A 111,658-nucleotide genomic window follows, 5' to 3' on the forward strand; every position below is an offset into this window, starting at 1 on the left:
GGCGCGCACGGCGGCCTTGGCCTCGACGTCATCGCACGGAACGATGACCGTCATGCCCGGAATGGTGCGCATGAGCGCGATGTCCTCGTTGCACTGATGGGTGGCTCCGTCCTCGCCCACCGAGATGCCGGCGTGCGTGGCGCCGATCTTGACGTTCAGGTGGGGGTAGCCGATGGAGTTGCGCACCTGCTCGAACGCGCGGCCCGCGGCGAACATCGCGAACGTGCTCGCAAACGCCACGCGGCCCGTGGTCGCGATACCGGCGGCGATGCCGACCATGTTGGACTCGGCGATGCCGGCATCGAAGAAGCGGTCGGGATAGGCGGCCTTGAACTTGCCGGTCTGGGTCGCGGCCGCGAGGTCCGCGTCCAGGACCACGAAATCGTCGTGCTCGGCACCGAGCTCGACGAGCGCCTCGCCATAGCTCTGGCGGGTGGCGACCTTCTTCACGTCAGCCATTGTTCTTAAGCCTCCTTCGCGAGCTCGGCCATGGCCTGCTCGAACTGCTCGTCGTTGGGCGCCTTGCCATGCCAGCCGACCTGGTTCTCCATGAAGGAGACGCCCTTGCCCTTGACGGTCTCGCACACGATGCACGTGGGCATGCCCGCGGTCTCGCGCGCCTCGGCGAAGGCGGCGCGCAGCTGGGCCATATCGTTGCCGTCGGCGACCTCGACCACGTGGAACTTGAAAGCGCGGAACTTGTCGGCGATGGGCATCGCGGAGTTGACCTCCTCGATGCTGCCGTCGATCTGCAGGCCGTTGTGGTCGACGATCAGGCAGAGGTTGTCCAGCCCGTGGTTACCGGCGAACATGGCGGCCTCCCAGACCTGGCCCTCCTCGATCTCGCCGTCGCCCAGTAGGCAGTAGGTGCGATAGGTGTCACCCCAGTGCTTGGCGGCAAGAGCCATGCCCACGGCGGCCGAAATGCCCTGGCCAAGGGAGCCGGTGGACATGTCGACGCCCGGGGTATCGTTCATGTTGGGGTGACCCTGCAGATGGCTGCCGATGTGGCGCAGCGTCTCCAGGTCCTCCTTGGGGAAGAAGCCGCACTCGGCGAGCGCCGCGTACAGAGCCGGCGCGCAGTGGCCCTTGGAGAGGACGAAGCGGTCGCGGTCGGCCTTGTGCGGGTCGGCCGGGTCGATGTTCATTTCCTCGAAATACAGGTAGGTGACGATGTCGGCGGCTCCCAGCGAACCACCGGGATGTCCCGACTTCGCCGCGTGCACGGCGGTCACGATCCCCTTGCGTACCTCGTTGGCAACCTTCTTGAGCTCATCGTCGCTCATGGCGCCTCCTTTCCGTGGTGTGCGTTAGGCTATATCCCGAACAGCACTGATCAACGAAAACGCCCCCATCCGGACGTGCTGTCGCGAGCACGGTATGCGCACGTCAAACCCGCAATCACGACTACTCCACCATACCACAGCGAACCAGTCAGAATGCGCGGTTTCGCGCAATGAGATAGGTTGGTCGGGAAAACGGCCCCGTCACAAAACTAATCGCCTGTCAGCGTTCGAAATCCTTGAATCCCTCGCCGATCGCCTCGGTCACGTCGCTGATGAACATGATGGCGTCGGGATCGTGCTCGGCCACGATGGTCTTGAGCGCGGACACCTCGCGGCGATCAAGGATGACCATGAGCATGGGGCGATCCCGACCGCTCCACAGGCCGCGCGCGGACAGCTCGGTCACGCCACGATCGAGCCCGTGCATGATGTCGTAGGCGATCTCGTCGTGGCTCTCGGAGATGATGTACGCGGCGCGCCTGCGCTCGGCGCCGTCGACCACCATGTCGACCACGAAGCCCATAAGCACCATCGAGAGCGCAGCGTACAGGGCGTTTTCGAGCGAGAAGACCGGCGCGCTGGCCGCGCACACCGCCACATCGATCGCCATGACGGTCGTGCCGACGGGCAGCGAGGTCTTGCGGGAGACGATCTGGGCCACCGTATCCGATCCGCCTGTGTTGGCGCCGCAGCGGAACACCAGCCCGTAGCCGACGCCCGACAGGATTCCTCCCCACAGTGCGCAGAGCATCAGGTCGCCCGACGCGAGCGGCGAGACGAACGGGGCGAACAGGTCGGTGAAGAAACCGAGCAGCACGAAGCCCACGACGGTCTGGGCGGCATAGCGCATGCCGCCGGCGCGGACCGCCGCGAGCAGAAGCACGGCGTTCATGACGATGGTCTGCATGCCGACGGGCAGCTCGAAGCCGGAACGGCGCGTGAGCTCGGCGATGATGGTGGCGAGTCCCGTCACGCCGCCGGCGGCGAGGCCCTGCGGCACCATGAACATGTCGATGGCGAGCGCCGCGAGGGCGCAGCCCGCAACGACGAGCGGGAGCTCATGCACGAACCGAGATTTGATCAAAGCGCGCACGTCGATACGACGGGCCATGCGGCATCCCCTCTCTCACGCCCCGTCCCCGGCCGCCGCGCGCGGCGACAGCGACGGCGCCTACTCCGCGTCCGACTCGCTCGGCGTGTAGTCGGCGTTGCCGGTCGCCCAGCGATGGTAGCCGATGATGAAGGGGTCGAGATCTCCGTCCTCGAGCACCGCCTCGACGTTGCCGGTCTCCACGCCGCTGCGAAGATCCTTCACCATCTGATACGGGTACAGCACGTAGCTACGGATCTGGTTGCCGAATCCGATGGCGTGCTTGGGGCCGCGGATCTGGTCGAGCTCCTCCTCGCGCTTCTGAAGCTCGAGCTCGTAGAGGCGGGCCTTCAGGATCTGCATGCACGCCGCCTTGTTCTGGATCTGGCTGCGCTCGTTTTGGCAGGTGACCACGATGCCGGTCGGCAGGTGCGTGACGCGCACGGCCGAATCGGTCGTGTTGACGCCCTGTCCGCCGGGACCGCTCGCATGGTAGACGTCCACGCGGATGTCATCGGACGCGATCTCGATGTCGATGTCGTCGGGCAGCACCGGGATGACCTCGACGCCCGCAAACGTCGTCTGGCGGCGCTTCTTGTCATCGGTCGGCGAGATGCGCACCAGACGGTGCACGCCCGCCTCGGCGCGCAGCATGCCGAACGCGTCTTTGCCCTCGACCGTGAACGTCGCGCGGTCGATGCCGATCACCTCTGCCGCCGGGCAGTCGTTGACCGTCACCTTCCATCCGCGGCGCGCGCAGTACTTCATGTACATCTTGAACAGCATGAAGGTCCAGTCCTGGGCCTCCAGGCCGCCCTGACCCGGCTTGATGGTGACGATGGCGTCGCCATGGTCGAACTTGCCGGTGAACCACGAGGAGAGCTCCATCTCGTCGACGGCATGCGTGAGCTGGGCCACGGTCGATGCGGCCTCCTTGAGGAGCTCCTCGTCGCCCCCCATCTCCTCGGCGAGCTCGAGCGCGGCGCGCGCGTCGGCAAGGCTCTCGCGCGCGTGCTCGACCGACTGAACGTCGTCGCGGTCGCGCGAGAGCTCCGCCATCAGCGAGCGGGCGGCCTCGGCATCATCCCAGAACCCCGGCTCGGCGCTCTTGCGCTCGAGCTCGGCCACGCGCTCGCGCTTCTCCTCCAGATGGAGATAGGACTCCACCTCCGCCAGACGGACGGCGAGGGAGTCCAGATCCTCCACGGTCACGGTGGACGCGTCCATTACGCACGGTCCTTGCCGTGGCAGTTCTTGAACTTCTTGCCGCTGCCGCACGGGCAGGGATCGTTGCGGCCGACGTTGGCATACGGGTCGCCGCTCTCATCCTTGCGATACGTGCGCACGGTGGAGCCGGCGGCACCGGCCGTCCCCTGCGGAGCGCGTCCGGCCGCATTGGCGGCGTTGGCCGCGGCCTGGCGACGAAGGGTCGAGGCGCCGTCCGGATCGGAGGGGCCGGAATAGGTCGCGTGGTCGAGCGCCGAGGGGGGCTCGGGCTTGGGGGCCTGGCGCACCTCGATGCGCAGCACGGTGCGCAGGTAGTCCTCGTACATGGTGTCGACCAGCGTGTGGAACGCGGCGAACGCCTCGGACTTGTACTCGACCAGCGGGTCGCGCTGACCGAAGCCGCGCAGGCCGATGCCCTGCTTGAGGTAGTCCATCTCCTGCAGGTAGTTCATCCAGCGCGTGTCGATGACGCGCAGCATGACCTGGGTGTTGAGGTCGCGCATGAGGTTCTCGCCCAAGCGCTCGGACTTCTGCTCGTAGCAGGTGTCGACATAGGAGAGCACGTCGCGCTTGAGGTCCTCGTAGTCCTCGTCGCCGAACTCGGGGGCGTCCTGGTTGCCCGTGAGCTCCACGAGCCACTTGTGCAGGCCTTCGAGGTCGCGCTCGCCGGAACGCGAGTCGACCGCGCAGAACTCCTGCACGCAGCGCGACACGGTGTCGTCGATGACCTCGTCGATGTGCCCGGCCAGGTCCTTGCCGTCCAGGATCTTGTTGCGCTCGGCGTAGATGACCTGGCGCTGCTTGTTCATGACGTCGTCGTACTCCAGGACGTTCTTGCGCATGGAGAAGTTGATGTTCTCGACCTTGTGCTGGGCGCCCTCGACGGCCTTGGAGATGATCTTGTTCTGGATGGGCTGGTCGTCGGGCATGTCGTAGCGCTGCATCATGGCGCCGACCTTGTCCATGCGGTCGCCGCCGAACAGGCGCATGAGGTCGTCTTCGAGCGACAGGTAGAACTGGGTCTCGCCCGGGTCGCCCTGACGGCCGGAACGGCCGCGCAGCTGGTTGTCGATACGACGCGACTCGTGGCGCTCGGTGCCGATCACGGTCAGGCCGCCGGCGGCCAGCACCTTCTCGCGCTCGCTCGCGCAGATCTCGCGCGCCTCGGTGTACTTCTCCATATAGGTCCGCTTGTACTCGTCGGGGCTCTCGACAGGGTCGATGCCCAGCGCGAGCGTCTCCTCGCGGGCGAGCTCCTCGGCGTTGCCGCCGAGCAGGATGTCCGTACCGCGGCCGGCCATGTTCGTGGCGATGGTCACCGCGCCCAGGCGCCCGGCCTGCGCGACGATGTGCGCCTCGCGCTCGTGGTACTTGGCGTTCAGGACCTCGTGGCGGATGCCGCGCTTGTTGAGCAGGCGCGACAGGCGCTCGGAGCTCTCGATGGAGACCGTGCCCACGAGCACCGGCTGGCCCTTGGCGTGGCGCGCCGCCACGTCATCGGCCACCGCGTTGAACTTGGCGTCGATGGTGCGGTAGACCAGGTCGTCGTTGTCCTTGCGGATGACGGGCTTGTTGGGCGGGATCACCTGGACGGCCAGGTTGTAGATCTCGCGGAACTCGGCGTCCTCGGTCAGCGCCGTACCGGTCATGCCCGACAGCTTGTCGTACAGGCGGAAGTAGTTCTGCAGGGTGATGGTCGCGAGCGTCTGGTTCTCCTCGCGCACGAGCACGCCCTCTTTGGCCTCGATGGCCTGATGCAGGCCCTCAGAGTAGCGGCGGCCCTCCATGATGCGGCCCGTGAACTCGTCGACGATCTTGACCTCGCCGTTCGTCACGACGTACTGCTTGTCGCGATGGAACATGTACTGGGCTTTGAGCGCCTGCTGCAGGTGGTTCACGAGCTGGCCGGACAGGTCGGCGTAGATGTCGTCGATGCCGAGGCGCTGCTCGACCTTCTCCAGACCCTGCTCGGTGCAGGCGATGGTGTGCTTGGCCTCGTCCATGATGAAGTCGCCGGTGGGCTCGGGGCGCTCGGCGCCGACGGCCATGACGTCGAACTCGGGCTCCTCGCCACGGGTCAGACCGCGGACGGCGCGCGCGAACTTCTTGTAGGTGTCGGCGGACTTGGTGCCGGCGCCGGAGATGATGAGCGGGGTGCGCGCCTCGTCGATCAGGATGGAGTCGACCTCGTCGACGATGGCGTAGGCGTGGCCGCGCTGCACGCGCTGCTGCGGGCGGACGACCATGTTGTCGCGCAGGTAGTCGAAGCCGAACTCGGAGTTGGTGCCGTAGGTCACGTCGGCCTGATAGGCCGGGCGCTTGAGGTCGAGCTGCATGCCGTTTTGCAGCAGGCCGACCGTCATCCCCAGGAAGTGGTAGATGCGCCCCATCTGCTCGGAGTCGCGACGCGCCAGGTAGTCGTTGACGGTGACGATGTGGACGCCCTTGGCGGGGATCGCGTTGAGGTAGCCGGCGAGCGTCGACACCAGCGTCTTGCCCTCGCCGGTCTTCATCTCGGCGATCTGGCCCTCGTGCAGCGCCATGCCGCCGATGAGCTGGACGTCGAAATGACGCAGGCCGAGCGTGCGCTTGGACGCCTCGCGGACCACGGCGAACGCCTCGGGCAGCATGCTGTCGAGGCTCTCGCCGCCCTCATAGCGCTCGCGGAACAGAACCGTCTGATGGGCGAGCTCCTCGTCGCTCATCTTCTCATAGGTGGGCTCGAGATCGTTGATCTTGACGACCATCTTCTCGTAGCGCTTGAGGTCCTTGTCCGCTCCGAAGGAGAGCAGCTTTGAAACGAATCCCATGTGGTTTCCTTCTCATATCTTCGTGCGCAGTCATGCGCATGCACAGTCGATGATTACTCTAGCCAATTGCAGTTTGCGTTATGCGAAGGTTACGTGCAGTCACACGGAAACCATGCGGAACGACACGAAACGGCTCTTAATCAAAAGACCAATGCCGTGTCGTGCGAAAGAATCTCGCGATGTTGACGCTTTCTTGACTTCCGTCTCATACGCTCATGGCAGTGAGAAAGGAGACGGATATGTCGACGACGAATGAGGAGACCTTCGTTCCCGCAGGATTCGGCAGCGCCGAGCGCAAGCGGGACGACGCACGGCGCCCAAGGTGCGGCAAGCTCGCCGCCGCGGTCATCGGGGGCATCTGCCTCGCTGCGCTTATCGGCGCGTGCATCGCGTTCGGGCCGCAGCTCTGGGGCTTCTTCATGAACGGCGAGGCCGTGCGCGCGTGGGTCGACGCGCAGGGCCCGTTCGCGCCGGTCGCCATGACGGCGCTGGTCGTGGCGCAGATCGCCGTCGCCATCCTGCCCGGCGAGCCCGTCGAGCTCGCCGCCGGCTACCTGTTCGGGTTCTGGGAGGGAACCGCCATCTGCCTTGCGGGTAGCCTTGTCGGCACGCTGCTGGTCACGCTGCTTGTGCGCCTTCTCGGCATGCGCGTCGTGCGCGCGTTCTTCTCCGCCGAGCAGATCAAGGGCGTCTCCTGGCTTCGCGACTCCGCGCGCTTCGAGCTGATCATGTTCGTCGTGTTCCTGATACCCGGCACCCCGAAGGACATCCTCACCTACGTGGCGGGGCTCACCACCTGCCCGTGGTGGCGCATCGCCGCGATCACCACGGTGGGGCGGATCCCCTCGGTCATCTCCTCGACCCTGGCGGCAGGTTTTGCCTCCGAGGGCAATTGGGTGGCAGCAGTTGCGGCGTTTGCGGTAACGCTCGCTTTGGTCGGCATCGGAACGGGCATCTTCGCCGTGATCAAGCGGCGTGCGAAGAGCTAGCCCGCTTATATCCGCAGGCGCCTGCCGCACGTGGGTACCGATTGTGCCCGTGCCCCCCTGGAAACCGCTGATCAAAGGGCATCGAGCCCCGCGGACCGGGGAGGCTGGGGGATCGACGGTACGCATATGGAACGCCGCCCTGTTGACTGTACGCTATAGGAACGCTTTCGGGCGAAAAACGTTGCTATAGCGTACAGTCAACAGGGCGGCGTTCCCATAGCGTACTCTCGATTCGGGCGACACCGCAGTGCGCGCGGGAAGCACTCGAATCCGGGCCGGAATCGGCAAATTCATCCGCACCCTTTAGGCCGAGCGCACCGGATGCCTGATCACGGTCTTGAGATTCTCCGGCTTGGTGCGACGCGGGTCTCCGAGATAGATCTCATGATGCAGCCGAACTGTTGGCACGGTGCCGCCGGTATCGAGCGCGGCGAGTATCGCGGCTCCATCGAACGCCTTCGTAGCGCGATGCCCCGCAGGCGACTCCCCTCCCTCCGCGATATCGGCAGCAAGGCCCTGCGCCGAGATGAAATCCGAGAGGCGGGCGATCGTCGCCGGCTCGTCGTCATAGGACCCCTTGTGCATGATCTGCGCGCACGGACCCTCGGCAAACCGGACGAGCCTCAGCTCGCCCGCCTCGACCGCATCTGCGAGCTCAGGTTTCTTCGCAACCATCATGCCGCAGGCGCGCTCGAACACCTCGGGCGTCACGAAATCGGGCTGACGGATGAGCGACACCCAGGACAGGGCCCCCTTGTCGGCGATCGAGGCGCCGTCGAACGCGCCGGAGCCCGCCCACCAGAGGCCCTCGAGCGGGGGCACCACATAATCGAAATACCCCTCCGGCTGCCAATCGCCCATCTTCGCCATCTTGACGGTATACGAAAACCCGTAGAGCACGCCGAGGGCACGCTGGTACGCGCCGCCCTCCTCGTTGGGATCCCCCGTCCCCGCCATCGCGGCAAACGTCATGGCGGGCACATCGACAAGCGACGGCCTTGCCTTGGGCACATACAGGTCGCGGTATTCCTTCTTGAAGTCATACGCCATGGCGTGCCCCCTCCTTCTGCACGCGGTGCCGCCCGAGGCGCCCCGAGCGAGTCCGGCACCGGGTCGAACGCCTCGGCCCCTCTACCAGGATACCCGCTAACAGGGCCCCGTAACAGTACCCAGAACTATGAGAGAGGGCGTCCAAAAGGGGTCTCACTCCCACTTCTGGGTACCGTTACGGGGCCCTGTTAGCGGGTAACGCCCGCATCGCCCTCGTTTGCATGCGTCTACATAGCGTCTACCGCTGTCTCCACCTGCGAATGATGAACTGCCTGAGCCGCTCTTGGCGCTCTTCGAAATCATCGGGACGGTTGCCGGTCCTGATCCCTGCATTCTCGCTGATTGTCCTCATGACGCGCTGGAACGCCTCCCTGTCGAACAGCTGCTGCTTGTTGATCTCTACGATCTTGTATCCCATCTTCTGGAGTACATGGCGCCGCTCGTTGTCAATCGCGCTCTGCAGCTCCTCGTTGTGGCGCGCGCCCTGGTATTCCACATCCTGCATGCCGCGTTTGATATAGGCATCGAAGATGATCTCCTTGCGCCTCGTAAGCCCCCGCGCCTCTTCATCGATAGCCACCCTATAGTTCATCGAAAGGCCGCGAACCTGAATGCCGCCAAGCCCGACCCTCACGGTGATGGCCATGGTCATACCGGTCTCCATTGGGCTACGCGATCCGTCACGTACGCTTCGCAGGGCACGCAAAGCTTTGGAGCGCCCCCTGCATGCATCGGGAAGCGACAGGAAGCAGTCTTTGAGCTTGCGAACCGTTGTCCTCGGCTCCTTTAGCTCGCGATAGTCTTCCGCCGGATCTTCCGGCATCGAATAGAAGGAGCAGAGCTCGAAGTAGCACTCGATGAGCTCATATTCATCCATTGTGCGCGCCGCCTGAAAAGCGCAGAGCTCTATGCCTGCAAGATACACGCCGGAATCAAGCTTGATGAGGGATCTCGCCGGCAGATCAAGGCGCCACACATGGCAGCGGAGGCTATCGCTGTTGCGCTTGTCTCCTTCAGAGGGAACAAGCACATCGAGAGCGCGCATGTCGTGCGGGGAGATGCCGAGCTGCTCAAGCGCTTGTCGGGCGGCACGAATGGACTCGACGGTAGGGGCACATCCTCGCAGCGGCATGTTCTGGTCGGGCAGCGAGGGGCCCTCGAGTGAGACGTTGTGCGCGTTGTGAATGGTTCGCGCGAGTGGGAAGCAAAGCACAATACTCATAATGGGTACAGTGTCGGCCATCCGCGCGAGCCATCGGCCGCATTTTGAAAAGGCCTTCGCAAGCTTACCGAGCGCTTGCCATGAATCCAACGAGCGGGCCGGATTCCTGTTGGATTACCAAAAGGGAAAGGGACCTTTTGGCGAGCTTTGAACGACAGGGCGGCGAAAAGCTGAAGGCAGCGTAATGAAAAGGGGCCCGCGTGGGGCCCCTGTGACGGTCTGGAGGCGAAGCCCGGATTCGAACCGGGGGTAAAGGCTTTGCAGGCCTCTGCCTTACCACTTGGCCACTTCGCCATCTATATGAGAAGGGCCGATCTTCCAATCGGCCCGAATCATGCGATGGAGCGGACAACGGGGCTCGAACCCGCGACCCCAACCTTGGCAAGGTTGTGCTCTACCAACTGAGCCATGTCCGCTTGCGAGGAAGTACTATACGGGAATTATCTCGCGTGTGCAACCCTCCTCATTCTCTCCACAACTCGTGGAAAGCCCGGACGGAGAGCCGCGCGGGGGCGCACCCCCTCAGAACAGGCACGCCTCGATGACCTCCGCGCCTCGCAGCGCGGAGAGCCACTCGTCCGGAATCCCCTCCATGCCGTAGACGATGCCGGCAAGCGCGCCCGCGACGGCAGCGGTGGTATCCGTATCGTCCCCAAGGTTGACTGCCGCGAGCACGCACTCGGCGTAGCTCGACGTGTTCGCAAGGCACCACAGCGCGGCATCGTAGGTGTCGCGCACGTAACCGCCGGACTTGATGTCATTTGCGGATCTTCCGGCAGCATCCCCCGCCACGTCCGCGACCTCGGCGCCACCGATGAGTTCGCGCGCAACCTTCACCATGGCGACGCACGCCTCCGTCGAGACGGCATGCGCATGGGTGATCGCGGAGACGGCGCGCACCTCGTCGTCCGTCGCGTCGGTGTACGCGAGCGGGACGGTGCGCATGAGGGAGCCGTTTCCGTTATCCCACTCGCCGGAAAGGCCGTGCCCGCGTTCGAGGGCCGCGCGCGTCGCGTTCCCGATATCGAAGAGGCCGTCGACGGTGTACGCGCCCTGGCGGTACCACCGGACGAATCGGGCGCGGATGTCCTCGACGTCGATGCGCCCCAGCTCGCGATAGCTGTCGCAGATGGCGAGCGCCATGGACGTGTCGTCGCTCCACGTGCCGGCCGGCTGGTTGTGGCTGCCATGCCCGACCATGCCCGTGCAGAGAAACGTCCCCCGGGGCCGAAACTCGTAGGGAACTCCCAGGGCGTCGGCCACCGCCTGGCCGTATATGCAATCGCGAAGCGTTCTTGCCATAGGTGTCCTCCTTTACAGGAAAGCGCCTCGCGGGAGGCCTGCGTGCGTTCTCAGGCGAGACCCGCGCACCACCCGAGGAGGCGTCGGCTTGCAAGCGCCCCATGATGGCGACGTGAAGGCCGCTGCCGGTTATTGGCTATTGGATTTGATCGCGATGCGTCCCAATTAGACGATATAACGGCGCATGATGCCGTCCGTGCACTTCACGCAGCGCTTTCCCGTGATGTCGATGGTCGACGACGTGGTGTACCCACATGAGCCGCACACGTACTTGAGCATGGGCGCCCTCACGCCGCCCGCCACGTCCTGGAGCTCCTCAGCCGGCAGCTCCTCGCAATAATCGCTCGCGCTTCGATCGATGCCGTGCTCGTCCATGGTGCCTCCTTGTGGCCGTAGGTCCCCATCGGCACGCGAGACGTATGCGATGGCCCCGCGGCACCCGATGACACCTCGAACTATACCACCGCGCAGGAGGCCGCCGACACACGGCTCCGAATAGCTCGCAGCTAATGAAATCAACCCCTCCTCAATAGAAGATAGGGTCACGGGCGCTTTGGCGTACATCTCTACTCTAAAGGAAGGGAAGACTATGATCAGCATTTCTCGTAGGGGCTTCATCGCTGCGCTTGCGGGCACGTCGGCGATGATGTTTTCCGGTTGCAGCGCAAACACCGACAACACGGGCGACAGTTCTTCATCCGCCTCCGAACCGCAAGAAGCGACGCAGACTGGAGAGCCCCAAGGTCTCGAAATCGTTGAGAGCGGATGGAGTGTCAACGATTCGGGTTTCGTCATGTACGGCATCGGCATCAAAAACCCCAACGGCGACAAGGAGGCCGATTTCCCGTCATTCACCATCACCGGTAAAAAGGCCAACGGGTCGATCGCATTTTCCGATGAGCAGACGCTGTTCGTCATCGCGCCCAATGAAACCGTGTACTACGGCTTCCAAGCGGGCAACGGAACAGTTCCCGATACCGTTGAGTTCGCAATCACAGACTCCGATTTCAGCGATTGTGCCGAGCCCGAATCGGACATCTTCTCCATCGCCAACACATCCGAGGTGATAGGCGACTACGGTTTGGTCTCCTATACAGGCGAGCTGACACTCAATGTGGATTTGTCGGGCTCCTCTGCCCCAACAGTTCTCGAACAAACCGCCGTCACAGTAATCCTGCGCAACGCGGACAACGCCATCGTGTATGGCACGTCCACCTTTGTAGACACACCGGACCAAGGCGCCTCGGTCCCGTTCGAGATATCCGCGTATTCGGTTCCCGAGCACGCCTCGTTTGAGATCCACGCCCAACTCTGGTAGCGAGCCGCGTGCGGCGGGGCGGCGGCATGGCACGCCCCGCCGCCCTGCCTGCAAACCTCCGCTTTTCGCGTAAAAGCGCACCGCGCCGACGCGGCGCTCTACTCCCCATCCTTCCAGCGGCGCAACGTGGGCAGCACCGCGCCAAGCAGCGAGGCGGACTCGTCGACTGTCCAGCCCATCGCTTCCGCCATGCGCGGAGCGCAGTCCTCGATCATCTCGTCCATCGTGGTCTCGTAGGTGTAGGCTCCGTTCTCATAGCACCAGCGGCAGAAATCCTCCGCCTCGGAGCCATCCGCGTTGTGCCCGTGCTGGTCGGGCGCGGTGAACATCATGCCGCAGCTCTGGCAGTAGTGCTCGGGCATGTCCAGCAGCTCGGTAATGGGGACATCGAGCTCGCGCGCGATGAGCTTGATCATGTCGATGCCGGGTTCGGTCGCCCCGGTTTCCCAACGGCTCACCGCCTGGCGGGTGATGTAGAGCCGGCGAGCCAGCTCCTCTTGGGTCAGCCCGCGCTCGCGACGCAGGCGTGCGAGCGTGTTTTTCATAATCATGGGGGTCTCCTTTCGTCGTTGCCCTGCCACCATTGTCCCCGCGCGCAACGCCCTCGTCGAGCAACAGCCTGTTGCGGCATCTCGGGAGTCGTACGCCGATATCCCGGCGCCTCGAACCCAGACGAAGCGCACAATGGGTGCGACGAGCATCGGAGGAGATGGATATGGACTCCGTATATGGCGTGATAGCGGGACATGCGCTGTTGGCGCTGTGCGCCGCGCTCTATCTAACCTGGTGGGCGATCTTTTTCCGACCTCAAGCGCGTCCGAGCGACCTGATCCGCGGCGTTGGCGTCGCCTGCATCGTCGGCGCGGCGGCAACGGGCCTGGGCGGTGTCGGGGCCGCGGGATGGGATATCGCGCGCATCGCTGGCACGCATTCGATATCCGGATGGAAATTTGTTATTGCGGCAGTTCTGGCGTATGCGGTGCTCGCCCTGTCGACGCGATGCTTTTTCGAACGCCCGGTCACTACCGAGCTGCTTCTCATCGTGGCATGGTACGTCTTCGAGCTCTGGTGCGTCGCGACCCTGTCGAAGGCGGATATACTGGCCGAACCCTGGCCGACGATCCTCAGCGGCGCCGTGCTCGTTTTTTCTGCGATCAATCTCGTGTGCTACGTCTTGTACTACCGCTTGCCGCCCGTACCCGCCTTTATCGACGGGACGGCGCCGCTCGTCTTGGCGGGCATCGCGGCCGTTATGATGGTCGCCGCATTGCTTTAGCCGCGCTGCACGTCGAGGGCCCTCGAGCAACCGCCCCATGGCCCGAACGACTTGGCGTGATGGCAGCCGAGTGGAGGCTGCGGCCCCAAGAATTGCTGAAAAATCGACGTTGTGGACGACTCGTTTCCGAATGCCCCGAAATGCGCACTTCCTGCGCAGGCGCTACCTGCGGAAACGCCTGCTCTGCAGGTGCCGTTTCGGGCGGGTCCGGATTTGAGCCGTCCACAACGTCGATTTTTCAGCAACTTTTCCGCCCGCAGCCTCCCCTGCCCCGCCGCAGCACACGGTTCGACCCACGGACGCAAACCGCAAGATCAGCAGCCGGCATGAACCGCGATGGCAAAAGGGGCGCACGTGAAGCGCCCCTGCGCTACTCCCCCTCGCTCGGCGCCGACGGCGCAGCAGGGGCCTCGGGTGCGGAGGGCGCCGAGACGTCGATCTCGCCGAGCTGCGCGATCTGCTCGAGGGGGAAGATGCCCGTGGGATTGTCCACCTCGACGCCACCGAGCACGATGCTGTCGTCGCGCATATCGATCTGCGCGGTGAACACGTTCGGATCGAAACCCGAGACCAGGAACCCCAGGGCCGCGAGAACGATGCCAAGCGCCACCAGTCCGCCCGACACGGCTAAATATGTCTTCTTTGCGCTGGTCATAACCTGTCCTTTCTAGTTGAGCGGACTCGCGACGGCGAAGTGCGCGAGCCCATCGGAAGCCGCGTTGCCGCCGGTGTGCGGCTCGGCGGAAAGGGAGCCGCCCGTCCCGCCCGAGGTGCGTCCGCGATCCTTGCGGAAGGGAGAGAGGGCCTTTTTCACCCAGAGGACCGAAAGCCGAGCGATCTGCTTGGTGACGGCCCATGCGCCCGCGCCCAGCAAGAGCGTCGCGCCGATGAAGGCGAAGCCGACCCCCGTCATGGCAAGGACAAACGGAGCGTGCCCGATCGCGATACCGGTGGTCGCGAGCACAAACGCGGCGGCACCGACAGCACCCAGGCCCGCCGTGATGATCCACACGCACGCCGCCAGCACCCAGATGGAGATATAGACCATGACGGCCACCGCAGCGAAGCCGAGAGCGAGAACGATCCACAGGGGCGACCCCAGAATCGCCAGCGCCCACAGAACCGCATTCCCCTTGCGCCTGGTCTTTGCGATCGCACGCGGCACGGCGGGCAGGTCATCGAGGATCGCCTCCGCAACCGCCTGCGGGGAGCCGACCGCGGCGACCGCTTCCTCCTCGCTCATGCCGTCTTCCATGCGGTCGGCGATGGCCTCGGCATAGAACTCCTTCGACTCCTCCACCTGATCTGCCGGCAGACAGGCGAGCAGCTCGCCCAGCCTCTCAACGAACTCGTCCCTTGTCATGATCGCGCCCCCTCCACGTAGCGGTAGATTTCCTGCACGGACGGCCATTCGGCCAAGAACTCGTCGATGCGGGTTCTGCCAGCCTCCGTGATGCGGTAGTACTTGCGCAGCCGCCCGTTATGCTCGGCGGAGCGGACGGTGATGCACCCCGCCTTCTCAAGACGCTTAAGCAGCGGGTAGAGCGTGGACTCCGTGAGCCCCATGGATGCCGGGACGTCCTTGACGATCCGGTAGCCGTACGATTCCTCTCCGGAGACCGCCGCGAGCACGCACGCCTCCAGAAAGCCGCGTTTCATCTGCGCCTCCATCCGCACACCTCCCTTCGTCGTATACTGTATGTCACATACTATATGGCGCAAGGTATCTGGTGTCAACGGGCATTTGTGCGGTTTTCTAGGGAGCCCGTTGATCGATTGCTTTCGCCCGCGTGCCACCGTGGTGCAGGATGAATCGACCGGTGCTCCTCTGAGCCGGCGGGGCATGTTGTCGAGTGCTGGTTGACCTCTCGCAAGAAACGTCAACCAGCGCTCCTTTGATTCAACCCGTGCGCGACCTCATACTGAAGATGGCAGCCGGCAGCCACCTATCCGTCATATCAAGGGAGAAATCATGAGCGTATCCGTCAATATCTGCCGCACGATCCTGCGCGAGCGCCGCCGCATGGGCATCACGCAGGAGGCGCTCGCCGCGCACCTGGGAGTCTCGAAGGCCGCCGTCTCGAAATGGGAGCTCGGGCAAAACCTGCCCGACGTGAGCCTGCTGCCGCGCATCGCCGCGTTGTTTTCGATCACGTTGGACGAACTCTTCGACTGGCGCGACGAGCTCACCGAGGAGGAGTCCGCCGCGCTCTACGCCGAGGTCTACGCGCTGGGAGAGAAGGACCTTCCAGCAGCCCGAGAACGCCTGCGGGCGCTCGCGACGGAACACTATTCGGATGCGAACCTGCTGCTCATGTTCGCATCGCTCCTCACGGTATGGGCCGACGGCATGGCGACGCCGTTCAATCCGGCGGACGAGCAGAACGGCGCGTCCGACACCGCAGCGCTCGCCGAAGAGGCGCTCGCCCTGGCCGACCGGGCGCTCGAGGTCGCGACGGACCCGTCCGTGCTCTTTCTTGCGCAGCAGCAGAAGGCGACGACGCTCTTCCAAGCAGGGCGCTATGAGGAGGCCGTGTCGCTGCTGGAGCCGCTCGCCAAGCGGCAGGACGCAAGCACCGCGGTGATGCTGCTCGTCTCGTCCTACCGCAAGACCGATCGCACCAATGACGCCCTCGACCTCCTGCAGGCAGAGCGGCTTCGCGCCGCGAGCTTCGTGCTCTCCTCGCTCATGCAGGAGGTGGGCATACGGGGCGACGCCGCGTTCGCGCGCGCTGCCGGCAAGGCAGCCGAGACGGTCTTCGACGCCCTGGACATGGGCTCGGTGAACCCTTGGCACCCCATCAGCATGGCGCTCGAGGAAGCCGAGGCGCTTCGTCGAGCAGGCAAGCAGAGCGACGCCGTCGGGGCGCTGGGCCGCGCGGTCGATGCCGCCAAGACCGCTTCTGTCCCCTCCCCCGCTCTCTCGGAATCCCCGCTCTACGATCGCCTGGTCGACAAGCTCGACCCCGCCCGCTCCGGCGAAGCATGGGCCGAACACAAGGCGCGCCAAGCTGACGAGACCGCGACGCTGATGGGGCAGGCCCTTGTCGCAACGGTCGAATCGCCCGAATGGAGGCAGTTCGCGGGAGACGACCCGCGCTATCGGGAGGTCGTCGCAGCCGCACGGCGGCTGATGGGCAAGGAGGCGGACGGCCGCATAAGATAGCGCCCGGACGAAGCACCCGAGATTTCTGCCGACAGGACGGAACCGAATGGGTTGCTTGGGGACGGGTTCGTTCCAACCCATCTGTGGCTTGCGTAGCAGCCGGTGGGTTGGAACGAACCCGTCCCCAAATGACCCATGCCATGTCTTGACCCTATTATTACAGTCATTATAATAATAGCTGTAATAACTATGCCGACCTGGGGAAGCTGGTGAAACCCTTGCTGGAGCCGAGCATCAGCGCGCTTCGACGCACCCTCTGGAAGGGCGGGGCCCATACCAAACGGGAGCTCTCCGACCTGACAGGGCTCTCGATCGCCACCGTGAACGCCACCCTCAACGATATGAACCGCACGGGCGAGATCCTTGCGGCGGGCGCGCGTCACGGGGGCGCGGGCAGGACCGCGCAGCTCTATCGCGCAAACGAGGCCTTCTCCCCCGTTCTCGCCGCCCATGTCGACATCGATCGCGGAGCGCGCGTGCTCGTAAGGACCGTGCTTTCCGTGACCGGGCGCGTCCTCAACAGGGACGAGACGCGCCTGCCCGAGCTTGACGGCGCCACCCTCGTGAGGCTTCTCGGCGACTGGAGGCGATCACATCCGGAGTCGGCGCAGGCGTCCGTCGGGATTCCGGGGATCGTGGCCGAAGGCGTCGTCAGCCACTGCGACCTCCCGGAGCTCAACGGCACGGACATCGTGGCCGACCTCGAGAGGGAGCTCGGTGTACCCGCGCTCGCCGCCAACGACATGCACCTCAAGGTATACGGCTTCTTTCGCGAACTCGGAGACGCGAAGAAGACCGTGACCCTTGCCAACTTCCCCGTGGGCGTGCGCCCCGGAACGGCGACGATCGCAAACGGCGCGGTCGTGACGGGGGCCGGCCAGTTCGCGGGAATGGTGGGCTTCATACCCGCGGGAACGCGCGGCGCCCTCACGGCGCCCGATCCCGAGGACTTCTCGAAGCCGTGCCCGGAGCTTGTCGCGCACGCGCTTGCGGCCGTGGTGACGGCGCTCAACCCGGACATCATCCTGTGCACGGGCGGGCTTCTCGATGAGGATGCCGCGCTCGAGCAGGTGCGGGACATGTTGGAGAAGTGGATTCCCAAAGAGTTCGTCCCGCACCTCGAGCGCCGAGATGACCTCGAGAACTGCTATCTGGGGGGTCTTCTGGCGCGCGCCCTGGATGTGCGCATTTCGGACCCCTTGTCGATCGGGCGCTTGGCGCCGGAAGAAGGGAGCCGAATATGACAAACGAGACCATGACGGAGGCCCAGCGCCGCGATCGCGGGCTCTGGTACGACGCGAACAACGATGCGGAGCTCGGCGAGGAGCGCTCGCGCGCGGACGACGCCTGCTTCCTGCTCAACCAGACGCTTCCGAGCGATCGCGAGGGCCGCGAGAAGATCCTGCGCGCGCTTCTCGGGCAGATGGGCGAAAGCGTCGAGATCCTGGGGCCGCTGTATGTCGACTATGGCTACAACGTGAGCATCGGGGCCGGGAGCTTCATCAACCACGGCGCCTTCCTCATGGACGGCGCCCCCATTCGCATAGGCGAGCACGTCTTCATCGGGCCGAACTTCGGCGCATACACGGCGCAGCACCCGCTCACGGTGGAGGAGCGCAACGCCGGCCTCGAGCGGGCGCTCCCCATCACCATCGAGGACGATGTGTGGATCGGAGGAGACGTCACGGTCCTGCCGGGCGTGACCGTGGGCCGCGGGGCGGTGATCGGCGCGGGCAGCGTGGTCACGCGCGACGTGCCGGCCGGCGTCGTGGCCGCAGGAAACCCCTGTCGCGTGCTGCGCGAGATCACCGAGAACGACCGTCCCGCATGCGGACGGGGAGAAGAGTAGCCCATGCATCGTCGAATCCTGAACGAACGGCTCGCCGCCATCGTGGCGAGCATCCGGCACGGGGAGATGATCTTCGTGGCCGACGCGGGGAGCGTGTTTCCAACGGCGCGCCCCTGAGGAAAACGTCGATAGATTCACTCCGCCACGTTCCCGGCGATGCCCCAGCACGCGATCTACAGAGAACCGATGACACAAAGCGAGCTGCCTGAGCTTTCTTATGGGCTCCGCCGATCTCCTGGATGCCATCCAAGTCGACTGTCCCGAGCTTGCTATCATGTTCCATACTGAAGGTCGCACGGAACGGATGAGCCCGCTATGGATGCAGACAGCAAGAACATGCTGGCGATTCGCCGCGTTTCCGAAGACGAGCGAGAGCTTGTTCGCCTGTTCCTGCAGGAGCTGGCGAACCATCAGCGCAAGGTCTCGGATGCGTACGCGGCACGCTACACCGAGCACACGGTCGACGATTGGACCGAGGCCTGTTGCGATGAGCTCGCATCAGGGCACGGATGAGCCGCCGTGGCCGAGCTCGACGATCGACCCGTCGGGTTCATCAAGCTCGGCCTCGATGACGGCATCGGCAGCATCGACGATCTTGTCGTGCTTCCCGAAGCGCGAGGGCAAGGCGTCGGCTCGCAGCTCATGGAATGGGCGCGTCGCGAATTCGCGCAGCGCGGCATTCGCAAAATCGAGCTCACGGTCTCCGAAGGCAACGATGACGCTCTTGTGTTCTATGAACGCCATGGATTCCGAACCGCGACGCGCACGATGCGTTCTTCGATATCGCCCGGCACATAGACGGACCGTTCCAGGGGCGACGGGTGCCTTCCATCCAAATAAATCCGCCGCAATAGAGAGGAAGACATCGGCCGATTCGTCGGCCTTCTATCCCTCTCGATTTGATGGCGTAAGAAAAAAGCTCGGGAGCCTTTCGGCTCCCGAGCTGCAATTTCGTGGTGGGCGTTACAAGATTTGAACTTGTGACCTCTTCCGTGTCAGCAAAAACCATGGCGATATGCACCGTAATCTACCTGCATGTTTATAGATTCACTGAATTGGTAAACGCTAAAAACCTCTGGAAAGCGCTCACCGTTAGCGAGGCTTAGCATTCGACGGGCAATGCACGCCGCAGGCAAAAATATGCAAAAAGCTTATTGCGATTATATAGGGTATACCCTATAATGAAACCATCGAAGGGCAAGGGGTCCTTCAAGATCTACCGAGAGGAGGTTGCGATGGAAAGGATAAGCCTCGAGGTTCGGGTCGGGTCCTGGACGGTGCGGATAAGCGTGTGGAGGCGCAAGAGCACCGAGACCAGGACTCGATAGCCGAAAGCGGGTCGCGGGCGAAAGCTCGCGCCCCGCCCTCGGGGCGATTGTACCATCGCTCACATATATATGAGAAGCGAAGCTCAGAAGAGGGCCGAGAGCGCCTATCGGAAGAAGACGAAGCAGGTCGTCATCCGCTTCTACCCTGCACCGGGGGACGATGACGAGCTCTACGACTGGATCAAGTCGCAGGAGAACGTCACCGAATACCTGAAGGAACTAGTTCGCGCTGACATGAAAACCCGCAGGTGAGCGCCTTGCCAGAATCCACTAGACGGGCACAGAAAAATGGGCGCCCTAGCAGGGTGCCCATTTTTTGAGTATAAATCGGCCGCTACTCTTCGATCTCCGCGCCGACCTTCTTGGCGATGGCCTTGAGGTAGTCGAGCCCGGTCTGGATGGCGCCTGCGACCCATTTGAAATGAGTGAACAGGTTCATATGTACCTCGCGCCCACTCGGATCGTCGGTTCGCATGAGCTGCTCGCGCGCCTTGTTGGCCGCCTCGTCGGTACCCTGCACACGGTCGCGCATGAGCACACCGTTCTGTTCAAAGTTCCAGACCGCCGCGGCGATCTTCTCGATGTCTTTGTCGGTCATTTCGTCCTCCCTATCCGGACCGCAGTACCGCAGCACGCAGTCCCATCCGTCGTCGTACATGGCGGTGATGCGCACCTCGCGGCTGGTCTGGTCGCCGACCTGCCCGTGGATGCCGCCGGTCTCGCTGAGAGCCGCCTCGCCGAGCTTGCCGAACCCGAGCGCCATGGCTACGTGCACACCCTGCTTGACGAGCAGGTCGCCTCGCAGGGAGTCTCGCCACTCCGAGCGCGGCAGCTTCTCGAAATTGCCTGTCGAGACCATGTCGGCGACCATGTCGCCGGTGTACCAGGCTCCGCCGCAGTCCACGCCGAGCGCCGCGTAGCACTCGATGGCGGCGCTCGAGCAGTCTCGGTCTCCGAGCGCGATGCCGACGACCGTGCCGTCGGAGAGCGTCACGTACTCGCCGGCTGCGGCGCCGGTGCCCACGCCCGCGCGGTTCGGCTGGCTGTAGCCGTGGGCGTCGTGGTTGCACAGGTGCTCCATGAGCTCGGCGGCCGCCTCGGGATAGCTAAGCATTGCGGCCCGCCTTGATCTCTTCGAGGTACTCCTGAGCCCTCGCCGCCGCCTCGGTGAGGTTCGCGTTCTTCCACCACGAATAGACCGCCGTGATGAGCGCGATGGCGCAGAGCGCGACCGTCGCGAGCGCATCGGAGTCGACCGTGAGGCCGACGCCGCCCGCCACCGCGGACACAAGCATGACCGCCAGGCGGACGATGGCGACGATCCTGTCTTTCGTGTAGTCCATTCCTGCCTACTCCTCCCTGCCACCCACGAAGGCGGCGATCAGTTCTTCATGGATATGTGTACCTGTTCCGTTTCCTCCGAGCGCGTGGTAGACGCGGTAGACGCTGTCCTCCCGCTCCTTCTCGTCGTAAGGCATCGGCTGTCCCTCGACCACGTAGCGGGTGTGCATCTCGTAGAGCTGCGCCCTCATGACCTCTCGCATGCCTGCCATGAGCCAGCCGTGCTCGGCGTCGCGCTTCGCGTCGTGGGCACGCTCCCTCTCGCGGGAAGCCTTGAGGCTCCCCGCCAGCCATCCGATCGCTGCCGTGGCGAGCGGCGCCGCCACCCAGCCGACCGCGGTGAGCCATTCCAATCCCGGCCTCCCTACTCGACGACTTCCTTCCAGAGCGCCTCGGTTCCCACGACACCGGGCTCCCAGACGTTCTTGCCGTCGTAGGTCGACTCCCAGACCTTGCCGTCATGCCTCACGCGGGCGCCGAGGGCGTATCCGTTCTCCGGACCCGGCTGTTCCCACTCGGGGACCTCCTCCTCGGGCGTGTCGGAGCCGCCTGCGGCGAGCGCCTTCGACCAGAGGCTCGGCGCCGCGCCCGGCGCCGAGTCGTCTTGAGACGTATGGGCCTGCGAGCACGAGTAGAGCACGCCGTCGTGGCGCACGCGCTCTCCCTCCGTGTAGGTGACGCTCTCGCCCGACCACTCCGGGTAGAGCGCCGCCGCGGTCAGCGCCACGTCGGCGGAGAGCGACGGGGCCTGCGACTTGTAGATCGCGATGATCCCGCGCAGGGCCTGCTCCTCTTCCTCAGTGAATGCCATTACGGTCTCCCTTCAAGAAAATGGGCCCTTGTGGGGCCATTTGGTTTATATTTGTTAATTGCTAGCTGAAGAGCCCGCGGAACAGGTCGTCCATTCTGAGCATGGTCTCGTGCGCGTCCAGGTGCATCACCATGCCGCGCCACGACTGGTAGGACTGGACCGCCTGCTCGCTGGTCATCACGCCGGCCTTCACGAGCGCGGCCTGCCTCTTGAGCTTCCTCCGCTGCCGCGAGATCGACTCCCGGCACGGCCTCACGACAACCTTGCCGTTCCGGCCGAAGAAAAAGCGCTTCTTCAGGAACGTGAAGCCCCTCGAGAGCTTCACGACCTTCGTCTTCTTCCCGTTTATCACGATGCCGAGCTTCGCGCACTCGATCTCGATGAGGGCGAGAAGGCACCAGAGCGTATCCTTGTCGAGCGCGACGAAATAGCTGTCGTCCATGTAGCGGCCGCTCGCGAGGATGCCGGGCATCCTGAGCCCGAGGTGGTCTATGGGCGACGGGAGCGCTGCGGCGAGGATCTGGTTCGGCTCGCTGCCGAGACCGAGTCCGATCTCCCCGCTCGAGTCTATCTGGTCGTAGATCAGGCGCAGGACCTTCGCGTCGTCAACAGCGCGATCCACGAGCCGCTTGGCGGCGCCGTGGTCGATGTTGCCGAAGTAGTCGGAGAAATCGACCTGCAGGACGTATCCCTCGGCCCCGTGCCTCCGATAGTGCCGGACGAGCTGGGCCTTGAGGCGCGCGATCGCGTAGTCGGTCCCCTTGCCCTTGATGTTCGCCGAGCACCCCTCGGCGAGGGTCGGCCATATCGCGGGCGCCAGCACGTGCCTGCTCAGGCTCTTCTGGACCACGCGCTCGCTGAAATGGACCGACGATATGTGCCGGAGCTTCCCGCGCTCGCGTATGTCGAACGTCACGAAGCCGCGCCGGATGTCGCGCCCCTCGAGGAGGTCGCTGCGCGCTTTCGTGGTGTTTCTCATGACGCGCGCCATATAGCGCTGCACGGTCGACTTCCAGCGGACCCCGCCCGCCGCGCCGCGAGCGGCCTCGTACAGGTTGTCGAGATCGGCGACTGCCTCGAGCGTGCACCCCTCGATCCTACGGGAGCGGTTCCGAGCCCTCTTCGCGTCCCGTCTCGCGCGTCTTGCTGCGTACCGGTCGTCGCTCGTCATAGAGGGCGCCCCGCGCGGATCGTCCGCGGCATCCTGCATCCGCTTGGCGACCGGCCATGAAACCCGGGCGGGTGCCGAGGCCCCGGGCCATGCAAGAAGCGGTCGGCGGTCGCCGCGGGGCGCATATTCACGGGCTTTCGCCCGACCGTCGGCCTCTCCTTCCTCTGGTGCTCGGCGGGGCGGACGGGGCCGCCCCGGTCTGGCGGATAGATCGATGAGGAATCAGGGCCACGGCCGGATCCAGTCGTTCGTGACGGAGTTCGAGTTCGCGTTGCCGTTGTTGTTGACGTAGCACGCGGACGTCGACGACCCGCCAGCGACGGACCGGAGCCAGCGATTGACACGGTGAGTACCAGAGGCCGACGTATGCTCAACATTTTACCCCCTGCCGGCTCCCGATGAGCTTCACTCTGTCCCGGGCGCCCTTGATGAGCGCGATCTCTGTCGCGATCATCTCGCAGATCGGCTCGAATTGGGTCGGCCGCACGGGCAGGCCGAGCGCTAGGATGAGCTGGACGTCCTGGTCGAGCTGGTCGCAATCGGCCATGGCGAGCGTCATGAAGTGCTTCCTCATCTGCACGCCGTGCTCGGTGTTCGGATAGAAGGCGTCGGACTTCACGAGGTTGTATACGAGGCTCCTCGCGGTCTCGGCCATGGGCACCGACAGGACGAAGCGGTGGCTCTTCGGCACTGCGGACGACGTGGCCAGGCGCGTGACCGCCGTGCGCAGGGCGACGGCGGTGTTGAAGAACTCGTAGCTGCTCAGGTGCCGGTTTCGCATGTAGACGCCGCTCATCTAGATCCCCTCGATATGGGCGCACGCGCAAGGCGTGCGCCGCATGCGTGCCGGGTACGGGCGAGCTACGCTCACCCTATGAGGAAGCAGGGCCACGGCCGGATCCAGTCGCGCGTGACGGAGGTCGAGCCCGCGCTGCCGTCGCCGCCGACGTAGCACGCGGACGTCGACGACCCGCCAGCGACGGACCGGAGCCAGCGAGTGACACGGTTCGAGTTGATGCGCGCGGCGGTATCGGTGAACAGGGCGAACTTGCAGTCGAAGCCCACGCTGTAGCCCTTCGTGCCCCACACGGGGCAGCCGTAGACCTCCATCTCGGACGGTGACCAGATCTTGCCGAGGTCGGCCCAACTGTAGCCGCTTGACTCGGTGAGCGTCTCTTCTCCCGAGTAGCGCTCCTCGAGCAGGACGCGCTGGTTCATGATCGCGTTGCGCAGCTCCGTCGGCAGCGCCGGGAGGAAGTCGTTGATCTCCCAGTCGTGGAGCGTGGAGAGCAGGTAGGGGTGCTTCTCCTCGGCCGAGCCGTTGTTGTTGCCGGATGCTCGCCACGGGAGGTAGGAGCTGTTGACCGCCTTGGGGCCCTGCACGGTCGCGGGAGCCATGGGCACGAAGGCGATATGGTGGCCCTTGGGCTGGTCTCCGCACTGGTAGTAAGGGTCGAAGTGGGCGATCTGGTAGCGCAAGGTCTGCGCGGGGACGTTCGTCCCCTGGGACACCGCCACGTCGACGTAGTCGCCGATCATCATGCCGGCGAAGTTGCCGGCGGACGCTCTCTGCTTGAGCCACGTGTAGATGTTCGTCGAGCCGATCTCGCTGGCGAAGACCTCGGAGATGGCGCGGCCGCCGTATGACCCGATGAGGAGCTGGCGGTTGCGCTCGGAAACGCCGTCCGCGCGCTCGGAGGTCGCGCGGGCGGTCGGGTCGGAGAAGTTGTAGATATTGCCCTCGTCGTCCGCGAACTGGTTGAGATTGTATTCTGCCATCTTGGCTTCCTTCCTAGTGCTTCGAGATGAGCATCCTGCCGCTGGCGAGCGATGCCGCCGGGACGGTCAGCCTGCCCGAGGAGTAGGCGACGCCGCGCAGGTACATGGTCTCCCCCACGACCACCGGGTAGCTCCCGGCCGCCAGCGCGAGCGACCTGACCGCCGACGTGAGCACGCCGACCGACTCGAGCAGGCCCTCGACGGTCGCGCTCATGGTCGACACCGCCTCCGACGCCGACCGGGCGAGCTCGTAGGCGTCCTCGCCCCGGCAGCGCGTGGTCGGCAGGTGCATCCTCCCGTCATCCGGGCGGGAGCCGTGGACAGTGAGCACGGTCCCGTCCCACTCGACCGCGCTCGACTTGACGTACCACGTGCCCGAGACGTAGATCCCGCCGCTGCATGACTCGCGCGCGAGCCTGTCGAGCGCGCCTCCGATGTCGCCGATGTCCGACAGGCCGCCGAGCGACTCGCGGATCATCGACTCGATGTTCGCTGCCGCGGATATGGCGCTCTGGGCGGCGTCGTTGGCGGTCGATGCGGCGCCGGACGCCGCCGTGGTCGCCGCCGACGCGAGCTCGGCGGCCGCGTTGGCGTTCGCTGCGGCGTCGTTCGCGTCATCGGTGGCCTCGTCCGCGTTCGCGGCGGCGCCGTTCGCATCGGATGCGGCCTCGTTCGCCGCGGACACCGCCGCCTCGCCCCTCGCGATGAGGTCGTCGACGGCCGCGTCCCAGTTCTCGGACGGCTCCTGGCCGTCCAGGGCGCTGCGGTAGATCTCGATGGCGAAGCGCTCGGTCGAGAACGTCTTCCCGTTCTTGGTGAACGTGAAGTACGCCTCGTCCGTGTATCCCGCCACGCTGCAGAGCTTCGACTCGTCGACGGTGCACGACACGCTCGAGCCGGACACCGAGCAGGCGCCCCGGTAGTAGTGCTCGCGGTCGGGCAGGAGCACGACGAGCCACGCGGTCGAGCCCGCGAGGTCGGCCGCCTCGCCGTTGTCGTAGACCTCCGCCGTGATGGTCGTGCCCGAGGAGTCTCCCTGGCCGGCCGTCACGATCTCGCCGGGCCCCGTCTTGGACAGGTCAAGCGAGATGATCTGCTCGTTCCTCATGCCTCCACCGCCCTCCAGAACCTGCTCTGGGGCTCGGTGTAGTTGCCGTTCGAGAGCGACTCGTAGATCGTGCCCGCCGCACCGGGATGGTGGCAGCGGTCGCCCTCGTCCCACGCGTCCTCCGCGCAGGTCGGCAGGCGCCAGATGCGGATGCCGTCCGGGGCGAGGTCGATGCGCGACCACAGGCTCGGGGCGGAGCCGGGCGCCCAGCCGTCTTGCGACGTGTGCCCCTGGGTGCATCTCCACAGGGCTCCCCCGTGCATGACGATCGACGTCTCCGCCTCGTATGCGACGGACGCGCCCGACCACTCCGGGTAGAGCGCCGCCATGGTGACGGCCTGGTCGTCGGTGACCGACAGGGCCGCCACGGCGATGCGGGCGAAGGCCGCGACTGCGGAGCCTTCCGCTGACGGGGAGGTCTCGACTTCCCCGTCATCCCTCTCGCACGTCACGCGCAGGATCCTCCCGCGATCGTCGGTCGTCTTGACCCTCCATCCGGTCAGCACCTCGACGACCTCGCCGTCATCCGTGATGGTGAGCGTCGCGCCGCTGAGGGCCACCGCGTCCGACAGGGTCGCGCCCTGCAGCTCGAATACGGCCTTCTCCTCCCTCACGGAGTAGCCGCTGAGCGTGATGCCGTTTAGCTTCATGCCCCCTCCTTAGTTGATCTTCGTGCCGTTGTACCAGACGCCGTCCGCGTTGACCTCGAACCGCCAGCTGCCGGCCTCGGCGTAGAGGTTCGCCTTGCCTCCGGTCGCGCCGGAGGAGCCGTCGGTGACCCAGAAGCGCACGGACTCGTCGGTGGTCTGGTACGCGATGCCCCAGTCCTTGACGCCGAGGCCGGCGTTTCGGCTGTTGATCTCCGCCATCGACGCGTTCACGACGAAGCCCTGCGACGTGTAGGTCGCGACGCTCATCTTGGTCCCGCTCGTGCCGGTGATCGTGATGCCGGATCTGCCGATGGAGATTCGGTCCGTCACGTTGCGGGCGATGCTCGAGTCGTACGCGGCGTCGTCGGCGGTCTGCTCGACCCTGCTGAGGTTCGAGTTCGTCGTGTTGATTCTGCTGTTCACGCTGCTGATCTGGCTGTTGACGTAGGAGGTCGTGGCCATGCCGTCCGGCGTGAAGTCGAGGTTGATCTCCCCCGTTATGAGGTTCCAGTAGTTCCTGCCGGACGCGTCCTGCAGGATGCCGGCCTTGATGAGGTTCGCGTCGATGGTGCCGCTTCTGATGTAGGTTCCGTTGATGTAGAGCTCGCCGCCCGACAGGTAGACGCCCTTGAGGCGCCCGTTGTCGGTGAGCCTGTTGAACACGCCCTCCACGTCGAGCTCGGCGTCAAGGTCGTCGGTCGACTGGTTCGCGCTCGTGAGGGCCGTCGCGGGGTACGCGTCGCCATAGGTGACCGATCCGTCGCTCCACTCGACCTTCCTGCGCATCCAGTAGTGCCGGCCGGTCACCCATTCGGGCTGCGCGTCGGACCACGACCCGCCCTGCGGGCTGTCCGGCGAAATGCTGAGGTAGTACTGGTCGGTCTGCGAGACGACGCCGGTGCCCTCCTCCGTGTCGACCACGAAGGGATCGCCGTAGGTCGTCTCACCTCCCATGGTCGTGTAGCGGGTGCGCTGCCAGAGCACCTTCCCGAGCTGCCAGGTGACCGACTCGCCCCATTCGGCGGGCTGCACGTCGGCGCTGTCGGACAGGCCGAACTCGACGGCGCTCGACACGACGGAGTCACCGATCGTGGAGTCGCCTACCGCGGCGGTCGAGGAGATGATGACGTCGCCGCTCGCGAAGTCCGCGCGGAACACGATCTGCCCGTCCCGGTCGACCTGAAGGACGCCCGCCTTGATGAGGTTGGCGTTGATCGTGCCGGAGGTGATGAGGTCCGCCGTGAAGCCGGAACCGGTGCCGAAGGTCCTCCAGTCGAAGCTCCCGTCGGCCTTCGTCCCGCCGGCGATGCGGAAGCCCTGGCTGCACAGCTGGATGCCCTGCGCCCCCGCCTTCGTCGGGCGCCCGTCCTCGTCGAGCGGCACGCTCGACCATATGGTCCCGTGCTCGAAGCTCGTGTGCGTGTAGCTCATGCCGGCCACGTTGAAGCGCTCGTTGAGCTTCGCCACGAGCTGCTCGAGGTAGACGTACGGCGTGTTCGCGGCGATGTCCCACGACGGCGAGTGCTTGTTGATGTTCGAGATCTGCTGCTGTTGCTGCTGCCATGCGTCGGTGAGCGTCTCCGTGACGTTGCCGAGCGTGATCTCCGAGGTCCCCTGCAGAAGATCGGTCGAGATCTTGCTCACGCGCCCCTGGCAGCGCAGCGTCGGCGTGAAGCACGTGTCGACGAGCTGAACGTCGTCGCCCTTCGCCACGCCCTCCCACGTCCTGCCCATGGCGACGAGGTCGATGACGCTCGCCTCGTATGTGACCCCGGGGTCCTTGTGCGCCTCGAGGTAGGCGCGGGTCTCCTCGAGGAGCTGGCTCGCGTCCTCGCAGTCCTGGTTCTCGTAGGTGCCCCAGATGTGCGCGAGGCCGCCCTTGCCGTCCGGGCGCCCGTAGAGCTCGAGTGCGTCGAGGTCCTCGACGTAGTCGCGCCCGCCGTTGACGTCCTCGAAGGTGAGCTTGCGTCCGTAGCCGCCGGCATCGGTCTCGAGGCCCTTGCCGTACCCGACGCAGGCAGTGATGGGGGTCCAGTGCTCGGTCCGCTCGACGCCGACGAGGTCCTTGCCGTAGGTGAACCTACGGCGCCCGCCCTGCTCGCCCACGTGGGCGCGAATCGAGACCTTGCGGGACTCGATGCCTGCCGGGCCGACCTCGATCTCGGTCTCGAGCTCGCCGCCGCACTCGAGTATGGCGTTGATCGCCGCGCGGGCGGTCGTGTGGTAGAAGGTGAGCGAGTCGGAGACCGTCCCGGGCTGGTCGACGGTGCCGACCTGCCATCTCGTCGGCTCGAGCGCGACCTGCAGGGCGGCGAGGAAGCTGTACCCGTACGGCCGCTTGTCGTCGATGCGGTCGCCGCTCGTCTCGGCGATGGAGTTGATCGCGGTGTCCGTCCACGTCGGCGACCCGACCGAGGTCCTCCCGGCGACAGGGTCCTGGCAGATGTGCTCGTGGTACCTGCCCGTGAGGTCCTTCCACACGAGACGGTACCCGCTCGAGAGCTGGTAGGTCGTGGTGATGTCGACGTGGTCGTCGCCGTTGAGCTCGTCGGAGTGGACGAACGACAGGAGCGCGGAGGAGCCGATCGTGTATACGAACCCGCCCTGGCGGTCGTAGACGTCGACCCTCATCACACCCACCTCTCACGCCACTCGAGCGCGGCGGTTCCGCCCGAGACGTAGACCTCGCACTTGCCGGAGATCGCGAAGAAGTCGCTCTCGACGTCGACTGCGTGGTCGTACCCGTTTACCCGGCAGCGCTCGAGCCCCATGTCGAGCTCGACGGTCTGCCGGCCGTCGAAGTCGGCCCGCACGCGGACGAACTCGCCCGTCGTGCGGTTCATAATGGTCCAGCTGCTACCAGCCGGAGGCGTAGCCGTCACCACGGGCCGCGCCGGCCACGTGCCGCCCGTCATGATCTGGCCGGTGCCGGCCACCTCGGCGCGGCGCGAGCGTCCGTAGGCGATAGGGTCGGTCACGCGGAAGATGAGGTCGACCATCGGCAGGTGCCGATGGCGCTCCGGCGACGAGCCGCCCTTGTAGAGTGCCATGAGCGAGAGCGCGGGGTCGTCGGGGACCTGCACCTCGCGCTCGGTCGGGGAGTAGAGGGCGGCGTCGAGCTTGCGCCGGACGTCGGCCACATCAGCGTCGCTCCAGCCGTTGATGTAGCCGGTTACGGGCCAGTCGTAAGCCTTCGCGGCGACGCCGGACACGTACGACCGATCTGCCCCCGGCACCGAGACCTCGGTGATCTCGAGCTCGGGCACGACCGGTCGCGGGGCCGAGGTGACCGTGAAGAACCGGGACAGGTCGCGGCCGCCGACCACGAGCCTCGGCGGGTCGGTCCGGCGGGTCAGCTCCGGCCTCATGCGATCACCCCCCTGCCCGCGAGCGTCGAGCGCTGGCGGCGCGCGAGCTGAGCCGACACCCTCGTGCCGTCCATGTAGATGTCCGCGTCCTTCTCGAGCAGGCGCTCGAGCAGGCCGTTCGCCCGCGCGAGCGCGGCGAGGACCTCGTCGTCCCCACGCTGCTGCACCGATGCCGGCGCCTGCGCCTCGTAGGCGAGCGCCGGAGCGCTGCGCGAGACCTCGGCATCGATCTTGGGCGCCACCTCGCGCACGTCGGCGAGTACCGACTCGAGGCCGCCCGAGATTCCCGCGCGCAGGCCCTCCATGATCGCCTCGCCGTTCGGCGTGAGCAGGCGCAGGTCGTATGGGATCGGGCCCTTGAGCGAGGCGATCGTGCCGGCGATGCCGGACACGAAGTTGTAGACGCCGCTGACCGCGTTCCTGATGCCGCTGAGCAGGCCGTCGATGATGGATCTGCCCGCGTTGTAGAGCAGGTTCCCGACGTTGCCGAGGGCCGACAGGATGCGGCCCGGCAGGCCGCTCACGAACCCGAGGACCCCGTCGATGCCGGACTGCACGCCGTTCTTGATGGCGTTCCACGCGTCCTCGAGCGTCCTGCGGACGCCCGACCACGCGCTGTCCCATGCGCCCTTCACCGAGTCCATGACCGACGATATGGTCGACGAGACGTTGTCGATGGCGTTTGACACCGTGCTCTTGATGCCGTCCCACACGCTCTCGGCGAACGACTTGATGCCGCCCCAGATGCTGTCCCACGTGCCCTTGATGGCGCCGAGGACGCTGTCGATGACGCCAGAGACCGCGTCGATGGCGGCCGAGACGATCGACTTGATGCCCTCCCAGATCGAGGAGGCGATCGACTTGATGCCCTCCCACACGCCGGACCAGTCGCCGGAGATGGCGGCCATGACCGTCGAGATGACGGAGCTGATCACGTCCATGGCGGTCTGGATCACGGCTTGGATGACCGGGAACACCGCGTTCACGACGTCGAGGATCCCCTGGATGGCGGGCACGAGCACGCTCATGATCGTCTCGATGAGCGGCGTGAGCGCCGTGATGATCTGGGTGATGACCGGCAGAACCGCCGCGAGCACCTGCGTCGCCACCTGCAGCACGATGGCCACGACCTGCGTGAGCACCGGCATGAGGGACGTGACGAGCGTGGAGATGAGCGGCATGAGCGCAGCCGCGATCTGCGCGATCGCCGGGATGAGCGTGGAGAGCAGCGTCGCGACGAGCGGCGCGATCGTCACGACCATCTGCGAGATGACCGGGGCGAGCTGCGCCACGAGCTGGGTGATGAGCGGCGCCAGCTGCGCGCCGAGCCCGGTGACCGTCGTGCCGAGCTGCTGGAACAGCGGCATGACCTGGGCCACCGCGGGAGAGACCGCCGAGATGATGCCCTGGCCGAACTGCGTGAAGCCGGAGACCAGGCCGCTCACGATCGGCGCGAGCGTGCTGAGGGCGCCGGCAGCCAGGTTGTTGAGGCCGGTCTGCAGCGGCATGAGCGCCGTCCCGATCGCGGTCATGCCCGTGCTGAGCGCGTCCTGCGACTGGTTGTAGGCGATGAGCTCCTTGTTCGCGTCGAGGTACGCCTGCCCCGCCTCTCCGTAGAGCGCCGACAGCGTCTGCGTGACGAGCTGGTTGCGCTCCTGCTCGCTCGAGCAGGCGGCGAGGGCGGCGTTGTAGGCGTCCTCCTTCGTGGCGCCGCTCTCGATGGCGGCGTTGAAGGCGTCCTGCGCCGCCGTGTGCCCGGACAGCGCCGCGCTCCACTGCTGCGTGCTGGCGTTGACCCAGTTGAGCGCGTCTGCCATGGAGCCGGTCACGGTGCCGCACTTCGCGGTCTCGTTCGCGGCCTCGGCGAGCGCCTCGATGGGCATGCCGTCGCCGAACTGGCTGTAGGCGCCCGTGAGCGCCGTGGTGAGCGTCTGCAGCTGCTGTTCGTTGTCGCCGCACATGGCGAAGGCGTTGCCCGCAGTCTCGACGGTGCGGTCAGTGTCCCCGAGCACGCCGATGAGCCCGTTGTAGGCCGAGTTCATGGCCTGCGCCGAGACGCCGTTCTTCTCGGCCGACGCGGACAGGCGCGACATGACCATGTTCGACTCGGCCGCCTGGCTCGTAAGCTCTGACAGCCCGATGGCGGCGATGGCGCCGCCGAGCGCCCCGATGGCGCCCTTGAAGGAGCCGGAGAAACCGGAGCCCGCCGACTTTCCCGCGCTCGAGAAGTCCGAGTCGACGCCCTTTAGCTCGCTCGAGACCTCCTTCTGGATGCCCTGCATCTCGGGCTTGATCTCGACCCATGCGGTTGCGATGACGTTTCCGGACGGCATCAATCATCACTCCCGTCCCACCATGTATCGAATTCACTGATCGGTATGGGGTCGCGCCCGATGCGCGTCCCCTTCTTCTCCCTGGACGCCCCCGGCCTCTCGTAGGGCTTCGGCTTCTTCGGCTTCTTCTTGCCCTTCTTGGTGTTCGCGGTGGCGTACTGCCACCGGAAGATCGCGAGCAGGTCGTAGATGTCCGCGAGGATCATCGGGACGCGGGATGCGCCCTGCCAGTCGGCGGTCTCCGGGTGCATCTCCTTCATGAGCTCGCTCGACGAGTCGAGATGCTCAACGAAGCTCCTGAGCGCCGTCCAGGGAACGCGCGCCGGAATATCGCCGAGCGTGGCGCCGGCGCGCGTCATGAGGTCGTATTCGAGTGCCCCGCCGTGCTCGGCTATCAGTCGGACGAGGCCGGCGATTCCCCCACGCCGATGCCCGACGCGGCGCGCCAGGCGTTGACGATCTCGGTGAGCTCGTCGAGCGACACCTCGTCGACGAGGCCGGGGCAGTAGCGGTCGAAGAGCTCGAAGCACGCGTCGAGCTGCTCGAGGTCGGACGCCTCGGCGAGCCCGTTGAGCCGCCGCGCGTCGCGGGCGGGCAGCGAGCCGAGCATCGGCAGCGACCAGACCTTGTCGCTCCCGGCGAGCTTGAACTTCCAGTTCTTCCTCAGGCCGGGGATGACCGTGAGGTTCGGGCGCCTCGCCACTACGCGCTCACCACCTCTCCGTCGTCGGTGAGGATGTAGATGTTCTCGCCGTTGGCGTCCGGAGACGTGGTGAGCGTCACCGCGTAGCCGACGGGGTCGGTGTTGTTGAACGTGATCTCGTCGAGGGCCGTGACCTGGCCGATGGGCACGACGATGAGCATGCGCGCCTTGCCGTCCTTCATCTTGAAGACCCACGTCTTCTGGTCGGGCAGGTGCGCGCCGATGGCGGCCTTGAGCTGGTTTCCGTGGTCGGAGGTGGCGGCGGACGCGGTCACGTAGGCGTCGCCGAACACCATCTTGAGGCCGGCCTCGTCGGTCTGGATGATCGTGAAGCTGATCTCGCCGACGAACTGCTCGAGGATGCGGCGCACGACCGCGCCGCCCCACGACGGGATGTCGCTCGTCGAGTAGTCGGGCGTGATCGTGACGCCGTCCTCGCTCACGTAGCCGCAGTCCTTGAAGCCCTCGTCGAGAGTCACCTTCGACGGCGTGATGTCTTGCAGGTCGGGCACGGTCGTGCCCAGCGGCGCCTGAAGGATCGCGCCCGTCGTGAGTTGGTCCGGTGTACCAACGTACACCTTCTTGGCGTCAACAGCCATGTATCCTCCTATCTTGTGGTCCTGCACGTCACGGTCGCGGTGAACTGGGCGCGCGGGACGGTCGGATGCGCCGGGTCCGGCGCGATATGCGGCAGCAGGGTTATCGATGCCTCTCGCCAGTGGACCGAGGAGCCCTCCGTCTGGGGCAGCCTCGCCACCGCTCCGGCGAGTCGGTCGGCGGTGGCCACGGCGGATGCCCATGTGCCGGCCCATACCGAGAAGGTCACCGAGTGGGAGTCCACGTATGGGTTTATCCGGGTCCCGCCTATCCTGAGTGCCGACGCGAGCGGGAGCCGCTCGCCCAGCTCCTCGGGGACGGGCGGGGCGGTGACGGTGATGCCGGAGGCGGCGAGGTCGGCCGCGAGGGCCGACTCAACGTCGACGGGCTCTAGTGCTTCGGTCGCCACTTGGCACCTCCAACCTTGGGCCAGACCTCGCTCATCCACGTCTCGTGGTCGAGGCCCTCGATGCGCTCGGGCGGGCCGTCCGTGCGCACGAGCATGCGCGGTCGGTCGCTCGACCTGCCCTGCTCGACGCGGTAGGCGCGCCCCGTCTCGGACTCGAGCTCGGTCGCCTTCCTCTGGGCCTCGGCGGCGATGGCCGCGACGGTGCCGGCGTCGTTGAGGATCCCCCGGAACCCCGCGTCGTGGAACTTGATCTTCATGGCCACGCGCGTCACCCCACGTAACGCGCGAGGTCGCACCTCACGTGCGAGACGGCTCCGGTCGGCGACTCGCGCCTCTGCGGGGCGCCGACCACCTGGTAGGTCTCGCCCGAGACGGTCCGCACGCGGTCCCCGATCTCGATGTCCGAGCCGGGCGGGGCGTAGAGGGCGGCCGTCACGTTGACGCCCACGCGGGCCTCGCCAGACGATTCGCCCGTCGACACGGGCAGGACTGCGCACCTCGTGATGCTGAGCACGGTCGGGTCGGCCCAATCGTGCTCGATGGCGCCCGGCCTCGTCTGGACCTTGCGGGCGCGCAGGACCGTGACGGTGCTCCGGCAGAAGCTCGGCAGCATCACGACCACGTCCTCTCGAGCCGGTAGCGCGAGAGCATCGCGAGATCGGAGTCGAGCAGGCGCACGCCTCCGGAGACCCCGTTCCCCGTCTGGTTGTAGGTGATCGAGACGTCTCCCGCGCTCTCCTGGCGCACGCCGGCGGGCGCGACGAGCGAGTTCGACGCGACCTGGGCGGCGATGACCGCGAGCTCGGCCGCGACGGCGGTCGGGAGGCCGGCCTCGTACTCGACGAGGACCGATCCGTAGCCGGGCGCCCATCGCTTCCACTGGCAGCGGCGCAGCATCCCCGCCTGGCTCCACTCGTACGCGCCCTCCCCGAGCTCCTGCCCGCGCTCGGTGACCGACTCGATGCCGGTCACGAGCAGGGCGGGCAGGCTGACGACCCGGTCGCCGCCCGCGAGCGCGGCGCGGCACGGGAGGGACGGGGCCACGTGCCACCCGCACGCGGCCCTGATCGCTGCCGACACGCCGGCGAGGACCTCGTCGACGCCCTGCGTATCGGGGCCGAACCGGCCCTGCGTGAGCGCCGCGAGCTGAGCGGAGTCGATGAGCGGGGGAATGGCCCCTCCCTCCTCCGTGCCGATCTCGTAGCCCCACGGCGTGAAGGTCCAGACCATGTCCCCTCCCCGGCTACGCGGAGAGCGCGGACAGGTCGATCTCGCAGAACGCCATCGGGTACCGGATGGCGAGCGCGCCGCGCTCCTCGATGCGGATCGAGACGCGGTTGTAGTTGAAGTCGTCCTCGTTGGTGTCGGTCATCTCTACGGTCAGGCCCTTGCGGGAGATGAAGGAGCCGCCCTGCTTGAAGGCGCCGACGAGTATCGTGCCCTCCTCGATGGCGGGGGTCACGACCGTGTGGCGGCCCCAGATGGGAGGATCCTCCTCGAGCTGGCCGTTGCCGTAGGCGCCGGCGAAGTAGCCGCCGCCGTAGTACTGGCCGTTGGCGTCCTTGCCGAGGCGCAGGGCCTCGTAGTCGACCGGGTTGATGACGATGGCGTCCGCGCGGAACGGGGAGGCCGTGTAGACCTTGGTGAGGCCCTTGAAGATCAGGTCGGCGACCTTGTCGCCGCTCTTCGCCGTGATCTTGCCGATGCCCGTGCGGGTCAGCACGCCCTGGATGTTGTTGCCGGACGCCGCGCCGTTGAGCAGCATGTCCTCCTTGGTGATCTCGTGCAGGTAGATGCCGCGGTTGTTGATGGAGCTCGCGAGCCAGGGCAGGTCGTCGAGCATCTCGTCGGTCTCCTTGTAGACAGCCGCGATCTTCTTGACGGGGTCGGTGACCGGCGTCGGGTCGCCGAACGTGACGCCGGGCTTCTTTGCGCCCTCGGCGGTTCCGGCCGGCGCGCCCTCGACGGACGCGTTCTCGACGAAGTAGGTCACGGCGCTGCGCGTCGTCGTCTCCTGGCCGAACAGGTCGGCCACGGTCAGGCGGCGGCGCGGGCCCTCGTAGACGCGCTCCTGGACGTCGGCGAGCGCGGAGTCGACGGCGGAGGGCTTGTCCATGACGTCGCCGGCGGCCTTGGAGCCCATGTAGGTGCCGTAGTTGACGGAGCTGCGCTGGGGCTTGCCCTTGGACTTGACGCCCATGGCGACGAACTCGCCGAGCGTGCTGGGAGCGGACTTCGCGCGCGAGCCGTCGGAGCCGCCGGCGTTCATGGCGCCGATGCCCTTGACGGTCGCGGCGAAGGCGTCTGCTGCGGACATCTTCTCCTGGACCTCGGCGATCTCCTTCGCGAGCTGCTCGCCCTCCTTGAGGGCGGCGGCGTCGCCGGCCTCGACGGCCGGCATGATCTCCTCGGCGCGGCCCTTGAGCTCGGCGAGGCGTTCCTTGAGGTTCATTCGGTTCTCCTTACCTGATGAGTTTCTTCAGTTCCTCGGCGATCGCGCGCGACTTGGCGGCCTGGTTGCCCTGAGGGTCCTCCCCGGCCTCTCCCTCGTCTCCGTCCTCGCCTCCCTCGTCATCGGGCGGCACGGAGCCGTCCGGGATGAGCGGTTTCAAGATCTCGAGCGCATCGTGCGCGGCCTCGCCGATGGACTCGAGCGCGGCGGCGGCCTTGGCGATCTCGTCGCCGTTTGCCTTCGAGATCGCGGCGCCATACTTGCTGCGGGCCTTCGCCTCGACGATCTCGGCGTGCCCGTTCGCGGGCACGAGCACGACGGACACCTCGTAGAGCCTGAGGCGTCGCAGCTCGTTGGCCTTGCGGCCGTCCGCGAGCTCGACCGTGCCCTCGTCGAGCACGTCGAAGGCGAAGCTCATCTTGTAGAGCCTCCCCTCGCGCACGAGCTGGCGCACGCGCTGCGCCTTCGCCGAGCCGTCGAACGACGCCTCGGTGAGCAGGCCGCGCTCGTCGACCGATAGGGCCGCGATTCCGATGTTGTAGTCGGGGTCGTACATGTTGTGGTCGTAGAGCAGCGGGACCGGCTTGCCGGACTCCGCCCACTCCTTGAGCGTCTCGTCGAACGCGCCGGGGGCGATGACGTCGCCGTAGCAGTCGGGCTCGCGGTCGAAGGTCGCTGCGTAGCCGGTGAAGCCGCCGTTCCCCTCGTCGGTCCCCGACTCGATGGGGATGTCCTTGTATCTCACTGGATGCTCCAATCTGCCGCCAGCTGCGGCGGCCTCTCGTACCAGTCGCGGATGCGCGCCTCGGTGCCGGGCGGCCTCGAGTCCTCGGCGCATCGCCTGAGGCACTCGTCGATTCCCGGGTCCATGAGGACCAGGCGGGCGCCGGCGTCGCGGTACGCGGCGATCTGGTCGGCGCTCGGGCGCGAGTGGATGACCCACGCGGGCCACCTCTTAGCCATGACGCGCGACACGGCTGCGTCGCGCGCCCTCGACGCGGTGTCCGCGACCGCCCTCGGGGCCTCGTGGTCGCGCCTCGACCCGAGGGCGCGGGCGATCGCGTCGTAGTCGACGGTCACGTCGCCGTCTCTCGCATGGGCGCGGACGTAGGTCGACTTTCCCGCGCAGGGCGGGCCGACGACTACCGTCAGCATGCGGGCCTCCCGTCTCATGGATAGGGCCGCCCGCGGGCGGCCCCTGTCTAATCTGGAATGGTCACGGTGACCTCGCACCGGCAGTTCGCCACGTCTTCGACGGGCAGCGCCGTCGAGTCGCCGGGCCAGTCGGCCCCGTTGGAGAACTTGCTGTCGATCGGGACGGTCTCTCCGTCCATGCGCCGGTGCGACGCGCGCGGGCTCGACGACGTCGTGTTCCATGTCTTCATTGCCGTCGAGGGCGCGCACTGGCGCGACGCCTCGAGCACGGACCAGCCGGCGATCGCCGTGGCGAGCGACTGGGCCTGCTGCGCGGCGCGCGAGCCCTCGGCCTTGTCGAAGACACCCTCGGGGGTCGAGCCCTCGGCGTCCTCGCCGACCTCGCCGTCGACCGCCGCCTCGAGCTGGGCGAGCGTCACGGCGTTGATCTGCGCGGCGCGCGACCGCGCGAGCGCGAGCAGGAAGTTGCGGGTCCTCGGCACGTCGTAGAGCGCCGGGTCGATGCCGAGCGCCTCGAGCGCCGACTTCGCGGCGCGCTCTGACCCCGCCATGATCGAGTCCATGAGGTCCTCGGCGAGCTCCCGGTCCCACCTCTCGGCGTCCCACCATGCGGGCTCGCCGCCCTTCCTCGCTGGCGCGGACTTCGCGCCGATGCGGGACAGGACGCTCTTGCGCTGGCGGCGGTAGAAGGCGCGCAGCGCCGACTCGTACGCCGACACGTCCTCGTCGGCGGGGTGCCCGCTCGCCTTGAGGCCGTCCGGCGCCTCGCCCGACTTAAGCGACGCGCACGACGGGCAGCCGCACGCGGGATAGTGGCCCTTCTCGGCCGGCTGCCACGGCTCCATGACGTATCCGGACTTCGGCGCCGTGTCGTTCGGGCTCGCCAGCCCGCCGACGAGCACGTTGAGCGGGACGATGAGGTCCCCTGCGGGCTCGGCCGGCATGTTCATGAGGCCGCGGGCCTCCTCACGGCTCATCCAGGGGCCGCCCACGGCCGACTGCAGGGCGCTCGCCTGCTCCTCGAAGCTGCCCTGCAGCTTCGCGCGGATGTCGAACTCGACGTACTCGGCGGCCGGCGCCCCGATCATGGGCAGGAGGTCCTTGTTGACGCGCTGCGCGATCATGGTGAGCAACGGCATGAGCGTGTCGGCGTAGAGCGATCTGGCGTTGTCCTTCGCGCTCGCGTAGGTCTGGCCGCTGCCGGGCCAGATGACGCTCGGGTTGATGTGGTAGGCGGCGGCGACGTCCTCTCGCGACAGCTGCACGCCCGCCGCCCAGTCCTTCTCGCGGGCGTTGTACTCGACGGGCTGGTAGGTCATGCCGTCCTCGAGCACGGGCGTGCCGCCCGATCTCGACCCGCCGCGCCCCCAGTTGTTCTTGATGTCCTCGCGGAAGCGCTTCGCTCCGGCATCGGTCCAGTCGACGCCGGCGGGCCTTGCGACGTAGCCGGTGATGCGGGCCGCGTTCGCCCACACGCCGCGCCGGAACTCCTGCGCCTCCATCTGCTCGGCGAGGGTCTGCCTGAGCGACTCGACGGGCGACAGGGCGTTCGCCGGCTCGCCGGGCTTGTAGCTGCAGAACATGACGCATTGGGACGTCGGGACCGAGACGGTCGACGCCGCGCCGTCGGTCGGCCGGAAGCTCAGCTGGTCGTACGAGAAGCCGTCCGAGCCGTCCTTCGACGTGATCCACGCGGTCGGGATGAGGCGGATCTCCCAGCCCGACTCCGATGATGAGGATCGCCCGACGAGCCAGGTCGCGCGCCCGTACAGGCACCACTCCATCAGCGTCTGGTAGATGAGGTCGTATCCCGTCATCACGGGGTTCGGGTTGCGCAGCAGCAGGGGCAGCGTCCCCGTCGTGTCGCGCTCGCGGTCTGAGTCCGAGCGCCTGATGTAGCACTTGAGCGGCAGCCCCGCGACGTTCTGCGCTATGAAGTCGACCACGGTGCGCAGATGGGGCTGCTCGGCGTAGAGGTCCTCGACCGATTTGCCCATGACCCCGCGAACGGCGGCGCCGGACACGACGACGCGCGTGCCGGACGGCAGCATGGAGCGCAGGATCGATGCGAGTAGGGGCACGATCCCCTCCAATCACTAGACGACCATCATGCCGCGCTCGGCGGTGTAGGCCGATTCCTTCGTTTTCGTTTCGGGTTGTGCGGTGAGCAGGCCGAGGGCCATCGCGCACGCCATGATCGGCGAGGCGTCCTCGGGGGATGCGGTCCTGTCGAACACGAACGCACCGTCTCCGAGCCCCTTCTTCGCGGCGGTCGCGGCGGCGGCGTCGAGGACGGGCTGCGGGCGGTGCATGACGCGCACGGCGTCCGATTCCGACCCCGGCGCGCACGCGGCGACGCCGTCGTAGAGCCTCCCGCAGTAGGCGGCGAGCTCGGCGCCCTCGACCTCGTGGACCTCGGCCCCGCGGATCGCGAGCAGCTGGTCTGAGATGCTCGAGACGGGCGCTCCGCGCTTCTGGTAGGCGAAGCGCAGGTGCGCACCGGGCCGGCCGGCGCGCTCGTCGAGCCACCGCACGACCCACTCGAACCCCGCACGGCGGGCCACGACCTCGACGTGCCTGCGCCCGTCGGCGCGGACGCCGGCGACGGCGATGGACGCCCACGTCCTCTCGGGGTTGACGTCGACGCCGTACGCGAGCGGCGAGTCCTCGGCGATCTCGGAGCCGGGGTCGGTCCCCGCCTCCCATGCGCCCTCCGGGAACGGCTGCTCGCGGATCGTCTCGACCCACTGGCAGAGGTCCTCGGTTCGGAACGTCGCCTCGGGGTCGGTCGCGCAGTCCGACGCGATGACGCGCTCGGTGATCGTGCCGTAGCCCATCGACGGGTTCGCCTGCCGCCACCCCTCGCGGTCCCATTTGGACGCACCGGGGGGCGCGGACCACTCGAAGATGCCGATGAGCGGCGCGGACGCGCCCTCCTCGGCGCCGTCGTCGCCCCCGCCCATGTCGCCCACCGACTCGCACCACCCGTCCGGGTCGCCGAGCTCCTTGTGGGCGAGGTAGCGCAGGTGCCTGAGCACGACCGAGAAGCCGTCTCCGGCGTTGGACAGGCACAGGATGAGCGCGTTTGGCTTCGCGTTGGTGGTCTTGGTGACCGCGCCCCACGCGTCGAAGGTCAGGTGCTCGCGCAGCTCGTCGAGGATGACGACGTCGGCGGTCTTGCCGCGAGCTCCGCGCCTCGACGCCGCCGCCACGCGGTAGGACCGGCCGCCGGTGAGCCTGAGGTTCTTCTTGCCGTTCACCCGCACGACCTGCTCGAGCTCCTCGGCGAGCTCGTCGTTGCCCTCGACCATCTCGACGGCGCCCTCCCACGTCTCCTCGGACGTGTCGAGGTTCTGCGCGGTGCCCAGGACGAGCGACACGCCGAACACGAACAGCGCCCACAGCGTGAACACGCGGGCCATGGTCGACTTGCCGTTCTGGCGGGCGATGAGCAGCAGGATGATGCGGAAGCGGAACGTGCCGTCCGGGTTCGCCTCGAGCGCGTGGATGAAGAACCAGCGCTCCCAGGGGAACAGGTCGATGTGCAGGACGGCCTCGGCGAAGGCGATGACCGAGAAGCCGTAGCTCGTCTCGGGCGTGAGCTCCCGCAGCGGCGGCGTGTAGATCCTCGGCTCGGTGACCCCGAGCAGGTCAGCCATCGGCGCGCGGCCTCATCGGCCCGATCTCAAGCCTGAGCGACTGCAGGGCGCTCGCCTTCCCGGAGCCGTCGCCCGGCGCTTCGGCCAGCAGCTGCTCGAGCTTGTTGAGCCCGAGCACGTAGCTCTTGAACAGGGCGTTGTAGCCGTCGAACGCGGGGTTGCGGCGCTCGCCCTTCTGCCCGCCGCCGTTGTCGTACTTGATCGCGACGCCCTTGGAGCCGATCTGGCGGCGCGTCGCCTTGAGCTTGTCCGCCTGCCACAGCACCTCGACGGCGAGGTCGAGCGCCATCTGGCGCCTCGGCTCGGGCAGGTCTCCGACGAGCGCCTCGGCGGCGGAGCGCTGCTCGTCGTCCAGCTGCGCCAGCGTCTTGCGGGGCATCGCTCCACCCCCTTATTCGCTTCTGATGTTTCCCCAGTTGGCTCCCGCGCCTTCTTGACCGCGCGCGAGCCACCCCGCCCCGGGTGACCGAGGGGGGAGAGGAAGATAACCGGGCGCGACTCGCCGCCGCGCCCGCGCAGGGAGATTCCGACTCCCCTACCCTCTCGGCGCGCTCACCACATGCGCGACGGCGAGCCGAGGTCGTTGGTGTTGCCCTTCTTCCCTCGCGCGCGGTTGCACGAGCAGTGCGAGGGCCTTATGTTGCCGGGGTCGAACGCGAGGTCCGGCCGCTTGGCCACGGGGACCACGTGGTCTGGCTCCCATGCGTCCGGCGTGCCGGACGGGGCGCGGTAGTCGATGGGCTGGCCGCAGATCCAGCACGGAGCGTCGGCTCTCCGGTCGCGCTCGTAGAGGTTCAGCCTGAGCTTCTGCCATCGCTTCGTCCCGCGCGGGTCGCGCTCCTTCACTACGCCGTGGCGATGATGCCGGCCGTGCGCAGCGCGGAGAGCAGGCCGTTGAAGTTCTCGGCGGTGACGGTGCCGGAGGCGTCGGCCACTGCCGCCGCCTTCTTCACGCCGCCGAGGGTGCTGGTCGTCGCGGCGGGCAGGGTGTACGACCCTCCCCCTCCCCCCAGGTCCTCGGGGTCGCCGTCCGCGCCGATGAACACCACCTCGGTCACGGTGTCGGTCTGCCCGGGCGTCGGCGCGCTTGACGCCGCGATCGGGCGGAGGAACTTGGCAGCCTGGCTCATGTCCGTCCCCTTTCACGAGAGCGCCGCCGAGACCGGATGGCGTCGGCGGCGATTGAACCCATAGAGAACGGGACCGCCGCGTCGGTGCGATCGCGGCGGTCCCGTCTGTTCCTCTGGCGCCGGGCGCGCTTGCGGGCGCCCGACACACTTGTCGTTGTAGCGAACTTTACGAAATCGAGGTAAGTAAATGCAAGTCGCGGTTATCTGGGCAAACCGGATAAGATTCCGTTCTCGCGCGTTTTTCCACATTCCGGACACTTTTGACCTGCGGTTTCCCGAAAACATTTTTCACGCGTCCTTGACCTCCGCCCATCCGACGCGGTCGATGTAGCTGAAAGCCTCGGCGGCGAGGGCGCGGCACCACTGCCTGGAGCACTCCATCTCCGCAGCCGCCTCCGCCCAGGTGGACCCCTGGACGTAGTAGAGGCACACCGCGTCCGAGTAGCGCGACCCCTTGAGCTTCGCGAGCCCGCCTCGGCCGTCGCGGCCGTAGAGCACCTCGGTGGCCGCGTCGATGTCCGCCTCGGATCGGGCGACGAGCGCGGCCATCCTGCCCTCCATGTCTATGCGGGAGCCGACGGCGTCCATGGGGTCGCCGCCGGCCGATGATCCGGACGATATTCCGTATGTCTGGGCGCGTGCGCCCTCCCGGGCCCTGAGCCTCTCGAGCATGGAACGGGAGCGCTCCAACCTGATGACCTCGGCGCGAACCGACTCGAAGTACTCCCTCGCCCGCATGCATCACTCCTTGGGGTAGATCGGGAACCCGTTCACCGTCATCGCGACGATGTCCGCCGCGAGGAAGTGCCCGAGCACCGCCTGCGCCTCGTCGACGAGGACCGACCGCTCGAGCGCCGTGAACTTCGCGGCGAACTCGTAGGGCGTGGCGGGCGCCTTGATGGGCACCCCCATCCGCTGCGAGAGGAAGACGAGCGAGCGCGCCATCTCGTGCGTCGGGACCACGATGCGCGCGCCGGTCTGGGCGGACGCGTTCACGAGGAAGGCGCTCTTGCCGCTCTGGCGCCCGCCCACGAAGCAGCCGGTCCCCTCGCTCATCGCTCGCCCCCGTCGCGCAGGACCGCCTTGCGTGAGTCCACCCACTTGCCGCCGCGCCCCGTAGAGCCGGGCTCGCGCACGACGATCTTCCCCTTGTGGCTCATCGCGACCACCTGCAGGACGCGACCGCCGAGCACGACCTCGTCGTCGAGGTAGATGACGCGGCCGTGCGCGTCGCGCGGGTGCGACCTGAGCAGGCGGTCGGTCTCGGTATCGTCCTTGCCCGCCTTGAAGAAGCGATCGAAAAACATGCGGTTCCTCCTTAGTAGGAAATTCCCTCGTCGTACTGCTCGGCGCGCTGCGCCTCCCGCTTCACGGTCATGAGCTCCACCTCGTCGACGCGGACCTCGATGGCCTTGCGCGGGACGCCGTCCTGCTCCCACGACCTCGCGTGGAGCCTGCCCGTCACCGCCACGCGCATGCCCTTGCGCAGGATCGGCGCGATGCCCTCGGCGCGCTTGCCGAACATCACGCAGTCGATCCAGCTCGTGTGCTCTCCGAACGAGCCGTCCGCCTGCGGTACGCGCTCGTTGACCGCGACGTGGAACGTCGTGACGGGCTTGCCCGAGCGCGTGATCCTGAGCTCCGCGTCGGCGCCGAGGTTCCCCGAGATCGAGACGATGTTCAAGCTCATGCGGACCTCCTCACTGCCTCGAGGATGGCCGCGCGCTGGTTGTGCCCGAGGCCGCGAACGCGGCGGGTCTCCGAGATGCCCAGGCTCCTCATGAGCCGCTGCGCCCTCGCGAACCCCCAGCCGGGAACGCACCGCAGCAGCGTGAACACGCGGGTCCGGCGCACGTCGACGTCTCCGGCATCGGACATCGAGAACACGTCGACGAGGTCGAGCGTGCCCTCGCGGACCCTGTCGAGCATCTCGCTGCGGCGGCGCCTGGCAGCCTTCGCGCACTTGAGGAACTCGCGGCGCTGGTTCGCCGTCAGCTTCGGGACCGGGTTGTTGATCGGCCCGCCGTTCCTACCGTTTCCCATCATCTACCTCCTGACCGTGTATGTCCCGTGCACCCCGACGCTCTTGAGCGTCTGGATGATGATCTGCGCGTGCCTGGTCGACTTCGTGTGGACCGTCTGGGCGGGGATGTCGATCACGCACGTCTTGGAGCGGTCCGCTGCGTCGCGGCGGTTCCTCTCCTGGCTCGCCGCCATCGCCCTGCCCATCGCATCCATCAGCTTCGGATTCCCCTCCATCGGACCCCCTCTCATCGGATGATTCCGAATAATTGCCTCTTATCCCGCAAGCACCGCACGGCCCTCCCATCGGATAGACGCCGCACGCTCGCCTTTTGTCCCTCCACGGCTTGGCCCGCGGGGACCACGCCCTGTCAGCCATCTGCCACGCCCCCTCGGGCGAGGTCCGCGGCGCGCCCGAACGCCTCGGCCGCCGCGGCGTCGCGTCCGGGAAGCACGTGCGCGTAGATCCTCAGCGTGGTCGACTCGTCAGCGTGGCCCATGCGCTCCGAGAGCGTCTTGAGGTCCACCCCGGCGTCGAGGCACCACGTGGCGTGCGTGTGGCGCAGGCCGTGGAACGTGAGCCGCTTCGGCAGCCCCAGCGCGTCGCGCAGCTCCGAGAACTTGCCGCTCACGGTGTCCGGGCTCATGAAGCGCCCGTCGACGGTCACGAGCGGGTCGTCGGGCCCGAACGGGCCGAGCACCCGGTCGATGAAGGCGCACACGCGGTCGATCACGGCGATGTCTGCCTCTCGGACCGTGACGTTGCGGCACCGCCGGCCCTTCGTGATCTCGCGCCTCCACGGCGGGCGCCCGGGGGCGACGATGACGTTGCCGCCCACGTGGACGAACGTTCGCCGACGGTTGACGTCTCGACGTCGAACGGCGCACACCTCGCCGACGCGCATCCCGGTCACGGTCGCGAGCCAGGCCGCGAAGGCGTAGACGCACCGGCACACCGACGCCTCGTCCTCGACCTCGGGCTCCATGGCGGCGTCGAGGGCGCGCGAAACGGCCGAGAAGTCCGCCTCGTCCAGGGACGCCGCCTCGACCTTGTCGGGCGAGGGCTTGCGGACGTAGATCATCGGGTTCTGCTCGCAGATCCCCGCGTCGACGAACCAGTTGAAGGCGCCGCGCAGGAAGTTGTGACACGCGATGACCGAGTTGCGGCCGATGCCCTGCCCGCCCTCGTCCTTCGGCTTGAGCAGCGTCTGCTCGAAGCGGGCGAGGTCGGTCACGGTGAGGTCGCGGGCGATCGCGCCGTGCAGGTAGCGCCGCACGTAGTTGCGCGTGAACAGCGTCCACTGCTTCACCGTGTTGGGGCTCGCCCCGCCCCGGTCGCGCATCTCGATGTAGTCCACGAGAAGGTCGAAGAGACGCGCGCTGCGCACGCGGCCGTCGGCGGTGAGGTGCGCGGCCCACGCCTCGGCGAGCGCCTGGGCCTCCTCGCGCGTCGAGGCGGCAGGGAAGCGCCGGTAGGGCCTGATCTGGCTGCCCAGCGCATCGATGCCCAGGTACGGGCGGCAGTACCACACGCCGTCCGAGTCCTTCCTGACCTCGACCCTCATCGCCCGCCCCCGGAGCGCGCGAACTCGAGCGCGACGAAGCCGATGCCGGCGAGGATAAAAGCGGCGAGCGCCAGGAAGCACCAGCCCGCGCCGAAGAAGATGCCGATCGCGATCGAGACGGTCACGGCGAGGAGCACCACGAGGACGAGGGCCAGACAGCCCAGCCCGGTCTGCTCATTCGTCATCCGCATCACCCCCTTCCCCGTCCACCTCGTCGAACCCGTCGACCGCGTACGGCCCGGGCATGGCGTCCGTGTACGCGACCTCGCAGCTTCCGATCGAAGCGAGCCGCGTGACGGTCATGACGATGCCGCAGTACTCGCGGCGGTCTCGGTAGCGGTCGTTGAGCACGACCCTGGAGCCGACCCCGATCACAGCTCATCGCCGCCCTCGCTGCGCGCGATGGCCGCGCTCGCCCACATGGCGGCCTCCTCGAGCTTCGTCATGGCGAGCGACTTCTCGCGCGAGTCCGGGCACAGCCCCTCGATGGTGATCGCGAGCGACTTCGCCTCGGAGAGAATCGTCCGGTGCCGAGCGGCCTGGTCTGCCGTTGGAACCCGGTCGCAGCGGAAATTGGCCTCGATGGTCTCGACGTTCATGTCACATCCCCTTTTCCTGTTCTAGGATCCATGCCGCGCGCGCCGCGATCTCGAACGAGCGGTCGAGCGCCGCTTCCTTGAGCGCGGCCTTCATGCCGTCCATGTCCTCCTCGGGGAAGCCGGGCGGCGCGTAGAACCACAGCACGACCGCGTAGCCTGGCTCCTTCTCGTTCGGCCGCAGCCACTCCCACGAGGGCACCCACGGCCTCATGAGACCCTCGCGTTCCACGTGCCGAGGGCCTTCGAGATGAAATCGAAGTCCGAATTGTCGGCGCCTCTGGACCGGTGGAAAGTCTTGGTGCTCATCCCGCATCCGGTGCACACGACGTCCGATGCCAGAAACCCGTACTTATCGGACCAGACCCTGATGCGCCCCTCCTCGCCGCAATGCGGGCAGATCTTGACTCCCGCCCCAAAGAAATCCTTCAACGCTCAACCCTCCATCCCATCAGGCCCATATAGTCGGCGAGCCTTGACATCGCCGTCATGGGCATCGTCGCGCTCGCGGCCCTTCTCGAGAGCAGGCCGGTGCGCACCCATGCGGTCCAGCGGCCCGGCTCGCATCTCAGGTGCACCCGGCGCCTGCGGCCGCGCGGATCAATCAGCCTCATGGGCGCCATCGACCTCCCCGTCGCCCCGTCCGGGGCAGAGCGCGTCGCGTATCTGGTAGGAGAGGCCGTACAGCGCCGCCGACGCGTCCCCGGCGATGTCGGCGAGCGGCCCGGTCGCCTGCATGGAGAGGTCCATGAGGCCCTCTGCGTCCTCCTGCAGGCAGGCGGCGGTCTCCAACAGCTCCTCGTAAGCGGGGCGCCTGATCGGCTCGATGAGGGCCGCGAGCCTCGTGCACACGGCCGCGAGCGCCATCTGCCCCGGGATCTTGAGGTAGTCCTCTCCGTAGAGTGCGAGCCCGATCGCCGCCAGCTTCCCGTGGCCGGGGCGGTCCTCGACGGACCTCAGGGCCTCCGCGACGCGCCAGCGCTCGGAATCGCTGATCTCGCTACCGATCTTTGCCATGTCTCCTCCTTCTCGTCTCTGCGTGATGCCTCGCGTCGTAGCGAAGATGGCACGGCGCGCACATGGCCATGAGGTTCTCTTCGCTGCAGTCGGCGGGATCGTGGTTTAGGTGCGCGACCGTCAGGGTCCTTTTGTGCGTATCGAACGGCTCGCCAGGCTTGCGGCACTGTTTCCCGCACGCCTGGCACCTCCATCCCGCGGCATCCTTGACCGCACGCGCGATGCGCTCCCAATCGGCTGGATACTTCCAGCGCTCCATCGGCATCACTCAACCACCCTCGCACCGCATCCCGGGCAGTAGCGGAAATGCGCCTTGTAGGGCGGCTCGGTACCGAACCAGCCTGAATCGGCACCGAACATCATGCAGTAGCTGCACTCGGAGCAGACGAAGCATCCGCACTCGTCGTCCGGCTCGTCCGTGACGATCTCGGTTCCGTCCTCCTCGATGCGGACCGCGTACATCTCCGGCTCGTAGCGGCACGTGCGCTCGGGCCCCGTTCCATCAGTCATCTTTCCTCCCATTCGTCCTCGGGGCGCGCAGCCCCTTGTCCAGACACGCCCGGCAGGTCCGCTGCCGGTCGAACTCGGGCTTGAAGGTCTCCCCGCACACGGCGCACGCGCGTGGCCGCTTCCTCACGGACGAGGCAGCCATCTTCAGGCGCGCCAGGGCGAGCACGGCCTCCGCGGTCTCCCGGTCGCTCCACTCCTGCCCCATCCGGTTCATGACGCCCGCCTCCGCGTTCGTGACCAGCAGCAGGTTCGCCGGGTCGAAGTTCCTCAGGTCGTGGTCGCAGAAGATGATCTTCGTGCCCTTGGGCTGCGGCCTGCCGTGCGCCCGCTCCCATACCAGGCGGTGCTTCGGCACCCAGTTGTCGTGCGCCTGGCGGGTCCGGGATGGCCGGTGCGCGACCTTGACCTCGATGTAGCCGTCCCGCGTGACGCGCTCGCACCCGATGGGCAGGCGCGCGGCGTTGTGCGGCAGCTGCCCGGCCTTGAAGCGCGTGTCGCGCGTGCGCTCGATGGCCTCCGGGGTCATGAAGTCCTCTATGCGCCTTCCCTTATTCGACGGGGCGTTGCCCTTCTGGAAGCGCCCGCCGACCGTCCCGCTCCTGACGCCGCGGACCGCCTTGAAGTTCTTGATCTGCGGGCGCGTCAGCTCGATCCCGAAGCGATCCTTGAAGCCGGCGCGGATCTCCGCCTCCGAGTGCCCAGGGATGAAGGCGGTCATCCACTCGACCATGTCGGGTCGCTTGCGCCACCTGATCGCGACCGGCATCTCACGCCCCCAGCATCTTCGGCATCGCGCGGCGGTTCATGAGGCTGTCCTGCACCTGCACCGCCTTGAGCACCGTGTTGGCGTTGTCGATCGTGACCCCCGCCAGGTCGCTCACGGCCTTCGCGCGGTCCAGCTCTCGCTCAACGGCGTCCTCGTCGGCCATGTCCATGCTCATGAGCTGCCGCATCTCCGCGAAGAGGATGTCGTTCAGGCTGCCCAGGTTGGCCTGGCCCGCGCCCTTCGACTCGTCACTCGTCGACATTGCCGCCACCCTCCTCCCCGTCGCTCGAGGGCCTCCGGATGTCGGCGAAGCGGAAGCGGTCGGGCGCGATCATGCCCACCTGGCCGTCGCAGAACTCGATGACCGCGACCGGTATCGCGTGGCCGTTGTCCGCGAACTGGTAGAAGCCGTAGAAGGTGCCGTCGACGATGCCCTGCTTCGCATCGACGAGGACCGGTCTCGTGTTGCCCATGTCTGCTCCAATCTGTTGAAAACTCAGCCCCCTGTTGAAAATCGGAAAAGTTTTCAACAGAGAAAGAAGTGGCAAGAAAGAGAGGGTTTCTGGTTGAGAGGACTCCCATAGAGTGGTTTCACCCTTAAAGGGGTGAAACCACTATTGTTTTGTTTTGTCTTGTTTTGTTTTATGGTTCGCCATCGGTTTGAGAGTGGTTTCGGTTCTCGTAAACCGGTGGTTTTCGCAGTGGTTTCCTGAGTGGTTTTCGAGGTGGTTCATAGGCCGGTTTCGACCTCCTTGCGCTTCCTCGGGCGCCCGCCCTTGGCCCCGTTTGCTCGCTGCCGGCCGAAGTACTCGCCGTTGCGCATCATGCGCTGGCTGTAGACCTCGCCCTCCCCGTTCACGCGCAGCAGCCCGATCTCGACGAGCGCCTCCACGAACGCGCGGCAGTCCTCGACGGCCTGCATGTCCCCGAACGAGGCGCTCTGGAAGCGCAGGGCCTCGGCGACTACGTAGACGTCGTCCTCCTCGGCCATGGGCAGCGCGTGGCCGCTCGTGGCGGCCAAAAGCTCGCACAGAAGCCACCACCGGCCGTAGCCCTCGACGCCGAAGCGGCGCATGAGCTTGCGGCACCGGATGTCGCCGGCCGCGTTCGAGTCGTGCGGGAAGAAGGCCATGGGCTCGAGCGACCGGGCCTCCATGTCGGTGCGCGGATCTCCGCTAGGCATTGGGCACCTCCCCGTCGTACATGCTCCGCCTGGTCTCGAGGTTCATGCCCGGGTGCCTGGCGAGCAGCCAGCGGGCCATGAGGGACGAGTCCGAGTTGTTGATCGAGTACACGCGCACGGTCCCCTGGTAGTCCGTGAACGGAACGCCCACGGCCTTGTAGCGGCCCTCGTAGCGCTGGCGCTCGATGAGGTACTTCGTCGACACCCGCAGCCCGTGGGCGTCGATGGAGAGCGCCGTGAGCTCGAGCTCGCGCAGGACGTCGGGGTTCTTGCGGCACCACTCGGCGAACAGCTCGCGCCGGTCGGCGGCGCGCAGGGGCCACGGCCTCACGCGGGCGATCTCGTCTGCCATGACGGCCTCGACGGGCAGCGAGTAGTCATTCGTCCCCATCGGCCGGCTCCTTCCCGTTCAGGCGGTCGAGCAGCTTGTAGACGGCCTCCTCTATGCTCTGGCCGCACACCTCGCCCTCGATCTCGAGCGGGTACGGCGTGAGGTTCGGCATGGTCTCCAGCTCCCCGTCCGAGACGCTGGCGAACTGCACGAGCGCGCACGGCTTGCCGTCGCTGTCCGTCGCCGGCATGGCGGACAGCGCGATCATCTCGGGCGTCATGATTCGATCCCGAAGACGACCTCGTTGGCGGCGCTTGCGGCCGAGATCTTGTCGATGGCGGGCCCGTTGACGGAGCCCATGATGAGGGCACGGGCGGCGACCTTGGCCGCGGTGAGTCTCAGGGCCGGGTCCAGCCCTCTGAGGACGGCGCCGATGGCTGACCCGAGATCGGACGCCATCTCGATGATCTCCACCGCCGAGATCTCGCCGATCGCGCCCATGACGACCTCGCCGGACTGCACGCCGAACAGAACGACCGAGTCGAGGTTCTCCAGCTCCTTGACACCCATGGCGATCGTCACGACGGTGATGCGCCTGATCTTGACGTCCTCGTACTTCATTCCATTACCTTCTTCCATGTGACGAACTTCGCCTGCTCGTTGGTGCTGCCGCCCGTGCGGATGCCGCACTTGGGGCACTGCAGCCTCGTGACGTCCATGCCGGTCCTCTTCTCCACGGGCGCGCACCCGCACGCCCTGCAGGGCGGCATGTCGGAGAGCTCGAGGAACCTCCCCCTCATGCGACCACCCGATCCCATGTCGTCTCGATCCACTCGTCGATGCCGCGGCGGGAGATCCTCAGGTTGCGGCGCTGCGCCCCCTTCGACTCGGGGTGCACGTAGGCGGCGAGCCTGCCGCCGAAGATCGCGCCGCGGATCGTCTGCTCGCTCACCTGGGCGTAGCGGGCCGCCTCGGCGACGGTGAGCCAGCCGTGCTCGATGTCCTTCGCGCTCACAGCGACCACACCCAGCGGAAGAAGGCCGCGAGGAGCGCGGCGAGGCCGACGTACACGGGCCACCACCCGATGACGTCGAACAGGGCGCCCAGGGCGGCGCACGCGAGCGCGGGCAGGATGCCGCTCACGGACAGGACGATGAAGACGGCGAGGAACCAGTCGCGCCAACGCTCGTAAGGTGATAGAATGACGGTCGACATTCGACGCGAACCGAATGCACCGCCCGCCGCGAGTTTGGTCCTCCGGCGGGCATCTTTTTGCCTACCGGACGAAAAAGCACCGGTTAAAGCAGTGGTTTCCATAGGTAAAACCTCCGGATAATCTCGAATGGAATAATCAGTCTCGGGTTAGATGGCGCCGAGGAGCGCTGCGCACAAGAGCGCGATCATGGCCACGTCGGCCAGCAGGATCGCGGCCAGGGCGACGAGGAGCGCGATGCACACGCCGTCGCTGGGCATCTCCATCTACGCCACCTCCCGGCACGCCAGCTCGTCGAGCGTCTTGCCGAACAGGTCGCAGATCTGCTCGGCGCGGTCGAACGTCAGCGAGCGCTGGCCGTAGATCCAGCTCTTGAGCGAGCCGGTCGACACGCCGAGCGCCTCGGCCGTGTCCTCCGTGTTGAGCCCCGCGTCGACCATCCAGCTGCGGATGCGGCGTCCGACGTCCTGCTTGTTCATGTGGTGACCACCTCCAAATCGATACAAACCTTAGCTGCTATTGAAGCTTAGAGCTACTTTGTGTAGCTCCTTGCTCTGAATAGTAGCTACGTTTTGTAGCTATGTCAACAAAAAAGTAGCTGCGAGTTGAAAAATAGCTACAAACCGTATACGATTGCTTTATGAATTAGGAGGCCGTAATGAACCTTCAACTTATGAGGCTGCGGAAAGCCGCTGGTTATGCAAACAGAGATGATTTTGCTGATGCTCTAGGGGTGAATAGGGCAACATTTAAAGCGTGGGAAACAGGCAGGACGCGCCTCAAGCTCGAGGACGCCTGCGACATTGCCGACCTGCTACACTGCACGCTCGACGAGCTCGCCGGCAGGGACTTCCAGCCGGCCGCCTACTCGGATCCCCGCCAGCAGTCGCTCAACCACTGCTACTCCCTGCTCGACGAGAGGAGCAAGGACGACCTCGCGGGCATAGCCTCGACGTTCACGGCGGACGCGTCCCGCCTAGCCGTTAAATCAGGGCAAGATACTGGCGATGAGGCCGAGACGGTGAGGAGGGCGGTCTAGGTATTGGGTTGTTGCGGTTAAGGAGATAACTGTTTTCCTGGTCGAGAGACCTGCCAGTTGACTCCCATTTTCGCGAGGTCGCGGAAATGGGCAAAAGGGACAGAAGCGGCCCCGCGCGGGAACTTGGCGGAACGCGCACGGGGCCAGGAGCGGATGCAAGGAGCACCCATGGCTGATACTACCAAAAAACGCTCTAAGCTGGGACACAAGAAGGAGGTGCGGCCCGGCGTGTGGCGCGTCGAGGTCAGCTCCGGGTACCGCGCGGACGGATCGCAGCGCAAGGTCTACGGCACCGTCCACGGCACCGAGCAGGACGCCCAGGCGGAGATCTACCGGATCGCGCACCTCATGAAGCGCTACGTCGGGCTCGGGTCGGGCGCCACGCTCGACGAGTACTTCTGGTCGAGCTTCGCGCCCGGCAGGAGGGCCACGACGACGCGCGCGAACGCGGAGACGTGCGAGAGCGTGTACCGCTGCCATATCGCCCCGCACTTCGGGTCCTGGAAGCTCGAGGACATAGACAACATCGCCGTCCAGCAGTGGATCTACACGCTGCCGCCCCAGAGCGCGGACACCTACGCGCGCGTCATGCGCACGGTCATGAACCAGGCGCACTTCGACCACCTGATCGCGGAGTCTCCCATGTGGGACGCCTACAGCTTCAGGTACCCGCGCAAGGACCGCGCCCCGCTGCCCGTATGGACCTCCTTCGACGTCATGGACTGCATGGAGCGCCTGCGCGGGCACAGGCTGTTCCCGATCTGGCTCGCCATGGTCGGCGGGGGGCTGTCGAGATCCGAGGCGCTCGGGCTGGACTGGGAGGACTTCACGTTCTCGAGCGTGCTCGGGCTCGACGGCGCGGAGCACCACATGGCGTCGGCGGCGATCGGCCGCGCCTACACTTCGCGGGACGGCATGAAGGATCCTAAGACCTCGCGGCGCTACCGCCAGATCAGGATCCAGCCCCCGTTCTCCGACGAGCTCTACGCGGTCAGGGGCCTCGGGCCGATCTGCAAGGGCGCGAAGGGCGCCAGGATGTCGGCGAACTACCTGCCGAAGGTGTGGAAGAGGCTCTTCGAGCGCGGGGGCCTGCTCGAGGGCCTGCCGTTCGTCGGGATCAACCGCATGCGGGCCACCTACGCGACGCTCATGCAGAGCGCCGGCGTCGACAGCACCGTGATCAACGCGATGCAGGGGCGCTCCCGCGACTCGAGGGTGCTCTACTCCAACTACCTCGCGCCATACCCGTCGACGTTCGAGCATGCGGGTCGCGCCCTCACCGGAGTTTTATGCACGGGAGGGGCCGCGCCGGCGCCGCAGGCCCGCGCCCTTAGCTGACCTTAGCTGACGCGTAGCGCGAAAACGAAAAAAGCTCGGGGGCCTTTCGGCTCCCGAGCTGGTCTTTCGTGGTGGGCGTTACAAGATTTGAACTTGTGACCTCTTCCGTGTCAGGGAAGCGCTCTCCCCCTGAGCTAAACGCCCGTTCAGGTGGTGCGCTCTTCAGCGCGAGGAATAATATACCGAAGCCCATCGGGTCTGTAAAGCACTTTTTCAAAAAAATTTTGCCAGCGCGAGATCGACCGCAAAACGCCAGCTCAGAAGCATGGGCTCACCCTGGCCCGAATCGCTTCGCGCACACTTCTTGCGCTCCCCTACTTATCCGAGATCGGCAGATCCTCTCCGATCTCCATGTTCTCGAACGTGCGCTCCATGAACTCGTCGTCGAAATGGGTGTCAACATACACCTCGAACGGATTGCGCGGCGGCACGTCGCGATGCCGCTGGCCGGCTCGCCAGAAGCACGCGAGCGTCATGACGATGTCCAGCACCATGAAGACCGACAGCGCCCCGACGACGATCCGCTGCTGGCGCGTCGTCGGCTCGCCGATGCGGAAAATCAGCTCGGGCATGATCGCCTTGCACCACACCAGGCCGATCACGCCCCACATGGCCAGAAACCGCCATGCGATCCACTGGGTGATGTGGTCCGGCAGCCCCAGATACGTCCACGACTGCAGGTCCGCGAAATGCTCCATGCTCCAACCGGCGCACTGCTCGAGCGTGCCACCAAGGGCCGCCGAGATCAGAAAGATCTGCCACCAGGGCCGCTCGCGCACCTGCCAGAGGCACAGCGTGAGCAGCACGGCCCCCAGGCCGTACAGAGGCGAAAAGGGGCCCCATACGAGCCCCACGCGGCTCTCCACGATACCGAACACGGCAAACGTGTAGATGGTCTCCAGCACGAGCCCTAAAACCGAGGCGATCAGGAAGATGATGATGTATTGGTACAGCGACGGAGTGCACGTCTCGAGATACTGGTTGCGCAGATACCGACGCGAGTCGACCACGAACCGGCGCTGCTCCTTGGCGAGCACCGCCCGGCGCCGCCGGTGTCCAAACCGCTCGGATTCGCGCCACGACGCGCCCGCATAGACGCTCTCGTCGATCGTGCCGTCCGAGAGCATGCGCTTGAACAGGCGACCGGATCCGTGAGAATCCTGGTATTTCTGGACAAACCACCCGATTGCCCGCGCAATCAGGAAAACGAGGACGACAAAGACGAGGATCCGAAACACGACGCTCTTTCCTTCAGATGCCAACACTCAATGTAGTGCATAGTAGTGCGTAAACGGCCGGTTGAAAACTTTTTCAGATTTCCCCTTGCGAAGTCTTTAGAATTCGCGTATATTACTTTCTCGCAAGCGGACATGGCTCAGTTGGTAGAGCACAACCTTGCCAAGGTTGGGGTCGCGGGTTCGAGCCCCGTTGTCCGCTCCATCGCGTGATTCGGGCCGATTTTTAAAATCGGCCCTTCTCATATAGATGGCGAAGTGGCCAAGTGGTAAGGCAGAGGCCTGCAAAGCCTTTACCCCCGGTTCGAATCCGGGCTTCGCCTCCAGACCGTCTCAGGGGCCCCGCGCGGGCCCCTTTTCGTAAGCCCGCAAGTTCGGGCCCATCGCACCATCCTATATGTAGAACATCCGAGCCGCCTCGGCGCCCCTCTCGCCCAGGACTCCCTTCGCTCATACGAACCATCTTGCCGGCGTCCGCAGGCGCTCGACCGAGCTTCCTATGCGGCGGGCTTCAAGAGCTTGATCAGGCGCACGAGCGTGCCTCGCGCGTCCTCGCGACGCCTCACCTCGACGCTGTCGACAAGCATGCGCATGAGCTTGATGCCCCGCCCGCGCTCCTCGCTCTCGTCGGGCTCCTCGTCCGCCGCGATCTCGAAACCCTGGCCGCTGTCACGCACCTCGACGACCACGCGGTCGGGATAGGCCGCGACGAGCATCATGCACCCCTCGCCCCCGTTCGCATGGTCATAGGCGTTGGACAGCGCCTCGCCCGCCGCCAGCGCCACATCAAAACGGTCGCTGTCGTCCATGTGCAGGGCCGAGATCATGTCTGATACGCGATGGCGGTAGTACCCGAGGTTCTCGACGCCCCGCTGGATGGAGATGCTTTTGCTCCACAGGGGCATGACACCGGGCTTCAGCAGCGGGACCGGAGGCCGGGCGGCAGCGGTCACGTGCAGCGCGTCGATCAGGCGCGCGATCTGCATGGAGCGCGTCACCCCGGGAGACGTGTTGACGAGCGAGAGCAGACCGCCCATCTGCGCGAGTCTTCGCGAGCGGGACAGCAGGCACGCGAGTCCCGAGGAATCGATGAACGTCACGCCCTTGCAGTTGACGAGGATACGCCGAACGCCGGAAGCGACCAGCGCGTCGATCTGATCGCGCAGGGACGCGACCGTGCTGATATCGATATCGCCGGTCGGGGTGATCACCGCTATGTCGTTCCACTCGTTCATACGGTCATGGTTCCCCGCACGGGCGCGCTCTATTCACCACCGCAGGCGAAAGGCGCGATGGCGTCCGCGCATCGCGGTCACCCCGGGCGCAGGCCCCCGCTCATTCATGAATCAATAGAGCCGGTTTTATCGTTTGCCCAGGATTCGCTGCCTGACACCCCCGTTCATTCATGAATGAACGGACCGGGCTCCCCGGAAACGCTGGTCGAAGCGTCCCATCCCAGATCGCCCCGCGCCGGTCGCCCTCATCGAACGTACGTATACGGCACGCCGCCCCGTCGAGAGTACGCCATAGGCACGTTTTCGAGCGAAAAACGTGCCTATGGCGTACCGTCGACGGGGCGGTGTGACTATAGCGTACTCTCGATCGCCCCGTCCGCTATGCCCTGCGCTCGGGCCTGGACCGGCATCGGCAAAGAGGCCGGCTCCCCTAGCCGTCAGTCCCGCCCACCGTGTCGAAGCGCAGCGCCACGAGCGCGATATCGTCATCGAGGGCCGATCCGCTGAACGCGTCGAGCTCGGCGAGCACTTCCTGGCACAGCCCCTCGACCCCGTTGACCGACGCGCGCAGCAGCACGTCGAACAGGCGGCGCTCCCCGAAGAACTGGCGGTCGGCGCTGCGGGCCTCGATGGCGCCGTCGGTGTACATGAACAGGATGTCGCCCGGCGAGAACGAGAACACGCCCCCCTCGTACACCATGTTCTCGAACGCCCCGACCACGCCCGACTGCACGGACAGCAGCTCCATCTCGCTCGCATTCGACGCATCCTGCGCGCCCGGGTGACCGGGATGGATCAGCACGGTCGGCGGATGGCCGGCGGAGCAGTAGGCGGCCGTGCCGGTGCGCAGATCGATCTTGGCCACGAACATCGTCGCGAACGTCTCCACGCGCGAGAAGCTCATGAGCATGCTGTTGAGCGAGCGGACCATGTCGCGCGGGTTGGCACCCTCCCACGCGTACGCCGTGAGCGCCGTCTTGACGAGCGCCGACATCGACGCCGCCTCCACGCCCTTGCCCGACACGTCGCCGAGGATCATGACCGCGCGGTCGTCCGGCAGGCGGATGAGCGTGTAGAAGTCGCCGCCCACGAGAGCCTGACGGGTGGCGGACGAGTAGAGCGAATCGGCCGTGATGCCCGGCACCTGACCCAGGCTGTTGCGCATGCCGACCTGCAGCGTCTGGGCGATGCGGCGCTCGGAGTTCGTCTGGCGCAGGCCGTGCGTCATGATCTCGATATCGTGCGCCAGACGCACGAGGTAGTCGTATTCGATGTCGTCGATCGGCTCCTGCGTGCTGTCGCGCAAAAGCAGCATCATGAGCGGCACGCCGTCTGCGTAGCCCGCCTCCTCATGGATCTCGTTGCCCTCGCTGTCCACCACGCCGGGCGGCAGGCTCTCGCGCAGATCGAAGAACACGCCCTGGCTGGGCAGGCCCCGCGACGCCAGCCACTCCCCCGCCCAGGTCGTCTGGTCCACGCGCACCAGCCGCACGGTCTTGAGGTCCTCGGGCGAGGTCGACCAGGCGCTCTGCTCGCGCACGAACGACATGCGCGCCGCCGGGTCCACGCGCGCGGCGGGGGTGGTCGTGGAGAAGAACATCTCCTCGATCGAACCGGGCAGGCACACGCGGCTGCCGCCCTCGAAATCGATGTAGTAGCAGCCGCGCTCATGGTCGTACGGCACCGCGCAGGTCCTGCACTGCAGCACGCGGTGCACCTCTTCCGAGACGGCACGCCAGACGGACGCATGGTCGCCGTCCTGCCCGAAGATGAACTCGCGCATGCGGTTAAGCGAGCGCGTGAGCTCCTCGGTGCGCTGGGCGCGCAGGCTGCTCACGAGGCTGACGAGCTCGATCGACAGGTAGTCGCAGATGACCTCGAGCACGCGGGCGTCGAGCGAGCGTGGGCGGCGCGGGCGCTTCCAGCCGAGCTCCAGGATGCCCAGGACCTGCGTGCCGAAAAACACCGGAACCGCGATGAGCGTCCGGTACGGCGGCACGTTCTCCACGCGCAGCTTCGTGCTCACGTGCGTATCGATGTCGTAGAAGATGCTCGACTCGATGCCCTGGCCGTAGGCGGCCGGCGCGATGGTGAGGTTGCAGGGGCGCTGCTCATGCAGAACGTAGGTGGGGATGCCCGCGCCGTACGGGATGAACTCGGGCACGTAGTCGCGCGCCAGCCCGTAGCTGATGCCGCGCAGCTTGAACCCGCCGCTCTCCGAGAAGTAGATCGACGAGCCGTCCGCGTCGAGCGTCTCGACGATCTTGTTCAGCACCGCGTCCAGAAGCGAGGGAAGGTCCTTGGAGCCGGCGGCCGTCATGATGACCGACAGCGTGCCCGAAAGCCGTCTGTTGACCGCCTGGAGCTCCGAGAAGAGCCGCTGGGTCTGCCGGTCGTGGGAATACTGCTCCTCGAGGCTCCTGATGACCACGAGCACGCGATGCGCAAGCATGCCGCCCATGCCGAGCGAGCGCGGCGACACCTCGGAGGCGCGGACGCGGACGGGGATGAACGAGCCGTCGAGCAGCTTGAGCATGCACGTGTTGTCCTCGCCGTCGAGCGAGAACGGCAGCCTGTGGCCGCCCGCGCGCTCAAACAGGTTGCTGTAGAGCAGGTCCTTGATGTCTTGACCGACGATGCCCTCGCGCTCCTCGATCACCAGCGCGCTCATCTGCTCGTTCACATGGAGCACGGTTCCGTCGAGACTGCAGAGCGCCACCGCGTCGCTGGTCAACTCGACCAGACGGGCGAGTTCGGCAAACTCCTCACCGACCATGGATTCCATGCGCACCTCCGATCCGGCGGACGCGAAGCGCCGCCCAGAACTTGTATCGCAGTATAGTCGACTTGGTCGATCGGTAACAAAAAAGCCTCCCAAAGGAGGCTTGACACTCGATGGTGTCGGAGGCGGGACTTGAACCCGCAAGACCGAGAAATGGTCACTAGCACCTCAAGCTAGCGCGTCTGCCAATTCCGCCACTCCGACTTGCCTTTCAGCGAGAAAGATATTAACCCAAAGTCTCCCGCACGCGCAAGTACTTTTTTGAGAAATTTGGAAATGATTGCACGAGCCGTACAGTTCCGCAGGTCACAGGCCATTTCCCCGCGTCCAAGACGCAGGGCACCATCAGTCCGCAAGCTCCGCCTCTCCCAGATGGGCGAAGCCGTCGGCATCGATATGGAGCTGCTCGATGCGCTGGTTGCCCACATAGGCATAGCTGCCGAACAGATACGGGATGACCGGGCAGTCCTGCGCGACGATATCCTCCGCCTCCTGCAGCCTGCTCGTGCGCTCCCCCTCGCTTCCCGTCGACCGCGCCTCGTTGATGCAGGTGTCCACCTGCTCGTTCGCATAGCGGGAGAAGTTGTACGCGCTGAGCGACGCCGAATGGAACAGCGGGTACAGCACGTTGTCCATGCTGGCGAAATCGCACGACCAGTCGTAGCGCCCCAGCATGAACGAGCCGGAGCGGTAGCGGACGTAGAGGTCCTCGAAGGGCAGCTCCTCGAGCTCGCAGGCGATACCCACCGCGGAGAGGCTCTCGGCGATCTGCTCCATGGCGTTTCTCTGCCCGCTGTCCTCGCCGTAGGTGATTGTCAGCGTGACGTCGCGCACGCCGCCCGCACCCGCCGGGTACAGCTCGTCGAGCAGCTCCTCGGCCGCGTCGTTGTCATGGATGCAGTACGGCCAGGCGCCCTCGCGGTACCCCGGGACCACGGGCGCGACGATGCCGTCGGCGGGCATCCGCGCATCGCGGTAGACGCGCTTGGAGATCCCGTCGCGGTCGATGGCGAGCGAGATCGCACGGCGGAAGCGCACATCGTCCAGCGGGGCGACCGAGGTGTTGCAGACCAGATACGACACGACCGGCGACACGCCGAGCACGCAGCGGCGTCCCGACGTGATCCTCAGGCGCTCGTCGTCGGAGGACTTCCAACTCGCCGCGTTGGCGTCGACGCTCTCGATCGGGCACGGCGCCAGCGTGGCGTCACCGGCCTCGTAGGCACGATACGCGTCGCCCACGCTGTCGTAGAACGTGAAGCGGACCGTGTCGATCGTCGTGACGGTGCCCGCGTAGTCGAGAAAGCGGGACAGCTCGATCTGCGCGGACTGGCCGTCCCACGCCTCGGTCATCTTGTAGGGACCGTTGCCCACCGGCATGAGCGAGAACGCCTCGGCGTCCGCGTCGGCATCGTCCGGCACGGGCACCAGGCAGTGGTGCGCGCACACATAGGGGAAGTCGGCATAGGCAGACGACAGGCGGACCACAAGCGTGCGGTCATCGGGGCAGGTGATGCCCGACAGCTCGCTCGCGCGCCCCTCGCGCAGGTCCTGATAGCCCTCGACGAGCGAGAGCAAGAAGGAGACGTTCGAGGCGCCCAGCACCCCTGCGGCGGCGCTCGACGGATTGGCGATGCGCTCCCATCCGCGCTTGAAATCCTGCGCGCGGACCGCCTCTCCGTTATGAAAGTAGGCCTCGCGGATGGTGAAGGTGAATTCGCGCTGGTCCTCGGATGCCGTGTAGCTCTCGGCGGCGAGGCAGGTGAGCACACCGTATTCGTAGTCGTAACGCATGAGCGGGTCGAACAGCTGGAAGCAGATCTGGGCGCCCGCCTCGTCGACGGCGTTGAACGGATCGATGCACAGCGGCTTGACCGACGAGACGGCGATGGCCCCCTCGCGCGGATCGCCGCCCTCGAGTTCGGCGGACCCTTCCCCGCCCCTCAGATCCGTGCATCCCGCAAGCGCCAGAGCGCCCGCCGCGGCTATCGTCGCGCGCAGCAGATCCCGACGGCTCATCACACGAATATCCGATCGCATAGAGGCTCCTCACTCAAGGTTTTGGACATTGTAGCAATTCGCGCGCACCTCCACCGAACCCCCTATCATCGGGCCGCACGGCCCACGCGCACAAGATGGCGCCCCGCGGCGACCGCCAACAAAAAGGCCCCGGCTTCTTCAGCCGGGGCCTCAAGCGACCTGGACAGGCGCGCATCGATCCTAAAGATCGATATGGGACTCCTTGATGGGATACGGGGCCGCGAAGTGGCACGCGCAGAAGTGCCCGGGCTCGACTTCCTTGAAGTCGGGCTGCTCGGCGCCGCAGATCTCCTTGGCGATCGGGCAGCGCGTGTGGAAGCGGCAACCGCTCGGGGGATCGATCGGCGAGGGCGGATCGCCCGCGAGGATGATGCGGCGGCGGGACTTCATCAGGTCAGGGTCCGGGATGGGGGCCGCCGACAGGAGCGACTGCGAGTACGGATGATGCGGCTCGGCGTACAGCGTCTTCCAGTCGGAGAGCTCCACGATCTTGCCAAGGTACATGACGGCCACGCGGTCGGAGATGTGCTGCACGACGGACAGGTCGTGCGCGATGAACAGGTACGCTGTGCCGAACTGCTTCTGGAGCTCCTTCAGCAGGTTCAGGACCTGGGCCTGGATGGACACGTCGAGCGCGGAGACCGGCTCGTCGCAGATAATGAGCTTGGGATGCAGCGCGAACGCGCGGGCGATGCCGATACGCTGGCGCTGGCCGCCGGAGAACTCATGCGGGTAGCGGTTGATGTGCTCTGGGTTCAGGCCGACGATGTCGAGCAGCTCGCGCACGTACTTGTTGCGCTCGGATGCGCTGCGACCGTCGCCGTGGATCTGCAGCGGCTCGGAGATAATCTCGCCGATCGTCATGCGGGGGTTCAGGCTCGCATACGGATCCTGGAAGATGAACTGCATCTGACGGCGAAGGTCCTTGAGCTCGCGCTTGTTCATCTTCGAAACGTCGCGGCCCTCGAAGTAGACCTTGCCCGATGTCGGCCGCGTGAGCCTCATGATGGAACGGCCCGTCGTGGACTTGCCGCAGCCGGACTCGCCGACCAGGCCCAGCGTCTCGCCCGGCATGATCTCGAAGCTCACGTCGTTGACGGCAGAGACCTTCTTGGCGAAGCGGCCCGCGAACACGCCGGACTCCGCAGGGAACTCCTTGCACAGATGCTCGACCTTGAGCAGAGGGGTGTTCTCAGCCATTTATGCCTCCTTCTTCTCGGTCGAGGCGGCCTTCTGGCGCGCTGCCAGGTCGGCACGCGTACGGGAGTTCTCGGGCGCGAACTTGAGGAAGTTCGGGTCGTCGGCGAAGTGGCACGCGGAGTAATGGCCGGTCTCGGTCGTGATGTGGCCGGGGACCTTCTCGTGGCAGACGTCGACGGCATACGGGCAGCGCGGGGCGAACGGGCAGCCGCTCGGCAGGTTCACGAGCGACGGCGGGTTGCCCGCGATCGGGGTGAGCTCCTTCTTCTCCTCGAGCGCGTGGTCGGGAATGGAGCGGATGAGGCCCCAGGTGTAGGGATGGCGGGAGTCGTAGAAGATCTCCTCGGCCGTGCCGAACTCCACGGGACGGCCCGCATACATGACCATGATCTTGTCGGCCATGTCGGCCACGACACCCAGATCGTGCGTGATCATGATGATGGCGTTGCCGTTCTTCTGCTGCATCTCCTGCATGAGCTCGATGATCTGCGCCTGGATGGTCACGTCGAGCGCCGTGGTGGGCTCGTCGGCGATCAGGATGTCGGGGTCGCAGGCGAGCGCCATGGCGATCATGACGCGCTGGCGCATACCGCCGGAGAACTGGTGCGGATACTCGTTCACGCGCTTCTCGGGCTCGGGGATGCCCACGAGGTCGAGCAGCTCGGTGGCGCGCTTGAGCGCCTCGGCCTTGGAGTAGCCGCGGTGCAGGCGCAGGCCCTCGCCCACCTGGCGGCCGATCTTGTAGACCGGGTTCAGGGAGGTCATGGGGTCCTGGAAGATCATGGCGATGTCGTTGCCGCGGATATGCTGCATCTCCTCCTCGGACATCTCCAGGATGGAGTGGCCGCGGTAACGGATGTCGCCGCCCTCGATCTTGCCCGGGGGCATCTCGATGAGGCCCATGATGGTCATGTGCGTCACCGACTTGCCGGAACCGGACTCGCCCACCACGCCGAGCGTCTCGCCGCGGTCGAGCGTGTATGACACGCCGTCGACCGCGTGGACGATGCCGTCTTGGGTATGGAAGTACATCTTGAGGTTGTCGACCTCGAGCAGGTGCTGGCCCTCAGGAACCGGCTGCTCCTTGAGATCGACCCAGTCGTTCTTACGCTTTGCCATTATGCATCCTTCATCTTGACGTCGAGGGCGTCACGCAGACCGTCGCCGAGCAGCGTGAACGCAAGCACCGTGGAGAGAATCGCCAGGCCGGGCAGGACCATGAGCCAGGGCTCGGTCTGCAGGTACTGCTGACCGGACTGGATCAGCGTGCCCCACGAGGGATCGGGCGGAACGACGCCCATGCCGAGGAACGACAGCGCGGACTCGGTCAGGATGGCGCCGCCGATGTTCATGGTCGCGTAGACAACGATGGAGGCCACGGAGTTCGGGAAGATGTGGCGGGCGATGATGCGGATGTCGGAGGCGCCCATGGCGCGCGCCGCGTCGACGTAGTCGTTCTGCTTGACCGACAGGATCGCGGAGCGGAACACGCGCGCGATGCTCGGCCAGCCGAGGATACCGATGGCGATGAACACGTTTTGAATGCCGTTGCCGATGACCGCGATCATGGCGATGACGAACAGTGTGTAGGGGAACGCCAGGAAGATGTCGGCCAGACGCATGATGATGGTATCCCAGATGCCGCCGTAGTACGCGGCGATGGCGCCCATCACGAGGCCGATGGCGGTGGAGATGCCGGTGGCGACCACGCCGACGGTCAGCGAGATGCGCGCACCGTAGATGACGCGGGACAGCACGTCGCGGCCGAGGGTGTCGGTGCCGAACGGATGCTCGAGCGACGGCGGGAGGCGCGACTCGGCGGCCATGTTGGCGGCCGTCGCGTTCGGGTCGCCCAGGACCTGGGGCACCCACAGGTCGGCGGAAAGCGCGATCACGATGATGAACAGGATCCAGATCGCGGCGATCACCGCAAGCTTGTTCTTCTTCAGGCGTCCGAGCGCGTCGCCCCACAGGGTGCGGGACTTGCCGCTATCGGCGGATGCGACGCCGCCGTGCTCGACGGCGATGGAATCGGCATACGCCTGTGCGTCGGGACGCGAAACGGGGTAATTCATATGCGCTGCCTCCTAGCCCTCGTTCTTAGAGCTGCCGAGCCTGATGCGCGGATCGAGGAAGGCGTAGCTCACGTCTACGATAAGGTTGATGACCATGACCACCACGACGATGACCGTGACCGAGCCCATGACGATGGGCCAGTCGCGCTGGGTGATGGCGACGTAGGTCTCGCGGCCGATACCGGGCCAGGAGAACACCGTCTCGGTCAGGATGGCGCCGGCGAGCATGGCGCCGAAGTCCATGCCGACGTAGGTGACGACCGGGATGAGCGCGTTTTTGAGCGCGTGCTTGCGGATGATCGCGCCCTTGGACAGGCCCTTGGCCTTGGCCGTGCGGATGTAGTCCTGGTTCATGACGTCGAGCAGCTGCGAGCGCATGATGCGCGCGGTGTAGGCCGTCGACACGGAGGCCAGCGTGATGGCGGGGAGGATGTAGTACATCCAATCCGGATACAGGGCGCGCGGTCCGGAGACGCCCGAGATCGGCAGCGACACGGCACCGCCCGTGACGTCCTTCAGCCAGATGCCGAAGATGAGCTGAAGCAGCATGCCGAGCCAGAAGGCGGGCATGGCCACCAGCAGGGACGTGACCAGGGTCACCAGGACATCCCAGAACGAGTATCGCTTGATCGCCGATATGATGCCGGCGCCGATACCCACTATCGCCTCTATCACGATGGCCACGAGCGCCAGCTGCACCGTGTAGGGGTACTTCTGCAGGATGATGCTCGAGACCGGCGTACCGCGCTGGTACGAGGTGCCGAGGTCACCCTGGAGCAGATCGGTCAGATAGTTGACGTAGCGCTTGGGCATGGACGTCGGAATCGTGTCGCCGTTCTCATCGTAGATGATGTTGCCATCGGCGTCGGTCTCGATAAGACCATGGGCGGCACGGATGTTCATCTCCGTCGTCGGATCGAGCTTCCTCTCACCGGCGATCAGCTTGATCGGATCGCCCGGCACGACGTTCTGCATGATGAATAGAATCAGCGTCACGCCAAGGAAGACGGGGATGAACTGTAGGATTCGCTTGGCGATGTACTTGATCACAGCGATACCCTCCCTCATCTGGTTCTTACAGCGCGCCGCGGCACAGCTCATCGACCCCTGTCGCGGCGAAATTACAAGTATAGGGCAAACACTGCATCAAGCGAAAGTACAACGTGTTAGCTACAGGGGTCTAACACAACAAACAGGACACCGCCACATTGACGGTGTCCTGCTTAACATCACATGTGCTGGATTTTACCCATGCGTTTCATGCAACTAGGCGAGCTCAGCAGTCTCGAAGTGCGGGATGGTCTGAGCGTCGTAGTTGAAGCTCGCGAGGCGCTCGGTACCAACGTAGTTGTGGGCGTAGAACATGATGGGGATGACCGGCATGTCGTTGCCGATGGTGGCGCAGATCTCGCGATAGGCGGCCTTGCGCTCCTCCTCGTCGTTGATCTGACGGGCGGCCAGCAAGGCGGCGTCGACATCGGGGTTGTTGTACGGGCCGTAGTTGTTGTCCGCGGTGCTGAAGAAGTTCGGGTACAGGAAGTTGTCCATGGTCGGGTAGTCAGCTGTCCAGCCGAGGCGGGCGAGCTGGAACTGACCGGTGGACAGGTTGTTCAGGTAGGTGGCCCACTCGGTGGTGTTCTGGGTCACCGTGATGCCCACGGCCTCGAGGTCGGCCTGGATGGAGGACATGATGTCCTCATGACCGCCGTCGCCGTTGTAGTCCAGCGTCACGTTGATGCCACGGGAGCCGTCCTCGCCCGCGGGGTAACCGGCGGCGTCGAGCTCCTCGGCAGCCTTCTCGGGATCGTAGGTGCAGGCGGCCCAGACATTCTGCTCGTTGTCGTCGATGGACAGCGGCATGATGGAGTTGGCCGCCTCACGATAGCCCTCGTACAGGGTGTCGACGATGTTCTGGCGGTTGATGGCGTAGGAGATGCCGCGACGGACGCCGGCGTTGGAGAGCACCGGGTCGTTGAAGTTGACGACCAGGTAGTAGGTGGACAGCTCGGTACCGGTGAGGCACTGCTTGCCCGGGGTGACGGTGAAGCCGTCGTCGGACAGGCCGTACTGGTCGATGGTGTCCTGGATCTGGCCGGTGGGGATCATCGCGAAGTCGATGGAGCCGGACTGCAGCTCACGGAAGGCGACGTCCGGGTCGGCCTGGATGGAGAAGTACACGCCGTCGAGCTTGGGCGCCTCGCCGTAGTAGTCGTCGAAGCGGGAGACGGAGATGTACTGGTTGTGCTGCCAGGCCTCGTCCATCTTGAAGGGGCCGTTACCGATGGGCTGCTCGAGGAACGACGCGGGGTCGTCGAGAGCGGCCTGCGGAACGGGCACGAGACCCGGGTGGCAGCAGACGGCCACGAAGTCGCCCATGGGGTTGGTCAGCTGGACCTGGAAGGTCAGCTCGTCGGGGCAGGTGAGGCCGGTGATCTCGGTGGCCTCGCCGGCAGCCATCTCGGCGTAGCCGGCGACAGGGGCCAGGTGGTAGCCGATCTCGGACGGGGCAGACATGGTGCCGTCGGCCAGGCGCTCCCAGCCGCGCTTGAAGGAAGCGGCGTCAACGGGGTCGCCGTTGTGGAAGGTCATGCCCTCGCGCAGGTGGAAGGTGTAGGTCAGGCCGTCCTCGGAGACCTCGGGCAGGTCGGTGGCGCACATGGCCTTGGGCTCGTTGGTGTCCCAGTCCCAGGTGACGAGACCGTCGAACACGGCGCGCACGACCGCGGTGCCCTGGTTCTCCTGGGCGTTGTACGGGTCGATGTAGGCGGGCTCGGACAGGTAGAAGCTCATGACGTTGTCGCCCGAGGCGCTGCTGTCGGTAGCGGTGCCGGAGCCGGAGCTTGCGGTGTTGCCGCCGTTGGAGCAACCGGCAAGCGCAGCGAGTGCGCTGGTAGCGAGAGCGCTGCCCACGAAGGCGCGACGACCCATGGGCTTGTTGAAGATTTCAGCCATGCCATCCTCCTTAAAACAGTTCAGAAGCGGGACCTGTGCGGTCCCTCCCCTACGACGCGATCATAAGCGGGGTGCTCAGGCTGTGATTGCACCCCTGACGCGATGGTCCCTAATGTACCGCAACTTTTGCATAATAAAGTGCTCAATTTGGTTCAATGCGAGATTTTCTTTAGCAAATCGGAGCATTCGCAGGTCACATCTGCATACTTTTAGCGGTTTGTAACATTTCTGTAACCTAGAGAGGCCGAACCTCGTCATGCGGGGCGCCACACTAAAAAGCCGCCCGAAGTCTCCCCCGGACGGCTTGCAAGAAACTGGATTGAAGGCGTTCGCTTAGATGCCCACGATGCCCTGCGGGAAGAAGAACATCGCCAACACGATGCAGATCGCGAACACGACGGCAACGATAACCGTCAGCTTGTCGAGATTCTGCTCCATGATGCCGGTCGCGGCGCTGGAGTTGTACAGCGAGCTGGCGATCATGTCGGAGACGCCGGTGCCCTTGCCGGAGTGCATGAGGACGAGCGCGATGAGCGCGAGCGTGGACAGTGCCCACACGATGAACAGGATGATCTGGAACGGACCCATGAGTCGTAATCTCCTTCTACGTACGTTCGAACAGTCCGTATGGTACCACACCTGAACCCGCCGCACGCAATCGCCACGGGTTAAGGGGCTGAAACGAACCCGTCCCCAACCAACCCCTAAGCAGAAGGGGGTCGCCAGCAGACGCTGACGACCCCCCTTTCGGATCGATGGGTTGGAACGAACCCGTCCCCAACCGACCGTCTATTCGGTGGCGAGGATGCGGCCGGTCATTTCGGCCGAGGGCTCCAGGCCTGCGAGCGTGAGCATCGTCGGGGCGATGTCGGACAGGCGACCGTCCTCGATGCCGGTGAGCTTAGCTGCCGGATCGACCACGATGAACGGCACGCGGTTGGTGGTGTGCGCCGTGAACGGGTGCTTCTTGCCCTCGGCGTCGACATCGAACATGTGATCGGCGTTGCCGTGGTCGGCGGTGATGAGCGCGAAGCCGCCCTTGGCGAGGATGGCCGGGATGACCTTGGACAGACCGTCGTCAACAGCCTCGACCGCCTTGACGGCGGCGTCGAACACGCCGGTGTGGCCGACCATGTCGCAGTTGGCGTAGTTGACGATATAGAAGTCCGCGCGGTCCTCGTTGATCGCCTCAACGAGCTTCTCGGTGACCTCGGGCTCGCTCATCTCGGGCTGCAGGTCGTAGGTGGCCACCTTCGGCGAGGGCACGAGCACGCGCTCCTCCCCCTCCTTGGGCTCCTCGACGCCGCCGTTCAGGAAGAACGTGACGTGCGCGTACTTCTCGGTCTCGGCGGTATGCAGCTGCTTCAGGCCGGCCTGGGCGATGACGTCAGCAAGAACGTTCTCGGGGAACGTCTTGGGGAACGCCACCTCGACGTTCTTGAAGGTGTCGTCGTACTCCGTCATGGTCACGAAGTGCGAGAGCTTCGGCGCGACCTTGCGCTCGAAACCATCGAAGTCGGTCTCGGTGAAGGCGCGCGTCATCTCGCGGGCGCGATCGGGACGGAAGTTGAAGAACACCATGGCGTCGCCGTCGCGCACGCCCTCGTTGTGGCAGGCGAACGGCTCGATGAACTCATCGCCGCGCTCATCCTTCTCGTAGTAGGCGCGGACGCCCTCGACCGGATCGGTCTCGGTGTCGGAGGGCAGCGTGATGACGTCGTAGGCGCGCTCGACGCGCTCCCAGCGGTTGTCGCGGTCCATGGCCCAGTAGCGGCCGGAGACCGTGGCGATGCGGGCGTCGACCTCGGCGTAGGCGGACAACGCCTCGAGGTTCTGCTTCAGCGTCTCGATGTAGCCTGCACCGGAGTGCGGGTCGACGTCGCGGCCGTCCATGAAGCAGTGGAAGCGGATGCGCTTGACGCCGTGGATGGCGGCGATGGCCGACAGGTTCTCGCCGTGGCGCTGCATGGAGTGGACGCCGCCCGGGGACACGAGACCCAGCAGGTGCAGCGTGCCGCCGTTCTTGGCGACGTCGTCCATGGCGTGGGCCAGCGTCTCGTTCTCCTGGATGGAGCCGTCCTTGATGGAGTTGTTGATGCGGCTGAGCTCCTGGAAGACGATGCGCCCGGCACCGATGTTCAGATGGCCGACCTCGGAGTTGCCCATCTGGCCGTCAGGCAGGCCGACGTCCTCGCCCGAAGCGCCGAGCGTGGTGTGCGGGTACTGCTCGTACAGGCTGTCGAGAAACGGCGTGTTCGCGGCAGCGACGGCGTTGTCGGAGCCCTCAGGGGCCAGGCCGCAGCCGTCCATGATCACGAGCAGGGCAGGAAGATGCTTGGGCACGGTCTACTCCCCCGCCTTCTCAACCATGGCGGCGAAGTCAGCGGCCTTGAGCGAGGCGCCGCCCACCAGCGCGCCGTCGACGTCCTCCTTCTCGAGGAAGCCGGCGATGTTGCCGGGCTTGGCGGAGCCGCCGTACAGCACGCGGATGCCCGCGGCGGTCTCGGCGCCGAAGACGTCGACGAGCGTGGCGCGGATGGCGCCGCAGACCTCCTGGGCGTCGTCGGCCGTGGCGGTCTTGCCCGTGCCGATGGCCCAGATGGGCTCGTAGGCGATCACGTACTTGGAGGGATCGGCGATCTCGAGGCCCTCGGTGTCCTTCTTGATCTGGTCGACGACGAACTCGACGTGCTTGCCGGCCTCGCGGACCTCAAGCGACTCGCCGCAGCACGAGATCGGCGTGATGCCGGCGGCCATCAGGGCCTTCGCCTTGCGGTTGACGTCCTCGTCGGTCTCGTGGAAGTAGTCGCGGCGCTCGGAGTGGCCGATGATGCAGTAGGTGGCACCGGCGCTCTTGAGCATGTCGCACGAGGTCTCGCCGGTGTAGGCGCCGGAGGCCTCCCAGTACACGTTCTGGCCGCCGAGCGCGATCGGGGCGGCCTGGATGCGGTCGTTGACCGTAGTCAGGTCGACGGCCGGCGGGCAGACGACGACCTCGACGCCCTCGGGGACCTCGGGCAGGGCGCAAGCCAGCTCGTCGGCGAGCTTGGCGGCGCCGGCCACGTCGTTGTTCATCTTCCAGTTGCCTGCGATGAGGCGGGTGCGGTTACTCGGCATCGTTCAGAGCCTCCACTCCGGGAAGGGCCTTGCCCTCGACGAGCTCCATGGAGGCGCCACCGCCGGTGGAGATCCAGCTCATCTTGTCGGCCAGGCCGAACTTGTTGATAGCGGCCACGGAGTCGCCGCCGCCGATGATCGAGGTGCAATCGGAGTCGGCCACGGCGCGCGCGACGGCCTCGGTGCCATGCGCGAACTGGTCCATCTCGAAGACGCCCATGGGGCCGTTCCAGAACACGGTCTTGGCGCCGGCGATGGCCTCGGTGTACAGCGCCTCGGTCTTGGGGCCGATGTCCATGCCCATGCGGTCCGCAGGGATCTTGTCGGAGTCGACGACCTCGCCGACCGCGTCCTCGCCGAAGTGGTCGGCGACGATGTTGTCGATGGGCAGCAGGATCTTGACGCCCTTGTCCTCGGCCTTCTTGAGCATCTCGCCGGCGCGCTCGATCCAGTCCTCCTCCTTCAGGGAGGTGCCGACAGCGTAGCCCTTGGCCAGGAAGAAGGTGTAGGCCATGCCGCCGCCGATGATCAGGGTGTCGGCGGAGTCGATGAGGTGGTCGAGGACGCCGATCTTGGAGGACACCTTGGAGCCGCCGACGATGGCGACGAACGGGCGCTCGGGCTCGGCGAAGATGCTGGTCAGGGTGTCGACCTCCTTCTCAAGCAGGAAGCCGGCGACCGCGGGCAGGTACGCGGCCGGGCCCACCACGGAGCCCTGGGCGCGGTGCGCGGTGCCGAAGGCGTCGAGCACGAACACGTCGCCGTAGGACGCGAGGATCTTGCCGATCTCGGGGTCGTTCTTCTTCTCGCGCTTGTCGAAGCGGACGTTCTCGAGAACAAGGATGTCGCCCGGCTCGAGGGCGTCGACCGCGGCGGCGGCCTTCTCGCCGTAGGTGTCGTCGACGAACTTGACGTCGAAGCCGGTGAGCTCGGCGAGCTTGTCGGCAGCCGGCTTCAGGGAGAGCTCGGGCTCGGGGCCGTCGCCCTTGGGGCGGCCGAGATGGCTCATGAGGATGATCTTGGCGTTGTGCTCCTTGAGGTAGGAGATGGTGGGGATGGCGGCGCGGACGCGGGTGTCGTCGGTCACGACGCCGTCCTTCAGGGGCACGTTGAAGTCAACGCGCATCAGGACGCGCTTGCCGTCGACATCGATGTCGCGAACGGTCTTCTTGGTGAAAGCCATGTGCATCTACCTTTCAACTTGATGCATCCGCGAAAGCGGAGTGCATATGAAAAGAGGGCGCGACCTTGGGGCATACGCCTTAAGGCCGCGCCCTCTCAATTCAAGACGCTAAGAAGCTCTGGTCGGGATATGCTTAGCCGACGAACTTCTCGAAGTACTTGATGGTGCGGACCATCTGAGAGGTGTAGGAGTTCTCGTTGTCGTACCAAGAAACGACCTGCACCAGGGTCTGGCCGTTGCCCAGATCGTTGCACATGGTCTGGGTGGCGTCGAAGATGGAGCCGTGGGTCTCGCCGATGATGTCGGTGGAGACGATGTCGTCCTCGTTGTAGCCGAAGGTCTCGGAGATGGTGGCGGCGTAGGCCTTCATGGCAGCGTTGACCTCGTCAGCGGTGACCTTCTTGTCGACGACGGCGTAGAGGTTGGTCAGCGAGCCGGTCGGGGTCGGGACGCGCTGGGCGGCACCGATGAGCTTGCCGTTGAGCTCGGGCAGGACCAGGCCGATGGCCTTGGCGGCGCCGGTGCTGTTGGGGACGATGTTGATGGCGCAGGCGCGGCTGCGGCGCTTGTTGCCCTTGCGCTGCGGGCCGTCGAGCGGCATCTGGTCGCCGGTCCAGGCGTGGATGGTGGTCATGATGCCGGCCACGATCGGGGCGAAGTCGTTCAGGCCCTTGGCCATCGGGGCGAGGCAGTTGGTGGTGCAGGAGGCGGCGGAGATGATGTTGTCCTCGGCCGTCAGCGTCTCATGGTTGACGTTGTAGACGATGGTGGGCAGGTCGTTGCCGGCGGGAGCGGAGATGACGACCTTCTTGGCGCCAGCATCGATGTGGGCCTGGGCCTTGGCCTTGGAGGTGTAGAAGCCGGTGCACTCGAGCACGACGTCGACGCCCAGCTCGCCCCACGGGAGGTTCTTGGCGTCGGCCTCCTTGTAGATGGTGATCTGCTTGCCGTCGACGGTGATGGAGTTCTCGTCGGAGGTGATCTCGTGATCGCGAGCGTAGTTGCCCTGCGTGGAGTCATACTTCAGCAGGTACGCAAGCATGTCGGGGGACGTGAGGTCGTTGATAGCAACGATCTCGGAGCCCTCGTGACCGAACATCTGACGGAACGCGAGACGACCGATGCGGCCAAAGCCGTTAATCGCAACCTTTACTGCCATGCTTGTCTCCTTTCGCGAGGCCCCCGCAGGTTCCCTTGCCTGCCGCTGAGGCCTACAAACAAACCTCTTAGAATATACCGTTTTTTCGTGATGAGTTTCACGACAATAGGGGTCGAATTGAGAATTTTCAGAGCTTTGAATTGCTTCAAAACCGCAGGAAAACGGCTATTGAAGCGATTCATTCATATCGGGACCAGCGGCTTCGACGAGCTTTTCCAGACGCAGCACGCGATGGTAGAGCGCCGACTTCGAAAGCGGGGGGTCGGCAATCTCTCCCAGATCGCGAAGCGACAGGTCGGGATGCGATTCGCGCAGGTCGCAGAAGGCCGACAGGGCCGAGGGAAGCGACTGCCTGAGCCCGAGCGCGTTCACCTGCTCGATGAGCTCCATCTGGCGCTGGGCGGCGCCCGCGCTCCTGCCCTGGTTGGCGAGCTCGGCGTTCACCCGGCGATTGACGGCGTTTTTCACCGACTTGACGACGCGCGCCTCCTCGATCTCGGCGACCGAGCGCTGCGCCCCCACCTCGCGCAAAAGGCGCAAGATGTCGTCGGCGCTCTTGATGTAGACGGCGAACGAGGAGCGGCGCCGGTTCACGCGGGCGCGCACGCCCACCTGCCCGATGAGGTCGGCGAGCGCATGGGCGAACTGCTCGCCCTGCACCGAGATCTCCAGGTGGAAGTCGCCGCGCGGGTCGGCCACGAAGCCGCCCGCGATGAGGCTGCCGCGGATGTAGGCGAGCCGGCAGCAGTCGCGCGCGACCACATGGTGCGGGATGCCGCGCACGAGCGTTCCGGAGCGGTCGAGGATACCCAGCAGCACGAGCGCCTTCTCGAGGTCGGGCTGGTCGGGCAGGGCGATCAGGTAGTTGCGGACCCGGTGCAAGACGCTCTTGCGCACGGTGAACTCGGTTTTGAGCTTGAGGATCTGATGGGTGAGCCCGATCATGGTGCGCGCCACGGCGCCCGTCTCGGTCGCCACCTGCAGGCGGTAGTGGCCGCCGCCGCGCACGCTCAGGGTGCCGCAGACGCGGGCGAGCGCCGCGAGCGTCGCGATGTTGCAGTACTCGCAGGTCGGCGCGCAGCGCGCGAGCTCGTCGCGCACCTCGGCGGTAAACGACATCTATCCACCCCTTCTCAGGTATCGGGTCGGCACGAACCTTCAGACGTGCGGGCGTCAGTGCGCCTCGCCCGTGGCGGTCCGGTTCGCGCGCGGGAGGTCGCGGTGCGAGATGCTCACGTGATAGGACTGGCGCTCAAGGTAGTGCGCCGTCGCCTCGGCGATGGCGACGCTTCTGTGCTGTCCCCCCGTGCACCCGATGGCGATCGACAGCTGCGGCTTGCCCTCGGCGACGTAGCCGGGCATCACGGCATCGAGCAGCTTGAACCAGGCGTCGAGGAACTCCTTGGTCTTGGGGTTCTCCAGCACGAACGTCGACACCTTCTCGTCGAGCCCCGTCAGCTTGCGCATCTCGGGGTCATAGAAGGGATTCGGCAGGAAGCGCACGTCGATCATGATATCGGCCTCGACGGGCATGCCGTGCTTGAAGCCGAAGGAGAACACGCGCACGTCCATGAGCTGCTGGTCGGTCAGCTCCGAGAAGGCGACCAGCAGCTTGGCGCGCAGCTCGCTCGTGCGCAGGCGCGTGGTGTCGATAATCATGTCCGAGCACTCGCGGATGCTCGCCAGCTGCACGCGCTCGCGCTGGATGGCGTCGGCAGTGGTCTCGCCGGGCATCGCAAGCGGGTGGCGGCGGCGGTTCTCGTTATAGCGCCGCATGAGCACCTCGTCCGAGGCCTCCAGAAAGACGATCTTGCAGCTCATCTCGTGATCGCGCAGCATCTGGATGGCATCTTGCAGCTCATCGAACAGACCCTGGCTGCGCAGGTCGCACGTGACGGCGAGATGGCGCCCGATGCCCGCGTTGATGCCCACGAGCTCGGCGAGCTGCAGGATGAGGCGCGGCGGTAGGTTGTCGATGCAGAAGTAGCCCATGTCCTCGAACACGTGCATGGCCTGGGTGCGCCCCGATCCGGACATGCCCGTGATGACCACGACGTCAGGCACGCGGTCGGCAAGCTCGGCCTTGGTGATGGGGTTGTCGTTGGCAGCGGGCATAGAAGACCTCCTCGGGCAAACGCACTCTTTTCAGTATACCCGGGTGGAACTTTTTGGGACGGGGTCATTTGCCCCCGGCTGCCGGGAAGCAGGTGGCCCCGTCCCAAACAGCTCCGCGGGGCCGGCAGGTGCGCCGGCCCCGCGGAGCGACGTCGTCTTCGACCGAAGCGGCTACTTCTCGACCTCAGCCTTGAACCAGGAGGTCAGGCTCGTGGGATGCGCGATGGCGCCGCCGATGCCCGTGCCCACGGCGACGACCAGGCAGCTGGACGCCTTGCGCCCGCCGCCCCAGCGCGCCTCGCCCAGGGCGTGCGCGTGCACGTCGTTGAGCACGCGGCACGGCAGGCCGCAGGCCTCGCTCACGGCAGCGGCGAGCTTAGTGCCGCCGATGTCGACGGCGGCGATGGTCATCTGTTCCATCGCGGACTCCTTACCTTAAGCGAGGGCGCGCCGGGGCCAGCGCATGCGCGACGGCCCCGGCGCGGTACCAACCTGCATGCCAGTAAGAACCACTTTCACGACGTGGTCTTTTAGGGACAGGTGATTTTTATTCACGCCGGTGCCCTCGCACCGGCGTGAATAAAAATCACCTGTCCCTAAAAGACCAAAAGCTCAGGCGCGCAGCGTGTCGTAGACCGCCTGCGCCACGGCGCGCGGGACGCCCTTCACGGCGGCGATGTCGTCCACGCTTGCCGCGCGCAGCTTCTTCATGGAGCCGAAATGCCGCATGATCGCCTTCTTGCGCGTGGGCCCCACGCCCTCCACCTCGTCGAGCACGCTCACGGTCATCGCCTTGTCGCGCAACTCGCGGTGGAACGTGATGGCGAAGCGGTGCGACTCGTCGCGCACCTGCTTGATCAGGTACAGCGACGCCGAGCCCGACGGCAGCACGACCGGCGTATCGTCCCAGGGGACGAACACCTCCTCGTCCGCCTTGGCGAGGCCGCACACCGGGATATCGAGCCCCAGCTGCTCGAGCTGGTTCATGGCCGCCGTCAGCTGAGGCTTACCGCCGTCGACCACGAGCAGGTCGGGACGGGACCCGAAGCGCTCGTCGGCCATGCGCTCCGGCGCGTAGCGGCGCCCGAGCACCTCGGACATGGACACGAAGTCGTTCGCCTCGGTGAGCTCGGTGCGGATCTTGAACCGACGGTACTGGCTCTTGTCGGGGCGGCCGTTCGTGAACACGACCATCGAGGCCACGGTGAAGCGGCCGTGGATGGTCGAGATGTCGAAGCATTCGATCCGCATGGGCGGCTCGTCGAGCGCCAGCGCGCTCTCGAGCTGCAGCAGAGCCTGGTTCGTGCGGTCGTCGGCATAGCCGGTGCGCATCATGTAGCGCATGAGCGCATGGCGGGCGTTGCGCTCGCACATCTCGAGCAGGTGCCGCTTCTCGCCGCGCTGCGGCCGGTGCAGCGCGCACTTGCGCCCCCGCTTGGCGGTGAGCCACTCGCCGATGACCTCCGCGTCCTCCAGGTCGACCGCCACGTCCACCTCGGAGGGAATGTCCGCCGTCTCGTCGTAATAGCGCTTGACGAAGCCCGAGACGAGCTCCTCCTCCGCCACGTCGAGGCCCTTGTCCAGGATGAACTCGCAGCTGCGCACCGTGCGGCCCTCGCGCACCACGAACACGCACGCCCCGGCGATCGTCTCCTCGCGGTAGAACCCAATGAGGTCGATGTCCACGCTCGTGGGGAACACGACCTGCTGGCGGTCGTCGAGCCCGTCGATGACCTCGAGCCTGCGCTTGATGCGCCCCGCCCGCTCGAAATCGAGGTTCGCGGCGGCCTCGGCCATGTCATCCTTCAGCTCGCCCACCAGCTCGCGGCGCTGGCCCGATAGGAAGCGCTCCACGCGCCGCACGCTTTTCGCGTACTCCTCAGGAGCGATCATGCCGGCGCACACCCCGGGGCCGCGGCCCACGTGGTAATCGAAGCACGGGCGCCCCTTCTGCGCGCAGATGAGCCCGATGATGTCCGCGTCGTCGGGATGCTTGGCGAGCAAGCGGTTCACGCGCTTCCATTCCGCGCACGTGCCCGAGCAGATGGGGCAGATCTTGCGCAGCGTGTCGATCGTCTCGCGCGCGGCGCGGGCATCGGTGTAGGGGCCGAAGTAGCGCGTGCCGGGCCTGTGCTTCTCGCGCGTGTACTTGATGGCGGGAAACAGGTCGCCCTGCGTCACCGCGATGTAGGGATAGCTCTTGTCGTCCTTGTAGTCGACGTTGAAGTACGGATGGTACTGGCCGATCAGGTTGCGCTCGAGCACCAGCGCCTCGTGCTCGTTGTCGACCACGATGTAGTCGAAGCCCGCCACGAGCTGCATCATGAGCGGGATCTTCTCGCGGTCGTCGGTGAGCATCACGTACTGCTTCATGCGGGCGCGCAGGTTCTTGGCCTTGCCCACGTAGATGACCTCGCCCTCAGCGTTTTTCCACAGGTAGCAGCCGGGATCGGTCGGCACATGGGCGACCTGCTCGGCGATGTCGGGATCAAGGCCCGGGGCGAGTGCCATTCTCGTGACCTCCTGTCGAAGACGGGTGCTAAACGCTATGATGGCTATCGTACTATAGCCTCTGAAAGGTTGATGCATGGCGCATACCGAACACGACGCCGACATCGTGCCCGTCATCCTGGGCGGAGACATCGGCGCATACGCCATCGGCCGCGAATTCCACGAAGCCTACGGAACGCGCGCCGTCGCCGTGATCCAAGATCCCATCGGCATCATTCTGCATTCCCGCATCTTCGAGCACGAGCGCGTCGAAACCATCGGTGCCGACGACGTGCGCGCCGCGCTCGAGCGCATCCACGCGCGTAACCCGGGCAAGACGCTCGTCGTCGTCACGAACTCCGAGCCCTGCATCCCCGCCATCTCGGCGATTCGCGACGAGCTCCCCTACGTGGTGACGCCCACGCCGCGCCCCGAGGTCATCGAGCAGGTCTCGAACAAGGACCGCTTCAACGAGCTGTGCCGGGCAAACGGTCTCGACGTGCCCGAAACCGAGCTCGTCCGCCTCGCCGGCACCGATCCAATCGCGCCGAGCGAGCTGCCCTTCCCCGTGGTCGCCAAGCCGGCGCTCTCCCCCGAGTACGCGCACTTCATCAACCAGGGGTTCAAGAAGGTCTACTTCGTCGAGCGCCAGGAGCAGCTCGACGAGCTCTGGCGCGACCTGCGCGCCGCGGGCTTTGCCGGAAGCTTCCTGGTCCAGGAGCTGATCGGCGGCGACGACACCTATATGGACTCGATCACGCTGTATATCGACAGCACGGGCACCCCGACGCTGTTCGGCGGAGCCAACGTCCTGCTGGAAGACCACGCGCCGGCCATGCTGGGCAACCCCGTGGCGATGATCACCGCGCCCATGCCGGGCATCTGGGAGCGCTGCGCCAAGATGCTGTCGGATATCGGCTACCGCGGCTTCGCCAACTTCGACGTCAAGCGCGACCCGCGCACGGGGCGCTCGCTGTTCTTCGAGGTGAACCCGCGCATCGGCCGCAACTCGTACTACAACTGCGCCGCCGGCGCCAACCCCATGCGCTTCTGCGTCGAGGACCTCGTGCACGGGAGGCGCGTCGAGCCGGTCCGCATCGACAACGAGATCCTCTACACGCTCGTGCCGACGAGGCTCGTGCGTCGCTACGTGCGCGACCCCAAGCTGCTCGCGCGCCTCGACGCGCTCATCCGCGCCGGCCGCGTGTACGACCCGCAGCGCTACCGCGCCGACGCCGGGCTGCGCCGCATGATCGACGTGATGCTCACCGAGCTCAACCAGGTACGCAAGTTCAAGCGCTACTACCCCGAACCCACCGACACGTCGTTCTAGGGAATCGCTGATCGATTGCTTTCGCGGCGCCCGGCACCGGGCCGCCCGGCGCGGAATGAATTGATCAGCGATTCCCTGGGAAAGCGCGGGATGGGTTGAAACGAACCCGTCCCCAAATGACCCATCCGCAACGTGAGCCGCGTAAGCGAACCATCGACTGTACGCTATGGTAACGCCGCCCTAGCCCCAGTAGATCACTTAAAGAAGTGGCGGTAGAGCGTGAGCGCGCGCTCCCACACGGCGAACAGCGGGCTCAGCGGCTTGTCGAACGTGCCGATCCACATCGTCGGCTCGTTCACGAACAGCATCTTGAACTTGCTGATGCCGTCGTTGAACAGGCCGTTCAGGTCGTAGAGCTTGGCGCCCGCCTTCTTGGCCTCGCACATCGCGTGCCATTTCAGCAGGTAGTTGGCGCGCAGGCGCTTGCCCTCGTCGTTCACGCCTCCCCACAGCTCGAAGGCAGCCGCGGGCATGGTGATGTTCCACAAAAAGGCGAGCAGACGACCCTCGACCTCGGCCACGAACAGCTGGTTGACGTCGGCCATCGCATCGAACGCCTTGTAGTAGTACTCGTCCTCGTGGATGAAGAAGTCATCCTGCTCGGCGGTGTTGTGGTAGAGCTCCATGATGCCCGGCAGATCCTCCCGCGTGGCGACGCGGATCTCCACGCCGCAGCGCCCCGCCTTGCGGATGTACTGGCGGGCCTTCTTGGAGTGGATGCTGGCCATGATGGCATCTTCGTCGGGCGTCAGATCGAGCGTCGCCGTGTTCGGGATCAAGATCTTGTTCCCCTCTTTCCAGCCGTCACCCAGCTTGATGCCCGACACGCCCGGGTCGATCTTGAGCGAGACGGCGTGCACGTGCGCGCGGCACCACTCGGCGATGAGGTCGGCGGCGCGCGGCACGTCCTCGTCGCGCTCCGTCACCGGGCCGCGGGCAGCATAGCAGATGGAGCGAAACGGCCACGGCAGCTTGCGCTCGAGCACCTGTGCCGCGCAGACGAACTTGCCGCCGTCCTCGCACACCACGCGGTGCGCCATCCACGAGCCCGTCTGCTCCTTGAGCGAGCCCCATCCCCACGACTGCATGGGGTGACCGTTGTGGGCCCGCAGAATCGCGTCCCAGGTCTCCTCGTCGTTGATCAGACGATACTCCATGGCAGATACCTTCCCTTGCGAATAAGCAGCCCCGCGTGGCGCCTAGGCGCGGCGCAGCAGGCCTGCGGCTTTATCGAACAGCGCGTCGAAGAACGGTGCCTCCGACTTGTGCAGCACGTACGCGCTGCCATAGGTCACGAGCAGCGCCGGGATGCCGGCAGCCGCAGTGTACACGAACCCGCGGACCATCGAGCCCTCGACCGGGCCCATGAAGTTCGTGAGCGCCCACAGGATCGCGGCGCCGACGGCAGACCCGAGCAGGCCGAACGCGAGCGAGCGGACGCTCGAGGCCACGACCTCCATCATACCGAAGGCACCGATCTCCTTGCGGATATGCAGGATGGTAACCGCATCGACCGCGATGAAAAAGAACGTCGAGGAGAACGGCACAACGTACAGGCCGTACAGCGGCGTGAGCACGATACAGAACGACACCTGGACCACGGCGGCCACGCAGGTGGCGATCGCGTAGAACTTCATGCGCATGAGCGACGAGCAGACCTTCTGCAGATAGGTCGACAGCGCGTAGAACGGCAGGGCGATCGACTGCACGCGCAGGTACATCGAGGTCATGGCGGCGTCCTCCGCGTCGAAGCCGCCGATGGCCGCGATGAGGCAGGGCGCGAACACGATCAGAAGCATCGCGCACGGGATGAGCGTGAACATGAGCTTGCGCATGCCCGAGGCCACCGCGCGGCGATAGGCGTCAAGACGGCCCGCGACGTGGTAGTTGGACAGCTCGGTGAACATCGTCACCGACAGCGGAATCGCCAGGATGGAATACGGCAGCACGTACCAGACGCGCGAATAGTACGAGATCGCGGCGCCGTTGGCCGTGCACTGCAGGGCGCACGACGACTGGACGGCGCTCGTGGGGAACGACGCGAAGGTCACCACGAGCGTGGGCAGGCCGATGGCGAGCGTCTCCTTGATGGCCGGATCGTGCAGGTCGATGCGCAGGCGCAGGTGCACGCCATGCCGCGCGAGGGCGGGCAGCTGGACGAAGACCTGCGTGGCGACGGCGAGCGGGTTGCCGATGGCGAGGATGATGAGCGCCCGCTCCCAGTCGAGGATGCCGTTGTTGACCACGTACGCGTACAGCAGAAACGACGCGATCGTGATGACGTTGTTCAGAATCGGCGCCGCGTTGCTCCAGAAGTAGTCGCGTTCCGCGTTCAGCACGCCCGAGATGATCGACGACAGGCCGTACAGGATGATCTCGAACGCGAAGAACCGGAAGAACCAGACCGCCAGATCGAAGTTGAAGTCCTCGCTCGCGCCGGCCGATTGGGTCCAGATGACCGGCCCCGCGAAGATGAAGCACAGAATGGACATGGCGCCCATGAGCAGCAGCACGAGCGAAAGCAGGTTGGACGCGTAGGCGGCCGCGCCGTCCCGGCCGAGCCGCTTGCGAACCGACAGGTACACCGGCAAAAAGGAGGTGATGAGCATGCCGCCCATGACGAGCTCGTAGAGGAAGTTCGGCATGGTCGAGGCGACCGTGTAGCAGCTCGCGACCGCCATGAGCGCACCCGACAGCGCGTTGGCCTGCGCCATGGTGCGCCCGAAGCCCGTGATGCGACTGATGATGACGAGCAGGCTCACACCGTTGGCCTTGCGGGAGGCCAGCTGCTCGACCTCCTCCTCGGTCTCCTCCTCGTCGGGGTCGGCGGGGGCGAAGTCGTCCAGCGCGGGGAGGTCGCCCGTGGTCTGGTCCGCGGTATCGGGGCAGGCGATGACGCCATCGGCATCGACGGTCTCATCGGATGCGAACGGAGCGGACGGCACGTCGGCTCCCTCGAAACCGGACTCCATGCCCAGCCGGGCGCTCTCGGCGGCGGTCAGGTAGGCGATGGTCTCGTCGGGGCGCGGCGCGTATCGCCGTGCGTGGCGCGCCTCCTGGCTCTGAGCGGCCAAGATGAACTGCGTGGTCTCATCGGGTGAGGACGAGGCCACCGTCATGTGGCTCGGCGCAGTCATGTGGCTCGGCGCGGCCGCATGGGCGCCGCGCACCGTCTCGTCGGCATCTTGGGATCGGGGCGCAAAGTGCGCGCCGCGCGGTTTCGGCTCGTCCGCGTTCGTCTGGAACTCGTCGTCCATCGCATCCCCTATTCGTCAATAAAACGGGACCCCGGGAAACCCGGGGTCCCGCCGCTTCGGACAGATGTGTGTGGAGGCAGGAACCCTTACACCGGAGAACCGCCGCCGGCGAAGTTGCCGCCCGTGGACAGCGTGCCGACCACGACGCCGACGCCCGGCATGGACGCATGGACGTACTGGCCGCCGCCGATGTACATGCCCACGTGGTAGATGGAGCTGCCGCTTCCGCCGTAACCCCAGAACACGAGGTCACCGGGGCTCAGCGCGCTGACGCTGTACACGAGATGGCCCTTGGAGGAGACCAGGTTGTACTGCGACTGGGAAGAATGCGGGATGGAGATGCCCATCTGGCGATAGGCGTAGGAGGTCAGGCCGGAGCAATCGAACGAATCCGGACCGGAGGCGGCCCACACGTAGGGCTTGCCGACCTGGGCGAGCGCGACGTCGACGACACCGGAGGGCGCGTTGCCGGAATCGGTGTTGCCCGTATCGGTCGGGGGCTCAGGCTCAGGCTCGGGCTCGGGGTCGGGCGTCGTCACGGTGTTGTCCGAACCGCCGCCAGACGGCGTGTTCGGAGTCGAGGGGCTCGAGGTGCCCCCGGACGGGGTCGACGCATCGGGCGTGTTCGCGTCCGTGTTGGTATCGCCGCCCGTCGTGGTATCGGTGGTGGAACCGCCGTCGCTGTTATTCTCCTGCTCCTGGGCGCGCTCGGCCTCGGCCGCCGCCTCGGCAGCGCGAGCCGCCGCCTCGGCCGCAAGCTGGGTTTGCAGCTCGCTGTCGAGACCGTTGTAATAGCTCTGCTGGGCGGAGAGCTTCGTCTGGACCTCGGAGGTCTTGGCCTCCTGGTCGGACACGAGCTGCTTCTGCTCGGCCTCCTGGGCCGCAAGGGCGCTCTGCTTCTCCTCGAGTTCGGCCTTGGTCGTCTTGACCGAATTCACGAGCGCGGCGTCCTGCTCGGCAACCTTGTTCGCGTAGTAGACACGCGAGAAGAGCTCCTCGAAATCGGACACGCCCAGCACCACGGACATCAGGTTGAAGCCGCCCTGCTTGTACAGGACCGAGACGCGGTCGGAAAGCGCTGCCTGCCCCTCCTCGAGCTCGGCCTGCTTGGTGGCGATATCGCTTTCGGTCTGCTTGATCTGCTCCTGGATGGAGGCGAGATCCTCCTGCACCTGGAACAGCTGGTTGTTGGCATACTCAAGTTCCTGGGTATAGGTCATGAGCGTGGAGTAGGCCTCGTCAACCTGGTCTTGAAGCGTCGCGGTGGGCTCAGCATACAGAGCCACCGGAACCGTGCTGAACGTCAGAGCACCGGACAGCAGAAGCGCGAGCGTGGTTCGGGTGCGTTTGAGCTTCATGCGCAAAGATCCTCTCGATCGACTAGATGCAGGCTCTACTATAGCAATGTTGTCACGTCCCGGCTAACGTGCTTCCCCCGAACGCAAAGAGCCTTCATGCCACCGGTACAGCAAATCCACATATCTTTAAAGTTCAAGTCAAGCTTGAGAGGGTGCGAATTAAGGGCGATTCAGTGCGTCCGCGGCGCATCCCATCCAGTGCAAATCGGGGGACGTACCTTCTCCGTGCAAACATGCACGGAGAAGGTACGTCCCCCGATTTGCACTAAAAAAGGGCCCTCGCGATGAGGGCCCTGAACGTGCTCTGGAGCCGGCGGCAGGAGTTGAACACTGCACCTTCGGTTTACTATACCGATGCTCTAGCGTTAAGCTACGCCGGCGTGCGGTGCATGATTATAGCAGCGGTACCCTCTCGGGCAAGGTCCCACAAGCGACCTACACAACTACGGGAAACGCTGAATATAGAGCCTCAAGCACCGCGGGCCGGGTCGGCCGGGCGATCGACCGTACGCATATGGAACACCGCCCTGTCGACTGTACGCTATGGGGCGGCGTTCCCATAGCGTACAGTCGACAGGGCGGCTCCGCGGGACAGGCGGGAGGCGCCCGAACCGTGCGGGCATCGGCCTATTAATCAGCGCTTCCTAGCGGCAGATGGGCGCGACGACGGCATCGGTCACCCGTATGAGGTCGTCGGTTGCCAACGTGAGGCTCAGGCCCCGACGCCCGCCCGAGATGTTGATGGTGTCGAACAGCACGCACGTCTCGTCGAGCAGCGTCGGGAAGCGCTTCTTCATCCCGATGGGCGAGCAGCCACCGCGCACGTACCCGGTCACGCCGACCAGGTCCCGCACGTGCATCATGGACAGGGATTTGGCCCCCGCCGCGCGCGCCGCCGCCTTGAGGTCGAGCTCCTCGGCAACCGGAATGCAGCAGACCACGTGCCCGCCCTCCGGCGTCTCGGTCACGAGCGTCTTGAACGACTGGTCCGGGTCCTCGCCCAGCATCTGCGCGATGGCGATACCCAGGCCCGAGGCCTCCTCCCCGTCGTCCTCGTAGGTGCGCGCCTCATAAGCGACGCCCGCCCGATCGAGCTCGCGCATCGCATTGGTTTTCTGCAGCTTCGCCGCCTTCATCGAACACCTTTCTTCCGCAATCCCCGACCGGAGACGCCACCGCGCCCGCGAAGGCGCGGCGCGGCGGCGTATCTCTCAGCGCTCCTCGAGCTCGGGCGCCTCATGGCCCGCCTGGCGGGCGCGGTCGCGCTCCAAGATGGGGCCCAGGAACCTGCCGGTGTAGCTCTCCTTGCAGGCCGCGACCTTCTCGGGCGTGCCGGACACGACGATCTTGCCGCCGCCGTTACCGCCCTCGGGCCCCAGATCGATGATGCGGTCGGCGACCTTGATGACGTCCAGGTTGTGCTCGATCACGAGCACCGTGTTGCCCGCGTCGACCAGGCGCTGCAGCACGTCGATGAGCTGGCGCACGTCCTCGAAGTGCAGACCCGTGGTGGGCTCGTCTAGGATATAGAAGGTGCGCCCCGTCTGCTTGCGGTGCAGCTCCTTGGCGAGCTTCACGCGCTGCGCCTCGCCGCCGGACAGCGTGGTGGCGGGCTGGCCCAAGCGCACGTAGCCCAGGCCCACGTCGAACAGCGTCTGCAGCTTGCGCTTGATCTGCGGGATGTTCCCAAAGAACGCGAGCGCCTCGGTCACCGACATGTCGAGCACGTCCGAGATGGACTTGCCGCGATAGAGCACCTCGAGCGTCTCGCGGTTGTAGCGCTTGCCGCCGCAGACCTCACACGGCACGTAGATGTCGGGCAAGAAGTGCATCTCGATCTTGATCTGGCCGTCGCCCTTGCACGCCTCGCAGCGGCCGCCGGGCACGTTGAAGCTGAAGCGCCCGGGACTGTAGCCGCGCGCCTTGGACTCCGGCACGCTCGCGAACAGCGCGCGCAGGTCGTCCCACAGGCCGATATAGGTCGCCGGGTTCGAGCGCGGCGTGCGCCCGATCGGCGACTGGTCGATGTCGATGACCTTGTCGATCTCCTCGATGCCCTCGATCGCGCGGTACGGCCCCACAGGGCGCGCCGAATGGTGGATGGCGTTGGTGAGCGCCGGCGCGATCGTGTCGGTCACAAGGCTCGACTTGCCCGAACCCGACACGCCCGTCACCACGGTGAACGTGCCGAACTCGATCTTCGCCGTCACGTTCTTGAGGTTGTTCGCGCGCGCCCCGCGCACCACGAGCGCGCCGCGCCCGGGGTCGCGGCGCTCCTCGGGCAGGCGCACCATGCGCCGGCCCGTGAGGTACTGGCCGGTCAGCGACGCCGGGCAGGCCATGATGTCGGCCGGCGTGCCCGCACACACGACCTCGCCGCCGTTCTCGCCCGCGCCCGGCCCCATGTCCACCACGAAGTCCGCCGCGCGGATGGTGTCCTCGTCGTGCTCGACCACGATGACCGTGTTGCCCAGGTCGCGCAGGCGCTCGAGCGTGGCGATCAGGCGCTCGTTGTCACGCTGGTGAAGGCCGATCGAGGGCTCATCCAGGATGTAGAGCACGCCCATGAGACCCGCGCCGATCTGCGTGGCCAGGCGGATGCGCTGGGCCTCGCCGCCCGACAGCGTGGCCGACGCGCGGTCGAGGGTGAGGTAGTCCAGGCCCACGTCCACCAGGAAGCGCAGGCGCTCCATGATCTCCTTGACGATGCGCCCGCCGATGAACTGCTGGCGCTCGTTGAGTTCGAGCGCCTCGAAGAACTCGAGCGACTCGCGGCAGCTCATGCAGCACACGTCGTGGATGGACTTGTCGCCCACCGTGACGGCGAGCATCTCGGGGCGCAGGCGCGCGCCGTGGCAGGCGCGGCACGGCTCCTCGCGGATGTAGCGCTCCAGGCGCGCCTTGGTGTTCTCGTTCGTGGTCTCGATGTAGCGCTCGTACAGGATGTTGCGCACGCCGGAGTACTTGGTGAACCAGTGCGTGTCGCGGCCGTCCTGGGTGTGGTAGTCCACGCGCATCTTCTTGTCGCCCAAACCGTCGAGGAAGATCTTCTTCACGCGGGCGGGCAGGTCGCGCCACGGCGTGGCGGGGTCGACCTTCAGGTGCTTGGCCAGCGCGCGGAAGATCTGCGGATAGTAGTTCGACTTGCCGAAGAAGCTGCCGAACACGCCCTCCTCGATGGAGAGGTTCGGGTCCTCGATCAGCGCCTCGGCATCCACGACCTTCTTGAACCCCAGGCCGTCGCACTCCGGGCAGGCACCGTAGGGCGCGTTGAACGAGAAGTCGCGCGGCTGGAGGTCGTCGATGGAGTGACCGTGCTCGGGGCAAGCGAGCGCGAGCGAGTAGGTGAGCAGGTCGCCCGGCGTGCCCTCGGGCGCGCCGCGGTCGGGCAGCAGGTAGACCGCCACGTTGCCGTGCGCGAGCTTGGTGGCCTGCTCGACGGCCTCGGCGATGCGGCCCACGCTCCCCTCGCGGATAACGATACGGTCCACCACGACCTCGATGGTGTGGCGGAACTTCTTGTCGAGCTCGATGGGGTCATCGAGGCTGCGGACCTCGCCGTCGATGCGCACGCGCGAGAAGCCCTCGCGGCGCAGGTCGTCGAGCAGCTTGGCGAACTCGCCCTTGCGGTCGGAGACCACCGGCGCGAGCACGAGGGCGCGCCGGTCCTGCCCCGCCTCGAGGATCTTGTCGGCCACCTGGTCGGTGGTCTGGCGCTCGATCACACGCCCGCACTCGGGACAATGCGGTGTGCCCACGCGCGCGAACAGCAGGCGCAGGTAGTCGTAGATCTCGGTGACCGTGCCCACCGTGGAACGCGGGTTTTTAGACGTGGTCTTCTGATCGATGGACACCGCCGGCGACAGGCCGTCGATGGAGTCCAGATCCGGCTTGTCCATCTGGCCCAGGAACTGGCGGGCATAGCTGGACAGGCTCTCGACGTAGCGCCGCTGGCCCTCGGCGTAGATGGTGTCAAAGGCCAAGCTCGACTTGCCCGAGCCGGACAGACCCGTGATGACCACGAGCTCGTCGCGCGGGATCTCGACGTCGATGTCGCGCAGATTGTGCTCACGCGCGCCGCGGATAACGATAGATGAATCAGACATGGGAACCCTTTCGGCGTGCCATGGAATATGCAGCCTTTGAGTCTACCCCTTTTGAATGCGGACATGTGTTCGTGCTTTGCGCCGCCACGGATTGCCCACGTCATGTTCGGGTCATCGATGGGTCATTTGGGGACGGGTTCGTTCCAACCCATCGGCGGACTACACGGCCGCCGATGGGTTGGAACGAACCCGTCCCCAAATGACCCATCCCTCAGGCGCTATACGTCAATCGTCACCAGCTTGCGCGTGGGCATGACGGACAGGTAGAGGTCGTAGGAGCCCGGCTCCACCGGCTGATGATACGTCGCAGTCACGCCCCCCGATGCCTGGTCGGCAAGCGTGTCGCGCGTCAGCAGACCGGCTGAAAGCGGAATATGCGTCGTGTAGCTCGTATGGGGCAGCACGCCCGTAGAGGCCGCATAGGGAGATTCCGCTAAAGCCGGCTCCGCTTGGCTCCACAGCTTCGTGTCAACACGCATGAGCCCGCTCCCATCCGGTTTGACGAGGCTCATGAGGGAGATGTTGAACCCTCCCTGGTCGGGGGCCTTGTCGGAATCGTTGGTTATGGTCACGGTCAGGCAGATGATCGAGGCCTCGTCGAGCCCCTCGACCGTTTGCGCCCCCTCGACACCATAGGCCCGCACGTAGTCGTTGTACGACATGGTCTGCGCACCGTCGATGCGCAGCGAATAGCCGGCGGTATTCTCCGTGGCATCAGCAAAGAACCCACCTTCAAGAGCCACGTTGTCCCCTATCCCGTAGCGCTCCGTGGGGTACCGGATCGCCCGTGCGTTCACGTCGTAGATGCGCCATGCGCACGCAGCGACGATCACCAGCGCCGCGCACACAAGGACAAACAGCTTTACGCGCCTCATAGAGCAGGCACCTCCCGTGCGTGGCGACGGACGGGAGAGCGCGGCGCAGGCGCGGCGTCCGTGCCCGCAGGGCCAGCTTTCCGCACCGTCTCGCACTCGATGACCCGACCGTCTTTCATGCGGACGATCTCGTCGGCCATGCAGCGCAGCACGTCCGAATCATGGCTCGCCACGACCGCCATGGCTCCGCGTCGGCGGATATCGGCCGCGATGCGCCCCATGAGATCGAAGCCCGACTCGTCCAACGCGTTGGTCGGCTCGTCCAGCACCACGAGCTGGGGTCTCCCCATGATGGCGGCCGCGATTCCCAGGCGCTGCCGCATGCCCAGCGAGAACTGCCGGTAGCGGCGGCGGTCATCGGGATCGAGCCCGACCGCCGCAACGCAGCGGCGGATGTGCTCCATGTCGACGCCATCCGACATGGCGGCGATGAACCGCAGATTGTCCACCGCCGTGTACCTGCCCAAAAACGCGGGGTTCTCTATCAGCACGCCCGCATGGGGGACAAAATCGATATCTCGGCCCAAGCGTTTGCCGTCATATTCCACAAACCCGCGATCGAGGTACATCAACCCTGTTATCGCGCGCAGCAGCATGGTCTTGCCCGAGCCGTTGGCCCCGCACAGCCCCACGACCTGCCCCGAAGAACACGACAGGCTGACCCCATCGAGCACTTTGATGCCGCGTACCGTCTTTTCCGCTTCACGCACAATCAGCTCACTCATCGCGCGAACCTCCATAGATCGTCATACGGGAAACCAACAGGCCACCCACCGCCACGGCGATCCACGCCACGGCCAGCGACAAGGCGAACCCGTCGTTCATGGGCAAACCCTCCACATAGGCGCCGGCAGAGCGCCCCGAGATCAGGTAGTTGCCCGGCAGCAGCGGATGCTCCACCATGCCCGATGCAAAAAGCACGCCCATGCACAGCAGATAGCCCGGCATGCGCTCAACGCGCACGGACACCGCCAGCTGCACGAGCATCATGCTGGCGCAGATCGGGACGGTCAGCAGCATCAGCGGCACCATGGACATGCCGGGGTATCTGGCAGACGACGAAGAGGGAACCATAATCATGGCGTATTCCGACATGAATTCTGAAGCCTGCGCACCGAACGCCCAAGCCGTCAGAATGAGTCCCCCAAAGAGCAGTACCCAGAACGCAGCAACCACGGTGCACACCCAAGCGCATTTTGCGATCCACCACGCCCAGCGGCTTCCCGAGGCCACGACCCCGCGGTATCCTGCACCCAAAAGATCGGCGCGCGGGAACTCCAACGTAGCGGCGAACAGCACCGCAAACGAGAAGAACCACGGAAACGTGATGGCAAGCGGCCTGCCCTGAATGAGCAGCCACAGGTCCACAGGGTTGGCAAACTGAAACGTCAAGGCAACGTAGTCAGCAAACGTAAAGGAGGAGAGGTCGTTGCCGGAGTACGCGCAATCCCCCGCAGCGGCAATTCCGTAAACGATGCCCAGGACCAGCGCCGCAACAAGATACGGTCGCACAGAGGGTAGGCCCACCCGCAGGTCCCGGGCATACAGCCTGAGCGTCCTCATAGGTAGCACCTCCTCTTGAAAAACAGCGCGGGCAACAGCAGGCTCAGGGCACCGTAGACAACAAGCGAGGCCGCCATGCCCTCCAAACTGGTGATCACCCCTTCGTAGCCCGTGGGGACCAGAAGGGTGAACAAATCGAGCGAGCGCGAGGCGTCCTGTACCAGCAGGCGGCTGAGCGCAACCGTTGCGTAGTTGACGAACAACTGGGCGGCAAAGCCCCAAAGGAACAGCTTGGTCGCATTGCGCGCAAACAGCGACACACCGAGCAGAGCGGTCGCCCAGATCCCGCTGAACAGGAACGCCGTAAGCGTCCATACAGCCAAAAAGAGCAGCGGCTGGGTAAAGTACAGATCGCGAAACGGCGTGAGCCAACTAATGGGCACCGCGAGGAATACGTACGAGATGGGATCGGGTGCCCCATAGGGGGCGACGAGCGCCGCTGCGAGCGCGCTCGCAACCAAGGGGACCAGCGCGACGAGACCCGCCGCGATAAAGCAGGCAAAAGCCTTTGCGCCGTAGTAGCGCCGATTGGTCAGGCGCGACAGCGCGTGCTGCTGATAGCCCGATGAGCGCTCCTCTACCAGCGATCCCGCTCCCGGCAAAAGGCAGAGCAGCGGGAGCAGAAAATAGAGGGCGACCGAAGACGGCTTGAGGTCGGTACCCACCCAGTAGTTGACCATGAGACGGCTTTCCATGCCGTATCCTTTGGAAGGGTTTTGGACCGCATACCCGTACCACTCGCTATACGAGAGATAATTCAGGATGGCGCTTAGGGCGACCAAGACCAAACAGACGACAACTGGCACCGCAAACCAAGGCGAGACGATCATGCGCTCCAGCTCGCTTGAGCAGAGCCGCAAGACGTGCGAAGCGCGATGACGTTTGGAGGCGCTAGCGATGGAATTCACGGCCATTACCCCACCTCCGGCACGCCAAGGTGCACTGTGCAGTGCCCATCAGAGCCAGCATCGCCAAAATACAGTACAAGCGGCTCGTCAACGGGATACGACCCGTCTTCGGCACGCGACTCAATCGCCCAACCTAGCGTGACCGTTTGCGTCTGTCCTTGCGGAATGGCGATAACAGAATGGTTATTGATGATGTCTTGCTCGGGTTCCCCGCTGTTATAGATCAGCGTTCCGTACACGAGATCCCGCGCATAATTGCCCTCTTCATCGGCGTCAACCCTAAAACTGAGCGACGACACATCAGCGCAAAGCGCAATCATGCCCCCATCCCTCAGTTCGTCATTATCTGACAAGGCGTCGACATTCGTGATCTCCAAGTCCATAAACAGGTAGCGCGCTTCATTCGTGGGAAGGTTGCCGGTCCAGTCGCCCAGCCCAGCGTCTTCGAGAGAAGAGAACCATCTGAGGTTTGACACCTTCAACGCAAGAGTCCCGAACCAACCCAGTGTCTCAAGATAGGTGCCGGAATATTCCTCGTTATCCGGAAGCCTCCAATCGATGCCCTTGAGATCAAACACGTCGCCGACCTGGTAGTCCTTATTATGCTCCGCCTTAAATGCGGCAACGCGCTCCTGCTCAGCCTGAAACGCCTCCGCGTACACGTGCGACGCGCCCGTCGGGCCGAACATGTGCAGCACCTGCGCTGACGCTCCAACCACACACGTCGCCGCAAGGAGCACAGCGCCGCGATAACGCCTTCTCATGGGCCCCTCCAATGCGGAATCATGGCGGAAACGCCTCACGGCGCTTCCGCCCTGTAGCCAACTACCAAATATTCGGGTTGCAGTAGCCATTCAAAGGCGTATAGTTATAAAGGCTATCCGGACTCCAAACGCCATCGATCGTCCCAGTGTTCTTCATTCCCCATCCTGTTAACTGGGAATTTGCGACCCCGGATTGCCCAAACCGTTCGTAAACGAGATTCCTGATGCAAAAGTGCCCTTTCAGGCCACGATTGACTACCGCATCGGCACCACCCATGCAACCTTCTCCTTCCATGAAAGAGGTCGTGGCGACGTCTGTCGCCTTGAGAACAACCATGCAGAAGAAGCGGAAGGATGTCTGTAGACACGGGGCTTCGAGCCGGGCTAGCGGCTGTCTACAGGCCGGTGACCTGCTGGATGATGGAGAGGACCCCGCTTATCCCGCGGACATCCAGTGCGCGATACGCGTCGCGCCTCACCGCGTACACCGTACTCGCAGAGTAATTCACCGATGCGGCGATCTGCTTGAGCGTCTTGCCCTCAAGCGATCCTATGAGGACGTCGACCTGCAAATCCGACAGCCCCCGTGCCCGCAGGGCGTTCACCGCTCGATCGGCGGGCAGACGCGAGAACTCGTTTCCGACCGCGTCTCGGTGCGCCGACGCGACGACCTCTGCCCACAGCACCGCGAGCGCGATGGCGGCGAGTGCCACCGCGATACCGAGCACGAAGCTGAACGCCAACTGCGCCTGCCGCTCCGCGATGACTCGATCGGTCACGAGCATGATGTTCATCTCGTCGTACAGCCAGCTGATGGGACCCACGCCGATCATGCCGCCGACGCTCAACCCGCCGAGCAGAGCGTGGGAGAAGCGGCCCACATATCCCGAACGATGCAGCTCGACGACCATCCCAGCCACGGCTCCCGCAAGAACAACCAGTATGAGAGCATAGTTCTCAATGAGCTGAGCTGCCGCGATCGAGCCGATCAAGCACAAGGCAAGTGCGACGCTTAGGGCAGTTCGGCCCAGATAGGCGAGCATGCCGACCGTGCAAACGGCCAGAAACCCTATGAGCAGAAGAAACTGCTCAACGGGGGCGATGAACGGCCATACCGAGCCCTTCCAGAACACGAACAGCGACAGCCCTAGCACGGCTGCGATAACAACCAGGCAGCATGCCGTTACCGCAGGAAACGCGGAATCCTCCCGCACCGCGTCCAGCACGACGAGCGCATCGGCCATCGCAAGCGCCGACGCCAGCATCACGATCGGCAGCGCATCGATGCACAGCGCCTGAGCCGCGCACTCGGCCACGATGCATGCGGCGAGCACGACCGTCCGGATGCGCATCGATCGAATCGTGCCGCCCCATGGGCCGCTCAGCCTCGAGGCGAGAAACGGTCCGATCGCGACGACCGAAAGCGTCGCGCACACATTCAGGGGCGTGAACCACACCGCCTCGCGCGCATGCCACGGAAACATTCCAGCAAACACGCAAAGAGCGAGCGCCTCCATCGCAAATCTCCAGCGAGCATACAGGGCATCGTCAGCATCGGCAGCAGCCACTGGCGCCGCCTCGCGGCGCGCAAGCTCGCGGGCCTCCGCCACAGACGAAACACCCATCTTTGCCCACGCGCGACTCTGCAGGTTGCGTACCGTGGAGGCGCTGATGCCCATCGACTCGGAGGCGGCACGCGAGCTCACACCCTCAAGCGCATACACGACGGCTTCGCGCTCTCGATCCGAAAGCCGCCAGGCATTTTGTATTTCATATTCCTGCTCCGCATGGTCGTTGTGGTCGACTCGAGTCTCGGGCCTGCAGCGCTGTTTGAGCAGGCGGCTGGCGGCAAGGCCCGCTGCAAACACCGCGGCACATGCGAGAGCACACAGGGGTATGTGGTCGAGCGCCACAAAGACGGCATTTGGAAACAACCGCAACAGGACATGACCGAGCGCCTCACCGTACATGAGCCCTGCAAACAGCGTGGCAAATCCTCGTGCACCTCCCCATCTTGCCGCGGCCGCCCCCAGAGCGCACAGCGCGAGAGCGGGCACCAGCAGCGATCCCATCGCTGCAACGTCAGCGCTCGCAGTGGCGATGCCAACGGCGTATGCGCTGACAAGAGCGAACGGGGCCGCCAACACCATTCTGAATATCCCTACGATGGCGCAAGCGCCGATGAGCGGAATTTGGGCATATCCTCCCCTGTCGTCCTCAGGTTCGCGCCGGATGTACCGCCTGAAACTCAGCACCAGCACCATAACGGAGCACAGGGGCAGCACCGTAAAGCAAAGCGTCCACAACGGCAATGCAAGCAAGAACAGCTTCACCTCGAGCGGAAGATGCGGCCACACGACAGAGCCCACAAACGACAGGGCATAGAGAAGCGCCGCGACCCCCAGCCCGATGCGATCAGTGCACCGGGCGATGCGCTCCCGAACAGATCGGGTCATCGATGGGTCATTTGGGGACGGGTTCGTTCCAACCCATCGGCGGCCTACACGGTCGCCGATGGGTTGGAACGAACCCGTCCCCAAATGACCCATCTCATGCTCGGGCAGCAGCCAGGCGAACACACCCACAAGCGCCATGAACCAGTAATACGTGGAAAAGCTCTGGATGTCAGCGACGTCGTACAACATATTTGCTGAAGTCCGCATAAAGAACGGCGGCATACCCATCAGAAGGGCGAACCATATGATGTAGCGGGCGTTTGATCGCATTGTATGCCTCCCCGGAAGCGTTCAGGCCGCCGAATCGAACGTCTCAATCATCTGTCTACACCATATGCGCGTCTGTAGACAGGTCGCATGAAACATGTTTACCACCTGTCTACAGACGCCGGCGACGCCGCGCTGATTTGACGGGGCGCGGCCGACGTGGGATTCTTACATAATCTGTAAGCTGACGGTAAAGAGCACCATGACCGACGAGATCTTGTCCCCGACATATGCGCCGATTCCATATACCGCTGCGGCGGCGCTCATCGCGTTCACCGTCGTCATGGTCGTGCGCACGCGCGCGGCGCGCGAGCGCGTCACGCCCGGCATGATCCTGTGGCCGCTCCCGTTTGCGAGTCTACTCGCCCTCATGGGCGTACTCTGCGTCAACGAACTCTGCTTATTTAGCGCCAAAACCCTCATCGTCTACTCCGTTGCCATGGAGATTCTGGGCGCCGCGACGCTCGCGCGAACGTTCGTCGCCCCGTGGCTCGAGCGCATCGGGGGCGGCGCGCACGGCATCCGCCTTCTGCGCGACCTCGTGCTGCTCGCCATCGCCGCCATCATCTCCGCCTGGTCGCTTGAGGCTGCATGGAACGAGCGCGCCGGCCAAGTCCCCGTCGCCTTCTTCGCGCTCTCGACGCTCGTCGTGTTTAGCCTGATGGTCGCGCTGTACTTCATCGGTCAGCGCTCGGGCGTGCTCGCGGTCATCCCCGTCGTCGCATGCGCGGGCTTCGGCGTGGCGCAGTACTTCATCCTCCAGTTCAAGTCGGCGGCGATCCTGCCGAGCGACCTGCTCGCCCTCGGAACCGCGGCCGCCGTGAGTGGCAACTACACCTACGAGATCAACACGGCCGTGGCCGAATCGCTCGTGGGCGCGGGCGCGGCGATCGCGCTGCTCTCGTTCATCTGGCCCGGTCGCCCTCGCACCGTGGTGCGCGGCGCCGCCGGCGTCGTCGGCAACCTGTGCGCCGGCGTCGCCGTCTTCGGCATCCTGGCGGGCGCGTTCTCCACCGTGAAGCTCGAGGAGGCCATGGGGTTCGAGTATGACCGCTGGTGGCCCATCGCGACCTACCAGACCTACGGGTTCCTCCCCTCGTTTATCGCCGTCGCCCAGGACCTTCCCATTCCCGAGCCCGAGGGCTACGACGACGAGACCGCGGCGGATATCCAGGCGGACCTTGTCGCCGCCTACGACGCGACCCTTGGCGCCACGCCCGAGCGCATCGCCGCCGAGCAGCAGTTCGCGCAGGTGCAACCCACCATCATCGCCGTCATGAACGAGAGCTTCTCGGACCTGTCCCTGTACCAGGGGCTGTTCGACGCCGGCTACACGGGGCCCGCGTTCTACAACTCGCTGGGCGACACCCTGCAGCGCGGCACGCTCATGACCTCGGTCAACGGCGGCGGCACAGCGAACAGCGAGTTCGAGTTTTTGACGGGCGACTCCATCGCGTTCATCGGCAACGGAAAGTACCCCTACCAGCTGTACAACCTGTCCGACATCGAGTGCCTGCCCCGGCAGCTCGAGGAGCTCGGCTACCGTGCGCGCGCCATGCACCCGCAGGCGCCCACCAACTGGAACCGCGCGCTGTCCTACAAGCAGATGGGCTTCGAGGAGTTCTACTCCATGGAGGATTTCGAGGGCGAGCCGCAGTATCACGCCGGCGTGACCGACCGCGCGACCTACGACAAGATCCTCGAGCTGCTTGCCGAAGACGACGGGCCGCAGTTCATCCTCGATATCACGATGCAGAACCACAGCGGCTACGACGCGGGCACCGTCCCCGCCGAAGAGCTCACGTCGTATGCGCCGGCCGGCGTGACGGACGGGGAGCTGCTCACTCAGCTCAACACGTACCTCACCTGCATCAACGCCTCCGACCGCGACCTCGCCTACTTCGTGGATCAGCTGCGCCAGCTCGACCGGCCCGTCGTGCTCGTGTTCTTCGGCGACCATCAGCCCAACATGACCACGTCGCTGAACGACGCACTCTATCCCGGCGAAGACGAGCTGACGCATCAATGGCGCCTGTTCCAGTCGACGTATTTCATCTGGGCGAACTACGATGTCGCCGGCAACGATCAGGTCAGCGCGCAGAGCGAGATCGGTGCCAGCGCGCTGGCGGCGCAGGCGCTGCACGCCATCGGCGCGCCCCTGACCGACTATCAGAAGGCGCTGCTCGCCAGCCGCTCGCAGATCGTCTCGCTGAGCGCCAACGGCTACCGCGGCGCCGACGGCGTCTGCTACACCCTCGACGCGGAAGGGCCGTACCGCAGCCTCGTGGACGACCTGCGCGCCGTGCAGTACCTGAACTTTGCGCGCAAGGTGAACTAGCCACCTTGGGAACACGGTGCCCGTCTACGTGTTCTCAAGCAAAATCGGAAATGAGCGCAATGCGCTCAAGAACGGTGTGCCCCCTTGTAGACGCGCCCTCTCAACCAAGCACATAGCTGGTGTCTACAGACATATTTGCTCGCTTGCCATAGCGTCTACATCGAATATCGAGGCCCATTTACATTTCGAATCTGCGGAGAGGGGCGACGATGATGGCATGGCTGCGAGTTGTACAGGCCCAAATACGCGTGACGGCACGCAACAAGCTGCTGCTGGTTCCCATAGTGCTCACCATCATGGCATTGCTGCTCCCCGTGGCGCTCGCACTTCCTACGGGGGGAGCCTATATCGCCGGACGCGACGCCGTTGAAACACAACAAACGTTTCTGAGCGAACAGCTCTCTTCCGGTGCTTACCGCACCGCTCCAGCCAAACTGGTGGAACTGAAGCAACAGGAGGTCTCCTACCTACAGGAAGCTTTAGCGCTCCCCATCGAGGACGCAGCGGGGTACTTTTCCGCTCTCGCCCGTCGCGCGCGCACCGTGGAGGAGGAGCACGAGCACGGTTACGTCCAGGGTGCGGAAAACGAGTTGTCCTTCGCCGCCAATGCTCTGCTGCTTGAGCGCATCGCGCTGCTTGGCGCACCTGAAGTTTACGACACTGCAGCAGACATGCCCGCCATCTACCTGTTGGCGTTCTCCATCGGGTCTACGCCTTACATCTTCTGGTACCTCGTCCCAGTCGCCGTGATGGCAATCGCGGGACGGCGCTTGGACAGACGCCTCGTCTCTCAAGGTCGCATGGGAATACGAGGCTCTGCCTGCGCAACTGGTCTTGCCGGTGCGCTCGTATCCCTCGCATGCCTCCTCATATGCCTGATCATACCGTTTGTTATCGCATCGATGCGAAACGGAATGGGCGATCCCAGCTATCCCGTCGTTCTCATACGCGACAACACACTCGTGTCCACCACAGTCGGCGTGCAGATAGCTGCATTTCTCGCTCTACAAACTGCAATCTACATCGCGCTGTGCTCCATAGCCGCAGCCGTCCTCATGTGCAAAGGCGGATCTGTCGCCGCTGCAATCATCATGACGCTATTGATCGCCGCGCCGTTGTTTGAATTGTATTACGCGCACGATGTCCCTTGGGCCCCTCTGCTCACGTCTCTGCTTCCCACCTACCTGAACTCAGCGAGCGTACTTGGCGGCGCCTCGTATCTCAACACCTCGGACATCGCTCTCGTGACGGGAGCTGGCGGTGCCCATGCAATCATAGTGCCACTCATGTGGGGAGCTGCGGCGCTCGGTTTCGCCAACACCGTGTCGATGATGCCTTCGCAACGACGATGGGGCTGGTGCTCAGGAATCGGCGATCGTGCCATATCCGGCACGAACATCACGTCGCCTACCAGGGTTTTTGACATCGTGTTCGATACAGTCGCATATCGTCGCAATCCGATTCTCAATAAAGCACATGTGCAGATACAACCTGGCGAGATCATAGGGCTCATCGCTCCTAACGGCGCCGGTAAGACAACTCTGCTCCAAGCCCTCAACGGCACAGGGCATGCAACCGTCCGCGGCAGCCTCCAGCTCGGCGGCTTTCCGCTTTGTGACCGATCCACCATGCGCACGACGGTCTTTCTCCTCAGCGATAGCGAGCTACTATTCCCAGCCCAAACCGTCCGGTTCCATCTCGAGCTCACCATCGCCCTTTGGGAAACTAGCAAAAACGCGCGTGAAGAAGCAGAGCGTTTCGACCTGGCCGAATACCTGAATACGCCCGTACACAAGCTGTCCCAGGGGAATCGGCAGTTGCTCTTACTCTGTATGGCCTGCACAAGCAATGCGTCGATCCTGCTGCTCGACGAGCCCATGAATGCGCTGGACCCGCTTCACGTCGAGCTCGTGTCCACCGCCCTACGTGAGCACGCCACACGCGGTGCAATCGTGGTTATCTCATCCCACATGCTGTGGGATCTGGAGACCCTCTGCGACCGGACGCTTTTCATCGCGGAGCAGCACGTCATCGAGATAGGAGGTGAGACCAGCGGGAGCGACATAAACCTGAACGATATTTATCGACGCATCTATCAACATGCAACATGATGGGAGATCAAACATGAAGAAGAATGCAAGCAGGCTTCGCAGCACCCTAGCGACCATTATCGCTTTGACTGCCGTATGCTCCGCCACCATATCCCCCATTGCCGCCGCGTGCGCAGCAGAGCTCAACGCGCCCGCAGCCCAAGAAGAGACTATTTCCCCCCGAGCCATGAATGCCCAGGTCGTCGACACCTATATGTCATTTTCGACAGCAAACGACCCTTCAGAAAACATCGATAGGTATAATGAGACATATAAGCTAATTTATTTTCAAAACTCTTATGCACTCACTGGGACCCAGATAATTTACACATCTCTTGGAATAAGTCCAAACAACCCATTTGTGGTTGGATTCGAGACCAAGTATCGTTGCATCTATGACACCTGGTAAGTGCGCTCTCAATACGCTACGTCATCTCAGGGCCTGGCATTAACCGAAGAGGAGGTGTGCCTATCATGGGCGCACCTCCTTCTTGCACCCCTGCATGAATCGCCCAATGAGCAGCTTTCTGCCCTACGCCAGCATGACCACGCTGGCACTATTCGCCTGGCTTCATTGGCCCTCATAGGATGAGACAGTCATGGTCATCTATAGCCGCATGGAAATGACTCATCATATGCTCTGCTCACGCAGGCGGAAAGCCGCATCCACAAGCGCCACCTTAAGATCGCGGGAGGTATGGACATCGAAGTATCGAAACGCCTGATGGCGCGCATCATTTACCGTGCCAGGCGCACAGTTGAGCTCCTGGCAGATTTCTCTTCGAGACAAGCCGCTCGCAATGCCCACAGCGACATCCGCGTACAACGGGGTAAATCCACACCCCATGAGCACACCTTTCATGCGGCCCTTGAGCTGCGCGTCACGCATCGGTAGCTCATCAAGACGCGCGGCGCGACCACGCACACGCATGATGACTGCGGCCGACGCCGCCATCGCTCCCGCAGCCAGCGCGTCGATCACACCCGCCGCGACCCCATGCGCCGATGCCTGGGGAGCCGCCTGTAGGAGCAGCGCGATGCCGCTTCCCCAGCTCTGCGTACCCACAAGCGCAACCGATGTCATGAGACCTGCAAGCCCTCCGATGAGCACGCACAGCGCCTCTTCTAACGACTCCCCGCGCGCCGTATGCCTCGCCATCACAACCAGAACGCCAACGAACAATATGCACGAAAGCATAGACAACATGGTGCCGAGCGCAAACGGATCAGTCCGGCTCGTGTCCCATGTGACAATGAGCCGCCACAGTGACCTGAAGCCGCACGCCCCCACCAACAGATAGGCCACACGCCCCACAGCCCCCATGCGACGCATCGCGACAAACAACCTCCGCATGGCCATTCGGTCTTCTTGCCAAATCATAGAGGCAAGCGTTGCTGCACAGGCAACCGACAGCGCGCATGTCACCGTATCCATCACAATACCCCATGCGTTTCCCGATGCACAAAGGAATGCCACGAAAACCAGGGCAACGTATCCAGCGATTACAATTCGCAGCCAGGTTGCATTTTTCTCGCTCGGACCAGCGCCCTCCCCTTCAGACAGAAGAATGAACGCGTGCAGCACGGCGAGTACCATAACAAGGATGACCAACGAGAACATGGCGATCAGATCAAACGGCACGACATCAACCTGCGTGCCGGATGATAAGAATACGAGAAGCGGCCACAGCGCAATCACTGCTGCTGGGATCACCAAAAGCAGAACGGTCGAACGCCGTGCTGTCGCGCAACGCCCCCTGTCCGCGCTCCCATTCGTCCTTTCGCGGGAAGCACGGCCACCGAAGGCTCCTCGACCATCCGAAGCCTGATTCCTTATCTCATCGATCGAGCCCATTCCAAGTTTCGCCAGCGCCCGCTCTTGGTAGGTCCTCACCGTCGAAGCGGAGATCCCCAGAGCTCGCGCCGTCTCAGCAGATGTGTCACCTGCCATCCGGTGCCTCAACGTCTCGCATTCGCGCTCGCTGAGGCCTCGTTCCCTCCAAGACTCCACCTGCGCGGCGATGTGCGGATCGTCCTCGCAGGTATCGCCCGCCCGCGACGCGTCCGAAGCAGCCGTGTCCCCTGTCCTCGTCGCTCCGCCAGCTTGTCGCGCGACCATCTGACGTATGGCGCAACAGGCGAACACGATAAGGTTGACGGCCATCAAACCGACACCGAGAGCATCGAGCCGTCCGCGCGTCACTCCGTAAGCGGCAGACGAGATGCATATCGACGCCTGGCATCCCGTGAAGAGCCCGAGGCAGGCCAGCCGCCGTGCGCGCCAAGGCCCCACGCGAAGCAGGCACACCGCAAGCGGGATCGCCACCAGCAGCGCAAGACCGACAGGCGCCGCCGCGGGAGCGGTGGTATCGGTGCCGGTCGAAAGACGGACGACGTCAGCCAGCGAGACCGAAACGGGCATCTGGTCGATCACGAGTGTCCCGAAGCCCATCTCACGCCATAGCGCATCAAGCAGGTCGGGGAGCAACCTGTGAGCATCTGCCGCGCCCATCGTCAACAGGGCCACCGAAGCCGCGCTACCGCACAAAACCGCCGCCGCGAGCGGGGCGCGTCGACGACCGGGGGCGCGCCCGCCGCGGCCGAGCAGCAGGATGCAGAACTGAAGCGGCGCCACGATGGTCAGCGCCAGCACCGCGCCGCAGGCAACGACAGCGCCCGAGCCGTGCGCGTCCACGTTCCACAGCGCAATCAGAGCGACCGCCATGAGCAGCGCCGCCACCGCACTACCCCATGTGGGACGCACCCGGCGCGACAGGGCAAGGGCCGCCGCGACCAGCGCGGCGAGCACATCGACACCCGACAAGACGAGCATGCCGAGCAGCAGGCAGCCGGAGCCAAACGGCGCACAGGCAAGCAGGGCCGCACCCTTCACCCAGCACAGCGAGGCAATCGAAACAAGAACGGTCAACATCGTCACCACCCTCTCCCTTGCGGTCAACTCGCGGATTCATCGGCTCGTCGCGGTAGGATTCCGCGGATCTGGGCCGCAGTCCGCGCGACGACGGCATGATCGCCCGGCATCGCGCCCCGAGACGTGACGCCGACCACCAGCTCGTCGTTTTCGCACAGCGCGGGAAAGAAGAACGTGCATTCATCGGGTGCATCCGCCACGGAAACCGGTATTCCGAGACGGCGGCAGCGCTCGCCGATTGAGCGATTGACCGACCGGTCATCGGTCGCCGCGACCACCAGCGCGCGGCCGTCCTCGTCGTCCGCCTCGTACGGGCGTCGGCGCACCTGGATCCCCGCACATGGGCTCACGCTCTCCCCGGCGCGCGGGTCGATGACGGTCACCCGGGCGCCGAAGCGTGCGAGCGCCTCCGCGCGGCGTCTTCCCACCTCGCCCGCGCCGACGACGAGGCAATCGGCATCGACGAGGGAAACGAACAGGGGGAAGCGGCCGCGCGCGGCGGCCTCCGCCTGAGAGGCTGCACTCACTCGCCGCGCCCTCGCGGGCGCTTCCCGCATATGCGCGACCGCCAGCCGGCAGAGCTCGGGCCACGCGCCGATGCCCTCGTGGGCCACTGACACTGCATATCCCGCCTGCTCGAAGCGAGCTCGCCAGGTGCCCTCGATATCGCGCTCGACGTGTCCCGCCGCCGTGAGCATAAGCGGCACAAGGCGCACCTCGTGAGGCAGCGGGTCCTCGGCACCCAGCTGGGCGGCGATGTCCTCCATGGACGGCTCGCCCCGAAGCAAGCCGATGACGATATCGTCGCGCCCGCGCACGCGCAGCGCATATCCGAGGGCAAGGTAGGCGAGCTGACCCGCCCCTTCCGCCCCATGCCCCACCAGGACATATGACGCGCCATCTCTGCGAGGCAGGCGCTCCTCGAAAACGCGGGCCACCGCCTCGACATCTGCCGCCGTCTCCATCAACGGGCGTGAGAGGCGCACCTCGTCGAACAGCGGCGCCTTCTCGTCCACCGCCTCCCGCACGCTCCGGTATGCGCGCCCGTCGACCAGATGCGCGTCGGCAACGACCGCACGGCGCACGCCGCACGCCCATAGCTGTTCGAGCGCTTCGGCCACATCGGGCACCCGCTCGCCGCGCGCTTCGAGGCGTGCGCGGGCCTTCGCGCTGGTATATGCCATGACACACGGGGCCTCGGCGCCCTTCTCGGCCCGAAACGCGCCCTCGAGCGCGCGCACCATCGCATCGACGCTGCGCCCGCGCGCGCCGGTACGCGACGTGCCGTACACCGCGATCACAAGACCCCAGCGATCCATGACGCACCCCATTCCTTGTCCCGTCTTGTGACCACGATACCCCATTGTGCACCGGAGATGCATTGACCAAAAGGAGCACGAGCCCCGCGGGACGACGCAGGCGGCCCATCCACGGTACGCATATGGCACGCCGCTCCATCGACGGTACGCTATAGGCACGTTTTTCGCTCGAAAGCGTGCCTATAGCGTACCGTGGATGGGCCGACGTGCCATACGCGTACCGTCGATCCGAGCAAAGCTGCGGGAGGGGCGAATTGGCCTGCGGTTCCCGAGAGGCGTACACTTGAATCATCAACACGAGAGGAGCGCCATGGAGAACACGACGGCATCGCCGGACGGTCGCGCCCGGTTCGAGCGCGTGGAAACGCCGGAGCAGACGCGCGCGCTCGCCGAGCTCGCCGGCACCATCTGGCGGGAATACTGGCCGACATATCTGGGCGAGGCCCAAACCGAGTACATGATCGAGCAGTTCCAGAGCCTGCCCGCTATCACGCGCGACATGGCCGAGCACGCCTACGAATACTGGCTCGTTCGCGCGGCAGACGACAACCGTATCGTCGGCTACACGGGAGGGCATGTCGAGGCGGAAACCAACCGGTTCTTCATAAGCAAGATCTACCTGCTTGCCCCCGAGCGCGGCAAGCACTTCGCGAGCGCGGTCATCGCGTTTTACGAGGACCTGTGCCGGACGCGCGGGCTGCGCGCCATGTACCTCACGGTCAACAAGGGCAACGAGCTCGGCATCCGCGCGTACGAGGGCAAGGGATTCGCGACCATCGACGCCGTCGAGACCGATATCGGCGAGGGCTATATCATGGACGACTACATCATGGAGAAGCGTATCTCGTAGCGCATGGGACCGCCTGCGACGGCCAGGGACCGATCGCATAAGTTAAGGGACGCTAAGGAAATCGTAAGGGGACAGACGGGTAAAGGGCGAGCAACTGCCCTTCCCCTTGAATCGAGGATCCATGCACCGTCTCGCCCGTATCGCGCTTCTCATCACCGCCGCCCTGGCGCTGCTCATACCGACCGCAGCGCAGGCAGGGCAATCGTCAGCGATAGCCAAGATCGTCGACCCCAACACATCGGACGCATGGAGCGCGCTGTTCGAGGCGGGCGACGACGGCCTGTCGTTCTCCTCCGAGCAGGCCGGAAGGATCTGGGTCGACAAGACCGTATACGGATCGACCGACGAGGCGAACGCATCCGGCGTCCCCGCCCGGCTCGACGACGAGGCGCGCGGGTTTCTGGTCAGCCTCTCGGCGCTCTCCTCGGCGGTGTCGGTCCGACACGAGAACGATCTGGCCCACGACGTGGTGTTCGTCGTGAGCACCAACGGCATGCTCGCCGACATGACCTACGGCGGACGCCCGCAGGGGGCCTACCTCGCCGACGCGCTCAACGTGGCGATCGCCCGCCTCATGGCGGAGAACGAGGGCGCGGCGGTGCCCACGCGCATCGCCGTCGTGGGATATTCCGCCGATGTCGCCACGCTCATGCCGCTCGACACCTACACGCCCGACAGCGACGGCCGCTACGTGTCGTTCGCACCGCGCGGTGCGGCGACGACGCCCGCGCTTCTGGTCAACGCCCGCGCGGACCATGGGTCCCGCACGACATCGATGCAGCTGCGCAGCGGATCCTACCTCCAGCGGGCGGTCCGCGTCGCAGGCGACTTGCTCGTTCAGGCGGCAGGCGACGCGCAGGCAGCCGAACGGAAGCCCGAGCTCGTCCTCATGGGCGTGCAGACGCCGCCGATGGCCCATGTCGACCTGGCTGATCCTCCCTCCTACACCGGCGACACGACCGGCTTTCTGGGCCCGCTGCCCAACACGCGCGAGAACGGTTACGGCACCGACGCGATGATGGCCACGCTGCTCACCGTGCGCGCGCAGCGGCGGCGCATCGAGGACGCTTGGAAGCCGACGGGGCGAGACCTCGCGCTGTACACGACGGGGCTCGACGCCACCGCGACCGTCGAATACCTGCTGCAGACGGCCGAGGCGCAGCGAACCGCCTCCCTCCCCGGATCGGGAGCCGCCACGAGCGTCGACCTCGCGCGCAACATGGCCCAAGCCGCCCGCGCCTACGCGGACGCCGCAGCGCGCGGGGATGCAACCGTATCGCTCGACCTCTTCGGCTCGAGCGCCTCGGGCCTCGTCGCAAAAACCGTGGACCTGCCGTGCCTCCCCGATCTGCTCGACAGCGCGGACGGCTACGCCCTGAGCAGCGTCGACGAGTTCTTCTCCGCCCACAGCGCGTCCGCCATCTCCTGGGCGTTCAACTCCGCCATCAACCGCATGCTGGACATCGAGTACACCTCGCCCTCCCCTGCGGACACCGCCGGTGCGCGATGGGGAGAAAGCCGCCTGACCGTAGAGGACCGCATCGGCGCCGGCATGAACATCTCGTCCATGAAGGGCATCGTGTACGGAACGCACCTGCTCGACGGCGCGCTTGCCGCACAGGCGGTCACGATCAGCATGAGCGACCCGTGGGACATCGAGGCCACGCACGAGTACGCCTACCTTGTCGATACGGTCAACGAGCGCTACGACCTGGGGTACGACGCCTACAACCTCTTCTTCGACGCGTTCTCCGACGGCCAGTTCGCCTATCGCGGTACCGGGGACTTCTCGAACCGCGCGTCGTGGTACGTCGACGCCGAGCACCATATGGTCGCGCACGGCAGCGTGCCCTACACGTTCGCCACGACCGCCGAGGTCAATGCCGTACAGCAGGGAGATTGGGCGGATGCGGCTCCTGCCGACGTCAAAAGCCGCATCGAGGCCGCGCGCGACGCCGGCGCGACCGCCGTATGCGAGACGTGGTTTTTCATCGGCAACCTCCCGAACCAGTACACCGGCGGCGACATCGCGCTCTACGACGTCATCGTCATGGTGGAGACCGACCTGGAGACCGGCCGCCAGACGGTGCTCGCCTCCCTTCCCACCGACGCACTGCCGGCACGGCGCGCGAGCGTGACCGTGCATGCCGACGGCAAGGCGACCATGGCGCTCGAGGACCCGCAGGAAACCTACCCGATCCGCCTTGTCTACGAGGTGGCACCCACCGAGCACCTGAACGGCCTGCTCGACCGCATCGACGCGGGCGAAACCGTATCCGACGACGAGCTCTCCGAGACTCTGGGCGAGCGGCCGCAGCACTCCGGCGGCGGCTCGAGGCTGGTCTACGCGGGCTCGTTCTCCCTGGAAGACAGCCCTGAGCATGCAGCGGCCGGCTGCACCGCCGCAGCATACGTCGCGCCCACCAATGCGTACTACGCCCTCACCGAGCCCACGCCCCTGTTCGCCCTGGCACCGAGCGCATCTGCAGACGGCGGCGACCTGCCGCAGCCAGACGACCTCATCCCCCTCACCTCCCAGCCCGAGGCGGGAGCGACGTATTACTTCATGCGCACGGTCTACAGCGCATCCCATATCGACCCTGACGGGGAGGCTGAGGCCACCGTCGAGCAGCGCGTCATCCCCTACGTCGCGATCGCGGCTGCCGAAGACGGCACCGCCCCCTATTTCACGGACGACGACGGCCAGGTCTGCGTCGCCGCCGGAACGCCCCGGTTCCGTGCCGCCGAGACCATCGGGCCGAGCGACAAGGCGCCCAATCTCACCGGGTCCGCCCCGTACGTGACAAAGCTCACCGTGCAGGCCCACGAAGGCGGCCAGACGCGGCTAGCGGCGCAGATGGGTAATAACGGCGCCCTTGCCCTACCTTCCGCCCAGGGTTCCGGCAATCTCACGGTCGAGGTGCACGTGCGCTCCGTGGGTTCATCGGACGATGACGGCCAGGGCGCGTGCAGATTCCGCATCACGTTCACGACCGAAGCTGGCGCGGCGCTTGCGGGCCCCGTGGTCTGCACCGACCCCGTCACGCACGATCCGCAGATCACGCCGCTCGACAACGGCTCGTTCGATCTGACGCTGACGGACGGGGCCAGCGCCACGGTCGCGGACCTCCCCGCGGGCACCGGGTATCGCATCGAGGAGCTGCCCGCAAAGGACGGTTCGACCTGGAAGTGCTCGCACGCCACGACCGTGGGCGCGCAGAGCCCCACGCAGGCGACCGGAACCGTCGCGGAGGGGACCGTCGTCCAGGACCAGACGGTCGTCAGCTTCACGAACGTCCCCACCTCGGGGCGCATCGAGATCTCCAAATCGGTCACCGGCAACGACGGCGACACGACCCGCGCGTTCCCCTTCCTGGTGAGACTGGCGCGCGAAGACGGCCTCCCCCTTCCCTCATCGGTCCTCTATGAGCTCGACGGATGGACCCGGGCATCGGGTATCGCCGCGGTCGCGGACGACGGCAGCGTGACGCAGGAGGACGGATCGCCGTTCGCGCTGGCGGACCGGCAGCGCCTCACGCTGTCCGGCATTCCGCTCGGCATCGCCTACGCCGTCGAGGAGACCGACCCGGCCGGCCACACGGTCCATATCGATAAGACGAGCTCCGCGACGGACGAAGAAGATGCCAGCGACGACTCGGCATCGGGCCTCATCGAGCACGACGGGCAGCACGACGTGCTGGCCTTCACCAACGAGCGCTGGGCGTACGGCTCGCTTGAAGTCGCCAAGCACACCGTGGGCGGCGAGGCGGGGCGCGCCTTCGCCTTCACCGCGATGTTGACCGATGCCGCGGGCGCACCGCTCCAGGGCACGGTCTCCTACCGCATCGAGGGCGCTGGCGAGGGCGAAAGCCGTACCGCAGAGCTGCAGGGAGGCACCTTCTTCTTTGAGCTCGCGGACGGCCAGACCCTCGTCGCCGACGACATCCCGCAGGGGACGGCGTATCGCGTCGCGGAGCAGGACTACGCAGAGGAAGGCTATCTCGCCCTGCAGTCCGGCGCGACGGGGGCCATCGGCGACGAGCCCGCTCGGGCGACCTTCGCCAACATCAATGCCACCGGCGCGCTCGGCATCGCGGAGGTCGGCGCCGGCAACGCGCTCGAGACGGGCAGATCGTTCTCGTTCGCCGTCACGCTGAAAAACCTGTTCGCCGCCAAACCGGCACAGGACACCGAGGTCGTCTTGCAGTCCACGCGCTACGTCTCCTCCCGGGACGCTGTCGAGGAGCCCTTGCGATTCGAGCGCGTCTCGGGCACCGATGACGGGCGGGCCGTCGTCGAGAACGTCGCGCATGGAACGGGCGTCGTGATCGAGGGCCTTGCCCCGAACATGGCGTTTTCCGTCGAGGAACTCGACGCCCGCGTCCTCGAGGACGCGGGATACCGCATCTACCTGGGGAGCCGACCGGATATCGAGAGCGGCGCCCAGCAAAACCCCTATGAGGGGACGCTCGCGAGCGGCGGGGTCACGCCGGTTTTCGCCGTCAACGTCCGCGACCTGTACGGAGCCCTTGCCGTCTCGAACAGCATCGAGGGACAGGCGGCGCTCGACGATGCGCAGGCGGGCAAGCGCTTCCTCTACACCGTCCACGCCCTGACGGCCACCGGCGCGCCCGCGACCGGCGCCTACGCATGGCGTGCGGAGGGCGCCGCCGAACCCGCCGACGGCTCGAGGGGGACCATGCCCGATGGAAGCCCCGCCCTCGTGTTCGATAACGGGTACGCCGCGTTCGAGATTGCGGGCAGCGGGACCATGCAGATCTCGGCCCTGCCCGCCGGGGGCTCGGTCGCCGTCGCGCAGCGCGACGAGGCCGACTTCGGATACACCACCTCGCCCGCCTTGGAGCAGACGGCGGCCCTCGACCCAAACGGCACCGCGACGCTCTCCTTCACCAACGTCAAGGAGTACGAGGCCTGCGCGGCCTCCGTTCCCGCCTCCTCCACCCTGTTCGGGCGCGCGCAACAAGACGGGGAGTTTACCTACCGGCTCTTTGACGAACAGGGAGACCCCGTGACCGTCGACGGCGAGCCGGCATCCGCGTCCAGCGCCGCCTCACCGGACGGTGTCGCCTCCGCCCTCGCGTTTCCGCAGCTCACCTATAGGGAACCGGGAACCTACTCCTATTCGGTGCGGCAGGCCGTCCCAGCAGATCCCGAGCCCGGCGTAGCATACGACGAGCGGGCGTTCGACGTGCGCGTCGACGTCACCGCCAACAGCAAGGGCGCGCTGTCGGCTCGCGTGACCACATCGCATGAGGGCGAGCCGATGGCGGCGGCATTCGAGAACCGCTATCGCACGGCAAGCGAGTCGGCCCCCATCGAAGGGACCAAGACCCTCGACGGCAAGGCCCCCGCCGCAGGCGCCTTCGCCTTCACCCTGCAGGAAGTCGATGCGAACGGAGAGGAGATCGGACCTGCGCTCACCTCGTACAACGACGAGGAAGGGGGCATCGTGTTTGGACCTTTCGAGCTGAGCGCCCCCGTCGGCAGCTCGGTGCACCGGACGTTCATCGTTCGCGAGAATATCCCTGAGAACCCGGAGCAAGGCATCGTCTACGACACGCGCGTCTACCGAGCAGAGCTCACCGGCGAGTCGGCAGACGACGGCACGCTCGACGTCCATGCGGCATACGCCGTTCGCGACGGCGGCGCGGGGGACGGCCCGTGGCTGCCCTGCTCGGGCATCGTGTTCGAGAACAGCACCACTCACGAGCCGGAGACCCCTGACACGCCGATCGACCCCGACACGCCGGTGTCACCGGATGCGCCCGACACGCCGGACTCCCCTGACGAGCCGGACAGCCCGGAGTCTCCCGATACGCCCGAATCGCCCGGTTCTCCGAGCACGCCGGACACGCCCGACGGACCAAGCACGCCGGACACGCCCGACGGACCAAGCACGCCGGAATCCCCAGAAGAGCCCGTGACACCGGAATCGCCCGACTCCCCCAGCTCCCCCGACACGCCGCCTGCCCCGACAACACCTGCGGACCCCGAGACGCCGACCGGGTCCGACACCCCGCCTGAGGCCAACGGCCCAGATGAGCTCGCAAAGACCTCGGACCCTGTGTCTCCCTTGCATTTCATCTTGCTCATCACGGGCGGCATCGTTCTTATCGCCTGCGGGTCCCTCGTTCTGATCCGACACCGCCGTCACTCGGGTCGCTAGGCTCAGCCCCCTGTTCATTCATGAACGAACAGGGGGCTTTTTGACGTTTCCGCAGGATTCTTTTATTTAACCCACCTTCTCATTCATGAATGAACGAGTCGGATGGATCGGCCGCACCCATTTCAGGCGCCGCCCCCTCCGCCGAAGAACAGCGCGTGGGCATCGCCGGCGTCGCGGCGTCCGAAGAACTCCCGGACCAAAGCGAGGCGCTCGACGGTCGAGGCGGCGAGCGGGGCCGGCAGCGCATCGGGCGCAAACCAACCGACCTCCAGGCTCTCCTCATCGCCCACGCGCGGCTCGGCATGCTTCTCGTCGACCGGTCGGCACACGAATAGCAGGTCGAGATACATCGTGTTGTCGCCGTTGGCGTACGTGATCACTCGGCTCGAAGCCTTGACGCTTGCGAGTTCCTCCGCCACGACTGCCACGCCCGTCTCCTCGAGGACCTCGCGAACCGCCGTCGTCGCCGGCTCCTCGCCGGGCTCGTTGATGCCGTAGACGAGCGCCCACTCGCCCGTGTCGGCACGGCGGCCCATCAGGATGCGCCCGCGACCGTCCTCGACATACGCCGTGATGCCGATGAGCCACAGCAGGTCATGGCCGATCTTCTTGCGCAGCTGGACGATGAAATCGGGTGTGGGCATGACGGCTCCTCGCGATCGACAATGGGTACAACCCCATTGTATGCATCCACCTCGAAAGGAGAAGCTATGCCCGTCATCCGCGTCAATGCCTCGACCCCTATCCCCCGCGACAAGCAGGTTGAACTCAAGCAGGCGTTCGGCCAGGCAATCGCTGCGGTTCCCGGAAAGTCCGAACAGTGGCTCATGTGCCAGTTCGAGGAAAACGTTCCCACTTTCTTTGCCGGAGACGACTCTGAGCCCGCCGCCTATATCGAGGTGAGCGTCTTCGCCCGCGGCGAGGTTCCGACGACCGCATGGGAGCAGCTGACCGAGCAGATCACGCCCGTCGTATCGCGCACCCTCGGCATCGATCCGACGCGCATCTACATCAACTACAGCGCGAGCGCGAACTTCGGATGGAACGGCATGAATTTCTAGGAAGGCGCTGATCGTTTATTTTCGCAGCGGGTGCCCGCCACGGGGCCAATCCGGCGCGAAATGGATTGATCGGCGTTTCCCTGGTGCAACACCCCAGTTTGGAGCGCCTCGCCCTCTGGCCTTGGCGACCGTCCGGTCCGGCGCTCCGAACCCTGGAAATACCCCGGCAAACAGGGATGCTGATGGGGCATACTCAGTACGAGCAGAAGGATTAAAGCCCTCCTGCGGGTTAAGTTGTTGGTGGGTAGCACC

Annotated in this window: 115 protein-coding genes, 7 tRNA genes and 1 pseudogene (1 of these 123 running past the window's edge); 20 read left to right on the plus strand and 103 right to left on the minus strand. The window is 65.6% G+C overall.

Translation table 11 applies throughout. The features are described 5' to 3' along the window. The 5 genes from QVN30_RS07605 to secA all read right to left on the minus strand — a co-directional run. Window positions 1–459: the 5' end (the start) of a transketolase family protein gene (locus tag QVN30_RS07605; RefSeq protein ID WP_289835982.1), read on the minus strand. Its footprint begins 483 nt before the window's first position; the window shows 459 of its 942 coding nt (coding positions 1–459); it begins with the start codon at window positions 457–459; its stop codon lies off the left edge, out of view. Between the two features lie 5 nt (window positions 460–464). Beyond that, the gene (locus QVN30_RS07610) at window positions 465–1,286 is read right to left on the minus strand and encodes a transketolase (protein WP_289835983.1); all 822 of its coding nucleotides are present in this window, start codon (window positions 1,284–1,286) and stop codon (window positions 465–467) included. Window positions 1,287–1,506: 220 nt separating this feature from the next. Further along, complete coding sequence (locus QVN30_RS07615) at window positions 1,507–2,397, minus strand: YitT family protein (RefSeq protein ID WP_289835984.1); 891 nt, start codon at window positions 2,395–2,397, stop codon at window positions 1,507–1,509. 60 nt (window positions 2,398–2,457) lie between these two features. After that, window positions 2,458–3,603: a peptide chain release factor 2 gene (prfB, locus tag QVN30_RS07620; protein WP_289835985.1), complete on the minus strand. Its 1,146-nt coding sequence runs from the start codon at window positions 3,601–3,603 to the stop codon at window positions 2,458–2,460. Continuing rightward, a complete protein-coding gene (gene secA / locus QVN30_RS07625; RefSeq protein ID WP_289835986.1) occupies window positions 3,603–6,413 on the minus strand; it encodes a preprotein translocase subunit SecA in 2,811 nt (936 codons plus the stop codon). The genes prfB and secA overlap by 1 nt, the downstream gene beginning before the upstream one ends. A gap of 239 nt (window positions 6,414–6,652) precedes the next feature. Here secA and QVN30_RS07630 point away from each other — a divergent pair, with 239 nt between their 5' ends. Continuing rightward, the gene (locus QVN30_RS07630; protein WP_289835987.1) at window positions 6,653–7,402 is read left to right on the plus strand and encodes a TVP38/TMEM64 family protein; all 750 of its coding nucleotides are present in this window, start codon (window positions 6,653–6,655) and stop codon (window positions 7,400–7,402) included. Window positions 7,403–7,705: 303 nt separating this feature from the next. Here the strand turns inward: QVN30_RS07630 and QVN30_RS07635 are convergent, their stop codons facing one another. From QVN30_RS07635 to QVN30_RS07660, 6 genes are all read right to left on the minus strand, one after another. After that, entirely contained in the window at window positions 7,706–8,452 is a 747-nt protein-coding gene (locus QVN30_RS07635; RefSeq protein WP_289835989.1) for a GyrI-like domain-containing protein, read from the minus strand. A 238-nt stretch (window positions 8,453–8,690) separates the two neighbouring features. Beyond that, window positions 8,691–9,674 carry a hypothetical protein gene (locus QVN30_RS07640; protein WP_289835990.1) on the minus strand — a complete coding sequence of 328 codons (984 nt, stop codon included), beginning with the start codon at window positions 9,672–9,674 and terminating at the stop codon, window positions 8,691–8,693. Between the two features lie 220 nt (window positions 9,675–9,894). Further along, window positions 9,895–9,968, minus strand: a tRNA-Cys gene (locus QVN30_RS07645). Window positions 9,969–10,014: 46 nt separating this feature from the next. Next, window positions 10,015–10,090: transfer RNA gene (locus QVN30_RS07650), tRNA-Gly, on the minus strand. 106 nt (window positions 10,091–10,196) lie between these two features. Further along, the gene (locus QVN30_RS07655) at window positions 10,197–10,976 is read right to left on the minus strand and encodes an ADP-ribosylglycohydrolase family protein (RefSeq protein ID WP_289835991.1); all 780 of its coding nucleotides are present in this window, start codon (window positions 10,974–10,976) and stop codon (window positions 10,197–10,199) included. 165 nt (window positions 10,977–11,141) lie between these two features. Further along, the gene (locus QVN30_RS07660; protein ID WP_066834612.1) at window positions 11,142–11,351 is read right to left on the minus strand and encodes a hypothetical protein; all 210 of its coding nucleotides are present in this window, start codon (window positions 11,349–11,351) and stop codon (window positions 11,142–11,144) included. Window positions 11,352–11,565: 214 nt separating this feature from the next. Here QVN30_RS07660 and QVN30_RS07665 point away from each other — a divergent pair, with 214 nt between their 5' ends. Then, window positions 11,566–12,294: a hypothetical protein gene (locus tag QVN30_RS07665; protein WP_289835992.1), complete on the plus strand. Its 729-nt coding sequence runs from the start codon at window positions 11,566–11,568 to the stop codon at window positions 12,292–12,294. 98 nt (window positions 12,295–12,392) lie between these two features. Here QVN30_RS07665 and QVN30_RS07670 read toward each other — a convergent pair whose 3' ends face one another. Beyond that, on the minus strand, window positions 12,393–12,845 hold the full coding sequence (locus tag QVN30_RS07670) for a zinc ribbon domain-containing protein (protein WP_087200552.1): 453 nt from the start codon (window positions 12,843–12,845) through the stop codon (window positions 12,393–12,395). A 158-nt stretch (window positions 12,846–13,003) separates the two neighbouring features. Here QVN30_RS07670 and QVN30_RS07675 point away from each other — a divergent pair, with 158 nt between their 5' ends. After that, complete coding sequence (locus tag QVN30_RS07675; protein WP_289835993.1) at window positions 13,004–13,570, plus strand: hypothetical protein; 567 nt, start codon at window positions 13,004–13,006, stop codon at window positions 13,568–13,570. Between the two features lie 370 nt (window positions 13,571–13,940). On the opposite strand, the gene QVN30_RS07680 is transcribed toward QVN30_RS07675, so the two are convergent. Genes QVN30_RS07680 through QVN30_RS07690 form a run of 3 tightly spaced genes read right to left on the minus strand, consistent with a single transcriptional unit; the run spans window position 13,941 to window position 15,229 of the window. Next, a complete protein-coding gene (locus QVN30_RS07680; RefSeq protein ID WP_289835994.1) occupies window positions 13,941–14,225 on the minus strand; it encodes a hypothetical protein in 285 nt (94 codons plus the stop codon). 12 nt (window positions 14,226–14,237) lie between these two features. Next, a complete protein-coding gene (locus tag QVN30_RS07685) occupies window positions 14,238–14,933 on the minus strand; it encodes a DUF1700 domain-containing protein (protein ID WP_289835995.1) in 696 nt (231 codons plus the stop codon). Further along, entirely contained in the window at window positions 14,930–15,229 is a 300-nt protein-coding gene (locus QVN30_RS07690; RefSeq protein ID WP_066834550.1) for a PadR family transcriptional regulator, read from the minus strand. The genes QVN30_RS07685 and QVN30_RS07690 overlap by 4 nt, the downstream gene beginning before the upstream one ends. Window positions 15,230–15,542: 313 nt before the next feature. Here QVN30_RS07690 and QVN30_RS07695 point away from each other — a divergent pair, with 313 nt between their 5' ends. The 6 genes from QVN30_RS07695 (at window position 15,543) to QVN30_RS07720 (ending at window position 20,165) form a co-directional block, all read left to right on the plus strand. Further along, entirely contained in the window at window positions 15,543–16,736 is a 1,194-nt protein-coding gene (locus QVN30_RS07695) for a helix-turn-helix domain-containing protein (RefSeq protein ID WP_289835996.1), read from the plus strand. Between the two features lie 209 nt (window positions 16,737–16,945). Beyond that, on the plus strand, window positions 16,946–17,980 hold the full coding sequence (locus QVN30_RS07700) for an ROK family protein (RefSeq protein ID WP_289835997.1): 1,035 nt from the start codon (window positions 16,946–16,948) through the stop codon (window positions 17,978–17,980). Continuing rightward, complete coding sequence (locus QVN30_RS07705) at window positions 17,977–18,585, plus strand: sugar O-acetyltransferase (RefSeq protein WP_289835999.1); 609 nt, start codon at window positions 17,977–17,979, stop codon at window positions 18,583–18,585. Before QVN30_RS07700 ends, QVN30_RS07705 begins: the two co-directional genes overlap by 4 nt. A gap of 315 nt (window positions 18,586–18,900) precedes the next feature. Next, the gene (locus QVN30_RS07710) at window positions 18,901–19,098 is read left to right on the plus strand and encodes a hypothetical protein (protein WP_289836000.1); all 198 of its coding nucleotides are present in this window, start codon (window positions 18,901–18,903) and stop codon (window positions 19,096–19,098) included. 6 nt (window positions 19,099–19,104) lie between these two features. Next, entirely contained in the window at window positions 19,105–19,383 is a 279-nt protein-coding gene (locus QVN30_RS07715; protein ID WP_289836001.1) for a GNAT family N-acetyltransferase, read from the plus strand. A 599-nt stretch (window positions 19,384–19,982) separates the two neighbouring features. Further along, entirely contained in the window at window positions 19,983–20,165 is a 183-nt protein-coding gene (locus tag QVN30_RS07720; protein WP_289820867.1) for a hypothetical protein, read from the plus strand. 82 nt (window positions 20,166–20,247) lie between these two features. On the opposite strand, the gene QVN30_RS07725 is transcribed toward QVN30_RS07720, so the two are convergent. The 53 genes and pseudogenes from QVN30_RS07725 to QVN30_RS07975 all read right to left on the minus strand — a co-directional run bounded on the left by QVN30_RS07725 (window position 20,248) and on the right by QVN30_RS07975 (window position 52,261). Next, a complete protein-coding gene (locus QVN30_RS07725) occupies window positions 20,248–21,027 on the minus strand; it encodes an endolysin-like domain-containing protein (RefSeq protein ID WP_289820868.1) in 780 nt (259 codons plus the stop codon). Beyond that, window positions 21,020–21,256: a phage holin gene (locus tag QVN30_RS07730; protein ID WP_289820869.1), complete on the minus strand. Its 237-nt coding sequence runs from the start codon at window positions 21,254–21,256 to the stop codon at window positions 21,020–21,022. Before QVN30_RS07730 ends, QVN30_RS07725 begins: the two co-directional genes overlap by 8 nt. A 6-nt stretch (window positions 21,257–21,262) precedes the next feature. After that, window positions 21,263–21,607 carry a hypothetical protein gene (locus tag QVN30_RS07735; protein WP_289820870.1) on the minus strand — a complete coding sequence of 115 codons (345 nt, stop codon included), beginning with the start codon at window positions 21,605–21,607 and terminating at the stop codon, window positions 21,263–21,265. 11 nt (window positions 21,608–21,618) lie between these two features. Beyond that, window positions 21,619–22,065: a carbohydrate-binding protein gene (locus QVN30_RS07740; RefSeq protein WP_289820871.1), complete on the minus strand. Its 447-nt coding sequence runs from the start codon at window positions 22,063–22,065 to the stop codon at window positions 21,619–21,621. Between the two features lie 61 nt (window positions 22,066–22,126). Next, the gene (locus QVN30_RS07745) at window positions 22,127–23,236 is read right to left on the minus strand and encodes an RNA-directed DNA polymerase (protein ID WP_289820872.1); all 1,110 of its coding nucleotides are present in this window, start codon (window positions 23,234–23,236) and stop codon (window positions 22,127–22,129) included. 222 nt (window positions 23,237–23,458) lie between these two features. Next, a pseudogene (locus QVN30_RS11500) lies at window positions 23,459–23,572 on the minus strand (DUF6273 domain-containing protein); the annotation flags it as partial. Window positions 23,573–23,606: 34 nt separating this feature from the next. After that, entirely contained in the window at window positions 23,607–24,032 is a 426-nt protein-coding gene (locus QVN30_RS07750; RefSeq protein WP_289820873.1) for a hypothetical protein, read from the minus strand. 71 nt (window positions 24,033–24,103) lie between these two features. Continuing rightward, window positions 24,104–25,015: a DUF6273 domain-containing protein gene (locus QVN30_RS07755; RefSeq protein WP_289836003.1), complete on the minus strand. Its 912-nt coding sequence runs from the start codon at window positions 25,013–25,015 to the stop codon at window positions 24,104–24,106. A gap of 13 nt (window positions 25,016–25,028) precedes the next feature. Then, complete coding sequence (locus QVN30_RS07760) at window positions 25,029–26,123, minus strand: BppU family phage baseplate upper protein (protein ID WP_289820875.1); 1,095 nt, start codon at window positions 26,121–26,123, stop codon at window positions 25,029–25,031. Next, entirely contained in the window at window positions 26,120–26,773 is a 654-nt protein-coding gene (locus QVN30_RS07765) for a carbohydrate-binding protein (protein ID WP_289820876.1), read from the minus strand. The genes QVN30_RS07760 and QVN30_RS07765 overlap by 4 nt, the downstream gene beginning before the upstream one ends. A 9-nt stretch (window positions 26,774–26,782) precedes the next feature. After that, entirely contained in the window at window positions 26,783–29,404 is a 2,622-nt protein-coding gene (locus QVN30_RS07770) for a phage tail spike protein (protein ID WP_289820877.1), read from the minus strand. Beyond that, complete coding sequence (locus QVN30_RS07775; RefSeq protein WP_289820878.1) at window positions 29,404–30,141, minus strand: distal tail protein Dit; 738 nt, start codon at window positions 30,139–30,141, stop codon at window positions 29,404–29,406. The genes QVN30_RS07770 and QVN30_RS07775 overlap by 1 nt, the downstream gene beginning before the upstream one ends. Beyond that, complete coding sequence (locus tag QVN30_RS07780; RefSeq protein ID WP_289820879.1) at window positions 30,138–32,474, minus strand: phage tail protein; 2,337 nt, start codon at window positions 32,472–32,474, stop codon at window positions 30,138–30,140. Before QVN30_RS07780 ends, QVN30_RS07775 begins: the two co-directional genes overlap by 4 nt. Beyond that, window positions 32,474–32,833, minus strand: a complete 360-nt coding sequence (locus QVN30_RS07785; RefSeq protein WP_087200589.1) for a DUF5361 domain-containing protein — start codon at window positions 32,831–32,833, stop codon at window positions 32,474–32,476. Before QVN30_RS07785 ends, QVN30_RS07780 begins: the two co-directional genes overlap by 1 nt. Before the next feature lie 35 nt (window positions 32,834–32,868). Then, window positions 32,869–33,177, minus strand: coding sequence for a hypothetical protein (locus QVN30_RS07790; RefSeq protein WP_087200591.1), 309 nt, complete (start codon window positions 33,175–33,177; stop codon window positions 32,869–32,871). Further along, a complete protein-coding gene (locus QVN30_RS07795) occupies window positions 33,177–33,776 on the minus strand; it encodes a phage tail tube protein (protein ID WP_087200593.1) in 600 nt (199 codons plus the stop codon). The genes QVN30_RS07790 and QVN30_RS07795 overlap by 1 nt, the downstream gene beginning before the upstream one ends. Before the next feature lie 8 nt (window positions 33,777–33,784). Further along, window positions 33,785–34,183: a hypothetical protein gene (locus QVN30_RS07800; protein WP_087200595.1), complete on the minus strand. Its 399-nt coding sequence runs from the start codon at window positions 34,181–34,183 to the stop codon at window positions 33,785–33,787. Further along, window positions 34,165–34,446, minus strand: coding sequence for a hypothetical protein (locus QVN30_RS07805; protein WP_143753788.1), 282 nt, complete (start codon window positions 34,444–34,446; stop codon window positions 34,165–34,167). Before QVN30_RS07805 ends, QVN30_RS07800 begins: the two co-directional genes overlap by 19 nt. A 5-nt stretch (window positions 34,447–34,451) precedes the next feature. After that, the gene (locus QVN30_RS07810; RefSeq protein WP_289836004.1) at window positions 34,452–34,805 is read right to left on the minus strand and encodes a hypothetical protein; all 354 of its coding nucleotides are present in this window, start codon (window positions 34,803–34,805) and stop codon (window positions 34,452–34,454) included. After that, window positions 34,796–35,413, minus strand: coding sequence for a hypothetical protein (locus QVN30_RS07815; protein ID WP_087200601.1), 618 nt, complete (start codon window positions 35,411–35,413; stop codon window positions 34,796–34,798). The genes QVN30_RS07810 and QVN30_RS07815 overlap by 10 nt, the downstream gene beginning before the upstream one ends. A 13-nt stretch (window positions 35,414–35,426) precedes the next feature. Further along, a complete protein-coding gene (locus tag QVN30_RS07820; RefSeq protein ID WP_289820880.1) occupies window positions 35,427–36,635 on the minus strand; it encodes a phage major capsid protein in 1,209 nt (402 codons plus the stop codon). A 10-nt stretch (window positions 36,636–36,645) separates the two neighbouring features. Next, window positions 36,646–37,380, minus strand: a complete 735-nt coding sequence (locus QVN30_RS07825) for an HK97 family phage prohead protease (RefSeq protein WP_289820881.1) — start codon at window positions 37,378–37,380, stop codon at window positions 36,646–36,648. Then, a complete protein-coding gene (locus tag QVN30_RS07830; protein WP_087200607.1) occupies window positions 37,377–37,790 on the minus strand; it encodes an AAA family ATPase in 414 nt (137 codons plus the stop codon). The genes QVN30_RS07825 and QVN30_RS07830 overlap by 4 nt, the downstream gene beginning before the upstream one ends. A gap of 47 nt (window positions 37,791–37,837) precedes the next feature. Further along, complete coding sequence (locus tag QVN30_RS07835) at window positions 37,838–39,871, minus strand: phage portal protein (protein ID WP_289820882.1); 2,034 nt, start codon at window positions 39,869–39,871, stop codon at window positions 37,838–37,840. Window positions 39,872–39,886: 15 nt separating this feature from the next. Beyond that, complete coding sequence (locus QVN30_RS07840) at window positions 39,887–41,449, minus strand: terminase large subunit domain-containing protein (protein ID WP_087200610.1); 1,563 nt, start codon at window positions 41,447–41,449, stop codon at window positions 39,887–39,889. After that, window positions 41,442–41,828, minus strand: coding sequence for a hypothetical protein (locus tag QVN30_RS07845; protein WP_087200612.1), 387 nt, complete (start codon window positions 41,826–41,828; stop codon window positions 41,442–41,444). The genes QVN30_RS07840 and QVN30_RS07845 overlap by 8 nt, the downstream gene beginning before the upstream one ends. Before the next feature lie 173 nt (window positions 41,829–42,001). After that, entirely contained in the window at window positions 42,002–42,295 is a 294-nt protein-coding gene (locus QVN30_RS07850) for an HNH endonuclease (protein WP_289820883.1), read from the minus strand. Continuing rightward, window positions 42,295–42,579 carry a head fiber protein gene (locus tag QVN30_RS07855; RefSeq protein WP_289820884.1) on the minus strand — a complete coding sequence of 95 codons (285 nt, stop codon included), beginning with the start codon at window positions 42,577–42,579 and terminating at the stop codon, window positions 42,295–42,297. Before QVN30_RS07855 ends, QVN30_RS07850 begins: the two co-directional genes overlap by 1 nt. Window positions 42,580–42,867: 288 nt before the next feature. Continuing rightward, a complete protein-coding gene (locus tag QVN30_RS07860) occupies window positions 42,868–43,317 on the minus strand; it encodes a hypothetical protein (RefSeq protein ID WP_289820885.1) in 450 nt (149 codons plus the stop codon). A 3-nt stretch (window positions 43,318–43,320) separates the two neighbouring features. Beyond that, window positions 43,321–43,635 (minus strand): hypothetical protein, encoded by a 315-nt coding sequence (locus QVN30_RS07865; RefSeq protein WP_087200619.1) that lies wholly within the window; start codon window positions 43,633–43,635, stop codon window positions 43,321–43,323. Then, window positions 43,632–43,886, minus strand: coding sequence for a hypothetical protein (locus tag QVN30_RS07870; RefSeq protein ID WP_087200621.1), 255 nt, complete (start codon window positions 43,884–43,886; stop codon window positions 43,632–43,634). Before QVN30_RS07870 ends, QVN30_RS07865 begins: the two co-directional genes overlap by 4 nt. A gap of 11 nt (window positions 43,887–43,897) precedes the next feature. Next, on the minus strand, window positions 43,898–44,269 hold the full coding sequence (locus QVN30_RS07875; RefSeq protein ID WP_087200623.1) for a single-stranded DNA-binding protein: 372 nt from the start codon (window positions 44,267–44,269) through the stop codon (window positions 43,898–43,900). Next, entirely contained in the window at window positions 44,266–44,622 is a 357-nt protein-coding gene (gene mihF, locus QVN30_RS07880; protein WP_143753794.1) for an integration host factor, actinobacterial type, read from the minus strand. The genes QVN30_RS07875 and mihF overlap by 4 nt, the downstream gene beginning before the upstream one ends. A gap of 3 nt (window positions 44,623–44,625) precedes the next feature. Beyond that, window positions 44,626–44,838 (minus strand): hypothetical protein, encoded by a 213-nt coding sequence (locus QVN30_RS07885; RefSeq protein ID WP_289820886.1) that lies wholly within the window; start codon window positions 44,836–44,838, stop codon window positions 44,626–44,628. Between the two features lie 134 nt (window positions 44,839–44,972). After that, complete coding sequence (locus tag QVN30_RS07890) at window positions 44,973–46,166, minus strand: tyrosine-type recombinase/integrase (RefSeq protein ID WP_289820887.1); 1,194 nt, start codon at window positions 46,164–46,166, stop codon at window positions 44,973–44,975. Continuing rightward, a complete protein-coding gene (locus QVN30_RS07895; RefSeq protein ID WP_289820888.1) occupies window positions 46,163–46,351 on the minus strand; it encodes a hypothetical protein in 189 nt (62 codons plus the stop codon). The genes QVN30_RS07890 and QVN30_RS07895 overlap by 4 nt, the downstream gene beginning before the upstream one ends. Then, window positions 46,341–46,541, minus strand: coding sequence for a hypothetical protein (locus QVN30_RS07900; RefSeq protein WP_289820889.1), 201 nt, complete (start codon window positions 46,539–46,541; stop codon window positions 46,341–46,343). Before QVN30_RS07900 ends, QVN30_RS07895 begins: the two co-directional genes overlap by 11 nt. Next, complete coding sequence (locus tag QVN30_RS07905; RefSeq protein ID WP_289820890.1) at window positions 46,538–46,765, minus strand: Acb2/Tad1 domain-containing protein; 228 nt, start codon at window positions 46,763–46,765, stop codon at window positions 46,538–46,540. The genes QVN30_RS07900 and QVN30_RS07905 overlap by 4 nt, the downstream gene beginning before the upstream one ends. Before the next feature lies 1 nt (window position 46,766). Next, window positions 46,767–46,994 (minus strand): hypothetical protein, encoded by a 228-nt coding sequence (locus QVN30_RS07910; protein WP_289820891.1) that lies wholly within the window; start codon window positions 46,992–46,994, stop codon window positions 46,767–46,769. Next, window positions 46,973–47,194, minus strand: a complete 222-nt coding sequence (locus QVN30_RS11470; RefSeq protein WP_353738877.1) for a primase-helicase zinc-binding domain-containing protein — start codon at window positions 47,192–47,194, stop codon at window positions 46,973–46,975. Before QVN30_RS11470 ends, QVN30_RS07910 begins: the two co-directional genes overlap by 22 nt. A 168-nt stretch (window positions 47,195–47,362) precedes the next feature. Beyond that, the gene (locus QVN30_RS07915) at window positions 47,363–47,779 is read right to left on the minus strand and encodes a hypothetical protein (protein ID WP_289820892.1); all 417 of its coding nucleotides are present in this window, start codon (window positions 47,777–47,779) and stop codon (window positions 47,363–47,365) included. A 264-nt stretch (window positions 47,780–48,043) separates the two neighbouring features. Further along, window positions 48,044–48,289 carry a hypothetical protein gene (locus tag QVN30_RS07920; RefSeq protein WP_289820893.1) on the minus strand — a complete coding sequence of 82 codons (246 nt, stop codon included), beginning with the start codon at window positions 48,287–48,289 and terminating at the stop codon, window positions 48,044–48,046. Further along, window positions 48,282–49,019, minus strand: coding sequence for an HNH endonuclease signature motif containing protein (locus QVN30_RS07925; RefSeq protein ID WP_289836006.1), 738 nt, complete (start codon window positions 49,017–49,019; stop codon window positions 48,282–48,284). The genes QVN30_RS07920 and QVN30_RS07925 overlap by 8 nt, the downstream gene beginning before the upstream one ends. Window positions 49,020–49,056: 37 nt before the next feature. Then, window positions 49,057–49,317 (minus strand): hypothetical protein, encoded by a 261-nt coding sequence (locus QVN30_RS07930; protein ID WP_289820895.1) that lies wholly within the window; start codon window positions 49,315–49,317, stop codon window positions 49,057–49,059. Then, the gene (locus QVN30_RS07935; protein ID WP_087200651.1) at window positions 49,304–49,528 is read right to left on the minus strand and encodes a hypothetical protein; all 225 of its coding nucleotides are present in this window, start codon (window positions 49,526–49,528) and stop codon (window positions 49,304–49,306) included. The genes QVN30_RS07930 and QVN30_RS07935 overlap by 14 nt, the downstream gene beginning before the upstream one ends. Before the next feature lie 257 nt (window positions 49,529–49,785). After that, a complete protein-coding gene (locus QVN30_RS07940) occupies window positions 49,786–50,238 on the minus strand; it encodes a Lin1244/Lin1753 domain-containing protein (protein WP_289820896.1) in 453 nt (150 codons plus the stop codon). Then, the gene (locus QVN30_RS07945) at window positions 50,231–50,629 is read right to left on the minus strand and encodes a hypothetical protein (RefSeq protein ID WP_289820897.1); all 399 of its coding nucleotides are present in this window, start codon (window positions 50,627–50,629) and stop codon (window positions 50,231–50,233) included. The genes QVN30_RS07940 and QVN30_RS07945 overlap by 8 nt, the downstream gene beginning before the upstream one ends. Continuing rightward, window positions 50,616–50,849, minus strand: a complete 234-nt coding sequence (locus QVN30_RS07950) for a hypothetical protein (protein WP_087200656.1) — start codon at window positions 50,847–50,849, stop codon at window positions 50,616–50,618. The genes QVN30_RS07945 and QVN30_RS07950 overlap by 14 nt, the downstream gene beginning before the upstream one ends. Then, complete coding sequence (locus QVN30_RS07955; protein WP_289836007.1) at window positions 50,846–51,208, minus strand: hypothetical protein; 363 nt, start codon at window positions 51,206–51,208, stop codon at window positions 50,846–50,848. Before QVN30_RS07955 ends, QVN30_RS07950 begins: the two co-directional genes overlap by 4 nt. After that, the gene (locus tag QVN30_RS07960) at window positions 51,187–51,369 is read right to left on the minus strand and encodes a hypothetical protein (protein ID WP_087200660.1); all 183 of its coding nucleotides are present in this window, start codon (window positions 51,367–51,369) and stop codon (window positions 51,187–51,189) included. The genes QVN30_RS07955 and QVN30_RS07960 overlap by 22 nt, the downstream gene beginning before the upstream one ends. Next, on the minus strand, window positions 51,366–51,584 hold the full coding sequence (locus QVN30_RS07965) for a helix-turn-helix domain-containing protein (RefSeq protein WP_158095703.1): 219 nt from the start codon (window positions 51,582–51,584) through the stop codon (window positions 51,366–51,368). The genes QVN30_RS07960 and QVN30_RS07965 overlap by 4 nt, the downstream gene beginning before the upstream one ends. Beyond that, entirely contained in the window at window positions 51,581–51,784 is a 204-nt protein-coding gene (locus tag QVN30_RS07970) for a hypothetical protein (protein ID WP_289820899.1), read from the minus strand. Before QVN30_RS07970 ends, QVN30_RS07965 begins: the two co-directional genes overlap by 4 nt. A gap of 264 nt (window positions 51,785–52,048) precedes the next feature. Beyond that, complete coding sequence (locus tag QVN30_RS07975) at window positions 52,049–52,261, minus strand: helix-turn-helix domain-containing protein (RefSeq protein ID WP_289820900.1); 213 nt, start codon at window positions 52,259–52,261, stop codon at window positions 52,049–52,051. Between the two features lie 194 nt (window positions 52,262–52,455). Here QVN30_RS07975 and QVN30_RS07980 point away from each other — a divergent pair, with 194 nt between their 5' ends. After that, a complete protein-coding gene (locus QVN30_RS07980; protein ID WP_289836034.1) occupies window positions 52,456–52,821 on the plus strand; it encodes a helix-turn-helix transcriptional regulator in 366 nt (121 codons plus the stop codon). Between the two features lie 168 nt (window positions 52,822–52,989). After that, complete coding sequence (locus QVN30_RS07985; RefSeq protein WP_289820902.1) at window positions 52,990–54,159, plus strand: tyrosine-type recombinase/integrase; 1,170 nt, start codon at window positions 52,990–52,992, stop codon at window positions 54,157–54,159. 69 nt (window positions 54,160–54,228) lie between these two features. Here the strand turns inward: QVN30_RS07985 and QVN30_RS07990 are convergent. Together QVN30_RS07990 and QVN30_RS07995 are read right to left on the minus strand one after the other, a co-directional pair. Continuing rightward, window positions 54,229–54,303, minus strand: a tRNA-Val gene (locus QVN30_RS07990). Between the two features lie 170 nt (window positions 54,304–54,473). After that, complete coding sequence (locus QVN30_RS07995) at window positions 54,474–55,397, minus strand: putative ABC transporter permease (protein ID WP_204571525.1); 924 nt, start codon at window positions 55,395–55,397, stop codon at window positions 54,474–54,476. A 126-nt stretch (window positions 55,398–55,523) separates the two neighbouring features. Here QVN30_RS07995 and QVN30_RS08000 point away from each other — a divergent pair. Both QVN30_RS08000 and QVN30_RS08005 read left to right on the plus strand, forming a co-directional pair. Next, window positions 55,524–55,599: transfer RNA gene (locus QVN30_RS08000), tRNA-Gly, on the plus strand. Between the two features lie 47 nt (window positions 55,600–55,646). After that, a tRNA-Cys gene (locus QVN30_RS08005) sits at window positions 55,647–55,720 on the plus strand. Window positions 55,721–55,891: 171 nt separating this feature from the next. On the opposite strand, the gene QVN30_RS08010 is transcribed toward QVN30_RS08005, so the two are convergent. From QVN30_RS08010 to uvrC, 18 genes are all read right to left on the minus strand, one after another. Then, entirely contained in the window at window positions 55,892–56,629 is a 738-nt protein-coding gene (locus QVN30_RS08010; RefSeq protein WP_066834497.1) for an anti-sigma factor antagonist, read from the minus strand. Between the two features lie 430 nt (window positions 56,630–57,059). Continuing rightward, window positions 57,060–59,414: a SpoIIE family protein phosphatase gene (locus QVN30_RS08015; protein ID WP_204565047.1), complete on the minus strand. Its 2,355-nt coding sequence runs from the start codon at window positions 59,412–59,414 to the stop codon at window positions 57,060–57,062. Window positions 59,415–59,525: 111 nt separating this feature from the next. Further along, window positions 59,526–59,615: transfer RNA gene (locus tag QVN30_RS08020), tRNA-Leu, on the minus strand. A 141-nt stretch (window positions 59,616–59,756) separates the two neighbouring features. Then, complete coding sequence (locus QVN30_RS08025) at window positions 59,757–61,430, minus strand: ABC transporter substrate-binding protein (protein WP_289836009.1); 1,674 nt, start codon at window positions 61,428–61,430, stop codon at window positions 59,757–59,759. Window positions 61,431–61,631: 201 nt separating this feature from the next. Then, window positions 61,632–62,651 (minus strand): ABC transporter ATP-binding protein, encoded by a 1,020-nt coding sequence (locus QVN30_RS08030; protein WP_066834492.1) that lies wholly within the window; start codon window positions 62,649–62,651, stop codon window positions 61,632–61,634. Beyond that, window positions 62,652–63,770 (minus strand): ABC transporter ATP-binding protein, encoded by a 1,119-nt coding sequence (locus tag QVN30_RS08035; RefSeq protein ID WP_066834490.1) that lies wholly within the window; start codon window positions 63,768–63,770, stop codon window positions 62,652–62,654. Then, entirely contained in the window at window positions 63,770–64,726 is a 957-nt protein-coding gene (locus QVN30_RS08040) for an ABC transporter permease (RefSeq protein WP_204565044.1), read from the minus strand. The genes QVN30_RS08035 and QVN30_RS08040 overlap by 1 nt, the downstream gene beginning before the upstream one ends. Window positions 64,727–64,738: 12 nt before the next feature. Continuing rightward, window positions 64,739–65,776 carry an ABC transporter permease gene (locus tag QVN30_RS08045; protein ID WP_289836010.1) on the minus strand — a complete coding sequence of 346 codons (1,038 nt, stop codon included), beginning with the start codon at window positions 65,774–65,776 and terminating at the stop codon, window positions 64,739–64,741. A 216-nt stretch (window positions 65,777–65,992) separates the two neighbouring features. Continuing rightward, window positions 65,993–67,678: an ABC transporter substrate-binding protein gene (locus QVN30_RS08050; RefSeq protein ID WP_289821398.1), complete on the minus strand. Its 1,686-nt coding sequence runs from the start codon at window positions 67,676–67,678 to the stop codon at window positions 65,993–65,995. A 333-nt stretch (window positions 67,679–68,011) separates the two neighbouring features. Next, complete coding sequence (gene secG / locus QVN30_RS08055; RefSeq protein WP_066834484.1) at window positions 68,012–68,266, minus strand: preprotein translocase subunit SecG; 255 nt, start codon at window positions 68,264–68,266, stop codon at window positions 68,012–68,014. 201 nt (window positions 68,267–68,467) lie between these two features. Further along, window positions 68,468–70,021 (minus strand): 2,3-bisphosphoglycerate-independent phosphoglycerate mutase, encoded by a 1,554-nt coding sequence (gpmI, locus tag QVN30_RS08060; RefSeq protein WP_289836012.1) that lies wholly within the window; start codon window positions 70,019–70,021, stop codon window positions 68,468–68,470. 3 nt (window positions 70,022–70,024) lie between these two features. Next, on the minus strand, window positions 70,025–70,795 hold the full coding sequence (gene tpiA, locus QVN30_RS08065) for a triose-phosphate isomerase (RefSeq protein ID WP_289836013.1): 771 nt from the start codon (window positions 70,793–70,795) through the stop codon (window positions 70,025–70,027). Further along, window positions 70,785–71,978 (minus strand): phosphoglycerate kinase, encoded by a 1,194-nt coding sequence (locus QVN30_RS08070; RefSeq protein ID WP_289827353.1) that lies wholly within the window; start codon window positions 71,976–71,978, stop codon window positions 70,785–70,787. The genes tpiA and QVN30_RS08070 overlap by 11 nt, the downstream gene beginning before the upstream one ends. A 133-nt stretch (window positions 71,979–72,111) precedes the next feature. Continuing rightward, entirely contained in the window at window positions 72,112–73,137 is a 1,026-nt protein-coding gene (gene gap / locus QVN30_RS08075; protein ID WP_289836014.1) for a type I glyceraldehyde-3-phosphate dehydrogenase, read from the minus strand. A gap of 165 nt (window positions 73,138–73,302) precedes the next feature. Continuing rightward, a complete protein-coding gene (gene whiA / locus QVN30_RS08080) occupies window positions 73,303–74,256 on the minus strand; it encodes a DNA-binding protein WhiA (protein WP_066834479.1) in 954 nt (317 codons plus the stop codon). Between the two features lie 54 nt (window positions 74,257–74,310). Continuing rightward, complete coding sequence (gene rapZ, locus QVN30_RS08085) at window positions 74,311–75,252, minus strand: RNase adapter RapZ (protein ID WP_289836016.1); 942 nt, start codon at window positions 75,250–75,252, stop codon at window positions 74,311–74,313. 171 nt (window positions 75,253–75,423) lie between these two features. Next, a complete protein-coding gene (locus QVN30_RS08090) occupies window positions 75,424–75,672 on the minus strand; it encodes an ROK family protein (protein ID WP_435051633.1) in 249 nt (82 codons plus the stop codon). 192 nt (window positions 75,673–75,864) lie between these two features. After that, the gene (gene uvrC, locus QVN30_RS08095) at window positions 75,865–77,763 is read right to left on the minus strand and encodes an excinuclease ABC subunit UvrC (RefSeq protein ID WP_204565038.1); all 1,899 of its coding nucleotides are present in this window, start codon (window positions 77,761–77,763) and stop codon (window positions 75,865–75,867) included. Between the two features lie 76 nt (window positions 77,764–77,839). Here uvrC and QVN30_RS08100 point away from each other — a divergent pair, with 76 nt between their 5' ends. Further along, the gene (locus QVN30_RS08100; protein WP_289836017.1) at window positions 77,840–79,075 is read left to right on the plus strand and encodes a carboxylate--amine ligase; all 1,236 of its coding nucleotides are present in this window, start codon (window positions 77,840–77,842) and stop codon (window positions 79,073–79,075) included. Window positions 79,076–79,269: 194 nt separating this feature from the next. Here QVN30_RS08100 and QVN30_RS08105 read toward each other — a convergent pair whose 3' ends face one another. From QVN30_RS08105 to QVN30_RS08160, 12 genes are all read right to left on the minus strand, one after another. Next, window positions 79,270–80,232, minus strand: a complete 963-nt coding sequence (locus QVN30_RS08105) for a lipid II:glycine glycyltransferase FemX (RefSeq protein WP_289836018.1) — start codon at window positions 80,230–80,232, stop codon at window positions 79,270–79,272. A 42-nt stretch (window positions 80,233–80,274) separates the two neighbouring features. Then, on the minus strand, window positions 80,275–82,332 hold the full coding sequence (gene murJ / locus QVN30_RS08110; RefSeq protein WP_289836019.1) for a murein biosynthesis integral membrane protein MurJ: 2,058 nt from the start codon (window positions 82,330–82,332) through the stop codon (window positions 80,275–80,277). Between the two features lie 86 nt (window positions 82,333–82,418). Then, window positions 82,419–83,690 (minus strand): C40 family peptidase, encoded by a 1,272-nt coding sequence (locus QVN30_RS08115; RefSeq protein WP_289836020.1) that lies wholly within the window; start codon window positions 83,688–83,690, stop codon window positions 82,419–82,421. 305 nt (window positions 83,691–83,995) lie between these two features. Then, window positions 83,996–84,070, minus strand: a tRNA-Thr gene (locus QVN30_RS08120). 264 nt (window positions 84,071–84,334) lie between these two features. Continuing rightward, on the minus strand, window positions 84,335–84,826 hold the full coding sequence (gene ybaK / locus QVN30_RS08125) for a Cys-tRNA(Pro) deacylase (protein ID WP_289836021.1): 492 nt from the start codon (window positions 84,824–84,826) through the stop codon (window positions 84,335–84,337). A gap of 75 nt (window positions 84,827–84,901) precedes the next feature. Continuing rightward, window positions 84,902–87,796 (minus strand): excinuclease ABC subunit UvrA, encoded by a 2,895-nt coding sequence (gene uvrA / locus QVN30_RS08130; protein ID WP_289836022.1) that lies wholly within the window; start codon window positions 87,794–87,796, stop codon window positions 84,902–84,904. 218 nt (window positions 87,797–88,014) lie between these two features. Beyond that, window positions 88,015–88,671: a DUF5028 domain-containing protein gene (locus tag QVN30_RS08135; RefSeq protein WP_289836023.1), complete on the minus strand. Its 657-nt coding sequence runs from the start codon at window positions 88,669–88,671 to the stop codon at window positions 88,015–88,017. Beyond that, window positions 88,668–89,396, minus strand: a complete 729-nt coding sequence (locus QVN30_RS08140) for an ATP-binding cassette domain-containing protein (RefSeq protein ID WP_204571515.1) — start codon at window positions 89,394–89,396, stop codon at window positions 88,668–88,670. The genes QVN30_RS08135 and QVN30_RS08140 overlap by 4 nt, the downstream gene beginning before the upstream one ends. Continuing rightward, window positions 89,389–90,234, minus strand: coding sequence for a hypothetical protein (locus QVN30_RS08145; protein ID WP_087200704.1), 846 nt, complete (start codon window positions 90,232–90,234; stop codon window positions 89,389–89,391). The genes QVN30_RS08140 and QVN30_RS08145 overlap by 8 nt, the downstream gene beginning before the upstream one ends. Then, a complete protein-coding gene (locus QVN30_RS08150; protein ID WP_204571514.1) occupies window positions 90,231–91,148 on the minus strand; it encodes a hypothetical protein in 918 nt (305 codons plus the stop codon). The genes QVN30_RS08145 and QVN30_RS08150 overlap by 4 nt, the downstream gene beginning before the upstream one ends. Then, a complete protein-coding gene (locus QVN30_RS08155) occupies window positions 91,148–91,906 on the minus strand; it encodes a hypothetical protein (RefSeq protein WP_204571513.1) in 759 nt (252 codons plus the stop codon). Before QVN30_RS08155 ends, QVN30_RS08150 begins: the two co-directional genes overlap by 1 nt. 395 nt (window positions 91,907–92,301) lie before the next feature. After that, window positions 92,302–94,362 (minus strand): LuxR C-terminal-related transcriptional regulator, encoded by a 2,061-nt coding sequence (locus tag QVN30_RS08160; RefSeq protein WP_289836026.1) that lies wholly within the window; start codon window positions 94,360–94,362, stop codon window positions 92,302–92,304. A 469-nt stretch (window positions 94,363–94,831) separates the two neighbouring features. Here QVN30_RS08160 and QVN30_RS08165 point away from each other — a divergent pair, with 469 nt between their 5' ends. From QVN30_RS08165 to QVN30_RS08175, 3 genes are all read left to right on the plus strand, one after another. Continuing rightward, window positions 94,832–96,967: an LTA synthase family protein gene (locus QVN30_RS08165; protein ID WP_204588231.1), complete on the plus strand. Its 2,136-nt coding sequence runs from the start codon at window positions 94,832–94,834 to the stop codon at window positions 96,965–96,967. Between the two features lie 209 nt (window positions 96,968–97,176). Further along, complete coding sequence (locus QVN30_RS08170; RefSeq protein ID WP_087200713.1) at window positions 97,177–99,078, plus strand: ATP-binding cassette domain-containing protein; 1,902 nt, start codon at window positions 97,177–97,179, stop codon at window positions 99,076–99,078. Between the two features lie 13 nt (window positions 99,079–99,091). After that, window positions 99,092–99,466, plus strand: coding sequence for a hypothetical protein (locus tag QVN30_RS08175; protein WP_143753798.1), 375 nt, complete (start codon window positions 99,092–99,094; stop codon window positions 99,464–99,466). A gap of 222 nt (window positions 99,467–99,688) precedes the next feature. Here QVN30_RS08175 and QVN30_RS08180 read toward each other — a convergent pair whose 3' ends face one another. Together QVN30_RS08180 and QVN30_RS08185 are read right to left on the minus strand one after the other, a co-directional pair. After that, window positions 99,689–101,989 carry a helix-turn-helix transcriptional regulator gene (locus tag QVN30_RS08180; RefSeq protein WP_204541040.1) on the minus strand — a complete coding sequence of 767 codons (2,301 nt, stop codon included), beginning with the start codon at window positions 101,987–101,989 and terminating at the stop codon, window positions 99,689–99,691. A 23-nt stretch (window positions 101,990–102,012) separates the two neighbouring features. Next, window positions 102,013–103,308, minus strand: coding sequence for a sirohydrochlorin cobaltochelatase (locus tag QVN30_RS08185; protein ID WP_158095707.1), 1,296 nt, complete (start codon window positions 103,306–103,308; stop codon window positions 102,013–102,015). Between the two features lie 310 nt (window positions 103,309–103,618). Between QVN30_RS08185 and QVN30_RS08190 the strand changes: the two genes are divergently transcribed. Together QVN30_RS08190 and QVN30_RS08195 are read left to right on the plus strand one after the other, a co-directional pair. Continuing rightward, window positions 103,619–104,158, plus strand: coding sequence for a GNAT family N-acetyltransferase (locus tag QVN30_RS08190; protein WP_087200716.1), 540 nt, complete (start codon window positions 103,619–103,621; stop codon window positions 104,156–104,158). 121 nt (window positions 104,159–104,279) lie between these two features. Further along, the gene (locus tag QVN30_RS08195) at window positions 104,280–110,345 is read left to right on the plus strand and encodes a DUF7601 domain-containing protein (RefSeq protein ID WP_289836028.1); all 6,066 of its coding nucleotides are present in this window, start codon (window positions 104,280–104,282) and stop codon (window positions 110,343–110,345) included. Window positions 110,346–110,467: 122 nt separating this feature from the next. On the opposite strand, the gene QVN30_RS08200 is transcribed toward QVN30_RS08195, so the two are convergent. Then, window positions 110,468–110,989, minus strand: a complete 522-nt coding sequence (locus QVN30_RS08200) for an NUDIX hydrolase (protein ID WP_204571506.1) — start codon at window positions 110,987–110,989, stop codon at window positions 110,468–110,470. 66 nt (window positions 110,990–111,055) lie between these two features. On the opposite strand from QVN30_RS08200, the gene QVN30_RS08205 reads away from it, so the two are divergent. Beyond that, window positions 111,056–111,406, plus strand: a complete 351-nt coding sequence (locus QVN30_RS08205; protein ID WP_204541025.1) for a phenylpyruvate tautomerase MIF-related protein — start codon at window positions 111,056–111,058, stop codon at window positions 111,404–111,406. Window positions 111,407–111,658 lie beyond the last annotated feature (252 nt).

The sequence above is a fragment of the Collinsella ihumii genome, assembly GCF_030385545.1.
Classification (GTDB): Bacteria; Actinomycetota; Coriobacteriia; order Coriobacteriales; family Coriobacteriaceae; genus Collinsella; species Collinsella ihumii.

Excerpts from the sequence above, each read along its gene's own strand:
- QVN30_RS07610 (WP_289835983.1), bottom strand. The coding sequence starts at position 1,286 with ATGAGCGACGATGAGCTCAAGAAGGTTGCCAACGAGGTACGCAAGGGG.
- QVN30_RS07615 (WP_289835984.1), bottom strand. The coding sequence starts at position 2,397 with ATGGCCCGTCGTATCGACGTGCGCGCTTTGATCAAATCTCGGTTCGTG.
- prfB (WP_289835985.1), bottom strand. The coding sequence starts at position 3,603 with ATGGACGCGTCCACCGTGACCGTGGAGGATCTGGACTCCCTCGCCGTC.
- secA (WP_289835986.1), bottom strand. The coding sequence starts at position 6,413 with ATGGGATTCGTTTCAAAGCTGCTCTCCTTCGGAGCGGACAAGGACCTC.
- QVN30_RS07630 (WP_289835987.1), top strand. The coding sequence starts at position 6,653 with ATGTCGACGACGAATGAGGAGACCTTCGTTCCCGCAGGATTCGGCAGC.
- QVN30_RS07635 (WP_289835989.1), bottom strand. The coding sequence starts at position 8,452 with ATGGCGTATGACTTCAAGAAGGAATACCGCGACCTGTATGTGCCCAAG.
- QVN30_RS07640 (WP_289835990.1), bottom strand. The coding sequence starts at position 9,674 with ATGAGTATTGTGCTTTGCTTCCCACTCGCGCGAACCATTCACAACGCG.
- QVN30_RS07655 (WP_289835991.1), bottom strand. The coding sequence starts at position 10,976 with ATGGCAAGAACGCTTCGCGATTGCATATACGGCCAGGCGGTGGCCGAC.
- QVN30_RS07660 (WP_066834612.1), bottom strand. The coding sequence starts at position 11,351 with ATGGACGAGCACGGCATCGATCGAAGCGCGAGCGATTATTGCGAGGAG.
- QVN30_RS07665 (WP_289835992.1), top strand. The coding sequence starts at position 11,566 with ATGATCAGCATTTCTCGTAGGGGCTTCATCGCTGCGCTTGCGGGCACG.
- QVN30_RS07670 (WP_087200552.1), bottom strand. The coding sequence starts at position 12,845 with ATGATTATGAAAAACACGCTCGCACGCCTGCGTCGCGAGCGCGGGCTG.
- QVN30_RS07675 (WP_289835993.1), top strand. The coding sequence starts at position 13,004 with ATGGATATGGACTCCGTATATGGCGTGATAGCGGGACATGCGCTGTTG.
- QVN30_RS07680 (WP_289835994.1), bottom strand. The coding sequence starts at position 14,225 with ATGACCAGCGCAAAGAAGACATATTTAGCCGTGTCGGGCGGACTGGTG.
- QVN30_RS07685 (WP_289835995.1), bottom strand. The coding sequence starts at position 14,933 with ATGACAAGGGACGAGTTCGTTGAGAGGCTGGGCGAGCTGCTCGCCTGT.
- QVN30_RS07690 (WP_066834550.1), bottom strand. The coding sequence starts at position 15,229 with ATGAAACGCGGCTTTCTGGAGGCGTGCGTGCTCGCGGCGGTCTCCGGA.
- QVN30_RS07695 (WP_289835996.1), top strand. The coding sequence starts at position 15,543 with ATGAGCGTATCCGTCAATATCTGCCGCACGATCCTGCGCGAGCGCCGC.
- QVN30_RS07705 (WP_289835999.1), top strand. The coding sequence starts at position 17,977 with ATGACAAACGAGACCATGACGGAGGCCCAGCGCCGCGATCGCGGGCTC.
- QVN30_RS07710 (WP_289836000.1), top strand. The coding sequence starts at position 18,901 with ATGGATGCAGACAGCAAGAACATGCTGGCGATTCGCCGCGTTTCCGAA.
- QVN30_RS07720 (WP_289820867.1), top strand. The coding sequence starts at position 19,983 with ATGAGAAGCGAAGCTCAGAAGAGGGCCGAGAGCGCCTATCGGAAGAAG.
- QVN30_RS07725 (WP_289820868.1), bottom strand. The coding sequence starts at position 21,027 with ATGCTTAGCTATCCCGAGGCGGCCGCCGAGCTCATGGAGCACCTGTGC.
- QVN30_RS07730 (WP_289820869.1), bottom strand. The coding sequence starts at position 21,256 with ATGGACTACACGAAAGACAGGATCGTCGCCATCGTCCGCCTGGCGGTC.
- QVN30_RS07740 (WP_289820871.1), bottom strand. The coding sequence starts at position 22,065 with ATGGCATTCACTGAGGAAGAGGAGCAGGCCCTGCGCGGGATCATCGCG.
- QVN30_RS07745 (WP_289820872.1), bottom strand. The coding sequence starts at position 23,236 with ATGACGAGCGACGACCGGTACGCAGCAAGACGCGCGAGACGGGACGCG.
- QVN30_RS07750 (WP_289820873.1), bottom strand. The coding sequence starts at position 24,032 with ATGAGCGGCGTCTACATGCGAAACCGGCACCTGAGCAGCTACGAGTTC.
- QVN30_RS07755 (WP_289836003.1), bottom strand. The coding sequence starts at position 25,015 with ATGGCAGAATACAATCTCAACCAGTTCGCGGACGACGAGGGCAATATC.
- QVN30_RS07760 (WP_289820875.1), bottom strand. The coding sequence starts at position 26,123 with ATGAGGAACGAGCAGATCATCTCGCTTGACCTGTCCAAGACGGGGCCC.
- QVN30_RS07765 (WP_289820876.1), bottom strand. The coding sequence starts at position 26,773 with ATGAAGCTAAACGGCATCACGCTCAGCGGCTACTCCGTGAGGGAGGAG.
- QVN30_RS07770 (WP_289820877.1), bottom strand. The coding sequence starts at position 29,404 with ATGAGGGTCGACGTCTACGACCGCCAGGGCGGGTTCGTATACACGATC.
- QVN30_RS07775 (WP_289820878.1), bottom strand. The coding sequence starts at position 30,141 with ATGAGGCCGGAGCTGACCCGCCGGACCGACCCGCCGAGGCTCGTGGTC.
- QVN30_RS07780 (WP_289820879.1), bottom strand. The coding sequence starts at position 32,474 with ATGCCGTCCGGAAACGTCATCGCAACCGCATGGGTCGAGATCAAGCCC.
- QVN30_RS07785 (WP_087200589.1), bottom strand. The coding sequence starts at position 32,833 with ATGACGCGCGCCGGCGCCACGCTCGGCGATATTCCGGCGCGCGTTCCC.
- QVN30_RS07795 (WP_087200593.1), bottom strand. The coding sequence starts at position 33,776 with ATGGCTGTTGACGCCAAGAAGGTGTACGTTGGTACACCGGACCAACTC.
- QVN30_RS07815 (WP_087200601.1), bottom strand. The coding sequence starts at position 35,413 with ATGGTCTGGACCTTCACGCCGTGGGGCTACGAGATCGGCACGGAGGAG.
- QVN30_RS07820 (WP_289820880.1), bottom strand. The coding sequence starts at position 36,635 with ATGAACCTCAAGGAACGCCTCGCCGAGCTCAAGGGCCGCGCCGAGGAG.
- QVN30_RS07830 (WP_087200607.1), bottom strand. The coding sequence starts at position 37,790 with ATGCTGACGGTAGTCGTCGGCCCGCCCTGCGCGGGAAAGTCGACCTAC.
- QVN30_RS07840 (WP_087200610.1), bottom strand. The coding sequence starts at position 41,449 with ATGGCTGACCTGCTCGGGGTCACCGAGCCGAGGATCTACACGCCGCCG.
- QVN30_RS07845 (WP_087200612.1), bottom strand. The coding sequence starts at position 41,828 with ATGCCCCGCAAGACGCTGGCGCAGCTGGACGACGAGCAGCGCTCCGCC.
- QVN30_RS07855 (WP_289820884.1), bottom strand. The coding sequence starts at position 42,579 with ATGAGCCAGGCTGCCAAGTTCCTCCGCCCGATCGCGGCGTCAAGCGCG.
- QVN30_RS07860 (WP_289820885.1), bottom strand. The coding sequence starts at position 43,317 with ATGCGGGCGAGGGAGTACTTCGAGTCGGTTCGCGCCGAGGTCATCAGG.
- QVN30_RS07865 (WP_087200619.1), bottom strand. The coding sequence starts at position 43,635 with ATGAGCGAGGGGACCGGCTGCTTCGTGGGCGGGCGCCAGAGCGGCAAG.
- QVN30_RS07870 (WP_087200621.1), bottom strand. The coding sequence starts at position 43,886 with ATGTTTTTCGATCGCTTCTTCAAGGCGGGCAAGGACGATACCGAGACC.
- QVN30_RS07875 (WP_087200623.1), bottom strand. The coding sequence starts at position 44,269 with ATGAGCTTGAACATCGTCTCGATCTCGGGGAACCTCGGCGCCGACGCG.
- mihF (WP_143753794.1), bottom strand. The coding sequence starts at position 44,622 with ATGGGAAACGGTAGGAACGGCGGGCCGATCAACAACCCGGTCCCGAAG.
- QVN30_RS07885 (WP_289820886.1), bottom strand. The coding sequence starts at position 44,838 with ATGGAGGGGAATCCGAAGCTGATGGATGCGATGGGCAGGGCGATGGCG.
- QVN30_RS07890 (WP_289820887.1), bottom strand. The coding sequence starts at position 46,166 with ATGAGGGTCGAGGTCAGGAAGGACTCGGACGGCGTGTGGTACTGCCGC.
- QVN30_RS07895 (WP_289820888.1), bottom strand. The coding sequence starts at position 46,351 with ATGACGAATGAGCAGACCGGGCTGGGCTGTCTGGCCCTCGTCCTCGTG.
- QVN30_RS07905 (WP_289820890.1), bottom strand. The coding sequence starts at position 46,765 with ATGAACGTCGAGACCATCGAGGCCAATTTCCGCTGCGACCGGGTTCCA.
- QVN30_RS07915 (WP_289820892.1), bottom strand. The coding sequence starts at position 47,779 with ATGGCAAAGATCGGTAGCGAGATCAGCGATTCCGAGCGCTGGCGCGTC.
- QVN30_RS07920 (WP_289820893.1), bottom strand. The coding sequence starts at position 48,289 with ATGACTGATGGAACGGGGCCCGAGCGCACGTGCCGCTACGAGCCGGAG.
- QVN30_RS07925 (WP_289836006.1), bottom strand. The coding sequence starts at position 49,019 with ATGGTCGAGTGGATGACCGCCTTCATCCCTGGGCACTCGGAGGCGGAG.
- QVN30_RS07930 (WP_289820895.1), bottom strand. The coding sequence starts at position 49,317 with ATGTCGACGAGTGACGAGTCGAAGGGCGCGGGCCAGGCCAACCTGGGC.
- QVN30_RS07935 (WP_087200651.1), bottom strand. The coding sequence starts at position 49,528 with ATGGGCAACACGAGACCGGTCCTCGTCGATGCGAAGCAGGGCATCGTC.
- QVN30_RS07940 (WP_289820896.1), bottom strand. The coding sequence starts at position 50,238 with ATGCCTAGCGGAGATCCGCGCACCGACATGGAGGCCCGGTCGCTCGAG.
- QVN30_RS07945 (WP_289820897.1), bottom strand. The coding sequence starts at position 50,629 with ATGGGGACGAATGACTACTCGCTGCCCGTCGAGGCCGTCATGGCAGAC.
- QVN30_RS07950 (WP_087200656.1), bottom strand. The coding sequence starts at position 50,849 with ATGACGCCCGAGATGATCGCGCTGTCCGCCATGCCGGCGACGGACAGC.
- QVN30_RS07955 (WP_289836007.1), bottom strand. The coding sequence starts at position 51,208 with ATGGAAGAAGGTAATGGAATGAAGTACGAGGACGTCAAGATCAGGCGC.
- QVN30_RS07960 (WP_087200660.1), bottom strand. The coding sequence starts at position 51,369 with ATGAGGGGGAGGTTCCTCGAGCTCTCCGACATGCCGCCCTGCAGGGCG.
- QVN30_RS07970 (WP_289820899.1), bottom strand. The coding sequence starts at position 51,784 with ATGTCGACCGTCATTCTATCACCTTACGAGCGTTGGCGCGACTGGTTC.
- QVN30_RS07975 (WP_289820900.1), bottom strand. The coding sequence starts at position 52,261 with ATGAACAAGCAGGACGTCGGACGCCGCATCCGCAGCTGGATGGTCGAC.
- QVN30_RS07980 (WP_289836034.1), top strand. The coding sequence starts at position 52,456 with ATGAGGCTGCGGAAAGCCGCTGGTTATGCAAACAGAGATGATTTTGCT.
- QVN30_RS07985 (WP_289820902.1), top strand. The coding sequence starts at position 52,990 with ATGGCTGATACTACCAAAAAACGCTCTAAGCTGGGACACAAGAAGGAG.
- QVN30_RS08010 (WP_066834497.1), bottom strand. The coding sequence starts at position 56,629 with ATGAACGAGTGGAACGACATAGCGGTGATCACCCCGACCGGCGATATC.
- QVN30_RS08015 (WP_204565047.1), bottom strand. The coding sequence starts at position 59,414 with ATGGAATCCATGGTCGGTGAGGAGTTTGCCGAACTCGCCCGTCTGGTC.
- QVN30_RS08025 (WP_289836009.1), bottom strand. The coding sequence starts at position 61,430 with ATGAGCCGTCGGGATCTGCTGCGCGCGACGATAGCCGCGGCGGGCGCT.
- QVN30_RS08030 (WP_066834492.1), bottom strand. The coding sequence starts at position 62,651 with ATGGCTGAGAACACCCCTCTGCTCAAGGTCGAGCATCTGTGCAAGGAG.
- QVN30_RS08035 (WP_066834490.1), bottom strand. The coding sequence starts at position 63,770 with ATGGCAAAGCGTAAGAACGACTGGGTCGATCTCAAGGAGCAGCCGGTT.
- QVN30_RS08040 (WP_204565044.1), bottom strand. The coding sequence starts at position 64,726 with ATGAATTACCCCGTTTCGCGTCCCGACGCACAGGCGTATGCCGATTCC.
- QVN30_RS08050 (WP_289821398.1), bottom strand. The coding sequence starts at position 67,678 with ATGGCTGAAATCTTCAACAAGCCCATGGGTCGTCGCGCCTTCGTGGGC.
- secG (WP_066834484.1), bottom strand. The coding sequence starts at position 68,266 with ATGGGTCCGTTCCAGATCATCCTGTTCATCGTGTGGGCACTGTCCACG.
- tpiA (WP_289836013.1), bottom strand. The coding sequence starts at position 70,795 with ATGCCGAGTAACCGCACCCGCCTCATCGCAGGCAACTGGAAGATGAAC.
- QVN30_RS08070 (WP_289827353.1), bottom strand. The coding sequence starts at position 71,978 with ATGGCTTTCACCAAGAAGACCGTTCGCGACATCGATGTCGACGGCAAG.
- gap (WP_289836014.1), bottom strand. The coding sequence starts at position 73,137 with ATGGCAGTAAAGGTTGCGATTAACGGCTTTGGCCGCATCGGTCGTCTC.
- whiA (WP_066834479.1), bottom strand. The coding sequence starts at position 74,256 with ATGTCGTTTACCGCCGAGGTGCGCGACGAGCTCGCGCGCTGCGCGCCG.
- rapZ (WP_289836016.1), bottom strand. The coding sequence starts at position 75,252 with ATGCCCGCTGCCAACGACAACCCCATCACCAAGGCCGAGCTTGCCGAC.
- QVN30_RS08090 (WP_435051633.1), bottom strand. The coding sequence starts at position 75,672 with ATGGAACAGATGACCATCGCCGCCGTCGACATCGGCGGCACTAAGCTC.
- uvrC (WP_204565038.1), bottom strand. The coding sequence starts at position 77,763 with ATGGCACTCGCCCCGGGCCTTGATCCCGACATCGCCGAGCAGGTCGCC.
- QVN30_RS08100 (WP_289836017.1), top strand. The coding sequence starts at position 77,840 with ATGGCGCATACCGAACACGACGCCGACATCGTGCCCGTCATCCTGGGC.
- QVN30_RS08105 (WP_289836018.1), bottom strand. The coding sequence starts at position 80,232 with ATGGAGTATCGTCTGATCAACGACGAGGAGACCTGGGACGCGATTCTG.
- murJ (WP_289836019.1), bottom strand. The coding sequence starts at position 82,332 with ATGGACGACGAGTTCCAGACGAACGCGGACGAGCCGAAACCGCGCGGC.
- QVN30_RS08115 (WP_289836020.1), bottom strand. The coding sequence starts at position 83,690 with ATGAAGCTCAAACGCACCCGAACCACGCTCGCGCTTCTGCTGTCCGGT.
- ybaK (WP_289836021.1), bottom strand. The coding sequence starts at position 84,826 with ATGAAGGCGGCGAAGCTGCAGAAAACCAATGCGATGCGCGAGCTCGAT.
- uvrA (WP_289836022.1), bottom strand. The coding sequence starts at position 87,796 with ATGTCTGATTCATCTATCGTTATCCGCGGCGCGCGTGAGCACAATCTG.
- QVN30_RS08135 (WP_289836023.1), bottom strand. The coding sequence starts at position 88,671 with ATGAGGCGCGTAAAGCTGTTTGTCCTTGTGTGCGCGGCGCTGGTGATC.
- QVN30_RS08140 (WP_204571515.1), bottom strand. The coding sequence starts at position 89,396 with ATGAGTGAGCTGATTGTGCGTGAAGCGGAAAAGACGGTACGCGGCATC.
- QVN30_RS08145 (WP_087200704.1), bottom strand. The coding sequence starts at position 90,234 with ATGAGGACGCTCAGGCTGTATGCCCGGGACCTGCGGGTGGGCCTACCC.
- QVN30_RS08150 (WP_204571514.1), bottom strand. The coding sequence starts at position 91,148 with ATGGCCGTGAATTCCATCGCTAGCGCCTCCAAACGTCATCGCGCTTCG.
- QVN30_RS08155 (WP_204571513.1), bottom strand. The coding sequence starts at position 91,906 with ATGAGAAGGCGTTATCGCGGCGCTGTGCTCCTTGCGGCGACGTGTGTG.
- QVN30_RS08160 (WP_289836026.1), bottom strand. The coding sequence starts at position 94,362 with ATGACCCGATCTGTTCGGGAGCGCATCGCCCGGTGCACTGATCGCATC.
- QVN30_RS08165 (WP_204588231.1), top strand. The coding sequence starts at position 94,832 with ATGACCGACGAGATCTTGTCCCCGACATATGCGCCGATTCCATATACC.
- QVN30_RS08170 (WP_087200713.1), top strand. The coding sequence starts at position 97,177 with ATGATGGCATGGCTGCGAGTTGTACAGGCCCAAATACGCGTGACGGCA.
- QVN30_RS08175 (WP_143753798.1), top strand. The coding sequence starts at position 99,092 with ATGAAGAAGAATGCAAGCAGGCTTCGCAGCACCCTAGCGACCATTATC.
- QVN30_RS08180 (WP_204541040.1), bottom strand. The coding sequence starts at position 101,989 with ATGTTGACCGTTCTTGTTTCGATTGCCTCGCTGTGCTGGGTGAAGGGT.
- QVN30_RS08185 (WP_158095707.1), bottom strand. The coding sequence starts at position 103,308 with ATGGATCGCTGGGGTCTTGTGATCGCGGTGTACGGCACGTCGCGTACC.
- QVN30_RS08190 (WP_087200716.1), top strand. The coding sequence starts at position 103,619 with ATGGAGAACACGACGGCATCGCCGGACGGTCGCGCCCGGTTCGAGCGC.
- QVN30_RS08195 (WP_289836028.1), top strand. The coding sequence starts at position 104,280 with ATGCACCGTCTCGCCCGTATCGCGCTTCTCATCACCGCCGCCCTGGCG.
- QVN30_RS08200 (WP_204571506.1), bottom strand. The coding sequence starts at position 110,989 with ATGCCCACACCCGATTTCATCGTCCAGCTGCGCAAGAAGATCGGCCAT.
- QVN30_RS08205 (WP_204541025.1), top strand. The coding sequence starts at position 111,056 with ATGCCCGTCATCCGCGTCAATGCCTCGACCCCTATCCCCCGCGACAAG.